This window comes from Caulobacter sp. 05T431, assembly GCF_056665975.1.
Genome location: NZ_JBFTKU010000029.1, coordinates 1 through 85,362, shown reverse-complemented (window position 1 = coordinate 85,362; position 85,362 = coordinate 1). Strand labels below are relative to the sequence as shown.

The following is an 85,362-nucleotide window of genomic DNA, read 5'->3' as shown; positions in this document are numbered from 1 at the left end:
CTACCGCTCCGACGCCCGCTCCGGCTCCGGCGGCGCCCGCGCCGACGCCGGTCGCGAAGGCCCCGGCCGCCCCGGCCGCCAAGCCCGCCGCGCCGAAGCCGGCGGCCAAGCCCAAGGCGGAAGCCAAGCCGGCCGCCGCCAAGGCCCCGGCCAAGGCCGCCGCCCCCAAGCCGGCTGCGAAGCCGGCCGCGAAGCCMGCTCCCACCAAGGCCGCCGCCCCGAAGGCCGCTCCGGCTGCGAAGGTCGCCAAACCCGCCGCCAAGCCCGCCGCCAGCAAGGCGGMCGCGCCGAAGCCGGCGGCCGCGAAACCGGCGGCGAAAGCCGCTCCGGCCAAGGCCGCCGCCGCGAAGCCGGCCGCGAAGCCCGCCCCCGCCAAGGCCGCTCCCGCCCCGAAGGCGGCCGCCCCGAAGGCCGCGGCGAAACCGGCCGCCGCCAAGGCTCCGGCCAAGGCCGCCGCGCCGAAGCCGGCCGCCAAGCCCGCCGCGAAGCCGGCGCCCGCCAAGGCCGCTGCTCCCAAGGCGGCGCCGAAGCCCAAGGCCGAGGCCAAGCCCGCCGCCGCCAAGGCCCCGGCCAAGGCGGCCGCCCCGAAGCCGGCTGCGAAACCCGCCGCCAAGCCGGCCGCCAAGCCCGCGAAGGCTCCGGCCGCCCCCAAGGCGACCAAGGCCCCTGCGGCAAAGTCGACCGCCAAATCTTCACCCGCGCCGAAGAAGTAGCGTGTAGGCTGGACCCTCGGCGCTTTGGCCGAGGGGTGGGCGAGGACGCGTGGCGACTCCGGTGATCATGGTGCACGGCGCCTTCTGCGGCGGCTGGACGTTCGATGCGTTCCGCCGTCCGTTCGAAGCCGCCGGCCACGTCGTCCAGACCCCGGACCTGCTGGGGCATGGCGACGGGTCGCTGGTGGCCGGCCGCTCGATGGCCGACTACGCCCGGCAGATCGCGGCCCTGTGCCGCGCCTGCGACCAGCCGCCGGTGCTGATCGGCCACTCGATGGGCGGGCTGGTGGCCCAGATGGCGGCGGGCCGCGCGCCCGTCTCGCGTCTGATCCTGCTGGCCCCCTCCCCGCCCTGGGGCGTCTCGGGCGCGACCCTCGAGGAAGCCGCCTCGGCGGTCAGCCTCTACGCCCTGGGTCCCTACTGGCTGCAGGCCGTCGAACCGGACTACGGCGTGGTGCGCCGCTACAGCCTGGACCGCCTGCCCCGCGACCAGCGCAAGGCCCTCTACGCCCGCATGGTCGCCGAGAGCGGCCGGGCGCTGTGGGAGACCCTGAACTGGTTCATGGACCCGTTCATGACCACCAATGTCGGCCCCGTKGGCGCTCCGACCCTGGCGATCGCCGGCGGCCAGGACGTGGTCCATCCGCCGGCCACCGTCCGCCAGACCGCCGCCCGCCTGGGCGGCGCCTGCGAGGTCTTCCCCGCCATGAGCCACTGGCTGCCCGGCGAGCCCGGCTGGGAAGAGGTCGCCGAGACCTGCCTCGACTTCATCGCCAACGAGGATCGCGCKGCCGCCTGAGGTCGCTTCCGACCACCCCGCCGAATGCGGCGGTTTCGCGGCGAACATCCGGTCCATACACGGCGAAGCGGCGCAACTCTGACAGTATAAAAGGCCACGTTGCTTAGAAATTCAGCGATAAAACACTAAAGCAACAAAGCGCCTACACTTCAGGAACCTTGACGCACAGGACGAGTTTCTGGGCCGACGAGGTCTGTATGCACGCTTATACCGACAACCTGCAACKACGCCACGCCGAGGCGCGCGCTTTCGACGAGTCGCGCGGTCTCGACGACGTCGGGCCGCCGCCGGCGCCGCTGGCCATGCCCGACCAGCCGCTGCATCGGCCGGCCCAGCCGGCCCGCTTCGCGGCCGCCCCGGGCCTGGGTCGGCGGCGCGCGGCCCTGGCGGCCTTCTGCGCCGCCTCGACCGGCCTGGCGGTGTCCACGGTGACCTTGGCCATGGCCGAGGACGGGCTGGAGCCGCTGGAGGTCGCACACCTCTCCCTGATCCTGGTGCTGTTCGGCTGGATGGCGTTCTCGTTCGCCGCCAGCCTGGGCGGCCTGTGGCTGTCGCGGCGGCCGGACGCCTGGGAGCGGACCGTGGCCCGGACCTCGCCGCCGCCCCTGACCCGCCGCACGGCCCTGCTGGCGCCGATCTACCACGAGGACGTCGGCCCGTTCTTCGGCCGGCTGGCCGCGATGCGGGCCGGGCTGCACGCCCTGGGCCTGACGCCGATGTTCGACATCGTGGTGCTCAGCGACAGCCGTCGGCCCGAGGTGATCGCCGAGGAACAGCGGGGGTTCGCCGCCTTCCGCCGGGGCGGCGCCGGACCCCGCGCCTACTACCGCCATCGCCCGGAAAACATCGACCGCAAGGCCGGCAACGTCGCCGACTGGGTGCGCCGCCATGGCGGGGCCTACGACCACATGGTGGTGCTGGACGCCGACAGCCTGATGGACGCCCCCACCCTGTGGCGGCTGGCCGCCGCCATGGAGGCCGACCCGTCGCTGGGCCTGATCCAGACCGCCCCGGCCATCGTCGGGCGGCGCACGGTGTTCGGCCGCCTGGAGCAGTTCGCCAACAACCTCTACGGCCCGCTGGCGGCCTGGAGCGTGGCCTGGTGGAGCGGCACCGAGGGCAACTACTGGGGCCACAACGCCATCCTGCGGGTCGAGGCGTTCGCGCATTCCAGCGGACTGCCGCACCTCAAAGGAAGAAAACCGTTCGGCGGCCACATCATGAGCCACGACTTCGTCGAGGCCGCCTTCCTGCGCCGGGCCGGCTGGGGCGTGCGCCTGGCGCCCGCGCCCCTGAACGACGACTGGGGCGGCAGCTTCGAGGAGAGTCCGCCCACCCTGATCGACCACCTGATCCGCGACCGCCGCTGGTGCCAGGGCAACCTGCAGCACCTGGGCGTCCTGGGCGCGAAGGGCCTGCATCCGGTCAGCCGCCTGCACCTGGCGCGCGGCGTGCTGAGCTACGCCCTGGCGCCGCTGTGGATCGCCCTGGTGGTGACCGGCGCCCTGCTGTCGACGCCCGAGGCCGGGACCGGCGACGGGGGCGGCTATCCGATGGCCGGGGCGATCGTCCTGGCCGTCAGCCTGACCTTCGTCCTGGCGCCCAAGCTGCTGTCCTACGGGATGATGCTGTCCGAGGGCCGGGCCCGGCGGTTCGGCGGGGCCTGGCGGGCCCTGGCCAGCGTCGGCCTGGAGACGGTGGCCTCGACCCTGACCGCGCCGATCATCATGGCGGCCCATACCCGGGCCCTGCTGTCGGTGGCCCTGGGCCGCGACGCCGGCTGGTCAGCCCAGCAACGCGACGAGGGCCGGCTGCGCGGCCGCGCGGCCCTGGCCTTCCACTGGCCCGAGATGCTGATCGGCCTGACCCTGGCGCTGATCGGGCCGCTGATGGGCGCCAGCCTGTCGCCGTGGCTGGCGGTGGCGGCCGCGAGCCTGGTCGCCGCCCCGTTCATCGTCTGGTGGACCGCCAGCATCGGCCGCGGCCTGCGCCTGCGCGAGGCCGGCCTGCTGCTGACGCCCGGCGAGCGCGCCGCGCCCCCGTGGGCCTGTCTGTGGGCCTCTCAGTGGGCGGGGGTGAACAGCTTCAGCCCCAGGATGCCCGAGACGATCAGCGCCAGGCAGACCAGCCGTCCGGCCGTGGCCGGTTCCTTGAACAGCAGGATGCCGACGACGGCCGTGCCGACCGCGCCGACGCCGGTCCACACCGCATAGGCCGTGCCCAGCGGCAGCGACTTCACGGCCCAGCCCAGCAGGCCCATGGAGGCCACCAGGCTGATCCCGGTCAGGATGGTGGGGATCGGGCGGGTGAAGCCCTCGGTGAACTTCAGGCCCACGGCCCAGCCGATCTCGAACAGACCGGCGATGAAGAGGATGATCCAGGCCATGACCTGCTCCTGTTGACCTCTTGAAGAGGTGAGCGGGGTCGTCCCCGGAATAAAGGAAAAGGCGCGGGGTCGTCCCCGCGCCTTCTGACTAGATAGGACCATCGGACGGGAGGGCAAGCCTCCCGCCGCCGGCCGCCCCAAAGGCCGCCTTAGCGGCTGGTGGTCGAGTACAGGATCTGGGCCTGCTCGTAGTTCTTGCCGATCGAGCTGTCGTCCAGCTTCTTCAGGCGCATGTAGACCAGGCCGGCGTGGCCGTCGGCCCAGGCGTCGTCCCACGAAACCGTCAGGCGCTTGACGTCGCTGACCGTCAGGTCGTTGCGGATCAGGCGCAGCTGCGGCTTGTTCTCCCAGGTGGCCCAGTCGTGCAGGGCGTTGGCCAGGGCCTGGGCCTGGGCGTCGCCCTGGGCGTACTGGATGGTGACGGTGCAGACGTTCTTGTTCGAGCCGGGGTTGTCGACGGCGATCGAATACGGCTTGCCGATATCCATCACCCACTGCTCTTTCTTCTTCTTCATGCCGGCGGCCTTGGTCAGGGCGGCGTAGTCGCCACCGACCACGCCCGGCTTGCAGACCTTGTCCAGCACGCCCAGCAGCTGCAGCGAGACGGGGTCGGTGGTCGGCGGACCGCGGGTCGGCGCGACATATTCCGGAGCCTGGCCGGCGGGCGGCGCGGCCACGGCCGGCGTGGCCGTCATGGTGTCGGTCGGGGTGGCGGGCGTCTGCGCCGCGGGAGCGGCGGCCGGCGCGGCGGCCGGAGCCGCGGCGGGAGCGGCAGTCGGAGCGGTTTGCTCCTGGGCGACGGCGGTCGAAACCGCGCCGAGGGCAATCAGGCTGGCGAGCGCAAGGCGCATGGTCGAGTTATCCCCGTTAGGCAAGAGGTCGGCATTAAAACCGACAGGCGTTCCCTCGCAACCCTTATGGTGTCGGATTAAGGCGGAGAATGGGTCACAGGTGTAATTTTCTCGCCGGAGGGGTGCGACCCAGCGCCTCAGGGGCGAAACGCAGGCCCTCGCGCCTTCCATCGGGCGCCCCGCATCCTTCCACAGCTGTTTCGTCGCACCCCACAGTCCAGCTCTAGGCGCCCCTCCGGGGTCATGCAACCTTAAGCTACACAATCTGTGCGCGAAGCCTTCAGTGTGGAGAGTAGGCATGTCCATCAAGACCCTCGGCGACGGTGACACCCTTCTGGCCGAGGAGGACGCGCTGAACGCCGCCCCCGACGCGCCGATCGACGCCGACAGCGCCGACAACACCGTCTCGGAAGACGCCGTCACGGGCACGATCGTGGCCGGCCTTTCGCTGGGCTCGGTCGACGCCGACGGCGACACCCTGACCTGGTCGCTGCTGGACGACGCCGGCGGCCGCTTCGCCATCGACCCCGCCACCGGCGTGGTCACCGTCGCCGACGCCGGCCTGCTGGACTTCGAAACCGCCGCCTCGCACCAGATCGTCGTCCAGGTCAGCGACGGGACGGACGTCTCGTCGGAGACCTTCACCATCGCCGTGACCAACGCCGCGCCCGGCGCCCCGACGGACACCGACGCCGCCGACAACACCGTGTCCGAGGACGCCGTCAACGGGACGGTCGTGGCCGGCCTGGCCCTCGCCGCCGCCGACCCGAACGGCGGGACGCTCACCTACAGCCTGACCGACGACGCCGGCGGCCGGTTCGCCATCGACGCCGCCACCGGCGTGGTCACCGTCGCCGACGCCGGCCTGCTGGACTTCGAGACCGCGGCCTCGCACCAGATCGTCGTCCAGGTCAGCGACGGGACGGACGTCTCGTCGGAGACCTTCACCATCGCCTTGACCAACGCCGCGCCAAGCGCTCCGGCGGACACCGACACCGCCGCCAACACCGTGGCCGAAGACGCCGTCAACGGGACCGTCGTGGCCGGCCTGGTCCTCGCCGCCGCCGACCCGAACGGCGGGACGGTGACCTACAGCCTGACCGACGACGCCGGCGGCCGGTTCGCCATCGACGCCGCCACCGGCGTGGTCACCGTCGCTGACGCGAGCCTGCTGGACTTCGACGTCGCCGCCTCGCACCAGATCGTCGTGCGCGCCAGCGACGGGACCGCCAGCTCGGCGACCGACACCACCTTCACCATCGACGTGGCCAATGCGGCCCCGACCGCGCCGACCGATGTCGACACCGCGGCCGACAGCGTCTCGGAAGGCGCGGCGAACGGCGACCTGGTCGGGATCACGGCCTCGGCGACCGAGCCGAAGACCGGCGCGGTCAGCTTCAGCCTGTCCGACGACGCCGGCGGCCGGTTCGCCATCGACGCCGCCACCGGCGTGGTCACCGTGGCCGATGCGAGCCTGCTGAACTTCGAGACCGCGGCCTCGCACCAGATCGTCGTGCGCGCCACCGACGCCCAGGGCGCCTTCTCGAGCCAGGCCTTCACCATCGCCGTGACCAACGTCGCCAACGACGCGCCGGTCGACGGCGACGGCGCGGCCAACACCATCTCCGAGGGCGCGGTGAACGGGGCCGTGGTCTCGGGCCTGTCGCTGAGCGCCGCCGACGTCCACGGCGGCCCGCTGGTCTACAGCCTGCTCGACAACGCCGGCGGCCGCTTCGCCATCAACGCCACGACCGGCGTCGTCACCGTGGCCAACGCCAACCTGCTGAACTACGAGGCGACGATCTCGCACCAGATCGTCGTCCAGGCGGCCAGCGGCTCGGAATCGGCCAGCGCCGCCTTCACCATCGACGTGCTCAACGCCGCCCCCGCCACGCCGACCGACACCAACGGCGCGGCCACCCTGGTCTCCGAGCACGCCACGAACGGGACGGTGGTCGGCGGCCTGACGATCGCCGCGCCCGACCCGCACGGCGGCACGGTGACCTACAGCCTGACCAACGACGCCGGCGGCCGCTTCGCCATCAACGCCACGACCGGCGCGGTCACCGTGGCCAACGCCGGCCTGCTGGACGCCGACACCCAGGCCAGCCACACGATCACCGTCCAGGCGTCGGACGGCCTGCTGACCAGCTCGGGCGCCGTCGTCATCAACCTGATCGACGAGATCGACACCTACTGGACCGGCACGGCGGGCAATGACGGCTTCACCGTGCCCGACGTCCAGGACTGGCAGCTGACGGGCGGCGAAGGCAACGACACCCTGAACGGCGGGGTCGGCGACGACATCATCATCGGCGGCTACGGCGACGACGTCATGACCGGCGGCGGCGGCAACGACACCTTCCTGATCGGCCGCGACGAGGGCTGGGACATCGTCGACGGCGGCGCCGGCACGGACACCATCCGGTTCACCGCCGGCAACCTGGTGGTCAACTTCCGGGGCCTGGCGGGGATCGAGGCCGTCAACACCGGCGGGTTCGCCAACGTTGGCTTCCAGGGCGGCGACCGCAACGACCTGCTGGACTTCAGCGGCGTGGCCAGCACCGGCACGCTCACCATCGCCGGCGGCGAAGGCCACGACACCATCTACGGCACCAACGGGCCCGATATCCTGTACGGCCAGAACGGCAACGACACGATCTACGGCCTGGACGGAAACGACACCATCGTCGGCGGCGAGGGCTACAACGCGCTGTACGGCGGCGGCGCCGCCGACCTGTTCCTGGTCGACGAGACCTCCGGCCAGAACGTCTTCGACGGCGGGGCCGGCTACGACGAGATCCGCGCCACGACCCGCAACACGATGATCGCCATCTCGAGCCTGACCGGCATCGAGAAGATCAGCTCCGGCGGCTTCACCAACGTCCAGATCGGCCTGGCGAACCTTTTGTCCTACGCCAACTGGGACTTCACCAATGTCGAGATCACCGGCGTCACCCAGATCATCGGCGGCAACCAGGCCGACGTCATCATCGGCAGCGCGGGCAACGACGTGATCGACGGCGCGGCCGGTCCGGACACCCTCTCGGGCGGACTGGGCAACGACACCTTCCTCTCGGGCGGCCCGGACAACCGCTACGACACCGTCGACGGCGGAGCCGGCTGGGACAAGCTGCAGGCCAACAGCAACGGCTCGGCCTTCCAGATCGCCTCGATGACCGGCATCGAGGAGATTTCGACCGGCGGCTTCAGCAACGTCCAGTTCATCAGCGCCGCCGGCTCCGAGACCCTCGACCTGCGCAACATCGTCGTGACGGGCAATGTGAGCCTGTTCCACATGAACGCCGGCGACGACACCTTCTACGGCACCGCCGGGGCGGACGTCGTCGATGGCGGCACGGGCAACGACTACATCGACACCGGCGACGGCAACGACACCATCCGGGTCGGCAACAACCAGGGCCTGGATGTGGTCCACGGCGGGGCCGGCTACGACACGGTCGTGGCGGCCGACAGCAACGTCTGGATCATCTACAGCACGCTGGAGGGCATCGAGGCGATCCAGGGCAACGTCTTCTCGGACACCCGGATCATCGGTTCCGACGTCGGCCCCGACAAGGTCGACGTGATCGACCTGCGCAACATCGCCGTCACCCAGGTCGGGATGATCGACGCGGGCCTCGGCAACGACATCGTCTACGGCTCGGCGGGCGCCGACAACGTGGTCAGCAACGGCGGCAACGACCTGATCTACACCGGCGGCGGCAACGACAAGATCAGCTTCTACCAGAGCGCGGGCATCTCCGCGGTCGACGGCGGCGACGGCTACGACACCCTGGTCGCGGCCACGGACTACGCGATCATCAACATCAGTTCGATGACCAGCATCGAGGCCGTCACGGCCGAGAGCGCCAACGGCATCAGCCACACCGGCATGGGCTTCACCGACGGGGCCGACACCTTCGATTTCTCGGGCATCGCGGTGTCGGGCATCACCTTCACCGACCTGCGGGGCGGGGATGACGTCTTCATCGGCTCGTCCACGGGCGAGCGCATCATCGGCGGCCTGGGCCACGATGTGATCACCGGCGGCGGCGGGGCCGACGACTTCGACTTCAACGACGTGGCCGAGATCAACCACGACATCATCACCGACTTCACCAGCGGCGTGGACAAGATCGACCTCGTCAACATCGACACCGACCCATTCAACAGTCTCGACCAGGGCTTCACCCTGATCGGGACGTCGGCCTTCACCGGCGTCAAGGGCCAGCTGCGCTACGACGTCTCCGGCGGGGACGCCACCCTGCAGGGCGACATGAACGGCGACGGCGTGGCCGACTTCTACATCCACGTCCTCGGGGTCACCTCGTTCACGACGAGCGACTTCTTCCTCTAGGCCGCGCCCTCTCCGCGACGCCGAACGGCCCGGACGCCTCGTGCGCCCGGGCCGTTCTGTTTTCGCCCGCTAAGGCTTGGCGGTGCTCAGCACGAAGGTCGCCGCGTCGGGGAAGTTGGCGACGACCACGTACATCTTCAGGTTCGGATAGGCGGGCGAGACATAGGTGCCCTTCTGGATCAGCTGGTTGTCCTCGGCGGTCTTCACGAAGCCCGAGCCGACGGCGATGCCGGCGTGGATCATGATGTTGCGCAGCATCGTGGAGAAGGCGGCCGGGTCGCCGGTGACCGGCTGGGCGCCGTCGTAGTAGCCGACCTGGCAGTAGCCGTCCTGCGGCGACTGGGCCAGGTACAGGCGGGCGGTCTGAGGCGAGACCCAGACCTTGGTGGCTGGTCCCTGCCACAGGGCCTTGATCGAGGGCGGCGCTGGCTGCCAGTTGAAGGTGGCGGCTGTCGAGGCGATCGCCGCGACATTGGTCCCGGCCGGCAGGCAGACGCTCTTGAAGACGTCGACCACCTGCTGCCGATAGGTCGGCACGGCCTGGGCCGAGCCGACGGCCAGGAAACCGGCCAGGGTCAGGATGGTGGCTAGAACGCGCATCGCGGCTCCCCCGGCGCCGACGGGCGCGGACCCAGACTAGCCGCAATCCACCCTCGGGAGAACATTGTTATCCAGACGACCTGGAAGCGAGACGCCCTGGTCGCGCGCCGACGCCGGACATCGGGAATTGCGGGGGCCGAACGAGGTCTTTGCCGTATGGCGGCGCCGGGTCGACGACGGGAGAGTGGGGCGTCCCCGCCGCGCGAAACCTGGGGGCCGCTTGCGAGGAGGGTTCGATGACCTTGGCGGAACTGGTTCCCCTGGGCGTCAAGGTCAGCATCGTGGCGATCGTCTTCGCCCTGGGCCTGAACGCCCGCCCCAAGGACCTTCTCCATCTCGTCCGGCATCCGGCCCTGGCGGCGCGATCGGCCCTGGCGATCATGCTGGTCATGCCGATCGTGGCCGTGCTGCTGGTCAAGTTMGTGGGCCTGTCCGCCCCGGTGGCCATCATGCTGATCGCCCTGTCCCTGGCCCCGACGCCGCCGATCCTGCCGCGCAAGCAGCTCAAGGCCGGGGGCGACGCCAGCTACGCCATCAGCCTGCTGGCGACCATGGGCCTGGTGTCGATCCTCTGGATCCCCCTGGCCCTGGAGCTGATCCAGCGGGTGCTGGGCGTGCCGCTGGACATCGCCGCCCCCAAGGTGGCGTCCGTGGTCGCGGTCACGATCCTGGTCCCGCTGCTGGTCGGGATCGCCCTGGCCTTCTTCGCGCCGCCCCTGGCCGCCAAGCTGGCGCCGATCGTCTCCAAGGCCGGCCTCCTGCTGCTGGTGGTGGTCGCCCTGCTGATCCTGGTCAGCCAGTGGCGGCACATGGCCGGTCTGGTGGGCGACGGCACGGTGCTGGCGTTCGTGGCCTTCGTGGTCGTCGGCCTGGCCGTGGGCCACGCCCTGGGCGGCCCCGACCCCGGCGACCGCACCGTCCTGGCCCTGGCGACCGCATCGCGGCATCCGGGCCTGGCCCTGGCCGTCGCCCACGTGAACTTCCCCGAGTCCAAGGCGCTGGTTCCGGCCGTGCTGCTGTTCCTGATCGTCAACATCGTCGTCTCGATCCCGTACGTGACCTGGCGCAAGCGCTCCGGCGCCGCCGGAGCGGTCGATCTCGGCGTCTGACGACCACGCCCCGAACGCGAAACGGCCCGGACGCTCTCGCGCCCGGGCCGTCTTGCCTTCGGCGATGAAGCCGGTCGTTAGACCGCTTCGACCGCGTGTTCGGCCAGGATCGTGAAGCCCTCGGGACCGACGTCCGCGAAACCGCCCTGGATGTCGAACAGGCGCACGGTCGAACCGTCGCGCACCGTGACCCGGCCCTCGCGCAGGGTGGTCATGAACGGGGCGTGGTTCGGCAGGACGCCGAAATCGCCTTCCGTGCCCGGGGCGTCGACTTGGTCCACCTCAGCGGAGAACAGTTCGCGCTCGGGCGCGACGAGGGAGAAGTGCAGCTTGGCCATCAGTCGTAGGTCTCCACGGCGCCCAGGGCCGCTTCGATGTCTTCATCGGTCTGGATCTCGGTCCCGCAGAACGGGCAGAAGCGGATGGTGGCCAGCACCGTGCCCGTCTCGCCGTCCGCTTCCCGCTGACCCAGGTTGAGGAGGATCAGGCCGCTGTCATGCTCGATGAGGGAGGCCTCGGGGTCCGAAGACACCGCCTCCTCCAGCTCCTCGCAGCAGAAGCCGATCTGATCCTCGAAGTCGGTCATCAGGCTTCGCCAGCCATCTTCTCGGCCTTGGCCACGGCTTCCTCGATCGGGCCGACCATGTAGAAGGCGCCTTCCGGCAGGTGGTCGTACTCGCCGTCCACGATGCCCTTGAACGAGCGGATGGTGTCCTTCAGCTGGACGAAGGCGCCCGGCGTGTTGGTGAACTGCTCGGCGACGTGGAACGGCTGGCTGAGGAAGCGCTGGATCTTACGGGCGCGGGCGACCGTCAGCTTGTCCTCTTCCGACAGCTCGTCCATGCCCAGGATGGCGATGATGTCCTTCAGGGCCTTGTACTGCTGGAGCACTTCCTGGACCGAGCGGGCCACGTTGTAGTGCTCTTCGCCGATGACCAGCGGGTCCATGATCCGCGAGGTCGAGTCCAGCGGATCGACGGCGGGGAAGATGGCCTGGGCGGCGATGTCGCGCGACAGAACGGTGGTGGCGTCCAAGTGGGCGAACGAGGCGGCCGGGGCCGGGTCGGTCAGGTCGTCGGCGGGCACGTAGATGGCCTGGACCGAGGTGATCGAGCCCTTGTTCGTCGAGGTGATRCGCTCCTGCAGGTTGCCCATCTCGGTGGCCAGGGTGGGCTGGTAGCCCACGGCCGAGGGGATGCGGCCCAGCAGAGCCGACACTTCGGCGCCGGCCTGGGTGAAGCGGAAGATGTTGTCGACGAACAGCAGCACGTCCTTGCCTTCTTCGTCACGGAAGTATTCCGCGATCGACAGACCGGTCAGGGCGACGCGGGCGCGGGCGCCCGGGGGTTCGTTCATCTGGCCGTAGACCAGGGCGCAGCGGCTGCCTTCGGTCGAGCCGTTGTTGGCCTTCGGGTCGACGTTGACGTTCGACTCGATCATCTCGTGATACAGGTCGTTGCCTTCGCGGGTGCGTTCGCCCACGCCGGCCAGGACCGAGTAACCGCCGTACGCCTTGGCGATGTTGTTGATCAGTTCCTGCATCGTCACGGTCTTGCCGACGCCGGCGCCGCCGAACAGGCCGATCTTGCCGCCCTTGGTGTAGGGGCACATCAGGTCGATGACCTTGATGCCCGTGACCAGCACTTCAGCGGTGTTGGTCTGGTCGGCGAACGACGGGGCGTCGCGGTGGATCGTGCGGTAGATGTCCGACTGGATCGGGCCCTGCTCGTCGATCGGCTCGCCGATGACGTTCATGATGCGGCCCAGGGTGCCGGGACCGACCGGAACGCGGATCGGCTCGCCGGTGTCGCGCACGGCCTGGCCGCGGACGAGACCTTCGGTCGCGTCCATGGCGATGGCGCGGACGGTGTTCTGGCCCAGGTGCTGGGCGACTTCGAACACCAGGCGCTGGCCCGAAGCGGTGTTGACCGTCTCCAGGGCGTTCAGGATGGCCGGCAGCGGGCCTTCGAACTCGACGTCGACGACGGCGCCGATGACCTGCACCAGCTTGCCGGTGGCGGCGCCGATGGTGGCGGCGGCCTTCGGAGCGGCGGCCTTGGCGGCGGCCGGAGCCTTGGGAGCAGCCGCCTTCTTGGCGGGAGCGGCGGCGGCGGCCTTCGGAGCGGCGGCAGCCTTCGGGGCGGCGGGCTTCTTCACGGCGGCCGGCTTGGCGGCGGCGGCGGGAGCCTTAGCGGGGGTCTTGGCCATGGCGTTCAGGGTCTTTCGTACGGGCTCGTGCGGCGTTTTATGGTTGGGTTCAGGATCAGACGGCTTCGGCGCCGGAGATGATCTCGATCAGCTCCTTGGTGATCTGAGCCTGGCGGGAACGGTTGTATTCGAGGGTGTAGCGCTTGATCATATCGCCCGCGTTGCGCGTGGCGTTGTCCATCGCCGTCATCTGGCTGGCGTAGAAGCCGGCCATGTTGTCGAGCAGGGCCGACAGGATCTGGACCGTCAGGTTGCGCGGCAGCAGGGTCTCGAGGATGGCCTCTTCCGAGGGCTCGTACTCGTAGACGGCGGCCGGACCCGAGGTCGGCTCGGCGCCCTCGATCACGGCCGGGACCAGCTGCAGGGCGGTCGGGACCTGCTGCACCACCGACTTGAAGCGGCTGTAGAACAGGGTGACCACGTCGACCTCGCCGCCTTCGTAGGCGCGGATGACGACGTCGGCGATCGGCTGGGCGACCGACAGGGTGAACTGGCGATAGGCCGACAGGTCGAAGTTCTCGACCACCTTGTCGCCGTAGGGGCGCTTCAGCTGGGCGGTGACCTTCTTGCCGACGCAGACGATCTTCACGTCCTTGCCGTCGCGGATCAGGGTGTCGATCCGCTCGCGCGCGGCGCGGACGATCGACGAGGTGAAGCCGCCGGCCAGGCCGCGGTCGGCGGCGGCGACGATCACCAGGTGACGGTCGTCACGGCCGGTTCCGGCCAGCAGGGCCGGAGCCCCGTCGCCGGACACGCCGGCGGCCAGGTTGGCGATGACGTTCGACAGACGCCGAGCGTACGGACGGGCGGCTTCCGCCGCGTCCTGGCTCCGGCGCAGCTTGGCCGCCGCCACCATCTGCATCGCTTTCGTGATCTTCTGCGTCGCCTTGACGCTCGAGATCCGATTGCGCATTTCCTTTAGGCTTGCCATCCGCCTATCAGACCTTCCTAAACAACCACCAGGTGCTGTCGTCCATCACGGTCGTTCTTCTCCAGAAGAACCCGTAATCGACCAACTGCAGATCTGGGAACATATCCATGTAGAGCGAGCCGAAATCGTTCTTGAACAGAAGATCTTGCTCGCCACGGTAGGTAATCGTTTCGGCCTTCGGCGAAAAATACTCGGAGCAGAAGACGTACTTGGAAGCCACGCGGTGCACTTCGCGCATCGTCGCCTCCAGCTGGCTGGGATCGACGTGGATCAGGACGCCGGCCGTGAAGGCCATGTCCACCGCGCCGTCGGCCAGCGGGATGCTGTGACCGAAACCCTCGAACAACCGCTCGGCCGGCAGGACGCCGTTCTCGATCAGCTGCTTGCGGGCCGAAGCATTGGGCTCGATGGCCCATTGCTCCATGTCCGACAGGCCCTGGATGCCCAGGAGGTTGAGGCCGACGTTCGGCCCCACTTCCAGGACGCTCTTGGGCATGTCGCCGGTCATGCGCGAAAGCACCTCGCCCCAAACCCGGGTGCGGCCGCGAACGGCCTCGACGGTGGCGCCGCTACGTTGCGTGTAGCGGTCGCCGAACTCGCCGGACCATGCGTCCAAGGATTTGGGGTGATCAGCCATCGATCAGCTAGGCAAAGGTCGCCGAGAAGCTGTCGAGCGCGCTCTTCAGCGTGTTCTCCAGGTCCTTGTCGAGGGCCTTCTTGGTGCGGATGCCGTCCAGCAGGTCCTTGTGCTGGCTGTGCAGACGAGCCAGGAACTCGCTTTCGAAGCGGCGGACCGACGAGGTCGGGATCTTGTCCAGATAGCCGCGCGTGCCGGCGTAGATCACGCAGACCTGCTCTTCGACCGATTGCGGGGCGTATTGCGGCTGCTTCAGCAGCTCGGTCAGGCGCTCGCCGCGGGCCAGCATCTTCTGGGTCGAGGCGTCCAGGTCCGAGCCGAACTTGGCGAAGGCGGCCATTTCACGATACTGGGCCAGCTCGCCCTTGATCGGGCCGGCGACCTGCTTCATCGCCTTGATCTGGGCCGACGAGCCGACGCGCGACACCGAGATGCCGACGTTCACGGCCGGGCGGATGCCCTGGTAGAACAGGTCGGTTTCCAGGAAGATCTGGCCGTCGGTGATCGAGATCACGTTGGTCGGGATGTAGGCCGACACGTCGTTGGCCTGGGTTTCGATGATCGGCAGAGCGGTCAGCGAACCCGAACCGTTGTCTTCGTTCAGCTTCGCGGCGCGTTCCAGCAGGCGCGAGTGCAGATAGAAGACGTCGCCCGGATAGGCTTCGCGGCCCGGCGGGCGGCGCAGCAGCAGCGACATCTGGCGGTAGGCGACGGCTTGCTTGGAAAGGTCGTCATAGATGATCAGGCCGTGCAGGCCGTTGTCGCGGAACCACTCGCCCATGGCGCAGCCCGAGAACGGGGCCAGGTACTGCAGCGGGGCCGGTTCCGAGGCCGAGGCCACGACGACGATCGTGTATTCCAGGGCGCCGTGCTCTTCGAGCGTCTTGACGATCTGGGCGACGGTCGAACGCTTCTGGCCGATGGCGACGTAGACGCAGTAGAGCTTGGCGCTCTCGTCCTTGCCGGCGTTGGCGGCCTTCTGGTTCAGGATGGTGTCGATGGCGACGGCGGTCTTGCCGGTCTGACGGTCACCGATGATCAGCTCGCGCTGGCCGCGGCCGACCGGGATCAGGGTGTCGATCGACTTCAGGCCGGTCTGCACGGGCTCGTGCACCGACTTGCGCGGGATGATGCCCGGGGCCTTGACGTCGACGCGGCGACGCTCGGTGTATTCGATCGGGCCCTTGCCGTCGATCGGCTCGCCCAGCGGGTTGACCACGCGGCCCAGCAGGCCGCGGCCGACCGGCACGTCGACGATCTCGCCCAGACGGCGGACTTCGTCGCCTTCCTTGATGGCCTGGTCCTGGCCGAAGATCACGGCGCCGACGTTGTCGCGCTCGAGGTTCAGGGCCATGCCCTTCACGCCGGCCTTCGGGAACTCGACCATTTCGCCGGCCTGGACATTGTCCAGACCGTAGATGCGGGCGATGCCGTCACCGACGGACAGCACCTGGCCGACGTCGGAGACGGCGGCTTCTTCGCCGAAATTGGCGATCTGCGACTTGAGGATGGCCGAAATCTCGGCGGCGCGGATGTCCATGGCTGTCTTGGGCTCTCTGCGATCTATTTTTTGGGCGCGCTTATACGCTTAAGCGCGCTTGAGGGCGAATTTCAGGGAATCGAGCTTCGAACGGAACGAGGCGTCGAACAGGCGGGAGCCGACACGCACCTTGATGCCGCCCAGGATGGACGGATCGACGCGGGTCGAGATTTCGGGGGTCTTGCCGACGGCGGTGGCCACGGCGGCCGACACGCCCTTCAGCTGGGCGGCGGTCAGGGCCTTGGCGGTGACCACTTCGGCGGTCACGACGCCGCGGTGCTGGGCCGACAGCTCGACGAAGGCGCTGATGGCGCCCAGCAGGTCGCCGGCGCGGCCGTTGCTGGCGACCAGGCCCAGGAACTTGGCGGTCAGCAGCTGGAACTTGGCCTTGGTGGCGACGGCGACCAGGCCCTTGGCCTTGTCCTCGGCCGAGAAGGCGGGGCTCTCGATCAGCCGGCGCAGGTCGGCGCTCTCGGCCGCCATCGCCCGCAGGGACTTCAGGTCGGCCTCGACCTTGGTCAGCTGGTTGCTCTCGATCGTCAGTTCGAACAGGGACTGCGCATAGCGCTGACCCGCATCCGTCGCCTTGGTTTCGTCCGCCACTTGTTCCGCCCGGTGCGTTGCAATCGCCGCGGACAAGAAGATTAACCCTCATCCCGGCTTAAAGGCTTGAGCGCGCTTGGAAAAAGCGCATGGACGGCCGGCGCTGACGCGCTGCCCTGTCCGAAGCCGCGCGCCTGATAACACGCAGCCTTCGCAGTCGCAACCAAGGCCAATGCGTAAGGGGCGCCGCGTTTCGTAAAACCGGTCCGGCTACGCTTGGGTGACCCTGCGGAACACGGCCGAGGCGGCGGCGACCAGGTTTCCGTCGTCGGTACGGAGCTCGGCCTGGGCGAAGACCAGGCTGCGGGTCGAGCGCTCGATCCAGGCCTTGCCGGCCAGGGCCCCGTCCGCGACGGACGCGCCGTAGTCGACGGTCATCGAGGTCGGTTCGGCGTCGGGCCCGGCGATCTGGCGCAGGGCGTCTTCCAGCAGGGCGGCGGTCGAGGTGCTCATGACGGGGTCCATAAAGCGTTTTCAAGCGAAGTGGATACCGGTTCGCGTGAAGAAAGCGCGCGCCTGAAATCTAAAGCGGGTTCGGAAGCGAACGCGCTTTAGTCCTAGTCCGCCGAAAGAAAAAGGGCGGCGGAACCAGCCCGCCGCCCCATCAGGCGAATGCTCGAGGAAACAGCCGGACAGGGCGGGGGAGCCCCAGAACGTCCGGGTAGATAGAGACGCTTACTTCGCGGCCGTCTGCACGCCGGCCTTGGCCGAGGCGTTGCAGCGGGTCAGGTCGTCAGCGTCCAGCGACTTGGTGTCGCCGCCGAAAGCGGCCACGGGGCCGACTTCCTTGGCGAGCGCCTTGCACGCCAAGGCGGTCAGGGCCCGCGACGGGGCGGCGGTCGAGACGCACTCGGCGCCGTCGCAGACGAAGACCGCGCCGCCGGCGACGACCTTGGTCTTGGCGGCGACCGGGTTTTGCAGGGCGACGGCGATGCGGCCGTCGGCGAAGGCCGAGCCGGCGAACAGGCAGGTCGTCAGGGCGGCGGCAGCCGCCAGGGATTGGAGCTTCATCAGAGAGCCCTCCAGCGTGTACAGGGGAGTAGAGATCGAATGATCGGCGATAAGCTGTACTGGTCGCCCTGACCCGGGGATGTCAGCACCGGTATCCCCACCGATGCTTCGGATCAGAACTAAGCACTGCTTAGATATCAGCGTTCAGAAATTGCGCAAGCGGAATTTATTTCGCATGAGCATTTTTTAATGAAACGCGGCGTTTTTTCCGGAAACGGCCGGACGCCGGCGAGGAAACGGCGCGCGCCCGGAGAAAACGGCGCGATCAGGCGCGGCCCGCCGCCCTGTCATAGAGCTCCGCGATCGTCGCCACGGCGCTCTCGGCCTCGGCCCGGTCCGGCCGTTCGACGTCGATCCCGTAGCCCCACATGTCGCTGTCGCCGACATATTGCACGACGATCCCGTCCGGGCGCGGCAGCACCGAGACATGCTTGTAATAGACCCCGTAGTGGACCTCGGGCTGGGCGGCCAGCCAGGCGATCTGGCCGCGCACCGGGGTGATGGTCTCGTCCTTCCACAGCGCCCGCGCGCCATAGCCGGTGCAGTTGACCACCACCGGCTCCTTCAGCCGCGCCAGGTCGGCGGGGGTGTCGAAGGTCATGGCCACGATCCTGCCGCCCTCGGACAGGAAGTCGTTGGTCAGCATGTGGGCCAGGTCGGTGACGTTGAACTGCATCGAGGTCCCGTGCCGGACCCGCTCGACCGGGAACGGATGCGAGCCCGCCGGCAGGTCCTGGAAGCCCGGCACGATGTCGTGCAGCCGCTCGCCGTATTCGGCGAAGTGGATCGACCCGGCGGGGCGGGGTCCGCGCGGACCGCCGCCGGCCCCGCCGCCGAAGAGCGTGTAGCGGTCGCTCCACGACACCGGCTCGCCGGGCAGGCCCAGCAGGGTCTGGTAGGTGGCGTAGGAGGTGCGGGCCATCTCCTCCCAGAGGGCGGGGAAGCCGGGCGCGACCTTGTCGGCGTCGGCGACGCGCGAGTCGGGCGACCAGGTGCCGGTGGCCCGGAACGACCGGGTTTGGGGCGTCCGGTCCTTGGCGTAGATCGTCACCTTGGCCCCGGCCCGCTGCAGCAGCAGGGCCGAGGTCAGGCCCAGGGCGCCGCAGCCGATCACCGCGACCTCCTTGGTCCCGTCCTCCAGGGCCTTGCCGGCGGCGATGGCGCTCGAGCCCCACGACAGCGACCAGCCGCTGCCGCCGTGGCCGTAGTTGTGCACCACGCGCTTGTCGCCGACGGTCTCGACGTCCAACCGTGGTCCGGCGGCCCGGAACGGCCGCAGGCAGACGGTGATCTTGGTGATGCGGTCGGCGCTCATCCGCAGTGGCGCAAGCGGCGGGACGACGAAGGCCGGACGGGCGGGGGCGATCAGGCCGCCCGAGGTTCCGCCCTGGGTCACGCAGCCGGCCAGGCTGGTCGCGCCCAGCCCGCCCAGTCCCGCCAGCACGGCGCGCCGGCTGCTCGTCGTGATCATGGACGCCTCCCCCATACTGACCCGCGCCGACCCTAACCAGGGCCCCGGCCTCCCGCCAAGCGCGTTCCCCCACGTCACGGTTGTCGTCCGCCCGAAGGGGGGCGCATGCTGCTTTTCAAGGCTCACAGAAGCTTCGAGGAGACGCGGTCATGGACTTCAATCCGCCGGCGGAACTGACGGCCTATCTGGCGACTCTGGACGCGTTCATCGCCGACACGATCGCGCCCCTGCAGGCCGAGCACGACAACGAGCGTTTCTTCGACCACCGCCGCGAATGGGCCCGCACCGACTGGGACGGCGGCGGCCTGCCGCGCCGCGAGTGGGAGGAACTGCTGGCCAAGGCCCGGGGCCTGGCCGACGCCGCCGGCCACTACCGCTTCGCCCTGCCCAAGGCGTACGGCGGCCAGGACGGGTCGAACCTGTGGATGGCGGTGATCCGAGAGCACCTGGCGGCCAAGGGCCTGGGCCTGTTCAACGACCTGCAGAACGAGCACTCGATCGTCGGCAACAATCCGTTCGTGCTGATGATCCGCGACTTCGGCCGGCCCGACCAGCAGCACCTGATCCCCGACATGCTGGACCGCCACGCCTTCCGCCCGACCTTCGGCCTGACCGAGCCCAACCACGGCTCGGACGCCACCTTCATGGAGACCCGCGCCGTCCGCGAGGAGCGCCACGGCCAACAGGGATGGCGGATCGACGGCGAGAAGATGTGGACCACCGGCATGCACGTGGCCACCCACTGCGCCCTGTTCGCCCGCACCGGCGGCGAGGACGGCGACGCGCGGGGGATCACCTGCTTCCTGGTCCCGGCCCACGCGCCGGGCGTGAAGATCGAGGAGTACCTCTGGACCTTCAACATGCCCACCGACCACCCGCGGGTCAGCTTCACCAATGTCTGGGTCCCGGACGAGGCGATGTTCGGTCCCGAGGGCGGCGGCCTGGCCCTGGCCCAGCACTTCGTGCACGAGAACCGCATCCGCCAGGCGGCCTCCAGCCTGGGGGCGGCGGTCTTCTGCATAGAAGAGAGTGTGAAGTACGCGCGCACGCGCAAGCCGTTCGGCAAGGCGCTGGCCGAGAACCAGGCGATCCAGTTCCCGCTGGTCGAGCTGGCCACCCAGGCCGAGATGCTGCGCCTGCTGATCCGCAAGACCGCCTGGGAGATGGACCAGATGACCAAGCCGGAGGTCGAGAAGCGGCTCTCCGACAAGGTGTCGATGTGCAACTACTGGGCTAACCGCCTTTGCTGCGAGGCCGCCGACCGGGCCATGCAGGTGCACGGGGGCCTGGGCTATTCGCGCCACAAGCCGTTCGAGCACATCTACCGTCACCATCGCCGCTACCGGATCACCGAGGGCAGCGAGGAGATCCAGATGCGCAAGGTCGCCGCCTGGCTGTTCGGCTACATCGGCCCGCGCAAGGCGGCGTTCGCGGCCGAGGGACTGTAGGTCGGGTCGCCGCCGAGCTGCCAGTCTTCATCCCGCCGCCGGCTCGGGCTTCGGAAAGACCCATCGACCCTCCCGCACCTCCGCGCGCGGCCGATAGAGGCGCACAAGGTAGTTCCAGTCCGGGGGAACCGAGAGGCAGTTGCCGGCCGGTCCGTCGCATCCACCGAACTGCACCGTGATGGAGCCGTCGGCGTCCCTCTCGGCGGTGACGCTGTTGATGGTGTAGCTGTCCCGGCCGTTGTGCTCGAAATAGCCGGCCGCGTTATAGATGCTGATCGACCAGAAGCCGTCGACCGGCACGTCCTTGACCGTCAGCCGATGGACGGTCCGGCCGTCGTTGGCCTCCGGTTGACCGCCGATGTACATCGCCTCGGAATCCGGATTGCCGCCCCAGCCCGCTGCGGCGCCGACCAGGCGGCGAAACGGATCGACCTCCGTCCGCGAACCGAACGCGTGCTCGAAGTTCGAGAGCCCCGAGCCCAGCACCTTCAGGGCGTCGCGAACCTCGGTCAGGCTGGCCTGGTCCCAATCGGGAAAATCGGCGACTCCGGCCCCGGCCTGGGTGACGGTCACCGCGTCCTGCAGTCGATGAACCGCCTTCAAGTCGGCGTCGTCGGTCGGATCGACCAACGTCCGCACCAGCGCGGCGACATATCGCGTGCCGATGTCGGCCTTGGTCAGGACCCTGCGGGCCGGCGCGTGCTCGACGCCGTGCGTATAGTGGTCCTCATCGATGATCTGCAGCGCCATGTACCGCGCGCCGGCGTCGGGCAAGGTGATCGTCACATCGCCGGCGTCCAGGTCGAAGAGTCCCTGACTGTACAGCGTGTCGCGATTGAGCCGGACGACATCCTGCTTGTCGATCGCGGCCGGCTCCCTGACGTGGAAGAATTTCCCGAGCGCTCCGTTCCTGACGAAGCCGAGCATGTAGTTGTCGGTTTCGGCCCGGACGAAATTGTCGGCGTTTACAATCACGGACATGACGCGCCCTTCCTGTGGACCCGCCACAGGATCAAGGGCGACGGCGACCGCCCGCAATCGGGGAAACCCCCGCAGCCAGGGCATGGAAACCCGTGGGCCCGTGCTTTGGAGCGTCCCTACGCGCCTGACGTTTCCATGATGACAAGCGCGCGCATTGCGTGAAAATACAAGCTCAGGTCGTTATCGCATTTGCATCGGCGGGACGCGCGTCGTTAGTGTGCCTGGAACGCCGCCATACTTGGATCCAACCCGGTTCGAAGGGACTTCCATGCGCATGCTCAGAACCCTCACCCGTCTCGCCCCGGTCTTCGCCGCCGCCGTCTTGCTGGCCGGCTGCGGGATCAACACCATCCCCACCCAGGACGAGGCGACCAAGACCGCCTGGGCCGAGGTGCAGAACCAGTATCAGCGCCGCTCCGACCTGATCCCCAACCTGGTGGCGACGGTGAAGGGCTATGCGGCCCAGGAGAAGGGCGTGCTGGTCGAGGTCACCCAGGCGCGCGCCAGCGCCACCCAGGTCAAGGTCGACGCCTCGACCATCACCGACCCGGCCCAGTTCCAGCAGTACGCCGCCGCCCAGGACAAGCTGTCGGGCGTGCTGGGCCGACTGATGATGATCCAGGAAAGCTATCCGGAGCTGAAGTCCAACCAGAACTTCCTGGCCCTGCAGAGCCAGCTGGAAGGCACCGAGAACCGCATCTCGATCGCCCGGCGCGACTACAACAACACCGCCCAGGTCTACAACACCACGCTGCGGACCTTCCCCAGCATCATCTGGGCCAAGACCCTGTATGGCAGCCAGAAGCCGGCCCAGCTGTTCCAGGCCACGGCCAACGCCCAGTCGGCGCCCAGCATCGACTTCAGCGCCCCGCCTGCCCCGGCCGCCAACACCGCGCGTCTCGCGCCGCGACGGAGGGGGCGTCTCCGCGCGCCTGGACAACGGGAAGGGATGGGTCGCCGCGCTCCTGGCGTGGGCGATCCTGGCCTTCGCCCTCCCCACGCTGGCCCTCCCCACGCCGGCCCTGGCCGCCGCCCCGACCTTCCCGCCCCTGACCGGACGCGTGGTCGACGGCGCGAACATCCTGTCGCCGCAGGTCGAGGCCGAGCTGACGACCAAGCTGGAGAACCTGGAGAAGACCACCGGCCGCCAGCTGGTGGTGGCCACCGTGCCCAGCCTGCAGGGCTATGAGATCGAGGACTACGGCTACCAGCTGGGCCGCGCCTGGGGCATCGGCGAGAAGGGGACCAACACCGGCGCCCTGCTGATCGTCGCCCCCGCCGAGCGCAAGGTGCGGATCGAGGTCGGCTACGGCCTGGAGCCGATCCTGACCGACGCCCTGTCCAKCGTCATCATCCAGACGGCCGTCCTGCCCAAGTTCAAGGCCGGCGACCTGGAGGGCGGGGTCACGGCCGGGACCGACGCGATCATCCAGCAGCTGGGCCTGCCCGACGAGGAGGCCAAGGCCAAGGCCGAGCAGGCGTTCAAGGTCTCGCACCAGGCCGAGCGCAACGCCGGGCCCTCGCCGATCCTGGTCCTGATCGTGCTGTTCATCGTCATCGTGATCCTAAGCAACATGTTCAGCCGGCGCGGCCGGCGCGGCGGGCTGGGCTCGGCCCTGCCCTGGATCATCCTGAACGGCATGCTGAGCGGCGGCCGGGGCGGCGGCGGAGGCTTCTCCGGCGGCGGGGGAGGCGGCGGCGGCTTCTCGGGCGGCGGCGGTTCGTTCGGCGGCGGCGGTTCTTCGGGGAGTTGGTGATGCACACGCTTTCGCAGACCGACCAGGAGCGCATCGCCAAGGCCGTGGCCGAGGCCGAGAAGACCACCGCCGGCGAGATCTATTGCGTGCTGGCCCCCGAGGTCGGCGACGACCGCGCCGTGCCGCTGATCTGGGCGACCAGCGCGGCCCTGCTGCTGCCGGCCCTGGCCCTGCTGGCGGGCTTCCGCCCCGAGATGCTGAGCCGGCTGTTCGGCGGCTGGAGCGTCGGCCACGAGGCCGCCCACGACGTGGCCATCCTCTCGGCCCTGCTGACCTATGTCGGCCTGCAGGCGGCGATCTTCGCGGTCACGGCCGCCCTGGTCTCGATCCCCGCCGTGCGCCGGGGCCTGATCCCGGGACCCGTCAAGACGGCCCGGGTCCGCCACGCGGCCATGGACTATTTCCTGGCCAAGGACCTGCACCTGACCCGCGAGCGCACCGGCGTGCTGATCTTCGCGGCCCTGGCCGAGCACCGCGTCGAGGTGATCGCCGACGCGGGGATCCACGCCGCCGCCCCGACGGCGGTCTGGGACGAGGTGGTGGCCGACCTGGTCGCCGGCCTCAAGCGCGGGGCCGTGGCCGACGGCTTCGTGGCCGCCATCGCCCGCACCGGCGCCATCCTGGCCGCCCACGTCCCGCCGCGCCCGGGCGACGTCAATGAACTGCCGGACGGCCTGACGGTGCTGCCACGATAGGACAGTCGCGCGGGCTACATCCGCCGCCGTCGCGCGTTCTGGGCGTGACGACCAGGAGGACCCGATGAGCCAACAGGACGACTTCACCGCCTTCCTCGATCAGCGCCGGCGCGTGGCCCAGGCCTATGTCAACGGCGACGCCGGACCGCTGGGCGAGATCGCGACCCAGGCCAATCCGGCCACCTTCTTCCCGCCGCGCGGCGGGCGCGAGCAGGGCGCCGGCCACGTCACGGCGGTGAACGCCCGCGGGGCCCGCAGCATGCAGGCCGGCGGCGAGACGACGCTGGAGATCCTGCACAGCCAGGCCAGCGGCGACCTGGCCTATTGGACCGGCCTGCAGCACGCCAGCGTGCTGTTCGCGGGCGAGGACCAGGCGGTGGAGATGCACCTGCGGGTGACCGAGGTCTTCCGCCGCGAGGACGGCGACTGGAAGATGATCCACCGCCACGCGGACATGCTGGTCGAGCCCGAGCCGAAATAAGATCGGGGACACGCCCCAAACCGGGGACACGCCCTCGCGGCGTGTCCCCAAGTCCTGGCTCCGTGGATGCCGATAGGGACACGCCCAAGGGCGTGTCCCCAACCCAGGCCTAGAACGACTTGCGGATCGTCAGGCCCGCGGTGCGCGGCTGGCCGATCGTGTAGCCCAGCCGCGCCCGCCCGCCGCGTTCGCGGTCGAATGACAGCAGGGCGTTCTCGTCGGCGACGTTGTTGACGTAGACGATGACGTCCAGGCCGTTGTCCATCTGCACGCCGGCGCTGAGGTTGATGATGTCGTAGCTGGGCAGCTTCAGGTTCAGGGTCGTGGCGTCGTTGCCCGAGGCCCCGCCGAACGGCAGGCCCGAGACGAACGAGCGCGGGTTGTCCTCCTGGTCGCTGGGCTGGGTGTAGCGGCTGCCCACGTGCTGGAACGAGGCGGTGACATAGCCATCCATGGTCGCGGTCAGGCTGCGGGTATAGGTGGCGTTGACCGAGATCTGGAACTTCGGCACCGACGGCAGGCGGTTGCCGTCGCGGATGCCGCCGATCACCGCGCCCGTGCCGTCCGTGACCGTGGAATCGAACTCGGCCTCCACCAGGCTGCCCGAGACGCCCAGGTCGAAGCCGTTGGCCAGGCGGGCCGTCAGCTCGCCCTCGACCCCCATGGTGTGGGCCTTGGGCACGTTGAACACCACGCGCGACGAGCACGAGCCGGCGTCCAGGGTGGTCTGCAGGTTCTTGATGTCGGTGTAGAACGCCGCGCCGTTGAAGCTGACACGCCCGAACCGCGACTTCACTCCGCCCTCGTAGTTCCACAGGGTCTCGTCGTCATAGCTCTGGTAGCCGCCGAAGATGGCTTCGTCCTGCGGCGAGCACAGGGGCAGGTTCAGCGGGTCGTTGACCCCGCCCAGCCGGAAGCCCTTGGAGGCCTGGGCGTTGAAGGTCAGGTCCGGATTGGCCTTGTAGCTGACCAGCAGGCGCGGAGTGAAACCGTCGGACGAGGTCTTGTCGGTCTGGTCGTCGCCGTTGGCGAACAGGCCGCCCGAGGTGAACCGGCGTTCCTCGTTAAAGTCGTAGTAGCGGCCGCCGGCCGTGACCGTCCACTTGTCGATCTCGTAGCTGGCCTCGCCGAACACCGCCTTCTGCTTGATGTCGTAGGGCAGCGAGGCGTTGTAGGGCGAGTTGGCCGGGAAGCCGTTGGCCACGGCGGCCGAGGTGCCCGCCCCCAGGGTCGCGTCGGTGTAGGCGTCGTAGCCCGGCGTCGGCAGGCGCTGGTTATAGACCCGGTCGACCTTCGAGTAGAACGCCCCGACCAGCCACTGGAACGGGCTGTMGCTGTGCGAGCTGAGGCGCACCTCCTGGGTGAACTGCTCCAGGTCGGTGGTGTCGACCAGCTTGGACGGCAGGGTGACCGCCGCGTCGGGGAAGCCCAGGTCCACCGAGACGCTGCCGGTCAGGGCGCTGGCGTCGCGGTTCACGTCGATCTTGCGGTCGATGTAGCTGGTGACCGAGGTCAGTTCGACGGTGTCGAAGCCGAAGCTGGCGGTCAGGTCGCCCAGGAAGGTCTTGTCGCCGAAGCTCTCGTCCAGCAGCAGGTACTGCTCGCGCTCGCCCATCGTGATCGCCGGGCGGGTGGTGGTGAATGGGTTGGCGAACAGGTTGAACGCCTCCTGCCGGTTGAAGCCGCCGGCCTTGATCTCCTGATAGACCAGGCGCGGGGTGATGCTGATGGTCTCGGTCGGCTGGAACAGCAGCGAGACCCGGCCGCCGCGACGGGAGCCGTCATTGACGTTCTTCTTGCGTGTCCCGCCCTCGCCCAGGGCGTCGACGAAGCCGGCGTATTCGGTGTCGTAGCCCACCACCCGCAGGGCGGCCTTGTCCGACAGCGGCAGGTTGACCATCCCCTTCAGATAGCCGCCGACGTCGCCGCCCTGCAGCACGTTGAAGTTGGCCTCGACCATCGCCTGCTGGTCGGTCAGCTTGGGCTGGTTGGTGATGTAGCGGATGGTGCCGCCCACCGAGCCCGAGCCGAACAGCGTGCCCTGCGGTCCGCGCAGGGTCTCCACACGGTTCAGGTCGAACAGGTCGACGTCGGGCGTGAACAGCGACAGCGAGATCACCGACTCGTCGAGATAGACTCCGACCTGCTCCTTCACCCCCGGCTGGTCGCGGACCACCTGGCCGGCCGAGACGCCGCGCACGGCCACCTGGCTCTGGCCCGGCCCCAGGTTCTGGATCGTCAGGCCGGCCACGTTGCGCGACAGGTCCTCCAGCGTCACCGCGCCGGTCTTCTGGATGTCGGCCTCGGTCTGGGCGTTGATCGAGAACGGCACGTCCAGGATCGTCGCGTCGCGCTTGGTGGCGGTGACGACCAGTTCGTCGACCGTGTTGTTGCTGGCGTTGGACTGCTGGGCCAGGGCGGCCACGGGCGAGGCGATCGACGCCGCCGCCAGAGCGGACGCGGCCAGCCATGCCTGCCGCCGGTGCTTTACAGAACGCATGAATTCCTCCCGCTTTCGGTTTTCAGCGGCCATTTAAAATTATAATTTTCGGCCACAACCTAAGCGTTCTTTCTCGAATCATCGAAAGTCAACGCCAAACAAGATCATTGCCATGGCGCAATGATCTTTCCCCGCACGCGTGGATTACGGGCAACAATGTCCAAGGAGTGCTTGGCGGGTGGCACATCTCAATGGTCAAGCTCTAAGGCTTTTCCTGCCAAGCGTTACCGCTATCGGCCCCTCTTCCGCTTTACGTTCGCGTGACCTTTCGCGCCGGGAAATCCCGGTCTAGGGTGGCCGCCAATTCAAACTAACGTTTTAAAGGGGAGTGCGCCCAATGCGCGAAGCGGTCATCGTCTCTTACGCCCGGACGGGCCTGGCCAAGTCCAACCGCGGCGGGTTCAACAACACCCACGGCGCGGCCATGGCCGGCCACGCCATCCAGCACGCCGTGTCGCGCGCCGGGCTGGAAGGTCCGGAAGTCGAGGACGTGGTCCTGGGCTGCGGCGGTCCCGAAGGCGCCACCGGCATGAACGTGGCCCGCAACGCCGCCATCTGGGCCGGCCTGCCGGTCACCACCTCGGGCCAGACCGTCAACCGCTTCTGCTCGTCGGGCCTGCAGGCCATCGCCACCGCCGCCAACTACGTGCGCAACGACGGCGCGCCGGTCGCCATCGGCGGCGGGGTGGAGTCGATCTCGCTGGTGCAGGGCGGCGGCCACATGAACCGCTTCCACATCACCGAAGACAAGCTGATGAAGGAGAAGCCGGCCCTGTGGATGGCGATGATCGACACCGCCGACATCGTGGCCAAGCGCTACAACATCAGCCGCGAATACCAGGACGAATATTCGCTGCGCAGCCAGCAACGCATCGCCGCGGCGCAGGCCGCCGGCCTGTTCGACAACGAGATCGTGCCGATGGCCACCAAGATGAAGGTGGTCAACAAGGAGACCAAGGAAGAGAGCCTGGTCGACTACGTGGTCACCAAGGACGAGTGCAATCGTCCCGAGACCACCCTGGAGGGCCTGGCCAAGCTGGAGCCGGTCAAGGGTCCGGGCAACTTCATCACCGCCGGCAACGCCAGCCAGCTGTCGGACGGCGCCGCCGCCGTGGTGATCATGGACGCCAAGGAGGCCGCCCGCCGCAACCTCGAGCCGCTGGGCCTGTTCAAGGGCTTCGCCATCGCCGGCTGCGAGCCCGACGAGATGGGCATCGGCCCGGTCTTCGCCGTGCCGCGCCTGCTGGAGCGCCACGGCCTGAAGGTCGACGACATCGACCTGTGGGAGCTGAACGAGGCCTTCGCGTCGCAGTGCCTCTACAGCCGCGACCGCCTGGGCATCGACCCGGAGAAGTACAACGTCAACGGCGGCTCGATCGCCATCGGCCACCCCTTCGGCATGACCGGCGCCCGCTGCGCCGGCCACCTGCTGCTGGAAGGCAAGCGCCGCAAGGCCAAGCTGGGCGTGGTGACGATGTGCATCGGCGGCGGCATGGGCGCCGCCGGGTTGTTCGAAATCTTCTAAGTAACGACTGGGGACAGGCGCATGCGCCTGTCCCCTATGCCTTCTCCGCGTCCTCGCTCGGCCGAGGCGCGATCAGGTCGGCCAGCTTGCGCCAGCCGAACGCGAAGCCGGCCAGCAGGACCGCGCCCAGCAGGATCACGCTGAACAGGTAGTCGATCTTCAGGCCCAGGTTCACCACCAGGAAGGCGTCGACCGCCGCCGGCGGGTGGAAGACCTTCAGCCGCAGCATGACCACCACCGCCAGGCCCACGGCGACCGCCGCCAGGACCGGCGACAGGGCCGATTGGGACCCGCCGACCGCCAGCACGACATAGCCCGCCAGGGCCGAGGCCAGGTGCCCGCCGATCAGGGCCCGGGGCCGGGCCGGCTCCGATCGTGGCGCGCCCATAACCAGGGCGATCGAGGTGATGAACGGGATGTGCCAGTAGGGGATCGCCGTCAGCCGAGAGGCCAAGACCAGGGCCCCGACGCAGATCGCGGCCCCCAGCCCCGCGAAGCCCATCCAGCCGGCGACCGGCGTCCGCAGCCAGCGCCGCGCGCCCGTCGTCAGGGTCTCCTCGATCGTCACCCGTCCCTCCCCCAAGGTTCGCGTCGAGCTTTAACATGGTTCGCCCCGTTGGCGTCCCGCGTCCGAGCGCCCATATCCGGATCCGCGCGCTTGAAGACCCGCGATCGACGAATTTCGCGACGCGCGCCGACCACCTCTTGAACACTGGCAAACCGCAACCATCTTTGTTGCCGATCGGCCGCCTATCCCGGTGGAGATCGCAACCAGGACCCCGCCGCCATGGCCTCCGCCCTCAAGGCCCTCTTCGCCCTCGCCACCGTCGCCGCCGTCTCGATCGGCCTGCTGCTGCCCGTCCCGGGCGGCGTGCACCAGAACCTGGACGCGCGCGGCCACTACGAGCTGATGGACGTGGGCAACTAGTCCGGTCACATCGCCTACCGGCGGGATGCGCTAGAACGCGTCCCGTCCAGGCGTCACGGACGCCGTCTCCGGCGCCGGCTGCCCGACCAGACCAATGACGCCGGCCAGCGCGATCGCCAGAGCCGCCAAGACCGCGATGGCGGGCCAGCCGAGAGCCGAGACAAGCGGGCCGGCGACCGCCGTGCCCAGGCTTCCGCCGATAAAATACGTGACCATGTAGACGCTGTTGAACGGAGCCGGCCGCCGCGGGGCGATGCCGAGCACCCGACGCTGGTTCGCGACCTGCGCCGAGAACAGGCCCGCATCGAACAGGGCCAGCGCCAGGAGCATCAGAGGCGCGAAGCTCAGGGTGAGCGACATCGTCAGCGCGCAGGAAAGCGCCAACGCCAGGCCGCCGAGCACGACGGGCCGGCTGCCGAACCGGTCGGCCAGCTGTCCGGCGACGCGGGTGGCGACGATGCCGGCGACGCCGGCGAGAGCGTAGAGGCCTATGGCGGTCGGCGACAGGCCGAGCGGAGGTAGGGCCAGCGCCAGAGACAGGCCCATCCAGACCAGGCTGAACGCGAAGAACCAGAGCGCGCCCGACGCGGCCGCCGATCGAAGATCGGCGTGGTCGAGCAGGAGGCGCGGCATGGAGGCGAGCGCGGCGAAATAGCCTTCGTCGCGATGCGGAGCGGTTCTTGGAAGCAGGACGCCGCTGCCCAGGGCGCAAGCCAGGCAGGCGCAGGCGACGATGAGGAGCATCGCGCGCCACCCCGCCAGGTCCGCCAGCCCGCCTCCGACCAGGCGGCCGAGCAGCACGCCGGCCGATATCCCCGCCGTGACGGTTCCCAGGGCGCGACCACGCCGGTCGGCCGACGAATGCTTGGCGGCCAAGGTGCTCATCTGGGCCCCGGTGCTGGCGCAGGCTCCGGAGACCAGCAGGGCCGCCCCGAAAGTCCAGACGTTGGCGGCGATCGCGGCGAAACCGAGCGAGGCGCCCAGGCCGGCAAGCTGGGCGGACAGAAGCCGTCGGGCCGGCATGTGGTCGACGAGCGGGACCAAAAGCGCCAGGCCGATCATGTAGCCCAGGATGGGCAGCCCCGCCGCCGCGCTGGTCGAGGCGAGCGACGCGCCGAGGTCTCGCGTTATGCGGCCCAGCTCCGGCTGGACCGTGTAGCTGGTCGAGGTCGCCACCCCGGCCGCCAACGCGAGGAAGAGGACCTGGGTCCTGGCGAGATATTGGGGACGGCGAGTTTCGTCTGTGTTGGCTGAGGTCATGGCCGCGACGCTAGACGCGGCGCCTTCCGATGGCTGGCGGAATCCGGACCCGGACAGAAACCCGCCGCTACGGCGTCGGCTGGGCCCGCAGGTCCACCGGCGCGGACGCGCAGCCCTTCAGGACCTGGCCGTTGATCGTCACCTCGGCGCGATAGTCGTACTTGCGGTCCGACATGCCGTCCGTGCAGGGCTCGGGATGCAGCTTGAACACCAGGCCGCCCACGCCCCACACGCCGACGTCGCCCTCGACCTTCACGCCGGTGTTGGCGGCGGTGACGTCGGGCTGGCCGGAGCGCGACAGGGTCAGGCCGTCGTCCTGGATCCGCCCGCCCCAGAACGGCTCGGTCCCCACCAGCTGGAAGTCGCCGGAGAAGTCCGGGCCCGGCGGGGTCGAGGCCGGTGCGTCGGCGGGCGCGGTCGAGGCGCCTTCGGACGCGCCCATCGGCGACTCCCCGCATCCGGCGAGATTGGCGGCAACCGTCAAGACCAGGCAAAAGGCGGCGAGGGTTCGAAGCATGCGGCGCTATCCTCCAGAGGGCGGCTCACGCTAGACTCCCCGGCGATGAATCGGAACGCCCCTCCCCTCTCCTTCTTCGAGTTCTTCGCCGGCGGCGGCATGGCCCGGCTGGGCCTGGGCCAGGCCTGGGACTGCGCCTTCGCCAACGACTTCGACGCCGTGAAGGCGGCGACCTACGCCGACAACTTCCCCGGCCAGGGGGATCACTTCCACCAGGGCGACGTCTGGGACCTGACCACCGCCGACCTGCCGGGCCGCGCCGACCTGGCCTGGGCGTCCAGCCCCTGCCAGGACCTCAGCCTGGCCGGCGCCCGCAAGGGCCTGGCGGGCGAGCGCTCGTCGGCCTTCTTCGGCTTCTGGAAGCTGGTCGAGTCGCTGGACGACCAGGGCCGCGCGCCCGACACCGTGGTGGTCGAGAACGTGGTGGGCCTGCTGACCTCGCACCGGGGCGACGACTTCACCGCCCTGTGCGGCCTGCTGGCGGCGCGCGGCTATCGCTTCGGCGCCCTGGAGATCGACGCCTCGCACTTCGTGCCCCAGTCGCGGCCGCGCGTCTTCGTGGTGGCCACCCGCCTGCCGGTCGAGGGCCTTGAGGGCCAGAGCCCGTTCCACGGCCGGGCCGTGCGCGAGGCCGCCGCCCGCCTGCCCGCAGAGCTGAAGGACCGCTGGATCTGGTGGGGCCTGGACGCTCCGCCCGCCCGCAACGCCGACCTCGCCGCCGTGCTGGAGCCCGACGACCAGGTCGAGTGGCGCGGCGACGACGCCACCGCCGCCCTGCTGGACCTGATGGCCCCCTCGCACCGCGCCTCGGTCGACGCCCGGATCCAGAGCGGCGAGCGCGCGGTCGGCGCGGTCTTCCGGCGCATGCGCGGCGGCGACCAGCGGGCCGAGGTGCGTTTCGACGGCCTGGCCGGCTGCCTGCGCACGCCGCGCGGCGGCTCCTCGCGCCAGACCCTGCTGGTGATCGACAAGGGCCAGGTGCGCTCGCGCCTGGTCACCCCGCGCGAAGGCGCCCGGCTGATGGGCCTGCCCGACGGCTATCGCCTGCCCCGCAGCGCCACCGCCGGCCTGCATGTGATCGGCGACGGCGTGGCCGCCCCGGTGGTCCGCTGGTTGTCCGAACGGCTCCTGACTCCCCTGGCCCTCAGGAAATCTGCGTCCCTGGCCGCAGAATGAKCCGCTGACACGTCAAAACCCACGGCCTAAGGTGGGTTAAATCCTCCTCAAGCGAGACTTCCCATGGACGACGCCTCCTCGATCTACGACGCCGCGCGGTTCAAGCGCGCCGGGCGCGGCAAGATCTTCGACTCGATCCTCGACACGGTCGGCGACACGCCGCTGGTCCGCCTGCCCAACCTGACCGCCGAGCTGAAGCCCAAGGGCACGGTCGTGGCCAAGCTGGAGTTCTTCAATCCGCTGGCCTCGGTCAAGGACCGCATCGGCGTGGCGATGATCGAGTACCTGGAGGCCAAGGGCCTGCTGAAGCCAGGCGGCACGATCGTCGAGCCGACCTCGGGCAACACCGGCATCGCCCTGGCCTTCGTGGCTGCCGCCAAGGGCTACAAGCTGACCCTGGTCATGCCCGAGAGCATGTCGATCGAGCGCCGCAAGATGCTGCTGCTGCTGGGCGCCAAGCTGGAGCTGACCCCGGCCGAGAAGGGCATGCGCGGCGCCGTCGCCCGCGCCCAGGAGATCATCGACGCCATCCCCGGCGCGGTGATGCCCCAGCAGTTCGAGAACACCGCCAACCCGCTGATCCACCGCGTCTCGACGGCGGAAGAGATCTGGAACGACACCGCCGGCGCCGTGGACGCCGTGGTCTCGGGCGTCGGCACCGGCGGCACCATCTCGGGCGTCGGCCAGGTGCTGAAGGCCCGCAAGCCGTCGGTGAAGATGGTCGCGGTCGAGCCCGAGGCCAGCGCCGTGCTGTCGGGCGGCGCGCCCGGCCCGCACAAGATCCAGGGCATCGGCGCCGGCTTCGTGCCCGGCATCCTGGACCGCGGCGTGATCGACGAGGTCATCCAGGTGTCGAACGACGACAGCTTCGCCATGGCCCGCAAGGCGGCCTCGACCGAGGGCCTGCCGGTCGGCATCAGCTCGGGCGCGGCCCTGACCGCGGCCTTCGACCTGGCCATGCGCGACGAGTACGCCGGCAAGCTGATCGTGGCGATCATTCCCAGCTTCGCCGAGCGCTACCTGTCGACCGCCCTGTTCGAAGGCCTCTGATCCAGGCCTAGGCGGAACGCGGGGGCGTGCGCGTCGGGATCGTCGGGTGCGGGATCGGCGGCATGGCCGCCGCCCTGTCCCTGGCGCGCGCCGGCCACGCCGTCACCCTGCTGGAGGCTTTCGAGGCCCCGCGCCCGCTGGGCTCGGGCCTGCTCCTCCAGCCGACGGGCCTGGCGGCCCTGCGCGCGCTCCAGCTGGACGAGCAAGTCCGCGCCGCCGGCGCCGTGGTCGGCCGGCTGGAGGGCCAGGACAGCCGCGGCCGCAAGGTCATGGACCTGGACTACAACGACTGGCGACCGGGGGCCCATGGCGTGGGCGTCCATCGCGGCGTGCTGTTCCAGACCCTGCACGACGCCCTGCCCGGCGCGGGGGTCGAGGTGGTGACTGGGGCCAAGATCGTCAGGATCGAGCACCCCGCCCGCCCCATCCTGCACGACGAGCGTGGCCGGTCCTGGGGGCCGTTCGACCTGGCGGTGATCGCCGACGGCTCGGCCTCGCCGCTGCGGCCGGTCCTGCGCCCCGGCGCCCGGGCCCCGGTCTATCCGTGGGGCGCGGTCTGGACCCACATGGCCGATCCCGACGACCGGTTCGGCGGAGCGCTGCGCCAGATCTACCACCGCGCCGAGGTGATGGCCGGCGCCCTGCCCGTCGGCCGCGATCCGGACGGCCTGTCGCCCACCGGCCTGGCGATGTTCTGGTCCGTGCCGGTCGCCGACCTCGACGCCTTCCTGGCCGGCGACTTCGCGGCCTGGCGCGACCGGCGGCTGAAACCCCTGTGGCCGGACCTGGCCGCCCTGCTGGCCGAGCGTACGGACTGGACCGGCTTCTCCAAGGCGCTCTATCGCGACGTCTCGGTGGGCCGCTGGAACCACCAGGCCTGCACCCTGCTGGGCGACGCGGCCCACAGCACCAGCCCGCAGCTGGGCCAGGGCGCCAACCTGGCCCTGATGGACGCGGTCGAGCTGGCCGACCGTCTGGGCCGCGACCACCGCCCCGTCGCGGTTTCTATCAAGGCCTGGCAGGCCGACCGCCGCCGCCACACCGCCCTCTACCAAGTGGCGTCCAAGGCCCTGACCCCGCTGTTCCAGTCGCACGGCGGCTTCTGGCCGGCGGTGCGCGACTGGGTCTTCACCCCGATGTCGGGCCTGCCCGGCGTCAAGCAGGTGGCGGCGCGCCTGCTGACGGGGACCCTGCGCCTGGGCCGGTTCCCGCGCGTTACACGGCCATGACTGACGTCTTCGACCCCGCCAAGCGCTCGGCCGTCATGGCCCGGGTCCGCAGCCGGGACACCAAGCCCGAGCTGCTGCTGCGCCGCCTGCTGACCGACCTCGGCGCGCGCTACCGCCTGCACCGCAAGGACCTGCCCGGCTCGCCCGACGTGGCCATGCCCGGCCGGCGGCTGGCGATCTTCGTCCACGGCTGCTTCTGGCATGGCCACGACTGCCCGCGCGGGTCGCGGGTGCCCAAGGCCAACCGCGACTACTGGCTGGCCAAGGTGGCGCGGAACGTCGCCCGGGACGCCCGCAACCGCGCCGACCTGGCGGAAGCCGGCTGGCGGGTGGAGACGGTGTGGGAGTKCGAGATGAAGGACCGGGAGGGGCTGAAGGGGAGGCTGGCCGAACTACTCCATGCCACTCAACCCCTGCCCCCGCCTGGCGGCTTCGCCGCCTGTCCGCCCCCATAGGGGGCGGAGGACGCGTTCCATGGACCTCGTCCCTCTCTGAGGGAAGACGACCGCGCAGCGGTCCGTAGGGGGCAAGTGGTCGGTGAACTAGGCCGCGGCTCTCGACGCCCCCGCCGGCAGCACCTCGCTCAGCGCCGCGTGCAGCTGACTGGGGTCGATCGGCTTGGCGACGTGGGCGTTCATGCCGGCCGCGTGGCAGGCTTCCCAGTCCTTGGCGGTGGCCGAGGCGGTGACGGCGATCACCGGGATGTCGCGGTTGGGCCCCTCGGCGGCGCGCAGCTGGCGCGTGGCGTCGCGGCCGTCCATGCCGGGCATGTAGACGTCCATCAGCATGACGTCGAACACCTCGGACTGCAGCAGCTCCAGGGCCCGCTCGCCGGACTCGGCCAGGGTGGGCTGGATGCCGAACGACTGCAGGACCAGCTCGATGGCCCGGCGGTTGACCACGTGGTCGTCGACCACCAGCACCCGCGCGCCCTCGACCACCACGCCGCCGGCCTGGGCGCCCGGCGCCTCGGTCGTCTCGACGCGCACCTCCAGCCGGAAGCGCGAGCCCTTGCCGGGCTTGCTGGTCACCGTCAGGTCGCCGCCCATCAGCCGGGCCAGCTCGCGGCTGATCACCAGGCCCAGGCCCGAACCGCCGTGCTCGCGCGCGACGTTGGACGCCAGCTGGTCGAACGGCGTGAACAGCCGCGCCAGCTGCGCCTCGGTCAGGCCCCGCCCGGTGTCGGCGACCACCGCCTCGAACATCAGGCAGTCGCCGGCCTCGCGCGCCGACAGGCGCACGGTGACCGCGCCGCGGTCGGTGAACTTGATGGCGTTGGACAGCAGGTTGTTCAGCACCTGGCGCAGGCGCATGGCGTCGCCGGCCACCCAGCGCGGAAGATGGGCCGCGCCCTCGACCCGCAGGCGCAGGCCCTTCTTGTTGGCGTCCGGACGCCACAGACGCAGGGTGTCGGCCATGGCCTGGCGCAGGTCGAACGGGGCCTGCTCGACCGCCATCCGCCCGGCGTCCAGGCGCGACAGGTCCAGCAGGTCGTTGAGCAGGGTGCGCATCATCGCCCCGGCGTCGCCGATCAGCTGGGCGTGCAGCTTGGAGGCGGCCTCGGGCACGTCGCTGTGCAGGCGCGCCGCCCCGGCCAGGATGGCGCTGATCGGCGTGCGCAGCTCGTGGCTGATCATGGCCACGAAGGCCGACTTGGCGGCGACGGCCTCCTCGGCCTCGTGGCGGCGGCGTTCGGCCTCCTCCTTGGCGGCGGCCTCGGCGCGCAGGGCGCGCTCCAGGGTGCGGGCGGCGACGAACACCGACACGATCAGCAGCGCCACCCCGAACCACAGGGCGTTGGCCAGCGGCGCGTGCGGATTGGCCGCCCGGGCCACGAACGGCACGATCAGCAGATAGACCACGTGCGGGGCGGCCGCCGAGATCGTCGCCGACCTCAGGCTGGAATTGACGACGATGACGTTGAGCAGGGCGCCGGCCAGCAGCATGCCGCCCAGGGTGGGGGCGAAGCGCACCGACGAGGCGAACAGCGGCAGCGACAGGAAGCCGAAGATGACCGAGGTGACMGCCGGCATGGCGGCCACCGCGAACCGCAGGGCCCGGCCGGGATTGGGATGGCGCACCATCAGCCGGATCAGGAGCAGTTCCAGCAGCTGGGCGGCGGCGTAGGTCCCGGCCCACATCCAGGTCCAGCTGGCGCCCATGAAGACGTGCAGCATCAGGGCGATCATCACCGTGGCGACGACGCGCAGGTACAGGTTGCCGCGCCGCGCGAGCGCCGCCCTCACCTCAGCCGACTGATGACGCCTGTCGTCCACACAGCCCCCCGTGTCGCGCGGTCCCCACCGCGCGGAAAGCCCATAGCATGAAACATCGTCGCTAAGAGGGGGTGAAAGACCCTGATTCGTTCGCGGGTGTTTCGGCCGACCACGGACGGAACCTGCCCGTATTCCCGGCCTGGACGGGCATTTTCAACTCGCGGGCGATGGCGAGGTGAGATTCGTGATCACGGCTTGCCTGGACGTATCAGGAAACCTCGCCCGGCGGCCGTCCCAGGGCCCGCTCCAGCGACAACGCGTCGCAGCCCTCGATGTCGATCAGCTTGAGCCGAGCCCCGGCTCCCGAGGCGATGGACAGGGACGACTTGGGCGCGCCCAGGGTCTTGGCCAGCAGGGCCAGCAGCGCCGCATTGGCCGCGCCCTCGACCGGCGGGGCGGCGACCCGCACCTTCAGATAGGGCCGGCCGTCGCCGTCCACCGCCCAGCCGTCGATGGCCTCGCGCCCGCCGCGCGGGGTGAGGCGGACGGCGAGGCGCATGCTCAATAGTAGCCGACCAACCGCAACAGGGCCTTTTCCATATCCTCCAGAATAAACCGCTGCACCGCGGTAATGATCAGCACCAAGACGATCGGACTGATGTCGACACCCCCCAGCGGCGGAATGAGCCGCTGAAACGGTCGTAGAACCGGCTGCGTCACGCGGTCCAGGAAGGTGCTGATCTGATAGACCGCGTGGTTGCGGAGGTTGATGATGTCGAACGCCACCAGCCAGCTCAGCACGGCCGAAATGACGATCGCCCACACCAGCATGGTCAACAGAGCGTCGACAATGAAGAACACAGAATGAATGATGGCGGCCATGGGCTTCCCGTCCGAGTGTCACGCTTCATTGCCGCGCCTTGACGGCCCTGGCAAGCAAAGGCCGCCGATCGGGCAACCGGGCGCTTGACGAGCCCGCCGCCCCAAAGTATCTCCGCGCTTCCTTGGGGCCGTAGCTCAGATGGTAGAGCGCCTCGTTCGCAATGAGGAGGTCAGGGGTTCGATTCCCCTCGGCTCCACCAAGGACCTTTCCGCCGCTGGCAACTCTCTAGATTAGCGCTTCTTCATGGTCCTTAGAGACAGGGCCTCCGAGCACGCGCTGCTTCTCTTCTTCAAATATCCGCCAGCAATGGACCAAGCGCGCTCGGTTGGTCACCGCGCCATCTTCCCAGCCAGGTCGTCCCGCTTTTGCGGCCTGGATCCGCGCAGCCAGGAATGCTGCTTCCGCCTTCGTTGTCACCAGGGCATCGACCGACCGGCTTGAAGGCATGCTCATCAACGTGAGCTCATCAAGCATGCGTTGCACGAGCCCGAGATTCGCTGGCTGAAGGTGGGCGTCTGCCCACGAACTTAGGTCTTTTCCTTCTAGGTTCTTCCAGAAGCTATCGTAGTGAAGCAGCATGGCCCGCACCGTTTGAGCTGCTACCTCAAGCGGTGCTGCGGCCTTTTCTCTTTCAACACGGGCAATTCGCGCGCCTTGGAGGCCCGTTACAAAGAGAGCAATGATCGCGCCCACAGCTTGCACCCAAGCGGCAGTAATCTCGCTCCAAAAATGCCGACTAGCTCCAACACCGAAAATCCAGCCGACCGCCAGCGCCCCTAAGGCAACCAACCAAACTGCTGGTGAACCTGGGATTTTGACAGTCATCGCCATCAGCCCCGCATTGTTCGCGCAAGTCGGCACGCCAACTGATGCCCGCCTTTGCACCGAAGACGCAATTAGGACTGGAGCCCGCCACTATAGCAAGGCTTCGGCGTGATCTATGGATTGCGGCATCCGCATTTGACATTCACCGTCCTACTAGGTGTCGGGAGAGGGTCGTATGCGTATCGGAAAACTGCTTCTGCTGTCGGCCGCCTGCGCGGCGCTCTCCACGCCGGCTCTTGCCCAGCCCGCCGTCGACCTGGCCCGCCAGCAAGCCACGGCGCAGCGGGTCCAGATCACCCGCGACGACTGGGGGATCGCCCACGTCCACGGCAAGAGCGACGCCGACGCGGTGTTCGGCATGATCTACGCCCAGGCCGAGGACGACTTCCCGCGCATCGAGGCCAGCTACCTGACCAATCTGGGCCGCACCGCCGAGGCGCCTATCGACCAAGGAGGCGGCGAGAAGGCGATCTGGCAGGACCTGCGGATGCGGCTGTTCGTCGATCCGGCCGACCTGCAGGCCCGCTACGACAAGAGCCCCGCCTGGCTGAAGGCCCTGATGGACGCCTGGGCCGACGGGCTGAACTACTACCTGGCTGCCCATCCGGACGTGAGGCCCAAGGTGCTGACCCGGTTCGAGCCGTGGATGGCGCTTTCGTTCACCGAGGGCAGCATCGGCGGCGACGTCGAGCGGATTTCGCTGGGCGAGCTGGAGGCCTTCTATGGCCAGCCGAAGCTGCAGGCCTCGGCCGAGGTCCGGGCGCGGGAGTTCGCGCAGGGCGTCGAGTTCCGCGAACCCACCGGCTCGAACGGCTTCGCCATCGCCCCGTCCAACACCAAGGACGGCCACGCCCTGCTGCTGATCAACCCGCACACCTCGTTCTTCTTCCGCTCCGAGCTGCAGATGACCAGCGACGCGGGGCTGAACGCCTACGGCGCGGCGACCTGGGGCCAGTTCTTCGTCTATCAGGGCTTCAACGCCCACGCCGGCTGGATGCACACCTCCAGCACGGTCGACGTGGTGGACGAGTTCGCCGAGACGATCACCCGCCGGGGCGACGGCCAGTTCTTCTACACCTACGGCGGCGAGCAGCGGCCGGTCGAGACGCGGGCCATCGAGATCGCCTACCGCGCCGCAGACGGAAGCCTGGCCAGGAAGAGCTTCACCACCTACCGCACCCACCACGGCCCGATCGTCCGCGCGGCGGACGGCAAGTGGGTGGCCTTCGCCATGATGTACAAGCCGGTCGAGGCGCTGCAGCAGTCGTTCCTGCGCACCAAGGCGGTGGACTACGCCAGCTTCCTGAAGGTCGCGGAGCTGAAGGCAAACTCCTCGAACAACACCCTGTTCGCCGACGACAAGGGCGAGGTGGCCTATCTGCACCCGCAGTTCATCCCCCGGCGCGACGACCGCTTCGACTACACCAAGCCGGTCGACGGCGCGAACCCGGCCACCGACTGGAAGGGCCTGCACGCCCTGTCCGAGGCCCCGCACCTGAAGAACCCGCCCAACGGCTGGCTGATGAACACCAACAACTGGCCCTATTCGGCGGCCGGTCCCTACAGCCCCAAGCCGGCCGACTATCCGCGCTACATGGACAGCGTCGGCGAGACGCCGCGCGGGGTCCACGCCACGCGGGTGCTGAGCGCCCGTAAGGACTTCACCCTGCCGACCCTGATCCAGGCGGCCTACGACCCCTACCTGACCGCCTTCGCCGACCTGGCCCCGACCTTGGCCAAGGCCTATGACGCGACGCCCGACGGCGATCCGACGAAGGCGCGGCTGGGACCGCAGGTGGCGGCGCTGAAGGCGTGGGACCTGAAGTGGTCGGCGGACTCGACCCAGACCTCGCTGGCGGTGTTCTGGGGCGAGGCCCTGTGGGCCAAGTCGGCGGCGGCGGCCAAGCGGGAGGGCGTGTCGGTCTACAAGTACATGGCCGAGCGCACGACGCCGGCCCAGAAGCTGGAGGCCCTGGCCGAGGCTTCGGACCGCCTGAGCGCCGACTTCGGCGACTGGCGCACGCCCTGGGGGACGATCAACCGCTTCCAGCGCAACGACGGCGCCATCGTCCAGACCTTCGACGACGCCAAGGCCTCGATCCCCGTGCCCTTCGCCTCGGGCCAGTGGGGGTCGCTGGCCTCGTTCGGGGCCAAGCGCTACCCGGGCACCAAGAAGTACTATGGCACCAGCGGCAACAGCTTCGTGGCCGTGGTCGAGTTCGGGCCGCGGGTGAAGGCCCTGGCGGTATCGGCGGGCGGCGAGAGCGGCGATCCGACGTCCAAGCACTTCCTGGACCAGGCCCAGCGCTACGCCGACGGGAACCTGCGGCCAGTCTATTTCTACCCGGACCAGTTGAGCGGCCACGTCGAGCGCCGCTACCGGCCGGGCGRGTGACGAAGTCGACTTGAGCCGGACGCGATTGCAGCCCATGGTTGGCTTTCGGGGGAGACGCGACATGAAGCCTGTCCACGCAATTCGCGCCGTGAGCGTCGCCGGCCTGGCGCTGCTGCTCAGCGCCTGCGCGCTGTTCGCCCCGCCCTACGACGCCACCCTAGATGAGAAGACCACCAGCGCCTACGAGAGCGTGGCCAAGCTGGCGGCCCAGGCCGAGATGGGCCTCTATCAGGACAAGGCCACCTATCCCGCGACGGTCGACACCTACGCCACCATCCAGGGCGCCCTGGCCGTGGTCGCCGTACGCGCCGCCTCGGCCCCGGTGGCCGGCAAGCGGGCCGAGCAGGCGCGCGACATGACCGTCGGCTTCATCAAGGGCTGCAGCGCCCAGGTCTCGGGCCTGGCCAAGCTGCACCAGACCTACGGCGTGGTCCAGAACACCGGCGCCACCCAGGCCATGATGATCAGCTGCGACCAGGCGGCCAAGGCCGTCGGCGCGATGAAGAACAACTAGGGGGAACCGCCGATGCTGGATTTCGCCAACCTGCGGATCGACAACGTGGACCAGCTGGTCTCCACCCTGGAGGACGAGCTGGGCGGGGTGTCCACCCAGTGGTGGAACGCCAACAAGTCGGTGGTGGCCGGCTACCTGCGCAGCCTGGCCGAGGCGGCGCTGCAGACCCAGGTGGCGCTGGGCAACAAGCAGATCCCGCCCGAGGCGGCCGACATGATCATGCGCAACCAGCAGCTGGCCTTCAACCAGACCCTGCAGTTCACCAAGTTCATGACCCTGGTCCTGGCCCAGCAGCTGCTGGACGCGACCTTCCGGGTGATCGGCTGGGTGATCTACAACAAGACGGGCATCAACCTGGCTCCGAGCCTGGTGCAGCCGGCAGGGACGGACGCGAGCTGACCTCAGACGAAAAAAGCCCCGCCGTCGCCGGCGGGGCTTTCTCGTCTCGAAGGACCGTGAGGCCTAGCCGCGCTTGTCGCGCTTGGCCAGGACGCGCAGGCGCAGGGCGTTCAGCTTAATGAAGCCGCCGGCGTCGCGGTGGTCGTAGGCGACCTTGCCCTCCTCGAAGGTGACCAGGTCCTGGTCGTAGAGCGAGTAGGGGCTGGTGCGGCCGATGACGGTGACGTTGCCCTTGTAGAGCTTCACCCGCACCTGGCCGGCCACCTTGGCCTGGCTGTAGTCGATGGCGGCCTGCAGCATCTCGCGCTCGGGCGAGAACCAGAAGCCGTTGTAGACCAGCGACGCATATTTCGGCATCAGCTCGTCCTTCAGGTGCATCGCGCCGCGGTCCAGCGTGATGCTCTCGATGCCGCGGTGGGCGGCCAGCAGGATCGTGCCGCCGGGGGTCTCGTAGACGCCGCGCGACTTCATGCCGACGAAGCGGTTCTCGACCAGGTCCAGACGGCCGACGCCGTTGTCGCGGCCCAATTCGTTCAGCTTGGTCAGCAGGGTGGCCGGGCTCATCTTGACGCCGTCGATGGCGACCGGATCGCCCTTCTCGAAGTCGATGGTGATGATGGTCGGCTTGTCGGGCGCGTCCTCGGGCGAGATCGTGCGCATGTGGACGAACTCGGGGGCCTCGACCGCCGGGTCCTCCAGGACCTTACCTTCCGAGCTGCTGTGCAGCAGGTTGGCGTCGACGCTGAACGGGGCCTCGCCGCGCTTGTCCTTGGTGATCTGGATCTGGTGCTTCTCGGCGAAGTCCAGCAGGGCCTCGCGGGACTTGAAGTCCCACTCGCGCCAGGGAGCGATCACGGTGATGTCGGGCTCCAGGCCGTAGTAACCCAGCTCGAAGCGGACCTGGTCGTTGCCCTTGCCGGTCGCGCCGTGGCTGACGGCGTCGGCGCCGGTCTTGCGGGCGATCTCGATCTGCTTCTTGGCGATCAGCGGACGGGCGATCGAGGTGCCCAGCAGGTACTGGCCCTCATAGACCGTGTTGGCGCGGAACATCGGGAAGACGTAGTCGCGCACGAACTCCTCGCGCACGTCCTCGATGAAGATGTTCTCGGGCTTCACGCCGGCGGCCAGGGCCTTGGCGCGGGCCGGCTCGATCTCTTCGCCCTGGCCCAGGTCGGCGGTGAAGGTCACGACCTCAGCGCCGTATTCGGTCTGCAGCCACTTGAGGATGATCGAGGTGTCGAGGCCGCCCGAATAGGCGAGCACGACCTTCTTCACGGACTTGTCGGCCATGAGGGGGTCCTTCCGAGGAAACACAAAGTCGCAGGCGCCTCTCCTCTGGAGAAACACCGGGTCGCGGGGCGTTTAGCGCGGTTTCACGACGATTGAAACGGCGTGTTGGCCGATCCTAGAGATCACCTTCGTCGCTCAAGGTCTCCATGACCTTGCGCAGGTGCACCAGCTGGCTCAGCGCCAGGGCGGCGGCCAGGGTGGCGCGCACGCACAGCACGATCACCGCGCTGGCGCCTTCGACCCTGTAGGTCACCTGGGTCAGGGTGAACGACAGCAGGATCAGGATCGCCAGGACCGGGATCGCCAGCAGGCCCACGCCCTTGGACGCCCGCCAGGTCGGCCGGCCGTCCAGCCCCCACTGCATGGGGATGCGCGCGCCCTTGGGGATGCGCTTCCAGGCGCTTTGGGCGGTGGAGGCGATGATCGCCAGGGCGGCGATCGACAGGCCGTCGCCCAGGATGCGCAACGCCGCTTCCATCGCCTAGACCGTCACCTGCGCGCCCAGCTCGACCACGCGGCCGGGCGGGATCTTGAAGAAGTCGGTCGGATTGGTGGCGTTCTTCATCAGGAAGATGAAGATCCGGTCCTGCCACAGCGGCATGCCGCTGTTGGCCGACGGCACGATCGAGCGGCGGCCCAGGAAGAAGCTGGTGGCCATGATGTCGAACTTCAGCCCCTGCTGCTTGCGCAGGATGGCCAGGGCCTTGGGCACGTTCGGGCTTTCCATGAAGCCGTAGAAGATCTCGACCTTCTTGAAGTCGGCGTTGATCGCCTGGGTGCGCACGCGGTCCTCGTCGGCGACGCGCGGGGTCTCGGCCGTGCGGACGGTCAGCACCACGTTGCGCTCGTGCAGCACCTTGTTGTGCTTGAGGTTGTGCATCAGGGCGACCGGGGTCATGTCCGGGTCGGAGGTCAGGAAGATCGCCGTGCCGGGCGCGCGGTGCGGGGCCCGGGCCCGCAGGATCTCCATCAGGTCGACCAGGGGCACGCTGTCGCGGCGGGTCTTGTCCGTCAGGATCTGGGCGCCGCGCGTCCAGGTCCACATGATCAGCACCAGCACCGCGCCGAACACCAGCGGCAGCCAGGCGCCGTCGGGGATCTTCAGCGCGTTGGAGGCGATGAACACCATGTCGATCAGGGCCAGGGGGATCAGCAGGGCGGCGGTCTGCCAGAGGCTCCACTTCCACACCAGGCGCAGCACCACATAGGCCAGCAGGGTGTCGACGAACATCGCGCCGGTCACGGCGATGCCGTAGGCGCTGGCCAGCTTGTGCGAGCTCTGGAACATGATCAGCAGCGCCAGCACGCCGACCAGCAGGAAGGTGTTGACCGCCGGCACGTAGATCTGGCCGGCCTGGGTCTCGGACGTGCGCTTGATGTCCAGGCGCGGCAGCAGGCCCAGCTGCACCGCCTGCTGGGTCATCGAGAAGGCGCCGGTGATCACCGCCTGGCTGGCGATGACCGTGGCCGCCGTGGCCATCAGCAGCACCGGCCAGTAGGCGAAKGTCGGGACCATGTCCCAGAACGGATTGTGCCGCGAGGCCGGGTGATCCAGCACCAGCGAGCCCTGGCCCAGATAGTTCAGGGCCAGGCAGGGGAAGGCCAGGTACAGCCAGGCGGCCTGGATCGGCTTCTTCCCGAAGTGGCCCATGTCGGCGTACAGGGCCTCGGCGCCGGTCACCGCCAGGAACACGCTGCCCAGGATCACGAAGCCCAGGAAGCCGTTCTCGAGCAGGAAGCGCACGCCGTACCAGGGATTGACGGCCCGCAGGATCGACAGGTCGTCGACCAGGTGGAACAGGCCCAGCCCGCCCAGGATCAGGAACCACGCGGCCATGATCGGCCCGAACAGCGAGGCCATCCGGTGCGTGCCCTTGGCCTGGACCAGGAACAGGGCCACCAGGATGCCGGCCGAGATCGGCAGGATGTAGGGGGTCAGGGCGTGGCCGACGTGCGGCGCGTCCTTCATGCCTTCCACCGCCGACAGCACCGAGATGGCCGGGGTGATGATGCCGTCGCCGTAGAACAGCGCCGCGCCGATCACGCCCAGGAAGAACACGGCGGTCGAGCGCTTGCGCGCCGCCTTGCCCAAGGCCTTCTGGGCCAGGGCCATCAGGGCCAGGGTGCCGCCCTCGCCCTTGTTGTCGGCCCGCATGAAGAAGATCACGTACTTGATCGTGACGAACAGGGTCAGGGTCCACAGCACCAGCGACACCACCCCCAGCACGGCGTGCTCGGTGGCGGTGGTGCTGCGCGAATGGGCCAGGGCCTCGCGCATGGCGTAGAGCGGGCTGGTCCCGATATCGCCGAACACGACGCCCACGGCGCCGAGCGCAAGCGCCAGGAAGCTATGCCCTTTCAGGTCATGGCCGGCTTGCGGAGGGACGTCACACACAGCGGTGTTGGGGGCGGCGCTGTCGGCAGCGGGAGCGCCAGAGGCTTCGGAAGCCATTCAATCCCTCCGGGGTCGCCCTCGCAAAACGCGGTGCGGAGCCCCATATCGATCAAGCGGGGCGCGATACACCCAATCCTGCTCCGGTTCAATCGCGACCTGAAGCGGGATAACAACGATAGTTTTTGGTTGAACGCACGAACCACGCCCTTAGGGTCCTGCCACGGAAAAATGTCAGACAGTCAGAAATTCCCCGTCGCCGCGCACGCCCTGGCCTATCTGGCGCACAAAAGCGCCTTTTCGGCCGATCGCGCCGTGGCCAGCGCCGAGCTCGCCGCCTCGGTCCCGACCAACCCGGTCGTGGTGCGTCGCGTGACGGCCATGCTGGGCAAGGCGGGGCTGATCGGCGCGCGCGCGGGCGCCAACGGCGGCGCCTGGCTGCTGAAGGCCCCCGAGACCATCACGCTGGACGTTGTGCTGCGGGCCGTGAACGGCTGCGCCCATCTCGGCGTCGCCCCCAAGGGGGTGAAGGGCTGCCCGGTGGGCGAGAAGATCCCCGACGCCGTGCGCGGGGCGATGATCGCCGCCGACACCGCCGTGGCCGAGCGCCTGTCGACCATCTCGGTGGCCGACCTGCTGAACGGCGCGGCGACCGAGGCGGCGGCTTAGGGCCCGCGTGATCCGGGTGCGGGCGCGATKACCGGCGGCATGATCGAACAGTTGCGCGCCGCCCTGCGCGACGAAAAGCTGATCCGCCTCTATCGCCCGTTCGAGCAGACCTATGTCCGCGGCTACATCCTCGGCGTCGATTCGGAGTTCTTCCTGCTCGGCCTGGTCAGCGACCGGCTGTGGCTCGACGGCTTCGAATGCTTCCGGACCGACGAGGTGGACGAGCTGGTGGACGACCCCTACGCGGATTTCACCCAGGCCGCCCTCGCCGCCCGGGGCGAGGCCCGCCCCGAACTCACGCTTCGCCTGACGAACATCGCCGCCCTGCTGCTGTCGGCCGCCGAGCGGTTTGCGCTGGTGACGATCCACAAGGAGCGCGACCAGCCCGACGCCTGCTACGTGGGCAAGGTGATCAGCGTCGAAGGCGGGATCGTCTGGATGCTGGAGATCGGTCCGGACGCCAGATGGGACGCCGCCCCCTCGGCCCACAAGCTCGCCGAGATCACGCGGGTGAACTTCGGCGGCGACTACGAGGACGCCCTGGCCCTGATCGGCGGCCCTCCGCCCGCCCCGACGTCGCCCTCGCGGGTTCCGCTGAGGCTGGTCTCCGACAAGGCCTAKGCTACTCCGCCGCCGCCAGGGCCAGGCGCTCGCGCCGCACGTCCAGCGCCGCCACGATCCAGATCGCGAACCCGCCCAGGGCCAGGGCCGCGCCGACATAGCCGGTCGAGGTCCACCCCATGCCGGCGGCGATGGCCAGGCCGCCCAGCCAGGGGCCCAGGGCGTTGGCGAAGTTGAAGGCCGAGTGGTTGAGGGCTGCGGCCAGGGTCTGGGCGTCGCCGGCCACGTCCATCAGCCGGGTCTGCAGCACCGCGCCCAGCCCGCCGCCGCAGCCGATCAGGAAGACCACGGGGACCAGGGTCCACAGGCTGCCCGTCGCCATCGGATACAGGGCCAGGGCGGCGGCGCTCCACAGCAGCACCCCGCCGATGGCCGGCATCTGGGCGCGGTCGGCGGCCCAGGCGCACACCAGGGTCCCGACCGTCATGCCGGCCCCGAACACCGCCAGCACCATCGGCAGGGCGGCCGAGGCGTGGGTCACCTCGCGCATGGTCGAGGCCAGGTAGGTGTAGACGCAGAACATGCCGCCGAAGCCGATCGCGCCGATGCCCAAGGTCAGCCACACCCGGCCCTTGGCCAGGGCGCCCAGCTCGCGCAAGKGGCTGGCCCCCGCGTCGGCCGGGGCGCGCGGCGCGAAGACATAGACCGCCGTGGCGGTCATCGCGGCCAGCACGGCGACGATCACGAAGCCCCAGCGCCAACCGATCCACTGGCCCACGACATTGGCCATGGGCACCCCGACGATGGTCGCCACGGTCAGGCCGATCATCACCATGGCCACCGACTGGGCCCTTCGCTCCGGAGGCGCGACGCTGGCGGCGACCAGGGCCGCGACGCCGAAATAGGCCCCGTGCGGCAGGCCGCTGAAGAAGCGGAACGCCATCATCCAGCCGAAGGTCGGGGCCAGGGCGCTAAGCAGGTTGCMGACCGCGAACACCGCCATCAGGGCCACCAGGATGATCCGGCGCGGCAGGCGCGCGGCCAGCACGGCGATCACCGGCGCCCCGACCACCACGCCCAGGGCGTAGGCGCTGATCGCATGCCCCGCCGTCGGCGCGTCGACGCCCAGGCCGGCGGCGAAGTCGGGCAGCAGGCTCATCGAGGCGAACTCGGTGGTGCCGATCGCGAACCCGCCCAAGGCCAGGGCCGCCAACACCACGCCGGGCGCATGGACCTTCACCTGCTGGACATCAGGAACAGGGCTGGAGCTCATGATCGCCGCCTTTTCGATACACACGCCGCAGGACGGCTCGGGACGCGCCCCCAAAGATGTCCTGGGACGGCGCGCCTTCAGCTGATGCTGTTGTCTGGTTATCGCGCTAGATAGGATAATGACAACGTTGTCACAAGGTTGAAGAGCTTATCCGACCGCACATTTCGCCGTTCGCCCGAAACAGACCCCATCGCCGCTGAATCGGCTTGCAGAATAACTGCACCACCAACTGTTGCCGATCCCCTGGAAAGCCGCTCGACCATGATTACGTAATCGACACGGTTTCAGTTGCGAAACCACAACCATTCAAGGGCTCATTCCAATGACCAAGGTCGCCATCGTCTACCACTCGGGCTACGGCCACACCGCCGTCCTGGCCGACAAGATCGCGGAAGGCGTCCGCGACGCCGGCCAGACGCCGGTGCTGCTGAAGATCGAGAACGCCGCCCAGGACTTCGCGCCGCTGATCGAACAGATCACCGAGGCCGACGCCGTGGTGTTCGGCGCCCCCACCTACATGGGCGACGTCTCGGGCGTGTTCAAAGTGTTCGCCGACGCCACCGCCGGCGTCTTCTTCACCGGCGCCTGGAAGGACAAGCTGGCCGCGGGCTTCACCAACTCGCACAGCTTCGCCGGCGACAAGGGCCACGCCCTGGAGAGCCTGACCATCCTGGCCGCCCAGCACGGCATGAACTGGGTGAACCTGGGCCTGGCCCCTCCCGGGGTGACCGCCGCCGAACGCGGCCCCGACACCCTGAACCGCGTCGGTTCGTTCATCGGCCTGGCCGCCCAGTCGGACAACGCCTCGCCCGAGATCACCCCGCCGGCCGGCGACCGCGAGACCGCCCGCCTGTTCGGCGTCCGCATCGCCGAGGCCGCCGTCCGCTGGACGCGCGGCGCCCAGCCGGCGCTCAGCGAAGCGGCGTAGGACACACCGCCCGTCCTTCCTGATCCCCCAGCCCGAAGGACGGGCCCGCGGCGCCCCGGCGCCGCCCGAGGGGGCGCTTGAGCCCGAGCGCCCCCTCCTCCTTTTCCTTCCCCGCGAAGCGGGGGAGGTGGCGCGGCGCAAACAGCGCCGTGACGGGGGAAGCCGTCGCCGGCCTACGGTCCGACGACCACCTGGCCCGACCCGGCGACCGCCTTGCTGACCGGCCCCTCGGCCTTGGCGACCACCACCTTGCCGGAGCCCGAGACCGAGGCCGAGACCTTGCCGGCCACGCCGTTGAAGTCGACCTCGCCCGACCCCAGGATGCTGACCTCGACCTCGGTCGACCGGCCGCCCGCCACGCTGACGCGGCCCGGTCCGGCGACATGGGCCTCGAACTTGCGGCCCACGCTGGTCGCCGTCACGCCGCCCGAGCCGGCGACGAAGACCTCCAGGTCGCCGTCGACGTCCTGGAGCGTCAGATGTCCCGAGTCGGCGATGTGGACCTCCGCCTCGCCGACTCGGCCGGCCTTGGTGTCGCCCGGTCCCGCCTGGTTCAGTTCGAACGCGCCCTTGACGTCGCCCACCGTCCAGTCGCCGCAGCCGGCGTTGGACAGTTCCAGGCTGTCGGTGCGACCGACCTCGCCGAACACGGCGCCGCTTGTGGCCAGCTCGACGCCCATCGGCGCGTGGATCACTACTTGCGGCATGTCGGCCCAGGCCACGTCGCCGATGTCGCGCACCACGACGACGGGCTTGCCGTCCTCGACGTGGCAGCCCTTGATCCGGTCGCCGTCGACGCCGCCCGCCAGCCCGCCGTCGATCACGATGCGCGATCCCGACGGCCGGACCTGCAGCGGCAGTCTGGGGTTGGAATTCTGGATCTCGACCTTCACGTCGCTCCGCGCCTCGGGAATCACGGTCACGCGGGCGACGGCGTTGGCGATGTCGATCGACGACGCGGCCGAAGCGGCGTCGGCGAGGCCTAGGGCGGCGACGCCGACGGCCAGGGTCGAAAATGCGCGCATGCTTCACTACTCTCGAAAAGGGGGGCGGCCAGAGATAGCGACGGCTCCGGCGGGAGACGACTTAATTCGAGGTCATGCCCCCCCCGAGGCCATGATCAGGCCGACGCGCCGCCGCCCCGCCTTGAACCAAACGTCCGCCCGTGCTCGACTCCAGCCAAGTTTCACCGCTTCGCTGGACACTCGCCGCATGGCCCGCCGTCTCGCCCTGATCACCGGCGCCTCCGCCGGCATCGGGGCCGCCTTCGCCCGCATCTACGCCAGCCACGGCTACGACGTGGCCCTGACCGCGCGCCGGCTGGACCGGCTGGAGGCCCTGGCCGCCGAAATCCGCCTGCGCTTCGGCGTCGAGGCCTATCCGATCGCCGCCGACCTGGCCCAGCCCGAGGCCGTCGACCAAGTGCTGGCGGCGATCGAGGCCGAGGGCCGGGTGGTCGACGCCCTGGTCAACAACGCCGGCTACGGCCTGCCCGGCGCCTACGCCCAGACCACCTGGGCCGACCAGAGCGCCTTCCTGCAGGTGCTGCTGGTCTCGGTTTGCGGCCTGACCCACAAGGTGCTGCCGGGCATGGTCGAGCGCGGCTTCGGGCGCATCGTCAACGTCGCCTCCCTGGCCGGCCTGGCCCCCGGCGCGGCCGGCCACACCCTCTACGCGGCGACCAAGAGCTTCCTCGTGAAGTTCTCCCAGAGCCTGCACCTGGAGAACCAGGCCACGGGCGTACACGTGTCCGCGCTCTGCCCCGGCTTCACCTATTCGGAATTCCACGACGTCAACGGCACCCGCGCCCAGGTCAGCCAGAGCCTGCCGACCTGGCTGTGGCTGGGCGCCGACGAGGTGGCCGCCGCCGGCTACGAGGCCGCCGAGGCCAACCGCGCCGTCTGCGTGCCCGGTTCGCCCAACAAGGCCATCGCGGCGATCGCCAAGCTGGTCCCCGACGACTGGGCCCTGGCCCTGATGGCCAGCCAGGGAAGCCGGTTCCGGAAGGTCTGACGCCTACTTGTGCTCCGCATAGGGCGCCTTGGCGTCCGCCCGGATCAGGCCGCGCGTGGCGTCGCCCACGCCGATCAGCACGAACTGCACCGCCAGGGCGCAGAGGATCAGGCCCAGCACCCGCACCACGATGCTCATGCCGATGCGGCCCAGCACCTTGCTGATCACCGGCGCGGCCCAGAACACCGCCACCAGCACCACCGAGACGGCGGCGATCACCCCGACGCCGGCGGCCAGGCCCGCCAGGCCCAGGGGCCGGGCCTCGCTGGCGTAGATGATCACGGTCGAGATCGCGCCGGGCCCGATCAGCAGCGGCATGGCGAACGGCACGATCAGCCGCTCGAACCGCTGCTTGGCGTAGACCCGGGCCGACTGGCCCTCCACGCCCTCGGCCGCGTCGGCGAACATGGTGGTGAAGTCGTCGCGCACCATGTCCAGGCCCAGGATGAACAGGATGATGCCGCCGGCGATGCGGAAGGCCGGCATCGAGATGCCGAAGAACTCCAGCAGGCTGACGCCGGTGAAGAAGAAGAAGATCAGGAAGGCGGCGACGAACAGGCCGATATAGACCGCCACCATCCGTCGGCCTGCGGCGGCCGCGCCCAGGGTGGCGGCGGCGAACAGCGGCACGTTGCCGATCGGGTCGATCAGGGCGAACAGGGCGACGAAGAAGTTGACGGCGAGTTCTGCCTGGCTCATTCGACGTGCTTAGCCTTCAATTCGCGCGGATCCGCATCCTTCTTAGGGTGATGCGATCGCGCGCGCCACACTCGGAGCTTCGCCATGTCCGCCGATCCGCGCCTGATCCTGCCGCTCGACCTGCCCACCACGGTCGAGGCCCGAGCGATGGTCGAGACGCTGGGCGACGCGGTGTCGTTCTACAAGATCGGCCTGGAGCTCCTGGCCACCGACGGCATGACCCTGGCCCGCCAGCTGAAGGGCGAGGGCAAGCAGATCTTCCTGGACTGGAAGCTGCACGACATCGGCGCGACCGTGGAGCGCTCGGCCCGGGTGCTGGCCGGGGCCGGCTGCGACCTGCTGACCGTCCACGCCGAGCCGCAGGTGATGCAGGCGGCGGTCAAGGCCAAGGCCGGCTCGGACCTGAAGATCCTGGCCGTCACCGTGCTGACCAGCCTGACCGACGCCGACCTGATCGAGATGGGCTACGCCTTCTCGGCCCGCGACCTGGTGGCCCGGCGCATCCGCCAGGCGGTGGAGTGCGGGGTGGACGGCATCGTCTCCTCGCCCCAGGAGGCCGCCCTGGCCCGCGAGATCGCCGGCCCCGACTTCCTGGTGGTGACCCCGGGCGTGCGCCCCTTCTGGTCGGCCAAGAACGACCAGGCCCGCGCCGCCACCCCGGCCGACGCCCTGAAGGCCGGCGCCAGCCACCTGGTCTGCGGCCGCCCGATCACGGCGGCGAACGACCCGCGCGAAGCGGCGCTGAAGGTGGTGGCGGAGATGGCGGGACACTGACGCTCGCCCTTCTTCACACCGTCATCCCCAACGCCCGTCATCCTCGGACTTGTTCCGAGGACCCCTCTGTCAGCCGAGCTGGCGGTTGGGTTTCGGCCGCGATCTCACCACTCCACGGATCATCGTTCTTCGCGGTTGAAGCAGGGGTCCTCGGAACAAGTCCGAGGATGACGGTTCTTAGAAACGTTCAAACCTAGTGGCCTAGAAATCCACCGCCACGCCCTTGCGCTCCCAGTCCCCGAACCGGGTCGGCTCCGGGCCGTCGCGGCCGCCTTCCTCGGTGGGCAAGGCCGCGGCGTGCTCGGCCGCGCGGCGGGCGGCGGCCTCTTCCAGGGCGCGGCGGGMGGCCGGGCTCAGCGGCTTGTCGGGAGCCGCGCCGGGCGGAAGGGCTTGATCCTGGCTCATTCGCTCACCTGCCAAGGTTAACAAGATTTAATAAAACGACGGTTGATGAACGCCGTTTCGTCTTTAAGACGTCCCGCCTTCGCGGCTCGCCCGCGAGGGGAACCACATTCTAGGGGGGACGTCATGCCTCGAGTTTCGTACGCGTTCTTTCTCAGCGCCATCGTCTACGGGATCTGCGGCATGGTGCTGGGCATGGTCATGGGCATCTCGCAGGACCATACGCTGATGCCCGTGCACGCCCATGTGAATCTGCTGGGCTGGGTCAGCCTGGCGATCATGGGAGGCTTCTACGCCATCGTCGGCGACCGCCGTCCGCCGCGCCTGGCCTGGGTGAACTTCGCCCTGTCCAACACCGGCATCCTGCTGGTCGGCCCGCTGCTGGCCGTGCTGCTGCTGAAGGGCGACATGCGCGTCGTGCCGTTCATGGCCCTGGGCGAGATCATGCTGGTCAGCGGCATGGTGGTGTTCGGGGTCGCCGTGCTGCGCACCGCCAAGACCGGTCCGACCGCCGCCGCGGCCTGATTTCCGCTTGCGCTCGCCGTCGCCTCGKGGCACGGCGAGCGTGTGACTCAGGAACTCAACGACGGCCTCCCGGCACGGGAAGGCGCCCTCGCCCTCATCGACGCGGCCCTGTCGCGGCGCGGCGGGCTCGACGAAGCCGCCTCGGCCAACGCCTTCCGCTTCCTGGAACCGCGGGAGCGGGCCTTCGCGCGCGCCCTGGCCATGGCCGCCCTGCGCCACCTGGGGCCCATCGACCGCGCCCTGGCCGGCAAGCTGGCCAAGGAGCCGCCGCCGCGCGTGCGCAACCTGCTGCGCCTGGGCGCGACCCAGGCCTTCTTCCTCGAGGTGCCCGCCTTCGCCGCCGTGGCCACCAGCGTCGAGCTGGCCGGCGCCAACAAGACCAGCCGTCCGTTCAAGGGCCTGGTCAACGCCGTGCTGCGCGGCCTGCTGCGCGACGGCCAGCTGTCGCCCGAGCCCGAGCACCTGGCCCCGCCATGGCTCTACGCCCGCTGGGTCGGCGCCTGGGGCAAGGAAACCGCCGACGCGGTCGCCGCCCAGATCGGCTTCGAGCCGGCCACCGACCTGTCGCTGAAGCCGGACGCCGACGCGGCCGCCCTGGCCGCCGAACTGGAAGGCCAGATCCTGCCCGGCGGCACGCTGCGCACCGAGCGCCGGGGCGACGTCTCGGCCTGGCCCGCCTTCGAGGACGGGACCTGGTGGGTGCAGGACGCCGCCGCCGCCATCCCCGCCCGCCTGCTGGACGTGAAGGCCGGCGAGACCGCCCTCGACCTCTGCGCCGCGCCCGGCGGCAAGACGATGCAGCTGGCCGCCGCCGGCGCGGAGACCGTGGCCGTCGACCGTTCCGCCGCCCGCCTGCAGCGCGTCACCGAGAACCTGGCCCGCCTGAAGCTGACCGCCGAGGTGGTCGCCGCCGACGCCGGGGCCTGGGGGGACGCGCGGACCTTCGACGCCGTGCTGCTGGACGCGCCCTGCTCGGCCACCGGCACCTTCCGACGCCATCCGGACGTGCTGTGGGCCGCCCGCCCCGGCGACGTGGCCAGCCTGGCCGCCGTCCAGAGCCGGCTGCTGGACAGCGCGGCCGGCCGCCTGAAACCCGACGGCCGACTTGTCTATTGCGTGTGCTCGCTGGAGCCGGAGGAGGGCGAGGCCCAGGTCGAGGCGTTCCTGACCCGTCGCCCGGACATGGCCCTGGATCCCATCGCCCCGGAGGAAGGCGGCGCCCCAGCCGCCAGCCTGACCGCGCGCGGCACGCTGCGGATTCTGCCCCATCACCGCGAGGGCGGCCTGGACGGCTTCTTCGCGGCGCGATTCGTCAAGCGGTAGCCTGAAAAGCCGTCGTCGCCGCCCAAGCGCCACGCTTGCGGACGACAACCTTGAGGCGGATGAATGCGTTAAGCTTCCGGGCGCAGCACTCGCTTGTGGCGTGAGCCCGACACAGCTAAGCCAGGGACCCATGACCGCGCCGCTGATCGCCCCCTCCATCCTCGCCTCCGACTTCGCCAAGCTGGGCGAAGAGGTCGCCGCCATCGAGGCGGCCGGCGCCGACTGGGTGCATGTCGACGTGATGGACGGTCATTTCGTGCCCAACATCACCCTGGGCCCGGACATCGTCAAAGCCATCCGGCCGCACGCCAGGATCCCGTTCGACGTGCACCTGATGATCAGCCCGGCCGATCCGTACCTGGAGGCGTTCCGCGCCGCCGGCGCCGACCTGATCAGCATCCATCCGGAAGCCGGCCCGCACCTGCACCGCAGCCTCAAGCGCATCCGCGAACTGGGGGCCAAGGCCGGGGTGGTGTTCAACCCCTCGACCAGTATCGACCACGTCGAGTGGATTCTCGAGGACGTCGACCTGCTGCTGGTGATGTCGGTCAATCCCGGCTTCGGCGGCCAGAGCTTCATCCCCGGCCAGTTGCGCAAGGTCGAGGCCCTGCGCAGGATGATCGACAAGGCCGGGCTCGACATCATCCTGGAGGTCGACGGCGGCGTCACCCCGGTCACCGCCCCGCAGTGCGTGGCGGCGGGGGCCACGGCCCTGGTCGCCGGCTCGGCGGTGTTCAAGGGCGGCCCTTCCGCCTATGCCGACAATATCCGCGCCCTGAAGGGCGGCTGATACAGCGGCATGGAGGGGGCTCCCGCGACAGGTTCCAGCCGCAAGTCCTCCGCCCTCGCCGGCGGCCCCTCCTCCCGTGGTTCCGCGGCCCGTGGTCGCGGCGCGCGCACCAAGGGCGTGACGCTCAAGGCCCTGGGCGCGGCGATCAAGGGGAATCTGGAACGCGAATGGTTCGGCTCGCCGCCGCATCGCGCCTCGATCAGCCGGCCTAGGCCGGTCGGCCTGGCCGCCCATCCCCACGACCCCCGTCCCATAGACGCCGAGCGCGGCCGCCAGTTGCTGGACGGCCTGCTGGTGCTGGACGGCGGCGCCCTGCGGTTGGGCGAGACGGGCGATCCCTTCGACCAGCCCAGCCCGACCCGGCAGTTCGCCACCGCCCTGCACGGCTTCGACTGGCTGCCGCACCTGCTGGCCGCCGGCGCGGGGTCGTCGCGCCTGGCCCTGCGCCTGTTGCAGGACTGGCGGCGGGTGTTCGGGACCTGGAACGCCTTCTCGTGGAGCGGCGAGCGGCTGGAGCGCCGCACCTTCCACCTGGCCTGCGCCGCCAAGGCCCTGGCGCCCGAGGCGTCCGACGCCGAGATCTCGGCCATGACGCAGGACATCGCCCGGGGCGCCCGTCAGCTGCTCAAGGCCTCCGACGCGCCCGAGCGCCGTCTTGAGCGGGCCGTGGTGGTGGCGATCGCCGGCTGCGCCCTGACCGGCAAGGCCAGCGACCGGCTGATGGCCCAGGGCCTCAAGCGCGTCCTGGCCCTGCTGGACCTGGTGGTCCTGCCCGACGGCGGCCACGCCAGCCGTTCGCCCGAGGCGGGGCTGGAGCTTTTGTTCGACCTGCTGACCCTCGACGACGCCCTGGGCCAGCGCGGCCGTCCCGTCCCGGAGGTCCTGACCCGCGCCATCGACCGCCTGAGCTCGTCGGTCCGCTTCTTCGCCCTGGCCGACGGCTGCCTGGCGGCGTTCCAGGGCGGCGAGGCGATCGAGCCGAAGCGGATCGCCGCGGCCCTGGCCCACGACGACCACGGCCCGCGCCCGCCGCAGAGCGCGCCGCATGTCGGCTACCAGAAAATGCAGGGCGGCAGCCTGCAGGTGATGGCCGACGCCGGGCCGCCGGCCAAGGGCGTGCTCAGCGTCACCGCCTGCGCCCAGCCCGCCGCCGTCGAGATCGTGTTMGGCAAGGACCGGCTGATCACCAGCTGCGGCTGGAGTCCGGAGGCGACCGGCGCCAACGCCTTCCGGCTGTCGTCGGCCGCCTCGACTGTGTCGGTGGGCGACGGCTCGGCCGGCCGGCCGCTGTCGGGCTGGCGCGCCGAGGCCCTGGGCCCGTGGCTGGTCGATGGCGCGACCGAGGTCGAGGTCAAGCGCCACGACGCCGACGTCGGGGTCTGGCTGGACATCGTCCACGACGGCTGGCGACGCCTGGGCCTGACCCACGCCCGACGACTGTATCTGGACCTGAAGGCCGACGAGCTGCGCGGCGAGGACAGCCTGATCCCGATCGGCTCGGCCAATCCCGACGGCCCGCGCCGCTACCTGCCGTTCTCGGTCACCTTCCACCTGCATCCGGACGCCCGCGCCTCGCTGGCCCGCGACGGCAAGAGCGTGCTGATCAAGGGGCCGTCCAATGTGGGCTGGTGGCTGCGCAACGACGCGGTCGACGTGGCCATCACCCCCTCGGCCCATTTCGACCACGGCCACGCCCGCCCCGCCGGCGCCATCGTGCTCAAGAGCCAGGTGCGGCCCGAAAAGGGCGCCAAGATCCGCTGGAAACTCGTCCGGGCGACCGACCATTGAGACTGGCCAGGCTGAGTATCGATCGGAAGGGGTATTGGATCGCGACCGCGATCATGACCGCCGCGCAGGCGCTTGGTCCGGAAACGATCACCCACATCCTGTTCGTTCCGTGGTTCGTCCTCTACCTGGCCCGCCTGCGGAACGCCGGCCGATCCGCCTGGCACGTGCTGCATGTGGTTCCGATCTTCGCCCTCGTCTTGACCCCGGTCTTCGTCGCGCCGGACGCCTTCGCCACCTACACGGGCAACGGAGCCGCGGTTCCGGCGCCGTCGACGACGGACACCCTGGTCTTCCTGGCCTGCATGCTGGTCGCCATCGCCTATTATCTGGCCTTCGCCATCTGGCTGGGCTGCATCCGGCCCAAGGCGCCGCCCCAGGCCAGCCTGGCCGACACCTTCGCCTGACACCGCCATCCCGCCTTCGATGCGGGAGCGGTCGCCCTGCGACATTACGTCCCATGCGCCCATCGGAGCGCGGAATTCACAGCCCCCACCCTGTCCTGTAGCTGTTTTCGACCGCGTCGGCTGAGGGAGGGGCAGATGTCGAGCCTCGCCGCCTTGCGGCCCATCCTGAACACAGCGATCGACCCCGTCGTCGTCATGGACGCCAAGGGCGTGATCCTGGACTGGAGCGCCCGCGCCGAGGCCGCCTTCGGCTGGTCGCGCGACGAAGTCCTGGGTCGCGGCCTGATCGAGGTGCTGGCCCCGCTGCGCCATCAGGCCCACTACCGCCAGATCCTGACCCGGCGTCTGACCTCCACCGAGCCGCCGCCGGCGCGCCAGTCGTCGCAGCTGATGGCCGTGCGCAAGGACGCGAGCGAGATTCCCGTCGAGGTCTCGCTGGCCGCGTTCGGCGAGCCCGACGCGCTGGTGTTCCTCGGCTTCATCCGCGACGTCACCGACCGGGTCGAGGTCCACGACCGGCTGGCCGCCAGCGAAGCGCGGTTCCGGGCGGCCATCGGCGCCGTCGACGGGATCCTGTGGACCAACGACGCCTCGGGCCGGATGGTCGGCGACCAGCCCGGCTGGGCCAGCCTGACCGGCCAGGCCCAGGACGACTACCAGGGCTTCGGCTGGGCCGACGCCGTCCATCCCGACGACGCCGAGCCGACGATCCAGGCCTGGAACGAGGCCGTCGCCCGGGGCGGTCCCTTCACGTTCGAGCATCGGGTGCGCCGCCACGACGGCGTCTGGCGCGACTTCGCCATCCGCGCCGTCGCCGCCCTGGAGACCGACGGGTCGATCCGCGAGTGGATCGGCGTGCACACCGACATCACCGAGCGCAAGCGGGCCGAGGAACGCCTGCGCGAGGGCGAGGCCCGGTTCCGGGCCATGGCGGATTCGGCGCCCGCGCCGGTCTGGATGACCTCCGTCGAGGGCGGCATCACCTTCGCCAACGAAGCCTTCAGCGAGTACACCGGAGTGGCGCCGGCCGACCTGCTGGGCGACGCCTGGATCAGCCTGATCCATCCCGACGACATCCCCGGAGTCGGCGCCCGACGGGCGGCCGCGCGCACCGCCGAGGGGGGGCCGATGGCTTACGGCTTCGAGGCGCGGTTCCTGGGGGGCGACGGAAACTATCGCTGGATGGTCGCCAACGCCCGGCCGCAGATCGACGACCAGGGCCAGTTCCAGGGCTATATCGGCATGGCGATGGACATGACCGAGACCAAGACGGCCCAGGCCCGCCAGCGCCTGCTGATCAACGAGCTGAACCACCGCGTGAAGAACACCCTGGCCTCGGTCCAGTCGATCGTCCGCCAGACCCTGCGGCCGGAAGAAGCCGTCGAGGCCGTGCGGGAGCGGCTGATCGGGCGGCTGCTGGCGATGTCGGCCGTCCACGACGTGCTGACCCGCGAGAGCTGGGAGGGCGCGGCGCTGGACGACATCGTCCGCCAGGGCCTGGCCCCGTTCGTCGACGACCTGGACCCCGAGCAGGTGGCGATCCGCGGCCCCGCCCTGCGGGTGGGCGCCAGCACCGCCCTGTCCCTGGCCCTGGCCGTGCACGAGCTGGCCACCAACGCGGCCAAGTACGGCGCCCTGTCGGCGACGGGCGGCCGGGTGGACGTCGCCTGGAACCAGACGGCCGAGGACCGGGCGGTCCTGAGCTGGACCGAGCGCGGCGGGCCGCCGGTGCGCGCGCCCGAACGCCGGGGCTTCGGCACCCGCCTGCTGGAACGCGGCCTGGCCGGCGACCTGGGCGGCCGACCGGAACTGACCTTCGCCGTCGAGGGCGTGCGGGCGGTGCTGCCGGTGCGGCTGGGCTGACGAAGGTCCTCCCTCTGTGGAGGAGGGCCTGACCGCAATTGACTCCCCCGCCCGCCTCCTTATTTTCCGCGCCGTCTGCGTGACTGGCGCTAGTGATGGGCAACCATCGGGGAGCGCGGACCTCATATGCCGCGCGCCTGGGCTCCACACTGTTCTGAAAAGACCTCACAGGAGTCCGCCGTGCCCGCCGCCCCCGACTATCCGTCCGCCCCCGACCTCGTCGCTCCCAAGCGCGCCCTGCTGTCGGTCTCCGACAAGATCGGCCTGGTCGAGGCCGCCAAGGTCCTGCACGAGGCGGGCGTCGAGCTGGTCTCGACCGGCGGCACCAAGGCGGCCATCGCCGCGGCCGGCCTGCCGGTCAAGGACGTCTCGGACCTGACGGGCTTCCCCGAGATGATGGACGGCCGGGTCAAGACCCTGCACCCGATCGTGCACGGCGGGCTCCTCGGCGTTCGGGACGCTCCCGACCATGCGAAAGCCATGGCCGACCACGGCATCGGCGGCATCGATATCCTGTACGTGAACCTCTATCCGTTCGAGGCCACGGTCGCGAAGGGCGGCGCCTACGAGGAGTGCGTCGAGAACATCGACATCGGCGGCCCGGCCATGATCCGCTCGGCGGCCAAGAACCACGGCTATGTCGCGGTCTGCACCGATCCGGCCGACCTGGCCGAGGTGCTGGAGGCCTTGAAGGCCGGCGGCACGACCCTGGCCCTGCGCCAGATCCTGGCGGCCCGCGCCTACGCCCGCACGGCGGCCTATGACGCGGCGATCTCCGGCTGGTTCGCCCAACAGCTGGGCCAGGACTTCCCGGCCCGCAAGAGCATCGCCGGCGAGCTGCGCCAGACCATGCGCTATGGCGAAAATCCCCACCAGAAGGCGGCCTTCTACACCTTCCCCAATCCGCGTCCGGGCGTGGCCACGGCCAAGCAACTGCAGGGCAAGGAACTCAGCTACAACAACATCAACGACACCGACGCGGCCTTCGAGCTGATCGCCGAGTTCGACCCGGCCCAGGGCCCGGCCGTGGCGATCATCAAGCACGCCAATCCCTGCGGCGTGGCCGTCGGCGCGAGCCAGCGCGAAGCCTATGAGCGGGCCCTGGCCTGCGACCCCACCAGCGCGTTCGGCGGCATCGTCGCCGTCAACAGCCGCCTGACCCGCGAGGCCGCCGAGGCCATGGTCGAGATCTTCACCGAGGTGGTGATCGCCCCCGAGGCCGACGACGACGCCGTCGCCGTCTTCGCCGCCAAGAAGAACCTGCGCCTGCTGGTGACCGGCGGCCTGCCCGACGCCCTGTCGACCGGCGACACCTTCAAGTCGGTGGCCGGCGGCTTCCTGGTGCAATCCCGTGATGACGCGCGCATCACCGCCTCGGACCTGAAGATCGTCACGAAGCGTCAGCCTACGGACGAAGAGGTGCGCGACATGCTGTTCGCCTTCACCGTCGGCAAGCACGTCAAGTCCAACGCCATCGTCTACGCCCGCGCCGGCCAGACCCTGGGCGTCGGGGCCGGCCAGATGAACCGCAAGGACTCGGCCCGGATCGCCGCCCTGCGCGCCGCCGATTTCGGCCTGGACCTGAAGGGCTGCGCCTGCGCCTCGGAAGCCTTCTTCCCGTTCGCCGACGGCCTGATCCAGGCCGCCGAGGCCGGGGCGACGGCGATCATCCAGCCGGGCGGCTCGATGCGCGACCCGGAGGTGATCGAGGCCGCCGACAAGCTGGGCCTGACCATGGCCTTCACCGGCGTGCGGGTGTTCCGCCACTAATCCCGGACGGCGCGACCCGCGCGCCAGGCGCGGGTCGTGTCGATCCACCGTCATGCTGAACGGCGTCATACGAATGCGCTAGTCGGCGGACGATCTTGTGGCTAGAGCTTCGGGCGCAAGTCCTTGAAGCGAGCCCCGATGTTCTCCAAGCCCCGCGCCGATCTCGTTCCCAATACCGCCGCTTATGAGAATGAGCCCTTGGTCAAGGCCACGGGATTTCGGGAATACGACGCGCGCTGGCTGTTCGGACCGGAGATCAACCTGCTGGGCGTCCAGGCCCTGGGCCTGGGCCTGGGGACCTACATCCACGAGCTGGGCCAGTCGAAGATCGTGGTCGGCCACGACTTCCGCGGCTATTCGCTGTCGATCAAGCAGGCCCTGACCCTGGGCCTGCTCGCCGCCGGCTGCGAGGTGCACGACATCGGCCTGGCCCTGTCGCCCACCGCCTATTTCGCCCAGTTCGACCTGGACATCCCCTGCGTGGCCATGGTCACCGCCAGCCACAACGAGAACGGCTGGACCGGCGTGAAGATGGGCGCCCAGAAGCCCCTGACCTTCGGCCCCGACGAGATGGGCCGGCTGAAGGCGATCGTGCTGGGCGGCGAGTTCGTCGAGCGCGACGGCGGCAAGCTGATCCGCGTCGAGGGCGAGGCCGAGCGCTACATCGCCGACGTGGCCAAGCGCGCCCAGATCACCCGTCCCCTGAAGGTGATCGCCGCCTGCGGCAACGGCACGGCCGGCGCCTTCGCGGTCGACGGCCTGCAGCGCATGGGCGTCTCCGACGTGATCGGCATGGACGTCGAGCTGGACTACACCTTCCCGAAATACAATCCGAACCCGGAAGACGCCGAAATGCTGCACGCGATGGCCCACGCCGTCCGCGAGCACGGGGCCGACCTGGCGTTCGGTTTCGACGGCGACGGCGACCGCTGCGGCGTGGTCGACGACGAGGGCGAGGAGATCTTCGCCGACAAGATCGGCCTGATGCTGGCCCGCGACCTAGCCCCGCTGAATCCGGGCGCGACCTTCGTGGTCGACGTCAAGTCAACCGGCCTCTACGCCACCGACCCGATCCTGGCCGCCCACGGCTGCAAGGTGATCTACTGGAAGACCGGCCACAGCTACATCAAACGCAAGAGCGCCGAGCTGGGGGCCCTGGCCGGCTTCGAGAAGAGCGGCCACTTCTTCATGAACGGCGAGCTGGGCTACGGCTACGACTGCGGCCTGACCGCCGCAGCCGCCATCCTGGCCATGCTGGACCGCAATCCGGGCGTGAAGCTGTCGGACATGCGCAAGGCGCTGCCGGTGGCCTTCACCTCCCTGACGATGAGCCCGCACTGCGCCGACGAGGTGAAGTACGGCGTCGTCGACGAGGTGGTGAAGGAGTACCAGGACCTGTTCGCCGCCGGCGGCTCGATCCTGGGACGGAAGATCACCGAGGTGATCACCGTCAACGGCGTGCGGGTGCACCTGGAGGACGGTTCGTGGGTGCTGGTCCGCGCCTCGTCCAACAAGCCCGAGATCGTCGTGGTGGTCGAGAGCACCCAGTCGGAAGACGACATGCGCGCCCTGTTCCGCMAGGAAGTGAAGCCGCGCCTCGGCGACCGGGTCGGCAAGTACAACCAGGAAATCTGACGCCTCGGAGCTTGGAACCATGCTGAGCGCCGACTGGGGAGCCAAGGTCGCCGACGCCTCGAAGGTCTTCAAGCCCGCGGGGCCGGGCCCGTTTCCGGTCGCGCTGATCCTGCACGGCTGCGGCGGCAAGACCCCGTTCCTGGAAACCTACGCCCAGGTGGCGGTGCAGGCCGGCTGGGCGGCCGTGGTGGTCGACAGCTTCAAGCCGCGCGGCATGTCCACCCTGGACGGCAAGCTGTTCGTCTGCACCGGCATGACCCTGCAGGGCCTCAAGCGCTCGGCCGACATCTTCGCCATGCTGACCTGGCTGGAGCGCCAGCCCTGGGCCGACGCCCAGCGCGTGTTCCTGGCCGGGTGGAGCCATGGCGGCTGGTCGATCATGGACGGCTACGCGATCGGCGTGAACGCCGCCCGCGCCACCGGGATCGCCGACGCCGATCCGGTGAAGCTGCGGACCCGCGTCAAGGGCGCCCTGCTGGTCTATCCGTACGCGGCCTACCCGTCCCTGACCTCCAGCCGCGGCTGGGGCCCCCAGGGGTTCGGCGGCCCCAAGGTGTTCTCCGTGGTCGGCGGCAAGGACCAGGTGGTCGGCTGGAAATATCCGGAGAAGGCGCTGGAGCGCCTGAAGCGCGACGGCCTGTCGGTGGACACGGTCTTCTATCCCGACGCCACCCACGCCTTCGACGACGACCGCGCCAACGACCCGCGCGCCCGGTACCGCCCGGACCTGTTCAGCCAGACCCAGTCCTATTTCGCCAAGGCGCTGGGAAGCGTCCGGAGCCTCTGAGCCGATCGACGCCCGCGCAACTCCCGTGGAGATTGTGAGCGGAGAGATTGTGTGTCAGGCTTGCGCCGTCTCGCGGGAGGTCCCTCATGAAGCTGGCGTCGATAGCGCGGTCCGCGCTCGTCCTGACCCTTTTGCTGGCGCCGGTCGCCTGCGCGCCCGTGGCCCCTCCGCCCAATCCCGTCGCCCAGGCCACCGCCGCCGGCCTGAAGGCCCAGACCCTGTCGCTGCTGGACGTGGCGGGCGACCCCTACGCCAACCACGCCGCCGAGGTGACGGCCCTGACGGCGAAGATCGACGCGGCGGCCAGCGCGGCGGCCGCCGATCCGCTGAACGCCCTGTCGGCCCGGCAATGGGACGTGCTGCGCGATCCCAACCGCGCGCTCTACGGCGGCACGATCGCCCTGTGGCAAAGCCAGGGCACGCTGGGTCCGGCCTTCCGCGACCAGAAGAAGATACAGATCGGCCGGGCGTTCGACTACATCCTGTGCCTGGAAGCCAACAAGGCCCAGACCACCTCTTGCGGCCAACCCGAGGAAGGCGGCGCGTCATGAGCCAGTTCGACGATTTCCTGGCGGCCGCCAAGGCCAACCTGACCGTGCTGGGCAAGGAGAGCTTCGACAACTATTCCGCCGAGGTGAAGGCCATGGTCCAGGCCGCCCTCGACAAGGCCACGGCCAATCTGCGGCTCTGGACCGGCCAACTGGCGGCCGGCCAGCTGACCCAGGCAGAGTTCGAGAACCTGGTGAAGGGCGAGACCGACCTGACCGAGATCGCCGGCTACACCGCCGCCGGCATCAGCCAGGCCCAGGCCCAGCGCCTGCGCGACGCCGTGACCGAGACGGTGATCAACACCGCGATCGACACCTTCCTCAAGTCGCGCCCGGCCGGCTGACCGGGCCGCTCGGTCAGGCCGGGACCGTCGCCGCCTGGCGCGTCCGGCGCAGGGGCATGGGGCCGCGATAGGCCAGCCGCCACAGCCACTCCAGCGGCCCCATGGTGAACCGGGCCATCCACCAGTGCGACCACAGGATCTGGACCAGCCAGATCGTCGCGACGGCGGCGGCCAGGAGCGGCCGATCGAGCTTGTTGTACAGGCCCGGCCCGCGCCCGCCGTAAAGCAGCGCCGTCATCAGGATCGACTGGGTCAGGTAGTTGGTGAAGGCCATCTGGCCCACGGGGGCCAGGACGGCGGGGATCGCCCGCCAGACCCGGGTCCGCGTCGCCATGACCATCAGCCCCACATAGCCCAGGCTGACGACCGGGGCGGTGGCGCTCTGCAGCCAGCGGGCCAGGGCGCGCGGCGCCCAGGGGTGGTCAGGCAGCACCATGTAGAGCGTCTCGGCCATGCCGACGACCGCCAAGGCGCCCAGCCCCGCCCCGATCAGCGCCTTGTAGACGCCGCCGGGCGCCTTGCCGCTCAGGACGCCCAGCTTGTGGAGGCCCATGCCGATCAGCATCAGCGACAGCACCAGGATCGGCCAGGTCTGCGGCCAGGTGGTGAACGAACTGAAGGTGAAGTCCCAGAAGTCCCGGGCGTTCTGGACGAACGACTGCTGGAAGGTCCCGGCGTACTGCACGCTGTCGGCGTGGACCTTGCCCAGGAACTTGGCCATGTCGGCCGCCGAGGGGTCCCCGCCGCCCTGGGCCGCGTACTCCAGCATCTTCCACGCCGACCAGGCCGACAGCGACAGGTGCACGGCGATCCCCGCCTGCAGCAGGCGCTTGGCCGGCCATGACCGGGTCCACAGGATCAGCAGGCCGACCACCGCATAGGTGTTCATCACGTCGCCCTGCCAGATCACGAACCCATGGAACAGGCCGATGGCCAGCAGGCTGACCAGGCGCAGGATCAGGATCCGTCGGCGCTCCCCGGCGTCGGCGCCCCCGCCGTCGCCCCCGACCATCAGGAGCGAGGCGCCGAACAGCATGGCGAACATCGAATAGAACTTCTGCTGGAAGAACACCTGGGTGACCCACCAGACGGCCACCGACGCGGGTTCCATGCCCAGCGGCCACAGGGTCAGGCTGGTGGCCACCGAGTGCGGTTCGGCCGCGATCGGAATGTTGCACAACAGGATGCCCAGCACCGCCAGACCCCGCAGCGAGTCCAGCAGACCAATCCGTTCCTTGACCATGCACGCCCCCGAAACGCCGACCCGCTCAATCGCCGCCAATCCTGGACCGAGTTCGCGCGAGCGACAACCCTGGGTTATGCGACCTCGGGGCCCTGGCGCGGCACGCGGGCCAGGATGACGGCGCCGGTGGCCAGGAACAGGGCCGAGACCGCCACGGCGACGCGCTGGTCGCCGATCCAGCGGGTGCCGACGGCGATGACCAGCGGGGCCAGGAAGGCGGTGGCCTTGCCCGATAGGGCGTAGAGGCCGAACCACCGCCCGCTCTCGCCCTCCGGCGCCAGCTGGGCCATCCAGGCGCGCAAGGACGCCTGGGCCGGCCCGAAGGTCAGGCCGACGAACAGCGAGAAGCCCAGGAACACCCGCTCGGGCAGGCTGGCGAACAGGCCGCCACCGGTGACCGGCGGGGTGACCTTGATCACGAAGGCCAGGGTGTCGCGGCCGACCAGCCCCACCCCGAACGCCCCGAACAGCACCACGCCGGCGGCGATCAGCACCGTGGCCTTCGAGCCCAGCCTCTGGTCGACCCGACCGCCGATGAACGTCCCGATCCCGGCGGCCACCGACAGGGCGATGGCGTAGAGGCCCAGCTGGGTGGTGGTCCAGCCGAACAGACCGGCGGCCAGCACGCCGCCGAAGGCGATGAAGCTGGAGATGCCGTCGCCCAGCAGCATCCGGCCGATCAGGAAGCGCAGCATCCAGGGGCGGCGCGGCAACGAGCGCACCGTGGCCCACAGCTCGGCCAGCGGCTTCTGGTCGGCGATCTTCGGCGGCTGGGGCGCGATCAGCATCAGCGGCCAGGAGAAGAGCACGAACCAGACGGCCACCAGCGGCCCGACGATGCGGTCAGGCTCGTGCAGGGCCTTGGACAGGCCCAGCATCGGAACCTTCGGCAGCGAGAAGCCCAGCAGCACCACGAACAGGCTGATCAGCGCGCCGACATAGGCCAGAGCCCAGGCCGATCCGGACAGGCGTCCGACCTGGCCCGGCTTGGCCACCAGGGGCAACAGGGCGTTCATCACCGAACCGCTGAGCTCGGCGCAGAGCCCGGCCACGACCAGGCAGATCAGGATCGGCAGGACGCGGCTGGCGTCCCCCGGCGTGGCCAGCCAAAGGGCGGCGCTGGCCAGGACGAACGGGACGGCCAGGCCCACCAGCCAGAGGCGCGGATTGCGCCGGGCGTCGACGCTGGCCCCGACCAGCGGGCTGAACACGGCGATCAGCAGGCCTGTCACCGCCCCGGCATAGCCCAGCAGGCTCTGGCCCCGGGCCGCGTCGCCGACGAAGCCGGCGGCGAAATAGGGGGTGAAGATGAAGGTGGCGATCAACGCCCAATAGGGCTGCTGCGCCCACTCGTAGAGCGCCCAAGCGGCCCGCTGCCGATCGCCTCTGTCCATAAGCCGAGCCCCCACTGAAGCGTCGCTTATAAACATCCTTCTCCCCTTGCGGGAGAAGGTGTCGACCCCCGGGTCGCGCAAAGCGCGCGCCCGAGGGTAAACTCCGTCGACGGATGAGGGGTCTCTCAAAAAGAAACCGCCGCGACCGGCCTTTCGGCGGATCGCGGCGGATCGGTCTTTCAACCCTCACCCGACCTCCTTCGGAGGCCACCCTCTCCCGCAAGGGGAGAGGGATCTGGGGTTGGCTTCTACGATGCGCTCGCCAGGCCCCGCAGCGCGGCGTTGGCGATGGTCAGCTTGGCGAAGGTCCAGCCGCCGCCGGCCTGCTCGATGTCCTCGACCGTGCGCTTGGCGGCGCGGACGGCCTCGGTGCGCAGGGCGCCCCACGAGGTCACCGCCGCCTTGGCCGAAGCCTCGTCGTCGCCCGCCTGGGCGTTGGCCGCGAACTTCAGCACCGCCTGGGTGATGGCGGTCTGCTCGCTGAGCATGTCCTCGATCAACCGGCGAACGGCCAGGCGCTCGAAGGCGTCACCGCCGACAAACGAGCCGGCCGCCGAGCGCAGGCGGTCGAAGCCGAAAGCCGCGCCCACCTGGTGGTAAAGGCGGGCCACGTTCTCGACCGACCAGCTGGAGGCGTTGCCCAGGTCGACCAGGTCGGCCGCCGTGGTCACTGGCTGGAGCGCCGCCACGGCCTGGGCCAGGGCCTCGGGCGCGCCGTCGGCGACATAGGCCTTGGCCCGCTTGGCGACGGTCTTCTGCTCGAACGGCGACAGGATCGCCGTGCCCAGGCCCGACAGCGCCTTGACCGACGGCCCATAGGCCTCGACCAGCGCCTTGACGGTGGACTTGTCCTTGAACGCCCGGCGGGCCAGCCAGAAGGTCAGGCTGCGCTGGGCGTAGGCCAGGGCCTTGTACAGCGCCAGCTGGCCGCCGGCCGAGGCCTTGCCGTCCAGGGCCGAGACCTGGTCCCACAGGGCGTCGACGCCCAGGATCTCTCGGGCCGCAGCGAAGGCGATGACCAGGGCCGTGGTGTCACAGCCGGCGGCGGCCTTCAGGCGGCTCGGGAAGGTCGGGCCGCACATGTTGATCATCTGGTTGTCCAGGACCGTGGCGATGATCTCGCGCCGCAGACGGTGCTGCTGCATGGCCTCGCCGTACTGGCCCAGGGCCGGCGGGAAATAGCCCTTCAGCGTCGCCTCGAACCACGGATCGTCCGGCGCCTGGGAGGCGACGATGTCGTCGAACAGGTCGATCTTGCCGTAGGCCAGCAGGACGGCCATTTCGGGCCGGGTCAGGCCCTTTCCGGCCTTCTCGCGCTCGGCCAGGGCCGCCGCCTCGGGCAGGCCCTCGACCTTGCGGTCCAGCCGCCCCTTGGCCTCCAGCTCGGCCATGAACCGGGCCTGGGACTCCACCTCCGAGACCGCGTCGCTTTCCATCAGCGACAGGGCCAGGGTCTGGTCGTAGTTGTCGGCCAGGACGTGGCTGGCCACGTCGTCGGTCATGGTCGGCAGGAGCTGGTTGCGGCTCTCGCGCGTCAGCTTGCCGCCGCGCTCCAGGATCCCGGTCAGGATCTTGATGTTGACCTCGTGGTCGGAGCTGTCGACCCCGGCCGAGTTGTCGATGGCGTCGGTGTTGATGTGGCCGCCTGCTTGCGCGAACTCGATGCGGCCCGCTTGCGTCAATCCAAGATTGGCGCCCTCGCCCACCACCTTGACCCGCAGGTCGGCGCCGTTGACGCGGATGGCGTCGTTGGCCTTGTCGCCGGCCTCGGCGTTGGTCTCGCCCTTGGCCTTCACATAGGTGCCGATGCCGCCGAGATAGAGCAGCTCGGCCTTCGACTTGAGGATCGCGGTCAGCAGCTCGGCCGGCGAGACGCTCTCGGCCTTGATCTCGAACAGGGCCCGGACTTCCGGCGACAGCGGGATGGTCTTCAGCGAGCGGGCGAAGACCCCGCCGCCCTGGGAGATCAGGCTCTTGTCGTAGTCGTCCCACGACGAGCGCGGCAGCTTGAACATCCGGTCGCGCTCGGCCCACGACTTGGCCGCGTCCGGATCGGGGTCCAGGAAGATGTGGCGATGGTCGAAGGCGGCCAGCAGCCGGGTCTGCTTGGACAGCAGCATGCCGTTGCCGAACACGTCGCCCGACATGTCGCCCACCCCCACGGCGGTGAACGGCTCGGTCTGGATGTCCTTGCCCAGCTCCCGGAAGTGGCGCTTGACCGCTTCCCAGGCGCCGCGGGCGGTGATGCCCATGACCTTGTGGTCGTAGCCSACCGAGCCGCCCGACGCGAAGGCGTCGCCSAGCCAGAACCCGTAATCCTCGGCCACGCCGTTGGCGATGTCGGAGAAGGTGGCCGTACCCTTGTCGGCGGCGACGACCAGATAGGGGTCCTCGCCGTCATGGGCGATCACCCCGATCGGCGGCACGATCTTGTTGTCGGCGTCGATGTTGTCGGTGATGTCCAGCAGGCCCGACAGGAAGGTCTTGTAGGCGCGGATCGCCTCGGCCTGGATGGCGTCGCGGTCGCCGCCGCGCGGCAGATTCTTGGGGAAGAAGCCGCCCTTGGAGCCGACGGGCACGATCACCGCGTTCTTGACCTGCTGGGCCTTGACCAGCCCCAGCACCTCGGTGCGGAAGTCGTCGCGGCGGTCCGACCAGCGCAGGCCGCCCCGGGCGACCGGACCGAAGCGCAGGTGCACGCCCTCGACGTGCGGCGCCGAGACGTAGATCTCGCGATAGGGCTTGGGGGCCGGCAGGTCCTCCAGCTCGCGCGAGGCGATCTTGTAGCTGATGTAGGGCTTGGGCTCGCCGTCCGGACCGACCTGGAAGAAGTTGGTCCGCTGGATGGCGCCGATCAGGGCGGCGATGCGGCGCAGGACGCGGTCGGCGTCCAGGCTCTCGACCGCCTGCAGGGCCTCGACGATGCTGGCCTGGACGGCCTTGGCCTGCTCCTCGCGGGCGGCCAGGTCGGCGTGCACGGCCGGGTCGAACTTGATGCGGAACAGGTCGAGGATCAGGCGGGTGACGCCCGGATTATCCGACAGGGCCTGCTCCTGCACGCCCTGGCTGGGGTCCAGGCCCGACTGCTGGCGATAGCGGGCCAGGGCGCGGACCAGGGCGGCCTCGCGCCAGCCGACGCCCAGTTCCAGCACCAGCCGGTTGAAGCCGTCGCTCTCGGCGCGACCGGTCCAGATGGCGACGAAGGCGGCCTCGAACGCGGCCTTGATGTCGCCGAACGACAGGTGCTCGCCGCGCTCGTCGCGCAGGACGAATTCGTGGACCCAGACCTTGGCGTGGGCGTCCGAAGCCGGGGTCAGCTTGAAGCCGTCCTCGATCAGCGCCTTCAGGCCCATGTGCTCGAGGATCGGCAGCACGTCGGCCAGGGGCGCGGCGGCGCCGGGGCGATAGAGCTTGAAGCGGAAGGTCAGCTTGTCGTCGTCGGCGCGGCGGAAGGCGCGGACCCGCACCTGCTCGCCCTCGGCCAGGTCATCGACCACGGCCAGGTCGGCCAGGGCCTCGGCGGCGTCGTACTGGTCGCGATAGCCGGGCGGGAAGGCGGTCTGCCAGCGGGCCAGGGTCTCGGCGACCCGGCCGGGGGCCCCGCCGTCGCGGACGGCGGCCTCGAAGCGGTCCTCCCAGGTGCGGGCGGTCTCGGCGACCGCGGCCTCCAGCGCGACCAGGTCCGGTTCGCCGTGCTTGCCCGGCGTCACGCCGATCACATAGTGCACACGGGCCAGGGGCGCGTCGGAGAAGCTGGGATAGTAGGCGCTGACCCGGCCCTCATAGGCGTCGGCCAGGATCTTGCCGGCCCGCTCGCGCACGCCGCTGTCGTAGCGCTCGCGCGGCACGAACATCAGCACCGAGATGAAGCGGTCGAAGGGGTCGTTGCGGGCGAACAGCCGCACGCGCGGCCGGTCGTAGAGGTGCAGCACCCCCATGGCCATCGTCAGCAGCTCGTCTTCCGAGATCTGGAAAAGCTCGTCGCGCGGCCAGGTCTCCAGGATGTTGCGCAGGCGCTTGCCGCTGTGGCCTTCGGGATCCTTGCCGGCCTCCTTGAGGACGTGCTTCACCTTGCGGCGGATCACCGGCACCTCGTGGGCGGGCGTCTCGTAGGCCTCGGCGGTGAACAGGCCCACGAAGCGGACCTCGCCCGAGGGCTTGCCGTCGGCGCCGTACCGGCGCACCCCGACATAGTCCATGTAGCCGCGGCGGTGGACCTTGGAGCGCAGGTTCGACTTGGCCACCACCAGGGGGGCGCCCAGCAGGAGGTGGTCGCGGACCTGGGGCGACAGGATCGCCGGCTCGCTGCCCCGGCGCAGCACGGTCAGGGTCTGGTCGCGCAGGACGCCCAGGCTGCCCTCGGGCTGGTACAGCGGCTCCTCGGCCGCGTAGCCGCCGTCAGGCGTGCGGGGATATTCATAGACCCGGGCGCCCAGGAACACGAAGCGGTCGCCCTCCAGCCAGTCCAGGAAGTCCAGGCTCTCCTCGCGCTGGTTCTGGTCGATCGGGGCCTTGGAGGCGCGCAGCTCATCGATCGTGCGGCGGATCAGGGCCTTCATGGCGTCGAAGTCGTCGACCGCCAGCTGGACGTCCGCCAGGGCGTCGCGGACGGCGTCGACCAGGGCCGCCTCGCGGTCCTCGCCCACCGGGGCCAGATAGACCTGGATCATCGAGCGGCGGCCGGCGGGGGTCTCGATCACCGGGTGGAACATGGCCCGCACCGAGAAGCCCTGCTCGGCGATGGCGCCCATGATGCTGTCGACCAGGAACGGACGGTCGGGCTGGACGATCTCCAGCAGGTCGCCCTTCAGGTCGGTCCCATCAGCCCGGACAGCGGGGCGGACGCGGATGCAGAGGGGTTCGCAGGCGGCCTCGCCGAAGCGCCAGAAGTCGACCAGGGCGTGGGCGATGTCGTCGGACTCGAAGCCCGGCAGCTCCTCGGCTGACCAGTCCTCCTGGACCTGGGCGGCGAACTGGGCCTGCGGTGCGGTCAGCTTGTCCTGCCCCAGGGCCTTGCCGAAGGCCGTGATCAAGCCGCTCGCCGGAGTGGCAGCCGCCTTGGGGTCAAGTTTTGCACCGACCATAGGATTTCCTCGCGAATTTTTGGCGACAACCTAGCCCTTCCAGGCCAGGCTTCAACCTCTGCCAGGCAAAAGCACGGAATATCTTACCGAAGCGAAAACCCCGGGCGCGGAAAACGGAAGCGCCGCCGGTTGGGGGGAACCGGCGGCGCGGGCCCGCCGGGGGGAGGCGGGCGATTCCGCGTCGGACGCTCCAGGAAATCGGTCTGCGTCGCGCGGGGTCGGCGTGGGGGGCCGCCGACAGGAATGTAGATAGGAAGGCCATTTGGGATTTTAAGCCCCCTTGGCCGACTTCTGTCGCGAAGACGACTCCGCGCCGGTTTTTTTGTCCGGCGGCGACTTGCCGGAGGCCCCCGGCGCCCGACGGTTCAGGCTGTCCCCGCTGGGATCGCCGTCTTCCGACAGCAGGATGGCGATCCAGCGCGTGCCGTCGAACTGGGCCAGGATCAGCATCGCCGCCACGGTCAGGGGCGTGGACAGGAACATGCCGGTCACGCCCCACAGGGCGCCCCAGACCGCCAGGGACAGCAGGACGACGGTCGGGTCCATGTTCAGGCTGTCGCCCTGCATGCGCGGGTAGATCACGTTGCCGACCACGAAGAAGATCGCTTCCAGGCAGCCGAACAGGATCAGGGCCGGCCAGAAGCTGTCGGGGAACTGCACCAGGGCGAACAGCGGCGGCAGGATGCAGCCGATCGCGCCGCCGATGATCGGGATGTAGGCGGCCACGAAGATCAGGAAAGCCCAGAACAGGGCGTTGTCCAGCCGCAGCAGCATCATCACCACCCAGGCGGCGACGGCGATCATCAGGCCGGTGACGGTCTGGATCCACAGGTACTGCTCCACCCCGTTGCGGATTCGCTGGAACAGCTGCATCGCGCCGTCCCGCTCGGCATGGTGGGGATAGAGCGCGACGATCTTGCGACTGAACCCGCGCCGGGAGGCGATGATGAAGCCCAGATAGATCAGCACCAGGATGGCGCTGGAGGCGAAGTTCTGCAGGCTCTGGGCGGCCGCCCCCGCGTACTTGCTGGGATTGAGCTGGTTGATCAGGTCGCCGATCGTCGGCGCCACCTTGATGCCGACCAGGGCAGCCACCTTGGCGATCACCTCGTTCAGCCGCGGGGCGTAGTCGCGGATCTGGCTGACGAACTCCGCGCCGTTCGACGTCACGACCCAGACCGCGCCGGCGAACATGCCGATCGACAGGACGATGGCGCTGGGCAGGGCCAGGGCCTTGGGAAAGCGCGGCACCCGCTCGACCAGCACGCGGGCGAAGCTGTCGATCATCACGGCCAGGAACACGGCCATGGCCAGGGGCGTGAGGATGTCCTGCATCCAGTACAGGGCCGCGCCGCCGGCGATGACCGCCAGGAACACCAGGGCGTTGCGACCGGTGATCGACGCGGGAATGGCCATCGGGGAATCTCTTTCTCGGTCGTCGACTTGAGCGTCTGCATAAAGACTGGGGGCACATTGCGCGAGCCGATTGGCGGCGCGCAAGGCCGGGGCTAGGCTTAAGTCCCCAATGTGAAGGACGTTGCGTATGACCCTGGCGATCGGCGAAGGCGAAATCCTCATCGGGCTCAGCCAGGGAGGGGCCGGAGACGGGCCCGTGACCCAGCGCCTGGACCGCTCCAACCGCCACGGCGTGGTGGCCGGGGCGACCGGCACGGGCAAGACCGTCACCCTGCAGGTCATGGCCCAGGCCTTCGCCGACGCGGGGGTCCCGGTGTTCGCCGCCGACGTGAAGGGCGACCTCTCGGGCGTGGCCATGATCGGCGCGCCCAACGCCAAGATGCAGGAGCGCGCCGCGTCGATGGGCCTGACCCTGACGCCGTCCGCCCCGCCGGTGGTGCTGTGGGACCTGTTCGGCCAGAAGGGCCACCCGATCCGCACCACCATCTCCGAGATGGGCCCGGTGCTGCTGTCGCGGCTGCTCGAGCTGAACGACGTGCAGGAAGGCGTGCTGACGGTGGTCTTCCACGTCGCCGACCAGGACGGCCTCTTGCTGCTGGACCTGAAGGACCTGCAGGCGGCCCTGAAATACGTCGCCGACCACGCCGCCGAGATCGGCACCCAGTACGGCAACGTCTCGCCGGCCACCGTCGGCGCCATCCAGCGCAAGCTGCTGACCCTGCAAAGCCAGGGAGCCGAGAACTTCTTCGGCGAGCCGGCCCTGAAGCTGGCCGACATCATGCGCGTCGACGTGGCGGGACGCGGCTACGTCAACCTGCTGGCGGCCGACCGGCTGATCCAGTCGCCCAAGCTCTATTCGACCTTCCTGCTGTGGCTGCTGTCGGAGCTGTTCGAGGAGCTGCCCGAGGTGGGCGACCCGGACAAGCCCAAACTAGTGTTCTTCTTCGACGAGGCCCACCTGCTGTTCAACGACGCCGAGAAGCCGCTGCTGGAGAAGATCGAGCAGGTCGTGCGGCTGATCCGCTCCAAGGGCGTGGGCATCTATTTCGTCACCCAGAACCCGGCCGACATCCCCGACGCCGTGCTGGGCCAGCTGGGCGCGCGGGTGCAGCACGCGCTGCGGGCCTACACCCCGGCCGACCAGAAGGGGCTGAAGGCCGCCGCCCAGTCGTTCCGCGAAAACCCGGCCTTCGACACCGCCGAGACCATCCAGGCCCTGGGCGTGGGCGAGGCGCTGATCTCGACCCTCGACGCCAAGGGCGCGCCCTGCGTGGTCCAGAAGACCCTGATCCGCCCGCCGGCCTCGCGCCTGGGTCCGCTGACGCCGGAAGAGCGCGCGGCCCTGATCGCCCGGAGCCCGGTCGCCGGGCTCTACGACCAGGCGCTGGACCGCGAGTCCGCCTACGAGGTCCTGCAGGGACGGGCCAGCCAGGCGCAGCAGCAGGCCGCCACGGCCGCCGTCCAGGTCGAGGCCGAGCGCCAGCGGGCGGCGGCCGAGAAGGTCCGGGAACGGGAGGAGGCGCGCGAGGCCCGGGCCGCGCCGCGGCCCCGGGCGTCCAGCCGCCAGTCGGTGGCCGAGGCCTTCGCCACCTCGCTGGTCCGCACGATCGCCAGCCAGGCCGGCCGCGAGATCATGCGCGGCCTGCTGGGCGGCATGTCGCGGCGGCGATGATCCCTTAAGCGGCCTTGCGGCGGCGCGGCTTCTTCGCGGGCTTGTAGGCGGAGGCGGCGCTGGCCAGGGTCCAGGCCGACAGGCTGTCGACGGGCGACGGGCGGCCGATGGCGTAGCCCTGCAGCTMGGCGCAGTTCTCGCCGCGCAGGAAGTCGATCTGCTCCTGGGTCTCCACGCCCTCGGCCACGCACGGGATCTCCAGGCTGCGGCCCAGGCCCAGCACGGCGCGGACGATCACGGTCGCGCGGTCGTGGCGGTGGATGTTCTCGACGAAGCTCTTGTCGATCTTGATCTTGTCGAACGGGAACGACTGCAGGGTCGACAGCGACGAGAAGCCGGTCCCGAAGTCGTCCATGGCGATACGCACGCCCAGGGCCTTCAGCCGGCGCAGGTTGTCGAGCGCCCGCTGGTAGTCCTTGAACAGGGCGCTTTCGGTGATCTCCAGCTCCAGCCGCCTGGGCGACAGGCCGGTGGCCACCAGCACCTCGTGCACCAGGGTCGGCAGGTTGGGCTGGTTCAGCTGCAGCGGCGACAGGTTGACCGCGATGCGCAGCGGACGCTCCCAGGTGACGGCGTCGGCGCAGGCGCGGCGCAGCACCCACTCGCCCAGCTGGGTGATCAGGCCGTTCTCCTCGGCCACCGGGATGAACTCCAGCGGCGGGACCATGCCGCGCACCGGGTGGTTCCAGCGCACCAGCGCCTCGAAGCCGCACACCTCGCCGTCGGCCGCCTTGGCCAGCGGCTGGTAGTAGACGACCAGGTCCTCGTCGGCGATCGCCTGGCGCAGCTCGCGGGCCAGGGTCCGGCGCTCGCGGATCGACTCGTCCATCTCGCGCTTGAAGAAGCGATAGGCGCCGCGGCCGCTTTCCTTGGCGCGGTACAGGGCCATGTCGGCGTTGGCCAGCAGGGCCTCGGCGGTGCGGCCGTCGTCGGGGAACAGCGACACGCCCAGGCTGGCGCCCATGGCCAGCTCCTGGCCTTCGTGCATCGCCGGGGCCGCCAGGGCCTCCAGCAGCCGGCCGGCCAGCTCGGCGGCGGCGGCGGGCTGATCGCCGGCGGCCACCTGGACGACGATGAACTCGTCGCCGCCGAGGCGGGCGGCGAAGGACGGGGCGGTCAGGCTGTCCTGCAGGCGGCGCGCGGTCTCGACCAGCAGGGCGTCGCCCGCCAGGTGACCGTGCAGGTCATTGGCTTCCTTGAAGTGGTCCAGGTCGATGCAGATCAGCGACAGGGTCTCGCCCGAGGCCTCGACGCGGTCGAGGGCGGCGGCCAGGCGGGCCTGCAGCGAATTGCGGTTGGGCAGGCCGGTCAGGCCGTCGTGTTCGGCCAGGTAGCGGATCTTCTCCTCGGCCGAGCGGCGTTCGCGCAGGTCGCGGACCGCCAGCACGGTCAGGCCCGAGGTCTCCTGGCGGGCGCCGTCGTCCATCAGGCGCGAGAACACCTCGACCGGGATCGCCCGGCCGCCGTCGGCCGGCTGCAGCACGCCTTCGCGGCGCACGCCCTCGCGCGGCGGCCCCTCGGTGTCGAAGGTCAGCAGGTTGGACAGCGGCGTGCGCAGCAGGCCGTCCAGGTCGAGGCCGACCAGCTCGCAGAAGGCGGCGTTGGCGTCGTTGATACGGCCGTCCTGGACCACCACGATGCCTTCATAGGCGGCGTTGGCCAGGCGGCGGATGCGGTCCAGGGCCGAGCGGCTGGTCGAGGACTCGATGGCCACCGCGCCCAGGCCGCCCAGGATGATCATGCCGGTGATCGACACCACGGCCAGGGTCAGGATCGCGCCCGACAGCATCTGGTCGGGCACGTTGATCGAGGGATCGGGCACGATGGTGATCGCGCCCATGCCGATGAAATGCAGGGCGCAGACGCCCAGGGTCAGGACGGCGCCGCCGCCCAGTTGCTTGAGCAGGCTGCGCGCGCGACCAGCCAGCTGAAGCGCGCCCGCCGCGCCGATGACGCCGGCCAGGACGGACAGGGCGATGGTGGCCTGCTCCCACTGCACGAAGCCCTGGGTCACGAAGGCCGACATGCCGGTATAGTGCATCGCCGCGATGCCCATGCCCAGGATCAAGCCGCCGGCGAAGTCGTTGGTGCGGGTGCGCTGGGCCGAGGCCACGGCGAAGCCGCCGGCCATGAACAGCACCGCGATCATCAGCGACAGCAGGGTGCCGGACGGGCTGTAGCCGGTCTTCAGGCCGGGGCTGTAGGCGACCATGGCGATGAAGTGGGTGGCCCAGACGCCCGATCCGGCCACCAGGCCGGTCAGCAGCAGCCAGGCGGCCCGCACCACGCCCTTGGCCCCACGCATCCGCGAATAGAGGCGGAACGCCGTGAAGCAGGCGGCGAAGCAGATCAGTCCGGCGACCACGACCAAACGCAGGTCATGCTCCGTCGTCAGGCAGGTCAAAACCTTCAGCAAGCGCAGGTCCCCCAGGGCATTCGTCCTAGGAATACCGGGGAAGATGCAAAAAAAGCGTTTCGCTATAAGGCCGTGTTCTGAAGGCCTAGTCGACGGCCTCGGCGAGGCCCTTGCGCCGCGATAGCTGGTGCTCCCTCCAGCTGATGAACAGGGTCGAGGCCACGACGATCGCCGCGCCCAGAAGCACGGCCGGACTGGGCGTCTCGTGGAACAGCACCAGGCCGGCGACCACCGCGAACACCAGGCGGGTATAGTCGATCKGGGCCATCACCGCCGCCTCGCCCGCCTCCATGCCCTTGATGTAGCAGCCCTGGGTCAGGGTGCCGATCACGCCCATCAGCGCCAAGAGTCCCAGGTCCGGCAGGCTGGGCCAACGCCAGACGAACAGGGCCGGCGGGATCGAGAAGACCAGGCCCAGGCCCGCCGCGTAGACCAGCAGGGTGAAGGGCGAATGGTCGCGGGTCATCACCTTCATGCCGGTGATGGTCAGGGCGAACAGCAGGGCCGAGGCCAGGGCCGCCGCCTGAGGCCAGCCCAGCCAGTGGGCCGCGCCCGCCCCGCCCGGCTTCAGCATGACCAGCACGCCGACGAAGCCGATCAGCGCCGCGCCGATCCGCAAGGGTCCCACGGGCTCGCGCAGCACCAGCCCCGCCAGCGGCACCAGCCACAGGGTGCGGGTGAACGACAGGGCGTTGGCGTCGGCCAGCGGCAGCTCCTGATAGGCGTAGAAGGCCAGGATCATGGCCAGCACCCCGGCGCTGGACCGGAACACCAGGATGCCGGGCCGCGTGGTCCGCAGGGCCCCACGCCAGTCGCGCGCCACCAGCGGCAGCAGGATCACCGCCCCGGCCAACTGTCGGTAGAAGGTCTGCAGCGCGGCCGGATAGCCCGCGCCCAGATACTTGATCAGCGTGGTCATGGCGGTGAACAGCACCGCCGAGGCCAGCATCCACAGCGCCCCGCGCAGGTTCGGCGTCAGGCGCGCCCCGAAAGCCCGCCCGGCGGCGATCACGCTCATTGGGTCKGGCTCATTGGGTCGGGCTCATTGGGCCAGGCTCATTGGGCCAAGCTCATTGGGTCTGCGAGGCGATCATCGCCGCCCGCATCTGCTCGGCCTGTTCGGGCGAGATCCCCATGGCCGACAGCAGGGGCGAGGGCGCGGCGCGGTCCCAGGCGTGACGACCGCCGACCGTGATCCCGCCGTCGACCACGATGTGTGTGCCGGTCACGAACTCGGAATCGTCGCTGGCCAGGTAGAGGGCGGCGCGGGCGATGTCGTCGGGCAGGCCGGCCTTGGGGATCGGCTGGATCTTGGGTCCGACCTCGGCGACCCGGGCGGCCATCTGGTCGGCGACCTCGCGCGGCAGGCCCATCGAGGCGCCGAAGATCGAGGTGGCGATCAGGCCGGGGCAGATGGCGTTGACCCGGATCTTCAGCGGCGACAGCTCGGCCGCCGCGCATTTGCTCATGTGGATCACCGCGGCCTTGGCCGTCGAATAGGCCAGGGGACCGAAACCCGCCTGCAGGCCGGCGATCGAGGCGGTATTGATGATGCTGCCGCCCCCGCGCTCCAGCATCAGCGGCAGGGCGTGCTTCATGCCCAGCACCGGCCCGCGCAGCAGCAGGGCGAAGGTGGCGTCCCAGCCCTCGGCGGTCATGTCGGCCACGCCGTTGGGCGCCCCGCCCATGCCGGCGTTGTTGAACAGGATGTCGAGGCCGCCGAAGGCCTCCTGCGCCAGTTCCACGGCCGCGGCGATCTGGCTTTCATGGGTGACGTCACAGGGCGCGAAGCGCACCTTGCCCGCGAAACGCTTCTCCAGCATCGCCCCCTTCTCGGCCTGCAGGTCGGCGGCGACCACGCTGGCGCCCTGCGCCACGAACAGCTCCACCGTTCCCAGGCCGATGCCCGAGCACCCGCCGGTGACCACCGCAACCTTGCCGTCCAGACGTCCCGTCATGCGCCGCTCCCTTTGGCCGCGCGCGACCTCTGGAGACCGGGCCGCTGCGTCAGGCGCGACCATCCTGGCGCGCCGAAGCGCGCCTGGCTAGGACTAAGTGAACAGCGTTCAGGCTTGTTGGCGAGCGGGCGCCGGCTGCGGCCGGTTGAACACCAGGCTGAACAGCAGCCAGACCGCGCAGGGCAGCAGGACCACCGCCCAGGCCAGGACCAGTCCGGCCAGGCCGAACACCGCCGCGACGCGCTGCGCCAGGCGGGGCCGCTCGACCTTCCCGGTCGGCGGCAGATAGATCTTCAAGCTCATCGTCCCCCCAGACCATCAGAGCGCGCCAAATCAGCCGCCCGGGCGTATTCCGCACGAGCAGCGTCGGACCCTTTGCGGGAAGCGGCCTGCCTGGCAATCGCTTTCCCCAAATCGCGTATGGCCGGCCCCATCAGGTGCCAGGGCTCAACGCAGTAGCGGGTGAACAGGCGCTGGGGGTCGACGGCCAGGCGGAACAGCCATTCCATGCCCACCTGCCCCATCCAGCGGGGCGAGGGGCGCTGGACGCCGGCCTCGTAGTCGAACGCCCCGCCGACCGTGAAGGTCACACAGGCGCCCAGCTTGGACTGGTTCTCCAGGACCCAGATCTCCTGGCGCGGCATGCCCATGCCGACCAGCACGACGTCGGGCCGGTAGGCGTTGATCGCGTCGATCACCGCCTGGTTCTCGGCCGAGCCGGGCGTGGCGTCGAAATAGCCGTGGTGGGTGGCGAGCCGCGCCCCCGGCCAGTCGGCCCGGATGCGCGCGGCCGCCTTCTCGCCGACGCCCGACGCGCCGCCCACGAAGAAGACCTTCCAGTTCTCGCGGATGGCGCGCTCCCAGAAGGCGTCGCGCCAGTCCAGATAGGTGCAGCGGTGGAACCGGCGGCTGGCCCGGCCGACGATGCGGGCCCAGAAGATCACGGGCACGGAGTCGACTTCGATCAGGTCGGACTTGCGGAAGAACTCGGCGATCCGCTCGTCCTTGCGGATCAGGTACAGGCTGTGGAGGTTGTGGTTGGCGACCACCGCGCTTTCGCGCGCCGCGATCTTGCCAGCCACGAAGTGGAAGACCTCCTCGGGACGGACCAGGTCCATCGCGCCGCCGAGAACCTGCACGCGCTCTTCAGGGCGGCGGCTCATACGGAAGTTCTGACGCACCTCCGGAAAGAAGGCGTCCCTCGCTGGCAGCAACATCTGAGACCGACTCCGACGACTTGGAGCACAGGTCTACAGGAACAGGCTTAGCCGTTTCCCAAGAAGGATGCTTAGCGACGCTTAACCTTGAAGTCTTCAGTTCAAGAACGATTCACCATTTAAAGTTCTGACGACCAACATCGATCATGGTTACCCGAAGATTTCCGCTTCCGAGGACCACGACCGATGTGTGTCGAGATGTCGCAAGCTATTCGTTGACGACCACGACCTTGCCCATGGCCTTGCGGCTGGCCAGGTGGGCGATGGCGTCGCCGGCCTTGGCCAGGGGGAAGCGCTCGGAGACATAGGGCTTGATCTTGCCGGCCGCGTAGAGGTCCATCAGCTCGCGGACGTTCTGGGCATGGCCCTTGGGGTCGCGGGCCACCGACGCGCCCCAGAACACCCCGACGATGTCGCACGACTTCAGCAGGGTCAGGTTCAGCGGGATCTTGGGGATGCCCGACGGGAAGCCGATCACCAGGAAGCGGCCGTTCCAGCCGGCGGCGCGGATCGTGGCCTCGGAATAGTCGCCGCCGACCGCGTCATAGGCCACGTCCCAGCCGTTCGGCCCGCAGGCGTCCTTGATCAGGGTCGCCAGGGCCTTCTGGCCGTCCTTGTCGAACGGGCCGCGCGGATAGACCACCCCGGCGTCGGCCCCGTGCTTGATGGCCAGGTCGACCTTTTCCTGACTGGAGCAGGCGGCGATCACCCGCGCCCCGGCCGCCTTGCCCAGCTCCACCGCCGCCAGGCCCACGCCGCCGGCCGCGCCCAGCACCAGCAGGGTCTCGCCGGCCTTCAGATGGCCGCGGTCCTTCAGGGCGTAGTACGAGGTGCCGTAGGTCAGGATGAAGGCGGCGGCCTCGTCGAAGGGCATGTTGTCGGGGATCGGCGTGCAGCGGTTGGCGTCCAGCGCCACCTGCTCGGCCATGCCGCCCCAGCCGGTCGAGGCCAGCACCCGCTGGCCGACCTTCAGGGTGGTGACGCCCTCGCCCACCGAGGTGACCAGGCCCGAGACCTCGCCGCCCGGGGCGAACGGCCGCTCGGGCTTGAACTGGTACTTGTCCTCGATGATCAGCACGTCGGGATAGTTGACGCCGCAGGCCTTGACGGCCAGCACCACCTGCCCCGGACCGGCGACGGGATCGGGAAGCTCCTCCAGCACCAGGGTCTCGGGTCCGCCCACGGTCTTGCTGAGCACCGCCTTCATCTCGTCTCTCTCCCGCTGTCTTCGTTGCGCGTTCTTCGTTAAGGAGCCGGACGCTAGCGCAGCGCCGCCGGCCAAGGAAGCAGAATGTCAAACAAACGTTTTACCCTCGCCTTGCACGGCGGCGCCGGGTCCAAGCGCGGTCACGACTACGGCGTCGAGATCGCCCACATGCGCGGGCTGATCGAGGCGGCGCGCGACCGGCTGGCGGCGGGGGCCGGCGCCCTGGACGTGGCGGTCGAGACGGTTGTCGCCCTGGAGGCCAGCGGCCTCTACATCGCCGGCAAGGGCGCCTCGCCCAACGCCGACGGCGAATACGAGCTGGACGCCAGCCTGATGGACGGCGCGAGCCTGAAGGCCGGGTCGGTGGCCGCCCTGCAGGGCTTCGAGAGCCCGATCCTGGCCGCCCGGGCGGTGATGGAGAAGACGCCCCACGTGATGCTGRCTGGCGAGGGCGCCATGGCCTTCGCCCGCGAGCAGGGCCTGAAGACCATCGCCGATCCGGCGACCTGGTTCACCCACGCCGGCGCCTTCGAGGCCAACCATGCGCCCGATGTCCTGCCGACGGGCACCGTGGGCTGCGTGGTCCGCGACGGCGAGGGGCGCCTCGCGGCGGCGACCTCGACCGCGGGCGTGTTCGGCAAGCTGCCCGGCCGGGTCGGCGACTCGCCCATCATCGGGGCCGGCGCCTGGGCCGACGGCCATGCGGCGGTGTCGTGCACCGGCCAGGGCGAGTACTTCATCCGCACCGCCGTCGCCGCCCAGATCGCCCACCGGGTGCGGTTCGGCGGCGAGAGCCTGGAGGCCGCCGCCCGCGCCGCCATCCAGGGCGTGGCCGACCTGGGCGGCCACGGCGGACTGGTCGCGGTGGACCGCGACGGAAACGTCGCCATGCCCTTCGCCTCCAGCGGCCTCAAGCGCGCGGCCCTGCTGCCGGACGGCTCGATCGTCTCCGAAGCCTTCTGAGGGGCGCCGTCCAGAAACCGTCATGACCGGCCGATAGAAGCCGCCTGCCTCGTCGCGAGGCGCCGCCCGCCGTCCCGCGCCGCGTCGCGGCGCCCGGCGTTGAACGGCCGACCGGTGATCGATAAGGGTACCCGCATGCATGAACACGCCGGCCGCCAGGCCCGACCCGAAGACCTGATCGATCTCGATGCGCTGACCCGCGCCTATTACCAGGTCCACCCCGATCCGGCCAATGTCGCCCACCGCGTCGCCTTCGGCACCTCGGGCCATCGGGGCTCCAGCCTCGATGCGGCCTTCAACGAGGATCACATCCTGGCCGTGGCCCAGGCCATCGCGGAATACCGCGCCGCCCAGGGGATCACCGGCCCGCTGTTCGTCGGCCGCGACACCCACGGCCTGTCCGAGCCCGCCTGGCGCACCACGCTGGAGGTGCTGGTCGCCAACGGGGTCGAGACCCTGGTCGACTCGCGCGACGGCTTCACCCCCACCCCGGCGGTGTCGCTGGCCATCCTCGAGCACAACCGGATCGCCCCCGGCAGCGCCGACGGGATCCTGCTGACCCCGTCGCACAACCCGCCGCGCGACGGCGGCATCAAGTACAATCCCCCGTCCGGCGGCCCGGCCGGCGGCGAGGCCACCTCGGCGATCGCCGCCCGCGCCAACCAGCTGCTGGAAGGCGGGCTGAAGGACGTCAAGCGCATCCCGTTCGAGCGCGCCCTGGCCACCGCCAAGCGCCACGACTTCCTGGCCCAGTATGTCGACGCCCTGCCCACGATCCTGGACCTGGACCTGATCCGCTCGGCCGGCGTGCGGATCGGGGCCGACCCGCTGGGCGGCGCCGCCGTCGCCTACTGGGGCGCGATCGCCGACCGCCACCGCCTGGACCTGACCGTGGTCAACGACGCCGTCGACCCGCGCTGGGCCTTCATGCCGCTCGACACCGACGGCAAGATCCGCATGGACTGCTCGTCCTCGGCGGCCATGGCCAAGCTGATCGACATCATGAAGGGCGGGGCCAAGTTCGACGTCGCCACCGGCAACGACGCCGACGCCGACCGCCACGGGATCGTCACCCCCGACGGCGGTCTGATGAATCCCAACCACTATCTGGCCGCCTCGATCGCCTATCTGTTCGCCAACCGCCCGGCCTGGGGCGCGGGGGTGGCGGTGGGCAAGACCCTGGTCTCGTCCTCGATGATCGACCGCGTGGTGGCGGGCCTCGGCCGCCGCCTGCTGGAGGTGCCGGTCGGCTTCAAGCACTTCGTGCCCGGCCTGCTGGACGGCTCGGTGGGCTTCGGCGGCGAGGAGTCGGCCGGGGCGTCGTTCCTGCGCCGGGACGGCTCGGTCTGGACCACCGACAAGGACGGCCTGCTGCTGGCCCTGCTGGCCGCCGAGATCCAGGCCAAGACCGGCCAGAGCGCCAGCCGGCTCTACAAGGGCCTGACCGACCAATACGGCGCGCCGTCCTACGCCCGCATCGACGCCCCGGCCAACCGGGCGGAAAAGGCCCGACTGGGCGCGCTCAGCCCCTCGGACGTGACCGCCAAGGACCTGGCCGGCGAGCCGATCACCGACATCCTGACCAAGGCCCCCGGCAACGGCGAGGCCATCGGCGGCCTGAAGGTGACGACCAAGAACGCCTGGTTCGCGGCGCGGCCGTCGGGCACCGAGGACGTCTACAAGATCTATGCGGAATCGTTCCTGGGTCCGGAGCATCTGAAGTCGGTGCAGGCCGAGGCGCGCGAGGTGGTGGCGACGGCGTTGAAGGGCTAGGCGCAGGCGCGGCTCTTCGACCTCGGGCTTTCGCGGCGAGGGGGTGGGGAGGCGCGGAGCGGGCCGGGCTTCGCCCGGAGACCGTGAGTGTGTGTTTGCGTTTCGGCTTGGCTCGACCGCTCCGCGRAACCGTTCTTCTCAAGGGACGGCGACTGAGGGCCTGTTTCATCCCGGTCGACGTTCCCCCTCGGGCGGGCAGGATCAGGTCGCCCGGAAGGGGCCGTCGGCGACTCCGACTGATCC

74 protein-coding genes, 1 tRNA gene, 2 pseudogenes and 1 riboswitch are annotated in these 85,362 nt (G+C 69.8%); of the genes and pseudogenes, 38 read left to right on the top strand and 39 right to left on the bottom strand.

What is annotated here, in order from left to right; all coding sequences use genetic code 11:
• From AC1U89_RS22305 to mdoH, 3 genes and pseudogenes are all read left to right on the top strand, one after another.
• On the top strand, positions 1-713 hold a 713-nt coding region (locus tag AC1U89_RS22305; protein ID WP_479901826.1), incomplete at its 5' end, for a hypothetical protein.
• 49 nt (positions 714-762) lie between these two features.
• Positions 763-1,512, top strand: coding sequence for an alpha/beta fold hydrolase (locus tag AC1U89_RS22300; RefSeq protein ID WP_479901825.1), 750 nt, complete (start codon positions 763-765; stop codon positions 1,510-1,512).
• A gap of 197 nt (positions 1,513-1,709) precedes the next feature.
• Positions 1,710-3,542: pseudogene (gene mdoH, locus AC1U89_RS22295) on the top strand (glucans biosynthesis glucosyltransferase MdoH); the annotation flags it as partial.
• Positions 3,543-3,574: 32 nt separating this feature from the next.
• Here the strand turns inward: mdoH and sugE are convergent.
• Both sugE and AC1U89_RS22285 read right to left on the bottom strand, forming a co-directional pair.
• Complete coding sequence (gene sugE, locus AC1U89_RS22290; protein ID WP_479901824.1) at positions 3,575-3,898, bottom strand: quaternary ammonium compound efflux SMR transporter SugE; 324 nt, start codon at positions 3,896-3,898, stop codon at positions 3,575-3,577.
• A 149-nt stretch (positions 3,899-4,047) separates the two neighbouring features.
• Positions 4,048-4,749 carry a hypothetical protein gene (locus tag AC1U89_RS22285; protein ID WP_479901823.1) on the bottom strand — a complete coding sequence of 234 codons (702 nt, stop codon included), beginning with the start codon at positions 4,747-4,749 and terminating at the stop codon, positions 4,048-4,050.
• A gap of 298 nt (positions 4,750-5,047) precedes the next feature.
• Between AC1U89_RS22285 and AC1U89_RS22280 the strand changes: the two genes are divergently transcribed.
• Positions 5,048-9,109, top strand: coding sequence for a beta strand repeat-containing protein (locus AC1U89_RS22280; RefSeq protein WP_479901822.1), 4,062 nt, complete (start codon positions 5,048-5,050; stop codon positions 9,107-9,109).
• 69 nt (positions 9,110-9,178) lie between these two features.
• Here AC1U89_RS22280 and AC1U89_RS22275 read toward each other — a convergent pair whose 3' ends face one another.
• On the bottom strand, positions 9,179-9,709 hold the full coding sequence (locus AC1U89_RS22275) for an NMCC_0638 family (lipo)protein (protein WP_479901821.1): 531 nt from the start codon (positions 9,707-9,709) through the stop codon (positions 9,179-9,181).
• 236 nt (positions 9,710-9,945) lie between these two features.
• On the opposite strand from AC1U89_RS22275, the gene AC1U89_RS22270 reads away from it, so the two are divergent.
• Positions 9,946-10,818 carry a bile acid:sodium symporter family protein gene (locus tag AC1U89_RS22270; protein WP_479901820.1) on the top strand — a complete coding sequence of 291 codons (873 nt, stop codon included), beginning with the start codon at positions 9,946-9,948 and terminating at the stop codon, positions 10,816-10,818.
• A 77-nt stretch (positions 10,819-10,895) separates the two neighbouring features.
• On the opposite strand, the gene AC1U89_RS22265 is transcribed toward AC1U89_RS22270, so the two are convergent.
• From AC1U89_RS22265 to AC1U89_RS22220, 10 genes are all read right to left on the bottom strand, one after another.
• Positions 10,896-11,156, bottom strand: a complete 261-nt coding sequence (locus AC1U89_RS22265) for an ATP synthase F1 subunit epsilon (RefSeq protein WP_479901819.1) — start codon at positions 11,154-11,156, stop codon at positions 10,896-10,898.
• The gene (locus tag AC1U89_RS22260; protein ID WP_479901818.1) at positions 11,156-11,404 is read right to left on the bottom strand and encodes a hypothetical protein; all 249 of its coding nucleotides are present in this window, start codon (positions 11,402-11,404) and stop codon (positions 11,156-11,158) included. Before AC1U89_RS22260 ends, AC1U89_RS22265 begins: the two co-directional genes overlap by 1 nt.
• Complete coding sequence (atpD, locus tag AC1U89_RS22255; RefSeq protein WP_479901817.1) at positions 11,404-13,026, bottom strand: F0F1 ATP synthase subunit beta; 1,623 nt, start codon at positions 13,024-13,026, stop codon at positions 11,404-11,406. Before atpD ends, AC1U89_RS22260 begins: the two co-directional genes overlap by 1 nt.
• A gap of 55 nt (positions 13,027-13,081) precedes the next feature.
• Positions 13,082-13,957, bottom strand: a complete 876-nt coding sequence (locus AC1U89_RS22250) for a F0F1 ATP synthase subunit gamma (protein ID WP_479901816.1) — start codon at positions 13,955-13,957, stop codon at positions 13,082-13,084.
• A gap of 7 nt (positions 13,958-13,964) precedes the next feature.
• The gene (locus AC1U89_RS22245) at positions 13,965-14,594 is read right to left on the bottom strand and encodes a pseudaminic acid biosynthesis-associated methylase (protein ID WP_479901815.1); all 630 of its coding nucleotides are present in this window, start codon (positions 14,592-14,594) and stop codon (positions 13,965-13,967) included.
• Positions 14,595-14,601: 7 nt separating this feature from the next.
• On the bottom strand, positions 14,602-16,134 hold the full coding sequence (atpA, locus tag AC1U89_RS22240) for a F0F1 ATP synthase subunit alpha (RefSeq protein ID WP_479901814.1): 1,533 nt from the start codon (positions 16,132-16,134) through the stop codon (positions 14,602-14,604).
• 48 nt (positions 16,135-16,182) lie between these two features.
• Entirely contained in the window at positions 16,183-16,737 is a 555-nt protein-coding gene (locus AC1U89_RS22235; protein ID WP_479901813.1) for a F0F1 ATP synthase subunit delta, read from the bottom strand.
• A 210-nt stretch (positions 16,738-16,947) separates the two neighbouring features.
• Positions 16,948-17,190, bottom strand: coding sequence for an acyl-CoA thioesterase domain-containing protein (locus AC1U89_RS22230; RefSeq protein WP_479901812.1), 243 nt, complete (start codon positions 17,188-17,190; stop codon positions 16,948-16,950).
• Between the two features lie 222 nt (positions 17,191-17,412).
• Positions 17,413-17,748: a DUF8200 family protein gene (locus AC1U89_RS22225; protein WP_479901811.1), complete on the bottom strand. Its 336-nt coding sequence runs from the start codon at positions 17,746-17,748 to the stop codon at positions 17,413-17,415.
• Between the two features lie 265 nt (positions 17,749-18,013).
• The gene (locus AC1U89_RS22220; protein WP_479901810.1) at positions 18,014-19,219 is read right to left on the bottom strand and encodes an FAD-dependent oxidoreductase; all 1,206 of its coding nucleotides are present in this window, start codon (positions 19,217-19,219) and stop codon (positions 18,014-18,016) included.
• A 149-nt stretch (positions 19,220-19,368) separates the two neighbouring features.
• Between AC1U89_RS22220 and AC1U89_RS22215 the strand changes: the two genes are divergently transcribed.
• Positions 19,369-20,667 carry an acyl-CoA dehydrogenase family protein gene (locus tag AC1U89_RS22215; RefSeq protein ID WP_479901809.1) on the top strand — a complete coding sequence of 433 codons (1,299 nt, stop codon included), beginning with the start codon at positions 19,369-19,371 and terminating at the stop codon, positions 20,665-20,667.
• Between the two features lie 27 nt (positions 20,668-20,694).
• Here the strand turns inward: AC1U89_RS22215 and AC1U89_RS22210 are convergent, their stop codons facing one another.
• Complete coding sequence (locus tag AC1U89_RS22210; protein ID WP_479901808.1) at positions 20,695-21,648, bottom strand: DUF1254 domain-containing protein; 954 nt, start codon at positions 21,646-21,648, stop codon at positions 20,695-20,697.
• Between the two features lie 268 nt (positions 21,649-21,916).
• On the opposite strand from AC1U89_RS22210, the pseudogene AC1U89_RS22205 reads away from it, so the two are divergent.
• From AC1U89_RS22205 to AC1U89_RS22190, 4 genes and pseudogenes are all read left to right on the top strand, one after another.
• Positions 21,917-22,546, top strand: a pseudogene (locus tag AC1U89_RS22205) (LemA family protein); the annotation flags it as partial.
• A gap of 79 nt (positions 22,547-22,625) precedes the next feature.
• A complete protein-coding gene (locus AC1U89_RS22200; RefSeq protein WP_479901829.1) occupies positions 22,626-23,405 on the top strand; it encodes a TPM domain-containing protein in 780 nt (259 codons plus the stop codon).
• Entirely contained in the window at positions 23,405-24,100 is a 696-nt protein-coding gene (locus AC1U89_RS22195; RefSeq protein ID WP_479901807.1) for a TPM domain-containing protein, read from the top strand. The genes AC1U89_RS22200 and AC1U89_RS22195 overlap by 1 nt, the downstream gene beginning before the upstream one ends.
• Before the next feature lie 64 nt (positions 24,101-24,164).
• A complete protein-coding gene (locus AC1U89_RS22190; protein ID WP_479901806.1) occupies positions 24,165-24,581 on the top strand; it encodes a YybH family protein in 417 nt (138 codons plus the stop codon).
• Between the two features lie 109 nt (positions 24,582-24,690).
• On the opposite strand, the gene AC1U89_RS22185 is transcribed toward AC1U89_RS22190, so the two are convergent.
• Positions 24,691-27,081, bottom strand: coding sequence for a TonB-dependent receptor (locus AC1U89_RS22185; protein WP_479901805.1), 2,391 nt, complete (start codon positions 27,079-27,081; stop codon positions 24,691-24,693).
• Positions 27,082-27,418: 337 nt separating this feature from the next.
• On the opposite strand from AC1U89_RS22185, the gene AC1U89_RS22180 reads away from it, so the two are divergent.
• Positions 27,419-28,606 carry an acetyl-CoA C-acyltransferase gene (locus AC1U89_RS22180; protein WP_029910840.1) on the top strand — a complete coding sequence of 396 codons (1,188 nt, stop codon included), beginning with the start codon at positions 27,419-27,421 and terminating at the stop codon, positions 28,604-28,606.
• Positions 28,607-28,640: 34 nt separating this feature from the next.
• On the opposite strand, the gene AC1U89_RS22175 is transcribed toward AC1U89_RS22180, so the two are convergent.
• On the bottom strand, positions 28,641-29,174 hold the full coding sequence (locus AC1U89_RS22175; protein WP_479901804.1) for an HPP family protein: 534 nt from the start codon (positions 29,172-29,174) through the stop codon (positions 28,641-28,643).
• Positions 29,175-29,393: 219 nt separating this feature from the next.
• On the opposite strand from AC1U89_RS22175, the gene AC1U89_RS22170 reads away from it, so the two are divergent.
• Complete coding sequence (locus AC1U89_RS22170; RefSeq protein ID WP_479901803.1) at positions 29,394-29,534, top strand: hypothetical protein; 141 nt, start codon at positions 29,394-29,396, stop codon at positions 29,532-29,534.
• Between the two features lie 30 nt (positions 29,535-29,564).
• Here the strand turns inward: AC1U89_RS22170 and AC1U89_RS22165 are convergent, their stop codons facing one another.
• Both AC1U89_RS22165 and AC1U89_RS22160 read right to left on the bottom strand, forming a co-directional pair.
• Positions 29,565-30,794, bottom strand: a complete 1,230-nt coding sequence (locus tag AC1U89_RS22165) for an MFS transporter (RefSeq protein ID WP_479901802.1) — start codon at positions 30,792-30,794, stop codon at positions 29,565-29,567.
• 67 nt (positions 30,795-30,861) lie between these two features.
• A complete protein-coding gene (locus tag AC1U89_RS22160) occupies positions 30,862-31,236 on the bottom strand; it encodes a hypothetical protein (protein WP_479901801.1) in 375 nt (124 codons plus the stop codon).
• 120 nt (positions 31,237-31,356) lie between these two features.
• Between AC1U89_RS22160 and AC1U89_RS22155 the strand changes: the two genes are divergently transcribed.
• The 4 genes from AC1U89_RS22155 (at position 31,357) to AC1U89_RS22140 (ending at position 35,221) form a co-directional block, all read left to right on the top strand.
• A complete protein-coding gene (locus AC1U89_RS22155) occupies positions 31,357-32,487 on the top strand; it encodes a DNA cytosine methyltransferase (protein WP_479901800.1) in 1,131 nt (376 codons plus the stop codon).
• 63 nt (positions 32,488-32,550) lie between these two features.
• A complete protein-coding gene (gene cysK / locus AC1U89_RS22150; RefSeq protein ID WP_479901799.1) occupies positions 32,551-33,537 on the top strand; it encodes a cysteine synthase A in 987 nt (328 codons plus the stop codon).
• Positions 33,538-33,563: 26 nt separating this feature from the next.
• Complete coding sequence (locus AC1U89_RS22145; RefSeq protein ID WP_479901798.1) at positions 33,564-34,766, top strand: FAD-dependent oxidoreductase; 1,203 nt, start codon at positions 33,564-33,566, stop codon at positions 34,764-34,766.
• A complete protein-coding gene (locus AC1U89_RS22140) occupies positions 34,763-35,221 on the top strand; it encodes a very short patch repair endonuclease (protein WP_479901797.1) in 459 nt (152 codons plus the stop codon). The genes AC1U89_RS22145 and AC1U89_RS22140 overlap by 4 nt, the downstream gene beginning before the upstream one ends.
• Before the next feature lie 87 nt (positions 35,222-35,308).
• Here the strand turns inward: AC1U89_RS22140 and AC1U89_RS22135 are convergent, their stop codons facing one another.
• The 3 genes from AC1U89_RS22135 to AC1U89_RS22125 all read right to left on the bottom strand — a co-directional run bounded on the left by AC1U89_RS22135 (position 35,309) and on the right by AC1U89_RS22125 (position 37,864).
• Positions 35,309-36,955 carry an ATP-binding protein gene (locus tag AC1U89_RS22135; RefSeq protein ID WP_479901828.1) on the bottom strand — a complete coding sequence of 549 codons (1,647 nt, stop codon included), beginning with the start codon at positions 36,953-36,955 and terminating at the stop codon, positions 35,309-35,311.
• Between the two features lie 295 nt (positions 36,956-37,250).
• On the bottom strand, positions 37,251-37,541 hold the full coding sequence (locus AC1U89_RS22130; protein WP_479901796.1) for a DUF167 family protein: 291 nt from the start codon (positions 37,539-37,541) through the stop codon (positions 37,251-37,253).
• A 2-nt stretch (positions 37,542-37,543) separates the two neighbouring features.
• On the bottom strand, positions 37,544-37,864 hold the full coding sequence (locus AC1U89_RS22125) for a YggT family protein (protein ID WP_479901795.1): 321 nt from the start codon (positions 37,862-37,864) through the stop codon (positions 37,544-37,546).
• A 124-nt stretch (positions 37,865-37,988) separates the two neighbouring features.
• Between AC1U89_RS22125 and AC1U89_RS22120 the strand changes: the two genes are divergently transcribed.
• A tRNA-Ala gene (locus tag AC1U89_RS22120) sits at positions 37,989-38,064 on the top strand.
• Between the two features lie 26 nt (positions 38,065-38,090).
• Here AC1U89_RS22120 and AC1U89_RS22115 read toward each other — a convergent pair.
• Entirely contained in the window at positions 38,091-38,690 is a 600-nt protein-coding gene (locus tag AC1U89_RS22115) for a hypothetical protein (protein ID WP_479901794.1), read from the bottom strand.
• A 175-nt stretch (positions 38,691-38,865) separates the two neighbouring features.
• On the opposite strand from AC1U89_RS22115, the gene AC1U89_RS22110 reads away from it, so the two are divergent.
• From AC1U89_RS22110 to AC1U89_RS22100, 3 genes are all read left to right on the top strand, one after another.
• Complete coding sequence (locus AC1U89_RS22110) at positions 38,866-41,085, top strand: penicillin acylase family protein (protein ID WP_479901793.1); 2,220 nt, start codon at positions 38,866-38,868, stop codon at positions 41,083-41,085.
• Between the two features lie 61 nt (positions 41,086-41,146).
• Positions 41,147-41,599 (top strand): hypothetical protein, encoded by a 453-nt coding sequence (locus AC1U89_RS22105; RefSeq protein WP_479901792.1) that lies wholly within the window; start codon positions 41,147-41,149, stop codon positions 41,597-41,599.
• A gap of 12 nt (positions 41,600-41,611) precedes the next feature.
• The gene (locus AC1U89_RS22100; protein WP_479901791.1) at positions 41,612-41,998 is read left to right on the top strand and encodes a hypothetical protein; all 387 of its coding nucleotides are present in this window, start codon (positions 41,612-41,614) and stop codon (positions 41,996-41,998) included.
• Between the two features lie 63 nt (positions 41,999-42,061).
• Here the strand turns inward: AC1U89_RS22100 and AC1U89_RS22095 are convergent, their stop codons facing one another.
• The 3 genes from AC1U89_RS22095 to AC1U89_RS22085 form a co-directional block, all read right to left on the bottom strand.
• Positions 42,062-43,288: an argininosuccinate synthase gene (locus AC1U89_RS22095; RefSeq protein WP_479901790.1), complete on the bottom strand. Its 1,227-nt coding sequence runs from the start codon at positions 43,286-43,288 to the stop codon at positions 42,062-42,064.
• Between the two features lie 115 nt (positions 43,289-43,403).
• The gene (locus AC1U89_RS22090) at positions 43,404-43,766 is read right to left on the bottom strand and encodes a DUF1648 domain-containing protein (RefSeq protein ID WP_479901789.1); all 363 of its coding nucleotides are present in this window, start codon (positions 43,764-43,766) and stop codon (positions 43,404-43,406) included.
• Between the two features lie 3 nt (positions 43,767-43,769).
• On the bottom strand, positions 43,770-45,740 hold the full coding sequence (locus AC1U89_RS22085) for a potassium transporter Kup (RefSeq protein WP_479901788.1): 1,971 nt from the start codon (positions 45,738-45,740) through the stop codon (positions 43,770-43,772).
• A 171-nt stretch (positions 45,741-45,911) separates the two neighbouring features.
• Between AC1U89_RS22085 and AC1U89_RS22080 the strand changes: the two genes are divergently transcribed.
• Positions 45,912-46,349 (top strand): Rrf2 family transcriptional regulator, encoded by a 438-nt coding sequence (locus AC1U89_RS22080; RefSeq protein ID WP_029910754.1) that lies wholly within the window; start codon positions 45,912-45,914, stop codon positions 46,347-46,349.
• A 622-nt stretch (positions 46,350-46,971) separates the two neighbouring features.
• Here AC1U89_RS22080 and AC1U89_RS22075 read toward each other — a convergent pair.
• The gene (locus AC1U89_RS22075) at positions 46,972-48,183 is read right to left on the bottom strand and encodes an MFS transporter (RefSeq protein WP_479901787.1); all 1,212 of its coding nucleotides are present in this window, start codon (positions 48,181-48,183) and stop codon (positions 46,972-46,974) included.
• A 322-nt stretch (positions 48,184-48,505) separates the two neighbouring features.
• On the opposite strand from AC1U89_RS22075, the gene AC1U89_RS22070 reads away from it, so the two are divergent.
• Complete coding sequence (locus AC1U89_RS22070; protein ID WP_479901786.1) at positions 48,506-49,111, top strand: flavodoxin family protein; 606 nt, start codon at positions 48,506-48,508, stop codon at positions 49,109-49,111.
• Between the two features lie 173 nt (positions 49,112-49,284).
• Here AC1U89_RS22070 and AC1U89_RS22065 read toward each other — a convergent pair whose 3' ends face one another.
• On the bottom strand, positions 49,285-50,136 hold the full coding sequence (locus tag AC1U89_RS22065) for a GIN domain-containing protein (RefSeq protein WP_479901785.1): 852 nt from the start codon (positions 50,134-50,136) through the stop codon (positions 49,285-49,287).
• A 187-nt stretch (positions 50,137-50,323) separates the two neighbouring features.
• On the opposite strand from AC1U89_RS22065, the gene AC1U89_RS22060 reads away from it, so the two are divergent.
• Positions 50,324-51,124, top strand: a complete 801-nt coding sequence (locus AC1U89_RS22060) for an SDR family NAD(P)-dependent oxidoreductase (protein WP_479901784.1) — start codon at positions 50,324-50,326, stop codon at positions 51,122-51,124.
• A 3-nt stretch (positions 51,125-51,127) separates the two neighbouring features.
• Here the strand turns inward: AC1U89_RS22060 and AC1U89_RS22055 are convergent, their stop codons facing one another.
• Positions 51,128-51,823: a MarC family protein gene (locus AC1U89_RS22055; protein WP_479901783.1), complete on the bottom strand. Its 696-nt coding sequence runs from the start codon at positions 51,821-51,823 to the stop codon at positions 51,128-51,130.
• Positions 51,824-51,907: 84 nt separating this feature from the next.
• On the opposite strand from AC1U89_RS22055, the gene pyrF reads away from it, so the two are divergent.
• A complete protein-coding gene (pyrF, locus tag AC1U89_RS22050; RefSeq protein WP_479901782.1) occupies positions 51,908-52,597 on the top strand; it encodes an orotidine-5'-phosphate decarboxylase in 690 nt (229 codons plus the stop codon).
• A 201-nt stretch (positions 52,598-52,798) separates the two neighbouring features.
• Here pyrF and AC1U89_RS22045 read toward each other — a convergent pair whose 3' ends face one another.
• Complete coding sequence (locus AC1U89_RS22045) at positions 52,799-53,002, bottom strand: DUF1674 domain-containing protein (RefSeq protein ID WP_479901781.1); 204 nt, start codon at positions 53,000-53,002, stop codon at positions 52,799-52,801.
• A 123-nt stretch (positions 53,003-53,125) separates the two neighbouring features.
• Here AC1U89_RS22045 and AC1U89_RS22040 point away from each other — a divergent pair, with 123 nt between their 5' ends.
• The 11 genes from AC1U89_RS22040 (at position 53,126) to AC1U89_RS21990 (ending at position 64,776) form a co-directional block, all read left to right on the top strand.
• A complete protein-coding gene (locus AC1U89_RS22040) occupies positions 53,126-53,524 on the top strand; it encodes a hypothetical protein (RefSeq protein ID WP_479901780.1) in 399 nt (132 codons plus the stop codon).
• A gap of 42 nt (positions 53,525-53,566) precedes the next feature.
• Positions 53,567-54,847, top strand: coding sequence for an RsmB/NOP family class I SAM-dependent RNA methyltransferase (locus AC1U89_RS22035; RefSeq protein WP_479901779.1), 1,281 nt, complete (start codon positions 53,567-53,569; stop codon positions 54,845-54,847).
• A 130-nt stretch (positions 54,848-54,977) separates the two neighbouring features.
• A complete protein-coding gene (rpe, locus tag AC1U89_RS22030) occupies positions 54,978-55,637 on the top strand; it encodes a ribulose-phosphate 3-epimerase (protein WP_479901778.1) in 660 nt (219 codons plus the stop codon).
• 9 nt (positions 55,638-55,646) lie between these two features.
• Complete coding sequence (locus tag AC1U89_RS22025) at positions 55,647-57,425, top strand: heparinase II/III family protein (protein WP_479901777.1); 1,779 nt, start codon at positions 55,647-55,649, stop codon at positions 57,423-57,425.
• A gap of 53 nt (positions 57,426-57,478) precedes the next feature.
• Entirely contained in the window at positions 57,479-57,829 is a 351-nt protein-coding gene (locus AC1U89_RS22020; protein ID WP_479901776.1) for a hypothetical protein, read from the top strand.
• Between the two features lie 135 nt (positions 57,830-57,964).
• Positions 57,965-59,692 (top strand): PAS domain S-box protein, encoded by a 1,728-nt coding sequence (locus AC1U89_RS22015; RefSeq protein WP_479901775.1) that lies wholly within the window; start codon positions 57,965-57,967, stop codon positions 59,690-59,692.
• A 69-nt stretch (positions 59,693-59,761) separates the two neighbouring features.
• A riboswitch (ZMP/ZTP riboswitch) is annotated at positions 59,762-59,842 on the top strand.
• A gap of 30 nt (positions 59,843-59,872) precedes the next feature.
• Complete coding sequence (gene purH / locus AC1U89_RS22010) at positions 59,873-61,462, top strand: bifunctional phosphoribosylaminoimidazolecarboxamide formyltransferase/IMP cyclohydrolase (protein WP_479901774.1); 1,590 nt, start codon at positions 59,873-59,875, stop codon at positions 61,460-61,462.
• A gap of 138 nt (positions 61,463-61,600) precedes the next feature.
• A complete protein-coding gene (locus AC1U89_RS22005; RefSeq protein ID WP_479901773.1) occupies positions 61,601-63,097 on the top strand; it encodes a phosphomannomutase/phosphoglucomutase in 1,497 nt (498 codons plus the stop codon).
• Positions 63,098-63,116: 19 nt separating this feature from the next.
• Positions 63,117-63,884, top strand: a complete 768-nt coding sequence (locus AC1U89_RS22000) for a dienelactone hydrolase family protein (RefSeq protein ID WP_479901772.1) — start codon at positions 63,117-63,119, stop codon at positions 63,882-63,884.
• Between the two features lie 86 nt (positions 63,885-63,970).
• Positions 63,971-64,435: a hypothetical protein gene (locus tag AC1U89_RS21995; protein ID WP_479901771.1), complete on the top strand. Its 465-nt coding sequence runs from the start codon at positions 63,971-63,973 to the stop codon at positions 64,433-64,435.
• Positions 64,432-64,776: a hypothetical protein gene (locus tag AC1U89_RS21990; protein WP_479901770.1), complete on the top strand. Its 345-nt coding sequence runs from the start codon at positions 64,432-64,434 to the stop codon at positions 64,774-64,776. Before AC1U89_RS21995 ends, AC1U89_RS21990 begins: the two co-directional genes overlap by 4 nt.
• Positions 64,777-64,789: 13 nt before the next feature.
• Here the strand turns inward: AC1U89_RS21990 and AC1U89_RS21985 are convergent, their stop codons facing one another.
• From AC1U89_RS21985 to AC1U89_RS21970, 4 genes are all read right to left on the bottom strand, one after another.
• A complete protein-coding gene (locus tag AC1U89_RS21985; protein WP_479901769.1) occupies positions 64,790-66,019 on the bottom strand; it encodes a DUF418 domain-containing protein in 1,230 nt (409 codons plus the stop codon).
• A gap of 74 nt (positions 66,020-66,093) precedes the next feature.
• Entirely contained in the window at positions 66,094-67,413 is a 1,320-nt protein-coding gene (locus tag AC1U89_RS21980; RefSeq protein WP_479901768.1) for an MFS transporter, read from the bottom strand.
• Between the two features lie 248 nt (positions 67,414-67,661).
• Positions 67,662-72,497: an NAD-glutamate dehydrogenase gene (locus tag AC1U89_RS21975; RefSeq protein WP_479901767.1), complete on the bottom strand. Its 4,836-nt coding sequence runs from the start codon at positions 72,495-72,497 to the stop codon at positions 67,662-67,664.
• Positions 72,498-72,767: 270 nt separating this feature from the next.
• Complete coding sequence (locus AC1U89_RS21970; RefSeq protein ID WP_479901766.1) at positions 72,768-73,913, bottom strand: AI-2E family transporter; 1,146 nt, start codon at positions 73,911-73,913, stop codon at positions 72,768-72,770.
• Positions 73,914-74,040: 127 nt separating this feature from the next.
• Between AC1U89_RS21970 and AC1U89_RS21965 the strand changes: the two genes are divergently transcribed.
• Positions 74,041-75,585, top strand: coding sequence for a helicase HerA-like domain-containing protein (locus AC1U89_RS21965; protein ID WP_479901765.1), 1,545 nt, complete (start codon positions 74,041-74,043; stop codon positions 75,583-75,585).
• Positions 75,586-75,589: 4 nt separating this feature from the next.
• Here the strand turns inward: AC1U89_RS21965 and AC1U89_RS21960 are convergent, their stop codons facing one another.
• The 6 genes from AC1U89_RS21960 to AC1U89_RS21935 all read right to left on the bottom strand — a co-directional run bounded on the left by AC1U89_RS21960 (position 75,590) and on the right by AC1U89_RS21935 (position 82,383).
• A complete protein-coding gene (locus AC1U89_RS21960; protein WP_479901827.1) occupies positions 75,590-78,016 on the bottom strand; it encodes a bifunctional diguanylate cyclase/phosphodiesterase in 2,427 nt (808 codons plus the stop codon).
• A gap of 70 nt (positions 78,017-78,086) precedes the next feature.
• Positions 78,087-79,019 (bottom strand): DMT family transporter, encoded by a 933-nt coding sequence (locus AC1U89_RS21955; protein ID WP_479901764.1) that lies wholly within the window; start codon positions 79,017-79,019, stop codon positions 78,087-78,089.
• Positions 79,020-79,071: 52 nt separating this feature from the next.
• On the bottom strand, positions 79,072-79,959 hold the full coding sequence (locus tag AC1U89_RS21950) for an SDR family NAD(P)-dependent oxidoreductase (RefSeq protein ID WP_479901763.1): 888 nt from the start codon (positions 79,957-79,959) through the stop codon (positions 79,072-79,074).
• 108 nt (positions 79,960-80,067) lie between these two features.
• Positions 80,068-80,262, bottom strand: coding sequence for a hypothetical protein (locus AC1U89_RS21945; protein WP_479901762.1), 195 nt, complete (start codon positions 80,260-80,262; stop codon positions 80,068-80,070).
• Positions 80,259-81,122, bottom strand: a complete 864-nt coding sequence (locus AC1U89_RS21940; RefSeq protein WP_479901761.1) for a WecB/TagA/CpsF family glycosyltransferase — start codon at positions 81,120-81,122, stop codon at positions 80,259-80,261. The genes AC1U89_RS21945 and AC1U89_RS21940 overlap by 4 nt, the downstream gene beginning before the upstream one ends.
• A gap of 262 nt (positions 81,123-81,384) precedes the next feature.
• Complete coding sequence (locus AC1U89_RS21935; protein ID WP_479901760.1) at positions 81,385-82,383, bottom strand: NADPH:quinone oxidoreductase family protein; 999 nt, start codon at positions 82,381-82,383, stop codon at positions 81,385-81,387.
• Positions 82,384-82,467: 84 nt separating this feature from the next.
• On the opposite strand from AC1U89_RS21935, the gene AC1U89_RS21930 reads away from it, so the two are divergent.
• Both AC1U89_RS21930 and pgm read left to right on the top strand, forming a co-directional pair.
• Positions 82,468-83,346 carry an isoaspartyl peptidase/L-asparaginase family protein gene (locus AC1U89_RS21930; RefSeq protein WP_479901759.1) on the top strand — a complete coding sequence of 293 codons (879 nt, stop codon included), beginning with the start codon at positions 82,468-82,470 and terminating at the stop codon, positions 83,344-83,346.
• A gap of 135 nt (positions 83,347-83,481) precedes the next feature.
• A complete protein-coding gene (gene pgm, locus AC1U89_RS21925; protein ID WP_479901758.1) occupies positions 83,482-85,119 on the top strand; it encodes a phosphoglucomutase (alpha-D-glucose-1,6-bisphosphate-dependent) in 1,638 nt (545 codons plus the stop codon).
• The last annotated feature ends 243 nt before the right edge of the window (positions 85,120-85,362 follow it).

What these genes read in the sequence shown, in the direction of transcription:
- sugE (WP_479901824.1), bottom strand. Translation starts at nt 3,898, where the DNA reads ATGGCCTGGATCATCCTCTTCATCGCCGGTCTGTTCGAGATCGGCTGG.
- AC1U89_RS22285 (WP_479901823.1), bottom strand. Translation starts at nt 4,749, where the DNA reads ATGCGCCTTGCGCTCGCCAGCCTGATTGCCCTCGGCGCGGTTTCGACC.
- AC1U89_RS22280 (WP_479901822.1), top strand. Translation starts at nt 5,048, where the DNA reads ATGTCCATCAAGACCCTCGGCGACGGTGACACCCTTCTGGCCGAGGAG.
- AC1U89_RS22275 (WP_479901821.1), bottom strand. Translation starts at nt 9,709, where the DNA reads ATGCGCGTTCTAGCCACCATCCTGACCCTGGCCGGTTTCCTGGCCGTC.
- AC1U89_RS22265 (WP_479901819.1), bottom strand. Translation starts at nt 11,156, where the DNA reads ATGGCCAAGCTGCACTTCTCCCTCGTCGCGCCCGAGCGCGAACTGTTC.
- AC1U89_RS22260 (WP_479901818.1), bottom strand. Translation starts at nt 11,404, where the DNA reads ATGACCGACTTCGAGGATCAGATCGGCTTCTGCTGCGAGGAGCTGGAG.
- AC1U89_RS22250 (WP_479901816.1), bottom strand. Translation starts at nt 13,957, where the DNA reads ATGGCAAGCCTAAAGGAAATGCGCAATCGGATCTCGAGCGTCAAGGCG.
- AC1U89_RS22245 (WP_479901815.1), bottom strand. Translation starts at nt 14,594, where the DNA reads ATGGCTGATCACCCCAAATCCTTGGACGCATGGTCCGGCGAGTTCGGC.
- atpA (WP_479901814.1), bottom strand. Translation starts at nt 16,134, where the DNA reads ATGGACATCCGCGCCGCCGAGATTTCGGCCATCCTCAAGTCGCAGATC.
- AC1U89_RS22230 (WP_479901812.1), bottom strand. Translation starts at nt 17,190, where the DNA reads ATGAGCACCTCGACCGCCGCCCTGCTGGAAGACGCCCTGCGCCAGATC.
- AC1U89_RS22225 (WP_479901811.1), bottom strand. Translation starts at nt 17,748, where the DNA reads ATGAAGCTCCAATCCCTGGCGGCTGCCGCCGCCCTGACGACCTGCCTG.
- AC1U89_RS22220 (WP_479901810.1), bottom strand. Translation starts at nt 19,219, where the DNA reads ATGATCACGACGAGCAGCCGGCGCGCCGTGCTGGCGGGACTGGGCGGG.
- AC1U89_RS22215 (WP_479901809.1), top strand. Translation starts at nt 19,369, where the DNA reads ATGGACTTCAATCCGCCGGCGGAACTGACGGCCTATCTGGCGACTCTG.
- AC1U89_RS22210 (WP_479901808.1), bottom strand. Translation starts at nt 21,648, where the DNA reads ATGTCCGTGATTGTAAACGCCGACAATTTCGTCCGGGCCGAAACCGAC.
- AC1U89_RS22195 (WP_479901807.1), top strand. Translation starts at nt 23,405, where the DNA reads ATGCACACGCTTTCGCAGACCGACCAGGAGCGCATCGCCAAGGCCGTG.
- AC1U89_RS22190 (WP_479901806.1), top strand. Translation starts at nt 24,165, where the DNA reads ATGAGCCAACAGGACGACTTCACCGCCTTCCTCGATCAGCGCCGGCGC.
- AC1U89_RS22180 (WP_029910840.1), top strand. Translation starts at nt 27,419, where the DNA reads ATGCGCGAAGCGGTCATCGTCTCTTACGCCCGGACGGGCCTGGCCAAG.
- AC1U89_RS22170 (WP_479901803.1), top strand. Translation starts at nt 29,394, where the DNA reads ATGGCCTCCGCCCTCAAGGCCCTCTTCGCCCTCGCCACCGTCGCCGCC.
- AC1U89_RS22165 (WP_479901802.1), bottom strand. Translation starts at nt 30,794, where the DNA reads ATGACCTCAGCCAACACAGACGAAACTCGCCGTCCCCAATATCTCGCC.
- AC1U89_RS22160 (WP_479901801.1), bottom strand. Translation starts at nt 31,236, where the DNA reads ATGGGCGCGTCCGAAGGCGCCTCGACCGCGCCCGCCGACGCACCGGCC.
- AC1U89_RS22155 (WP_479901800.1), top strand. Translation starts at nt 31,357, where the DNA reads ATGAATCGGAACGCCCCTCCCCTCTCCTTCTTCGAGTTCTTCGCCGGC.
- cysK (WP_479901799.1), top strand. Translation starts at nt 32,551, where the DNA reads ATGGACGACGCCTCCTCGATCTACGACGCCGCGCGGTTCAAGCGCGCC.
- AC1U89_RS22130 (WP_479901796.1), bottom strand. Translation starts at nt 37,541, where the DNA reads ATGCGCCTCGCCGTCCGCCTCACCCCGCGCGGCGGGCGCGAGGCCATC.
- AC1U89_RS22125 (WP_479901795.1), bottom strand. Translation starts at nt 37,864, where the DNA reads ATGGCCGCCATCATTCATTCTGTGTTCTTCATTGTCGACGCTCTGTTG.
- AC1U89_RS22115 (WP_479901794.1), bottom strand. Translation starts at nt 38,690, where the DNA reads ATGACTGTCAAAATCCCAGGTTCACCAGCAGTTTGGTTGGTTGCCTTA.
- AC1U89_RS22105 (WP_479901792.1), top strand. Translation starts at nt 41,147, where the DNA reads ATGAAGCCTGTCCACGCAATTCGCGCCGTGAGCGTCGCCGGCCTGGCG.
- AC1U89_RS22100 (WP_479901791.1), top strand. Translation starts at nt 41,612, where the DNA reads ATGCTGGATTTCGCCAACCTGCGGATCGACAACGTGGACCAGCTGGTC.
- AC1U89_RS22095 (WP_479901790.1), bottom strand. Translation starts at nt 43,288, where the DNA reads ATGGCCGACAAGTCCGTGAAGAAGGTCGTGCTCGCCTATTCGGGCGGC.
- AC1U89_RS22090 (WP_479901789.1), bottom strand. Translation starts at nt 43,766, where the DNA reads ATGGAAGCGGCGTTGCGCATCCTGGGCGACGGCCTGTCGATCGCCGCC.
- AC1U89_RS22080 (WP_029910754.1), top strand. Translation starts at nt 45,912, where the DNA reads ATGTCAGACAGTCAGAAATTCCCCGTCGCCGCGCACGCCCTGGCCTAT.
- AC1U89_RS22070 (WP_479901786.1), top strand. Translation starts at nt 48,506, where the DNA reads ATGACCAAGGTCGCCATCGTCTACCACTCGGGCTACGGCCACACCGCC.
- AC1U89_RS22065 (WP_479901785.1), bottom strand. Translation starts at nt 50,136, where the DNA reads ATGCGCGCATTTTCGACCCTGGCCGTCGGCGTCGCCGCCCTAGGCCTC.
- AC1U89_RS22060 (WP_479901784.1), top strand. Translation starts at nt 50,324, where the DNA reads ATGGCCCGCCGTCTCGCCCTGATCACCGGCGCCTCCGCCGGCATCGGG.
- AC1U89_RS22055 (WP_479901783.1), bottom strand. Translation starts at nt 51,823, where the DNA reads ATGAGCCAGGCAGAACTCGCCGTCAACTTCTTCGTCGCCCTGTTCGCC.
- pyrF (WP_479901782.1), top strand. Translation starts at nt 51,908, where the DNA reads ATGTCCGCCGATCCGCGCCTGATCCTGCCGCTCGACCTGCCCACCACG.
- AC1U89_RS22040 (WP_479901780.1), top strand. Translation starts at nt 53,126, where the DNA reads ATGCCTCGAGTTTCGTACGCGTTCTTTCTCAGCGCCATCGTCTACGGG.
- rpe (WP_479901778.1), top strand. Translation starts at nt 54,978, where the DNA reads ATGACCGCGCCGCTGATCGCCCCCTCCATCCTCGCCTCCGACTTCGCC.
- AC1U89_RS22020 (WP_479901776.1), top strand. Translation starts at nt 57,479, where the DNA reads ATGACCGCCGCGCAGGCGCTTGGTCCGGAAACGATCACCCACATCCTG.
- AC1U89_RS22015 (WP_479901775.1), top strand. Translation starts at nt 57,965, where the DNA reads ATGTCGAGCCTCGCCGCCTTGCGGCCCATCCTGAACACAGCGATCGAC.
- AC1U89_RS22000 (WP_479901772.1), top strand. Translation starts at nt 63,117, where the DNA reads ATGCTGAGCGCCGACTGGGGAGCCAAGGTCGCCGACGCCTCGAAGGTC.
- AC1U89_RS21995 (WP_479901771.1), top strand. Translation starts at nt 63,971, where the DNA reads ATGAAGCTGGCGTCGATAGCGCGGTCCGCGCTCGTCCTGACCCTTTTG.
- AC1U89_RS21990 (WP_479901770.1), top strand. Translation starts at nt 64,432, where the DNA reads ATGAGCCAGTTCGACGATTTCCTGGCGGCCGCCAAGGCCAACCTGACC.
- AC1U89_RS21985 (WP_479901769.1), bottom strand. Translation starts at nt 66,019, where the DNA reads ATGGTCAAGGAACGGATTGGTCTGCTGGACTCGCTGCGGGGTCTGGCG.
- AC1U89_RS21980 (WP_479901768.1), bottom strand. Translation starts at nt 67,413, where the DNA reads ATGGACAGAGGCGATCGGCAGCGGGCCGCTTGGGCGCTCTACGAGTGG.
- AC1U89_RS21970 (WP_479901766.1), bottom strand. Translation starts at nt 73,913, where the DNA reads ATGGCCATTCCCGCGTCGATCACCGGTCGCAACGCCCTGGTGTTCCTG.
- AC1U89_RS21965 (WP_479901765.1), top strand. Translation starts at nt 74,041, where the DNA reads ATGACCCTGGCGATCGGCGAAGGCGAAATCCTCATCGGGCTCAGCCAG.
- AC1U89_RS21950 (WP_479901763.1), bottom strand. Translation starts at nt 79,959, where the DNA reads ATGACGGGACGTCTGGACGGCAAGGTTGCGGTGGTCACCGGCGGGTGC.
- AC1U89_RS21945 (WP_479901762.1), bottom strand. Translation starts at nt 80,262, where the DNA reads ATGAGCTTGAAGATCTATCTGCCGCCGACCGGGAAGGTCGAGCGGCCC.
- AC1U89_RS21940 (WP_479901761.1), bottom strand. Translation starts at nt 81,122, where the DNA reads ATGAGCCGCCGCCCTGAAGAGCGCGTGCAGGTTCTCGGCGGCGCGATG.
- AC1U89_RS21935 (WP_479901760.1), bottom strand. Translation starts at nt 82,383, where the DNA reads ATGAAGGCGGTGCTCAGCAAGACCGTGGGCGGACCCGAGACCCTGGTG.
- pgm (WP_479901758.1), top strand. Translation starts at nt 83,482, where the DNA reads ATGCATGAACACGCCGGCCGCCAGGCCCGACCCGAAGACCTGATCGAT.